Genomic DNA, 115,343 nt, shown 5'->3' with positions numbered 1-115,343 from the left:
CACCGCCGACATCGACCTTGCCTCACCGCAAGCGATTGTCGATCTCATCAACGCCGAAGACCGCACCGTGGCCGATGCGGTGGCCACGCAGCGTGAACCGCTGGCGGCTGCCGTGGCTGCCGCCGAGCAAACGCTGCGGAGCGGCGGTCGCCTCTTTTATGCGGGCGCCGGTACATCGGGACGACTCGGCGTACTCGACGCGAGCGAAATTCCGCCCACCTTCGGCGCGCCGCCGGAGCTGGTGCAGGGGATTATTGCTGGCGGCCCCGCCGCGCTCACCCGCTCGCAAGAAGGCGCGGAAGATCGCCCCGATGGCGCCCGCGCTGACCTCGACGCGGCGGGCGTGCGCGCCGGTGACTTTGTGATTGGCATCGCGGCCAGCGGCACCACGCCCTACGTGCGCGCCGCGTTGCAGCACGCCAAATCACTCGGCGCGCGCACGGCCGTTGTGGCCTGTTCGCCGCCGCCAGCCGAAACGCTCGCCGCGGCAGACATTGCGATTGTGGCTATCACCGGGCCGGAAGTGGTCACTGGTTCCACGCGCCTCAAGGCTGGCACCGCCACCAAACTGATTCTCAACACCATCACCACCGGCGCGATGATTCGCCTCGGCAAGACGTACGGCAACTTGATGGTGGACATGCAGGCCTCGAACGTGAAGCTCGTGGACCGCAGCGAGCGCATTGTGGCCGAAGTGTGCGGCATTGCGCGCGAGCAGGCACGCGAGGTGCTCACGCAGGCAGGCGGGAGCGTGAAGTACGCCATTGTGATGCAGCGGCTTGGCGTGTCGCGTGACGAAGCGGTGCGGCAGCTCGACGCCGCAGGTGGCGTGATTCGGCGCGTCCTGCCGGGCGAACCACCGCCGGTTACATGAGCGACATCGGCACCGCCGCGGCCGCGGCCAACGCGCTCGCGCGCGTTCCTGCGACCGTAATCGTTGGCCTCATGTCGGGCACTTCGCTCGACGGCATTTCTGCCGCGGCGGTGCGCTTCAGCGAACAGAATGGCGTGCTCCACCACGAGTTGCTCGCCTTTCGCAGTCTGCCGTACACCGACTCGCAACGTGCGCGACTCGCCGCCGCGCTCACCGGCGCCACGCCGCTTGAATACACGCGACTCGACTTTGAACTCGGCGCTTGGCTCGCCGACGCGGCCGTCGCGGTGATCGCCGAGTGCGGTGTGGCGCGTGCCGACATTGCGGCCATTGCGAGCCACGGGCACACCGTGTGGCACGATCCACCACACGCCACTTGGCAGTTTGGTCAGCCCGCCGTGATTGCTGAGCGCACCGGAATTCCGGTGATTGCCGATTTCCGCGTGCGCGACGTGGCGGCGGGCGGGCAGGGCGCGCCGCTCGTGCCAATGGCCGACGCACTCCTCTTTGCAGCACCGGAGCATTGGCGCGCGTTGCAAAACATTGGCGGCATTGGCAATGTGACCATCGTGCCGCCGGGCGGTGATACGCGCGCGGTGCGCGCGTTCGACACCGGCCCGGGCGTGGCGGTGATTGATGGCGTGGTGCGCGCGTTGCGTCCTGATCTCGCCTTTGACGTGGACGGCGCGCTCGCCGCAGCTGGTGCGCCTATTGAGGCGGTGGTCGCTGACGCCATGCGGCATCCGTACTTTGCCGCCGAGCCACCCAAGAGCACTGGGCGCGAGTTGTTTACGCCCCGTTTTATTGGCGATTTCATCACGGCGTGCCGCGCGGCCAAGCCCGCCGCGACGGACGCCGACATTGTGGCCACGGCCGTGTTGTTCACCGCGCGCAGCATTGCCGACGCCTTTGCGCGCTTTGTGCCGGAGCCGGTGGCGGAGCTGTTGCTCTCAGGGGGCGGCGCTCGGAATCCCGCGCTGGTGGCGGCCATTGAGCGCGAACTCGCGGCGGTGCCGGCAGCCGCAGGGTTTGGCGCGCGGCGCGTGGCGAGCTTTGACGATGTGTGCTACGACGGGGAAGCCAAAGAAGCGGTGGCTTTTGCCCTGCTCGGCTGGCTCCACTTGCAACACCGCCCCGGCAACGTTCCCTCCGCCACCGGCGCCCGCGCCCCGCGCATCCTCGGCGCCTACACACCGGCGTGAATACCGCCGCACTGCTGATTCCCGCGTTGCGGTACGATGCGGCGTTTGGCTTTCGTCACCTGCAGGATCATATCGACGACTGCCTCGAACTCGGCGTTGGTGGGTTTCTTATTTATGGCGGTTCGGCCGCGGAAGTCACTGCGCTCACGGAGGACCTGCGGCGGCGTTCGTCGCTGCCTCTACTCTTGGCGGCCGATGTTGAGCGCGGCGCGGGGCAGCAGTTTGCCGACACGCTCGCGTTGCCGCCCTTTGGTGCGCTTGGCTCCCTCGGTGATGTGGACATCATTCGCCGCGCCGCACGCATTACCGCGCGTGAACTGAAACGCGTGGGGCTCAACTGGGCCTTTGCGCCGGTGTGCGATTTAGATGTGGCGCCCTTCAGCCCCATTGTGAATACGCGCGCTGCCGGTGGCGATGCGGCCACGGTTGCGGCCGCGGTATCCGAATGGATTGATGCCTGTCAGGCCGAAGGGGTGCTCGCGTGCGCCAAGCATTTTCCGGGGCACGGGCGCGCGGACGGCGATTCGCATGTGATGCTCCCGAGTGTGCTGGCCGGCGCTGAGCAGTTGTGGCGCGACGACCTGCTTCCATTTCGCGCGGCCGTGGATGCCGGTGTTGCCTCGATGATGACGGCGCATGTCACGTATGCTTCACTCGACGCCACGGGAGAACCGGCAACGCTCTCCAAGCCGCTGCTCACCGAACTCTTGCGCGGCGTCATGGAGTTTGACGGTCTCCTAGTGAGCGACGCGTTAGAAATGGACGGCATTCTCGCGGTGGGGAATGAAGCCGACGTTGCCGTGCGCGCCATCAATGCTGGGTGCGACGTCTTGCTCTCGCCGCTCAACGTGGAACTCACGGCGCGCGCGTTGGACCGTGCGGTACAAGACGGCCACATCCACTCGGAACGGTTGCGCGAAGCACTTGAGCGCCGGCAGCGTTGGGCGCATTGGGCGCATCCGAGCGGCGGCCGCGAAGCGTCACTCGACGATGTGGCGTGGGCGCGGCAGGTGGCGGACCGCACGGTGCATGTGGCGCGTGGCGCTGCGCCGCGTGTAGGGGAGGCAGTGGAGATCGTGCTTGTTGACGACGACGCCGGCGGTCCCTGGCTGGTGCCAAACCGCACGCGGTTTGGCGCGATGTTCCACGCGTTTCATGTGAACGCCATGGTGGTGGCCGAGCCGTCGGCGGGAACGAAGGTGCCGGTGCTCGTGGCGCTCTTCGCCGACGTCGTGGCGTGGAAGGGCGCCGACGGTGTGAGTGAGGAGGGTGTGCAGCGGGCGCAGCGCGCCCTCGACGTGGCGGCGCATCAGGGACGCGAAGGGTGCGTCGTGTTGTTTTCGCATCCGCGCCACGCCGCGCTGTTTGATGCGTCAACCAACGTGGTGTGCGCCTGGGGCGGGGAAGCACCCATGCAAGAAGCCGCGGCGCGTGTGATCGCGTCGCGGTCGCTCGTGCGACGGTAGCCGAGGCTCGGGTGCTCGCGGCTCAGGACGCCGCGAGCACCTTGGGATAACGCACGGCGAAGCGCGTGCCGTCGCGCGAATTGGATACAAATGAGACGCGCCCGTGCAAATGCCGTTCGCTCAAGAGCTTGATGCTATACGTGCCGAGTCCGCGTCCGGAGCCTTTGGTCGAAAACGACCGCATAAAGACTTGGCTCTGCACCGCCTCCGGCATGACGGCGCTGTTGTGCACGGTAAAGCAGACCATGTCGCCTTCCGCTCGCGCGGCCAGCGTCACTTTGCCGCCTGAGTCGGTGGCCTCAACCGCGTTCTTGACGAGATTCGTGAGGACGCGACGGAGCAAGACCGGATCGCTCACCATGTCGCACCGCTCCGACGTGGCATCGACGCTTACAGAGATGCCGCGCTCGAGGCTTTGCGAATGAAACTGGTGAGCCGTATGCTCGAGCAATTCCTGCGACCGCACCGGCACCGCCGACACCTGAAGTTCCCCGTTCTCGGCAAGGGTGAGCAGGCGTTGTGCGGTAATCTCACTCATCAGCTGGTCGGTGGACTGCGAGAGCATGCCCGCCACTTTGCGGATGCCGTTCTCGCGCATCTCCGTCATCTGCATCAACTCGGCGAGGCCATGTACGCCGGCGGCGGTGTTGAGCACGTCGTGAAAAAAGATCTTCTCGAGCGCTTCCCGCCGTTTTTCGTTGCTGATGTCGACCATAGAGTAGACGAGGAACGTCTCGCCGTCGATGTGGATGGGATGCGACCAGACGCGCAGGTCGAGCGCGGTCTGCCACTCGTTTTCTGCACCGCACACGACGCGGCACTCTTGAATGTCGAGTTCCCCCGACTCCTGGCTTCGCTTGATGGCGAGTGCGCCACCGCACGACTGGCACTGCGCGGAGGTGCCGCAGCCCCCGGGCGTCCGGCGCGCGTTGGAGCAACCGAGCGCCTCGCCGGCGCGCAGGCCGAGTACCGCCGCGGCGTCGTGGGCGCCGGAGCTCCGGAAGGTGCCCGACAGCGCGTCGGCCTTGCCGGCCTCGAGAAACGCGAGGAACGATCGGTTGGCAAAGACGATCTGCCGTTCGTCGTTGAGCACCACCGCCATATTGGGTACGGTGTCGAGAAATTCCCGTGCGAGCGGATGCGAGGCAATCAAGTCGCATTGCCGGCGAACTTCTTCCGGCGTGGCACGTTCCGCCGGAAGGTGGTGTGTTGGTAGTGACATCTGCCCTCCCTGCGACGGTGATTTAGTGCTTGCGCATCTGGCCAAGGAACTCGTCGACGTCGCCCATGAGCGATTCGGCCACGCGTGACAAATCAGACGCGGAGGCCACCATCTGGTCTGCGGCGTCTTGTGTCTGCACGCTGCCTGCGGCGGCGGTCGCCACCGTTTCGCTCACTTGGCGTGTGCCCTCTACCGCTTGGTTGATGCTCTTGCCCATCAGACCGGTGGCGGTCCCTTGGCTCGCCACCGCCCGCCGCATCCCCGACAGGAGCTCATGCATCCCGGTTACGGTCTCCGTGATACCGGCCGTCGCTTTGACCGCGTCGGCGGTGGCTTCTTGAATCGTCTCCACCATGAGCTCGATGTCACCCGTTGCTTTTGCCGTTCGCGTTGAGAGGCTGTTCACTTCCGTCGCGACCACGGCAAAGCCAAGCCCCGCGTCGCCGGCATGCGCCGCTTCAATCATCGCATTCAGGGCCAGCATGCGTGTTTGCAGCGCCACCTCGTTGATGATGGCAACCACGCGGGTGATGTCGCGCGCGGCGCTCTCCAGCCCGGTGACCACAGCGTTCGCCCGCTGTGCTTCCGCGAGGGCCTGCTCCGCCATCACGCGCGAATGCTCCACCTGCGTCTCAATCTCAGTTGCCGCGTCCGCAATCCGGGTGCTCGCGCTGGCCACGGTCGCCATATGCTGCGAGGTCGTGACGGCCGCCGCTTCCGCTGTTTCAGCTTCCCGACTCGTGGTTTCGGCAGAGGCCATCAGCGATCGCGCCGTGGCTTCGGCTTCGGTGGCGGTCGCCGCCACGCCGTGCACGACCTCGTTAATCATGTCCTCGAACGCGGCGGAGAGGCGCACACGTTCCGCGCGCTGGGCGGCGCTCTTCGCCTGCTGTTCCGTTGCGGTGTTGATCAACGCCGCACCGTGGCGAAAACTCCCCAGCATGCCGCGGGTGAGGACGCGACGGTAGAAGCGCTCCTCGCTGGCGGCTAACAGCGACGCACTCGACTCGCGCACAAAGGCGTCGGTCATGTCGAGCAAATGGTTGATGTCGCGCTGCATCGCGCCCATGGGGCTCGCGTCATCAATGTACAGTATGCGCTGTTCAAGGTCGCCGCGCGCCGCGGCGGCACACACGCGGCTCACTTCGGCGATCGCGTCACGCGACAGATCAATCTCAGGACGGCGTGCGTCGCCGCGCCGAGCGGCGCGCGCGAATGAGGGCATGTGCATTAGAGGCTCCAGACCAGTTCGTCGTACGTTTGGCCCGCGTCGGCGAGCATGGCATTGAGCTTCCATTGTCCAGCGGCAATCCCTTCCTTTTTGTTTTCGTGCTTGCGTTCCTCGGCCAACAGCGCGGCGTAAATCGGTTTGATTTTCGCAACCGCACCGGGGTCCGGCGTGCGTCGGTTGGAGTGGTAGCCAATAAGCGCGCCGGCACCGTCATACGTGGGCGTCACGTGCGCATGCGCCCAATAGGCGTCCCCGTCGCGGGCGAGGTTCAGCACGTACGCAAAGATTTCGCGCCCCGCGCTGATGGTGTCCCACAGCAACTTGAACACGCACGCGGGCATGTCCGGGTGGCGGATGATGTTGTGTGGTTTACCAATGAGGTCCACTTCCGCGTAGGACGACATGCGGAGGAACACGTCATTGGCGTAGGTGATGCGCCCTTTGAGATCGGTTTTGCTCACGATGATCTCGTTGGCATCGAAGCCGCGCTCACGCCCAGTAGGTTTTATTGCTGGAACAGCCACGTCGCACTCCGCCAAAATAGTTGACGCTCCCGCCCAGAAGTGGAACGAGGTAGCGTCTAGATTTTCGGCGGATCGTCACGTAACTGTGCAGGGAAATCCCTGACGAGCGGCTGGTGAAATCCGGCGTCGCGGTTACTTCGGGCGATTGACGTCCGGCGGCATCTGCTGCACGACCCGCGCCGATGGCACAGCGTACACAATTCGGCCATTCGCCTCGCGCGGTCCACCGAACACCACACCCACCACCGCGCCCTTGGCGTTGAACACCGGGCTTCCGCTCGACCCTTCTGCGGCCCAGCCGTCGAGTTGAAGCGTGTCGGTCAACGCTTTCGACACAATCGCCACACCCAAGGACGTGCGCGGGTGCAGTCTGTTGATGTCGCCACCCATGCCAGCGGTCTCCGTGCCGAGTGGATACCCGAGGATCGTGAGTGCCGTGCCCACCGGTGGTGTTGGTGCTGTCGAAAGAGAGCCCACCACAGGGTAGCTGCCCCCTTCGTCAATCTGGAGCCAAGCGAGTTCGTCGGTCGCGCTCACCTTGAGCACGTGCGCACGTCGCCACTGCCCCACCGTGCCATTGAAGATCACCTGCACCTGCGGCGCGGTCACGCCTTGGTCATCCACCACCACGTGGCGATTGGTGACCACTAGTCCGTTTCGTGCGACATTGAACCCCGAGCCGCTGACCATGTCGCCGTTCGCAAACTTGACGGCCACGAACACCACCGCCGCCATGTTGCGACGCACCGTCGACGCCACGTCCGCGTCCGAGAGCGCCGCGACCGCGCGCTGCCGATCTTCGAGTGCGTGGAGACTCTCCGCTGCGGCACTTGTGCTGCCGCCACCACCTTGCGCCATCTGCGCCTTGAGCGCGGCCATCTGCACGGCGCTGAGGCTGTCGCTACTGCGCCGTGCGTCGGACATGTTCTTGAGCAACATGTCCACACGCAGAGTCGACAACCGGCGATCCTGATAACTCCGCCATCCCACCGTGCCGCCAATCACCACAACGAGCACACCGAGCGCCACCACCGCGTGACGCAGCGTTCGCGTTTGTAGATGCACCGCTTCGGCCACCAGCTCCATCGTGTTTCGGCGCGGCGGCGTTCCGCTGGACACGGTGCGAAACTCCACCGTGGGCCCCTGGGCGCCAAAGCCAATCACGTCGCCGTCGCGGAGCAGCTGCGGGGCACTGATGCGCGCACCGTTCACGAGCGTGCCGTTGGTGCTCGCCAGATCGTGTAGCGTCACGCCGCCGTCGGCGGTGCGCAATTCCGCGTGGCGCGCAGAGACGTCGGCATCGTGCTCCGCATGAAAGCGCACGTCGCATGACGGGTGGCGTCCAACAGTGACCACCGGTTGGTCGAGCGTGTCCCGCTGCCCAGCGCGCGAGCCGCTGGTGATGCGGAGTTCGATCGGCATTACCGGAGGTAGCGGTACAACTGCCAGGCAATAACGCCCAAGGCAATCAGGCCAAAGATGATGCGCCACGTTTCGCGCGAGACGCGAGCGTCGGGCGCGTCGGGCGCGTCGGGCGCGTCGGGCGCGTCGGGCGCGTCGGGCGTAGTTCGCCGGAAACAGCGCTGCCAGAGGCGTGCTCGTTGAGGTCGGCGTCATCGGCGAGCGCCGTAATGTCATCCGCGCTCACGCGCACCGTGGGGCGCATCTCCGATTCGCTGACATACGGGCGATAGCCAATCGTATCGCCAGCGGCCGGCGCGAGGAGCGTGGCGCCATCAGCGCGCGCGGCGATCACCGTGATATTGTCCGGGCCACCATTCTCGTTGGCCAAATCAATCAGGCGCTTGCACAGTTGCACGAGATCGGTGGAGTCCGTGGCAATCGTGGCGATGTCGGTGGCGTGCATCTGGCCGCTCAGTCCGTCACTGCACAACAGGAGCACGTCGCCGCGGCGCAGCTGCTGCTGCGTGAGATCCACCTTCACGGTGGGCTCCGGACCAATCGCCTGCAAAATGATATTGCGGCGTTCGCTCACTTCGGCCTCTTCTTCGGTCAGCTCACCGGCCTCGATGAGCTTTTGCATCAGCGACTGATCCTTGGTGATCTGCACCGCCACGCCGTCGCGCACGAGATACGCGCGGCTGTCGCCCACCTGCGCCAGATACAACTGATCACCGAGCAGACCGGCGATCGTGGCCGTGGTCCCCATGCCGCGATTTTCGGGATGCTCAATCGCAAATCGATGAATCCGCGCGTTGGCCGCCTCCGTGGCAGCCTTGAGTGCAATCACAAAGGTCTCGGCGCTGGTCCCCGCCGCACGGCGCCAGCGCGCGTCCAGTTCCGAGAGCACGACGTCCGTTGCCATGGCGCTGGCCAGTTCACCCGCCGCCGCACCACCCATGCCGTCTGCGACCATAAACAGCGTGCCGCGCGCGCCCTGAACGTGCGTCCGCACTTCGGGCTGCAGTGTGGCGTTCCCCGTTTCGAGGTCGCACACCACAAACGCGTCTTCGTTGTGCTCGCGCGTCCGCCCCACGTCGGTGCGGCCAAAGACGTGGACGGTAACTGCGCTGGAGAGCGGCGTGTGGTTTGAGGTCACGTAGAGGGGGGCGACGTGGCTAGTCAGTGATGGGACGGTGGAACGTTAGTGCGCAGCGCAAAGCAGCGGGAGTCGTGTCAGCGCGAGCGAACGCGCCCCCAGTCTGGAAGCGCGAACCGGCTACGGTTTGCAGAGATCACTCGCCACCACAGACTTCGCGGCGGGCAGGTCGTCGTTCGTGAGCCCGCTGGCGATGGCCTGTTGCGCCGAGCGACAGGTGCGTTTGTCCTCGAGGACCGCGTATGCCATTGACTGTACCCAATACGCGAGCCCCTTGGTTGAACCATTGGCGGCCGGCAACACACGCGAGACGTCGTCGAGGGCTTCACGGGCCTCAGCAGCACTTCCCCCTTCCGCGAATCTCTTGCTCCAACGAGCGAGCAGCTGTTGCGGTTCCGCCGCGGCCGACGCCCCACTATTCGTACGGGGCACAGTGGCGCCGGGATTCGTCGGCGCCGGGCTCGTGCCTGGGGCGCCGCCTGCCGCCGGTTTGGCGCCTGAGCCGGCTGGGGCGGGAGCCCCCTGTGACGGCACCGCCGCCTCCGAACTGACCGGTGCCGGGCTCGCCTTGGTTTCGGTCGCACCACTCGCCGCTGGCGACGCGGGCCCACGCATCATCACCACCGCCACGGCAATCGCCGCCACGAGCACGCCGCCACCAACGAGCAGCGGCAGTTGGCTCTTCGTGTTTGTTGCCGTCGGAGCGGGCGCCGCACTGGCCGCGTCACTGGCACCTCCGGCGGGCTGTTGCGCCACGCGCGTCTTGGGCACGGTGGCCGCCGCAACTGTTTTAGCCGCCCCCATCACTAGCGTGCTCTCACTCGCGGCGAGCGTACCCGGCATCTGCGATACCGCTTTGACAATGTCACGCCCAAACTCGGCGGCCTGCTGATACCGATCCACGGCGTCGCGCGCGAGCGCTTTGTCCATCACCGTCTGCAGTGCCGCGGGCCACGCCACACCGGGCTTCATGTCCGTGAGCGTCTTGGGTTCGTCGGTGAGGCGCATGATCATCGCCTCCTGCGCCGAGTTGCTTGGAAAAGGCAACGTCCCCGTCAAACAGTTGAACGCCACCAGCCCGAGCGAATAAATGTCGCTCCGCCCGTCGAGCGTGTCGCCGGCGAGCTGCTCCGGACTCATATACTCTGGCGTCCCCACTACGAGTCCGGTCCGCGTCACCTTCTGCGCATCGCTCGCGCTCGCCTTGGCAATGCCAAAGTCCACCACCTTCACCACGTCGGCGCCTTCGCGCCCCTTGGCGATCATGATGTTGTCGGGCTTCAGGTCGCGGTGCACAATGCCATGATCGTGCGCTGCCGCGAGCGCATCGGCGGCCTGATGAATGATGGCCGCCGCGCGCGGCGCGGGGAGTGATCCGGTTTTTGCGATGAGACTCGTGAGCGACTCGCCCTCAATGAACTCCATCGCCAGGTAAATCAGCCCGTCGGCTGTTTCGCCAAAGTCATAAATGCCGCAGACGTTGGGATGATTGAGCCGGCTCGCGTTGGCGGCCTCGCGATTGAAACGCGCAATTGCATCGGGATCCTGATTCATCCCGGGGTTCATCACCTTGAGCGCGGCCTTACGCCCCATCTTTACATGCTCGGCGAGATACACCGTGCCCATGCCACCTTCGCCCAGTTTGCGAAGGATGTGATACCGCTCAGCGACCACCGTCCCAAGGAGATCGCCGAGCGGATTGCTGGAGCGCAGCGCGGTGCCGTCGCGGGGACAGAACCGTTCGGAGAGTGGATACTCCGTGCTGCAGGTGGGGCAGATTTTCTGATCGCTCACCGGCCGGCCGTCCCGTTACGAAAGTTCACTCAGAGGCTCTCCACCCGGATCGTCTGGTCGCCAACCAAAAAGCGCTGTCCTACTTTCAGTGTTTTTTCGCCGCGCACCGCCACGGCAATGCCGTTGCGACTGCCGTCGTCGAGCACAATGAACTCGAGATCTTCACTGCGCACTTCGGCGTGCTGGCCGCTCATGGTCAGATCGTACGGAAAGACCCAATCGCCCGCGTCGCGGCCAATCTTCACGCTGCGGCCGGGGGAGAGATGGCAAATGTCGCGCGCACTGCCGTCGGCGCGCAGCTGTGCGAGCACCGCCACATCTGCACTCGGTGTGAGCGAACCGAGGCGCCGCGTACGGTCGGCTTCTGCCGGATGTGGGCCAGGGTAGCCGAGCCGACGAAAGCGCAGGAGTTGCGAGCCCACGAGAATCGTGTCGCCATCCTGCAGGCGATAGGGCCCGTCAATAAAGAGCCAGGTCCCGTTGCGTGAGCCGAGGTCGCGCAGAAAGAGCTGACCGGCACGGAGCGACAGTTGCGCGTGCACCGGGGAGAGAAACACATCGGAGGCAAAGCGCACGTCAGCCTCGGTGCGGCCCAAGGTGGCGTCGGCGGTGGCGAGGGTAATGGTTTGCGTCACCTCTCCGTTGTCGCCGAGCACGCTGAGTTTGGCGCCGCCCCCGGTGGCGGCGGCGCTGAACGCGGCGGTGCCGCTCGCACGAGCTGGCGCGGCCGCGCCGTCGAGGCGCGCACCGCAGCGTGGGCAGAACGGAAACTCGGGGTCCACCATGGCCGAGCAACTCGGACATTGCTTTTGCGCCACAGGCGGTTTGGGCGTGCCTGTGGCGCGCGGCATACGGGCCGTGGACTCCGGTTCGGCGAGCGGAGTCCGGCGGCTTTCCATAAGGCTGGCCACCGAAATCACGCGGGCGCCGCCCGTGACGATTGGCTTACCGCAGTCAATGCAAAACCGCGACGCCTCGTCGTTTTCTCGGCCACAAAACCCGCATGGAATCACGGTGCCTGCTCTCCCTAGGGGCGCCGGACTGGGCGGCGCAACGGCGCGGCGCATCGGCGCGGCGCAAAGACGGTCATTTCGCTCGCTATTGGCGAATATAGGCCGACGCTTGGGTGGTGGCTAGGCGAGTGCGCGCATTATGATTGTTGCCTATGCGCCGTGCTCTGTCACGCTTCTCATTGGCGATCGTGTTGGCGTCCGCGTGTACGCGCGCGCCGGCTCCGCTGACTACGCCTGTTCCGGCCTCGCCTCCGCAGGCCGCGGCGCCCGTCGCGAAAGCCGCGGCGAATCCGCCTGCCGCACCACCCGCCATTCCGCCCGTCCCTTTTGTGGATGGCCCGCTGGCCATTCATGTGGTGAGTCCGTCGCGCACGGAGCTTATGCCGCGCGTGGATTCCACTTTCATTTTTGGATCGGTCGGTTCGGGAGCTGCGCGCCTCACGATCAACGGTGTGCCGGTGACCGTGCACCCGAATGGCGCGTTCTTGGCGTACCTGCCGCTCCCCAAGGGCGACGCACCGGCCTACGACCTCAACGCTGTGCGCGGCACCGACAGCGTGGCGCAGCATCTCCCGATTCGCCTGCGCGCCGCGCCGATGCCGCTGCCTGATACCGGACGCCTCGTGGTGGACGCCGCGAGCGTTGCTCCTGCCGGCGTGCTCGCGCTTCGCGGCGACGAACTGGTGCGCGTGTCACTCCGTGCGCCAGCCAACGCCTCGGTAAACCTCCGCACGGCGGACGGGAACAGCGTCGTGATGCGCCACGGCACCGGCGTCACCTGGAGTGCCGACGTACCAGCGCTCGAATTCGCGCGCGCCGGCACCGTGGTCGTGCGCCGCGGGCGTGACTCTCTAACCGTGCGAACGGGAGCTGTGACGGTGAGCGATGCGCTACCGCGCCGGTGGGGTGAACTGGTTGCCGCGAGTGACGCCGCCGGCAGCGACACCGATCGCGTGGTGGTGCTCAAGCCAGTCGCCGGTGGTACCTACAAATGGTTTATCGTGCCCGGCACCGTGGTAGAAATCACCGGACAGCGCGGTGACCAACTCCGCGTGCGCCTCGACTCGCAGCTCGAAGCCTGGGTGGGCGACAAAGAAATCAAATCGCTCCCCGAGGGCACGCCGGTGCCGCGTCGCGTGGCCGGCAATGCGCGCGTGACCACCGGCGACGGCTGGAGCGACCTCCGCATTCCCATGGGCGAACGCCCCGCGCATCAGGTAACACCGCAGCGCGACGCGCTCGTGCTCACGCTCTACGGCACCGTTGCCAATACTGACATTGTCAATCTCGCCACCGCCGACCCCGCTATTCGCGACGTGACGTGGGAGCAAGTCGCCAGCGATCGTGCGCGCTTTACGGTGCATCTGCGCGGCGCGCCCTATGGCTACCTCGTGTTCTGGGATCGCAATGCGCTCGTCGTTCGCGTGCGCCACACGCCGCGCGTGAATGCCGCGCGCCCGCTACAGGGCCGCACCATTGCCGTGGACGCGGGCCATCCGCCAGCGGGCTCCACCGGTCCCACCGGCTTATACGAAGGTGACGCCACGCTCCGCGTAGCCGAGCAACTCAAGCCGATGCTCGAAGCCCTTGGCGCCACCGTGCTGATGACGCGCACCACGCGCGCACCCGTGGCACTCGCCGAACGCCCCGTGATGGCGCGCCGCGCCAACGCCGATGCCTTTGTGAGCATTCACCTGAATGCGTATGCCGAAGGGGCGAATCCATTTCGCACCACCGGCACCGGCACCTTCTTTTTTGTGGATCAGTCCGAGCCACTCGCGCGCGCCATTCAGCGCGGGCTCGTGCGTCACATGGGACTCCGCGACCTCGGCATCAACTACGACAACCTCGCCGTGGTACGCGGCACCTGGATGCCCTCGGTACTGTGCGAAGGATTGTTTGTGATCATTCCGGAACACGAGGCCGCGTTGCGCACCGTGGCATTTCAGCAACGCTACGCGCGCGGCATTGCCGACGGACTCCTCGAATACTTTGGCACGTTAGGAGTTGACCGATGAAGGTGCGCATCGCTCTCGCGGCGCTGCTCGGCACGCTGCTGTTGCCGCGCGCCGCTGCCGCGCAGCTCGACCCCAGTCAGCACTGGCGCACGATCACCACCACGCACTTCCGCGTGCACTTCACCAACGGGCTCGACTCCGTGGCGCACCGCGCCGCCGGCTCCGCCGAACGCGCCTACGCGCGCCTCGCCACCGAACTCGTGGAACCGCGCGGGCCCGTGGAGCTCGTGCTCGCCGACAACTACGACATCTCCAACGGCTCGGCCAATGTTTTTCCGAGCAATCGCATTATTGTGTATGCGCGTCCCACCATTGATGCGTCGTCGCTGCGCTTTCTCGACGACTGGATTGATCTCGCGGTGAGCCACGAGCTCACGCACATCTTTCATTTGGATCGCTCCGCCGGCTGGTGGCGGCTCGCGCAGCGGATTGTTGGACGCGCACCGACGGTCTTCCCAGGGCTCTACACCCCCAACTGGATTGATGAAGGGATTGCCGTCTACTACGAAACGCGCCTCACTGGCGCCGGCCGCATTGCGGGCACCGATCACGAAGCAATTGTGGAGGCGGCCGCACTCGACAACACGCTACCGCGCCTGCACGCCCTCAGCGCCGCCTCCGGCGCGTGGCCGCTTGGCAACAATGTGTACGTGTACGGCTCGCTCTTTCTCGATCAATTCGCCAAGTCCCACGGCGCCGCCAATATGCGCGCCTTTGTGGACGGCACCGCCGGCCGCACGCTCCCATTCTTGCTCAACACCAATGCGCGCGCCGCCTTTGGCGTGAGCTTTCACGACGCCTATCGCGCCTGGACCGACTCGCTACGCGCGGCCGCGTTGCGCGTCGGCGCGTCAGGTGGCGCATCGGGTGGCGCATCGGGTGGTGCGCCGGGTGGTGCGTCGGGCGGCACCTCGAACGCCAGCACCACCATCACCGACGTCAGCACCCGCGGCTGGACCAACCAGCATATCCGCTGGCTCGACGCCGACCACCTCGTATACGCCAGCGCCGACCCACGCGATGTAGGCGCCCTGCGCCAACTCAACGTAAAAACCGGCGCCACCACCTTCCTCGCGCGCCGCAACTCCCTCGATGTCACCACGCCACTCGCCGGCGGCGCTCGGCTCTTTACCCAACTCGATTTTGCCGACGCCTACTCACTGCGCAGCGATCTCTACCTCGAGCGCAACGGCGTCACCACGCAACTCACCAATGGCGCACGCCTCACACAGGTGGATGTGCGCGCCGCATCGGGCGGCGCCGCGTCGAAGGCCGCATCAGGCGGCACCGCGTCGAATGCCGCGGCTCGAGGCGACGCGCCGAACACCACCGCACCGCTCACCGCAGTAGCCGTCAAACTCGCACCAGGCGCCAGTCGCCTCGTGCGCTTCACCATCGTTGGCGACAGCATCGCAGAACTGGTGCCCCTCACCGGCGCGAGTCTCGACACTATTTGGAGTGAGCCGCGCTGGTCGCACGACGGCACCCGCATTGCCGCATCCCGCTGGCGCCGCGGCGGCTATGCCGACATCGTCGTGCTCGACGCCGCCACTGGCCGCCTGCTCCACACACTCGGCGGCACGCGCGCCGTGGTGGCCGCCCCCAGTTGGAGTGCGGGCGACAGTGCCATCTTTTTTACGAGCGATCGTACGGGGCGCAGTGCGCTGTACCGCGCCAACGTGGCCACCGGCGCACTCGTGCGCGTAGCCGAAGCGCGCACCGCGCTCGCCGAGAGCGAGTTGAGCCCCGACGGCACACGCCTCGCCACCACGCGGCTTCGCGGCGACGGCCTGCACATCGCGCTCACCAACGTAAGCAATGGCGTCCCCGCCGACTCCACGAGTGTACTCGCGCCATCGCGCGCCGACCCACTCGTGGTGGCCGGCGGAGCCGCGCAGGACTACAGTGCGTGGCGCACACTGCTTCCTACCTATTGGCTCCCCGCGCTGCAACAGACGGACGACGGAAAACTGCAGGCCGGGCTGATCACCGGCGGCAACGATGTTATCTCGCGGCACGCGTGGAACGTGCAAGCGCTCTACAGCACCGCGCACAAAGAGCCGAGCGGCGACGCTTCGTATAGTTATGCCGGACTCGGCAATCCGCTGCTGGGCCTGAGCACGTCGGAGTCATGGGATCACTTTGATTTGTTCAGCAAGAAAGTGCTCGTGGGGACGCTGGCGCGGCGGCGCGTCTTTGCCGATGCCGCCGTCACGTTTATTCGCCCCACGGTGCGCACCAATTCCAATCTCTCGGTTGGCGCCGAACTCGAGTGGCGCGATTACCGCACGGAGCCCGTCGCCCTGTATCAATCGCTCGCGCCAGGCTTTCGGCGCAGCTATACCTACCCCGCGTTCTTTGTGAGCGCCGGCTTTAGCAATGTGAAATTTCCCACGCTCGCCGTGAGCTACGAGGACGGCATTCAAATCGCCGCCTCCGTAAAAAATCGCTGGCGCTCCGACTCCGCGAGCGGCACGCGCAGCACCACGGTGGTTGGGGTGTTCAGCGGCTTCAAAGCATTTGATGTGGGCGCGTACGCGCATCACGTGCTCGCGGTGCGCGTGGCCGCTGCCACCGAGGACGCCACGGCGCCGAGTGAACTGAAGGCCGGCGGCACGAGCGGTGGCACGCTCTCGCTGATTCCTGGTGTCACGCTGGGTGACGGCCGCCGCACCTTTGCCGTGCGCGGTTTTCCGGACGGTGCGCAGCGCGGCAATCGCGCGGTGGCGGCGTCGGTCGAGTATCGCTTTCCGCTGGCGCTCCCCGGGAGCGGGGTAGGGAGCACGCCACTCTTTCTGCGCGGCCTGAGTGGGCTCTTCTATTATGATGCCGGCGCCGCCTGGTGCCCGGCGGGCACTCCAGTGAGTGCCGCCTGCTCGGTAGGCGCCACCGCGCAGCGCTGGATGACCAGTGTGGGCGGCGAGTTGGATCTCGACGCGGCCATTGAGTACGACGTGCCGTACCGTTTTCGGTTCGGGGTGGCGGTCCCTACCGCGCACCGTGAGTTTGCTCGCACGGTCAATGCGAGTCTGTTCTTTGCGCTCGGGCTATCGTTCTAGCGGTTGGCTACGCCGCGACGGCCTGTTCCTCTTTGCGAGTTCATTATATGAAGCCCACCGTTCCGCCCTCCGCCTTTATTCACGACACGGCGGTTGTTATTGGCCGCGTCACGCTCGGTGAGCGCGCGAGCGTGTGGCCCACGGCCGTGCTCCGCGGCGACATTGACGCCATTGTGATTGGCGACGACACCAACGTGCAGGACGGCGCCGTGCTGCACTGCGACGAAGGGCTCCCCTGCACGGTGGGCGCACGGGTCACGGTGGGGCACCGCGCGGTGGTCCATGGCTGCACCGTGGAGGACGACTGCCTCATTGGAATTGGGGCGATTGTGCTCAACCGGGCGGTGATCGGGCGAGGGAGCATGGTGGGGGCTGGGGCCGTGGTCGCGGAAGGAACGGTCGTGCCCCCCGGCAGTCTCGTCCTCGGTGTACCCGGCAAAATCCGGCCGCTGACCCCAGAGCAGGCCGCGCGCATCGGGCACGGATATGCTTCCTATGTATCAATGGCGCAACGACATAGGCTCGGAGAGTTCGAAAGGTAGTGTACAAAAACGCGACAGCGTACAGTAGTTGGTCGCGTTGGCCTGCCTTTTGCAAAGTATGTGGTCGGAAACGCCTGCAACCTCCGTCACCGAACGAGTGACGGCGGGAAGCGGCCAATCGGTCCGACCAGCCATGAAGAACGATTCAGCACTGTCGCCCACTGCCTCGACCTTTGCGCGCGTGCTCGGCGTGATGCTCGTCGTTGAGATTGGCATCATGCTGCTACTCGGCGCTTTGCCGCCGATGCCAGAGTACGTGCAGGCAATCGTCGATGCCGCGCTGCTGACGGTCATTGCGGGTCCGCTGGTCTGGCGCATCGTTGCCGGCCCGTTGCGTCAGGCGACGCGCGCCGAGCAGTATCGACTCGAGGCGCGCACGAGCGGCATTCTGATGGCGGCGGCCGACGGCCTCGTGGTAGCGGACGTGAGCGGACGCATCACCGTGTTCAATGCCGCGGCGGAGCAGCTCTTTGGCTTTACGGCGCGTGAAGTGATTGGCAAGAAGTTGAGCGTGCTGGTGCCCACGGAGCATGCGGCGGCGCTGGAAACGTTTGTGCGGCAGTTCACGCTGGCGCGCGACTCGGACGAGCGAAAGCTGTCGCAGCGCGACCGCGCGCCGGTGCGTCGCAAGGGCGGCGATCTGTTTGTGGCGGATATGTCGTTTGCGCGTTTCTCCGATGAAACTGGTACGCTGTTGGTGGTGACGGTGCGCGACGCGACGTCGCGTGTGCGTCTGGAGCATGAGTTGGTGGTGGCCAAGGAGCAGGCCGAAGCGGGCGTGCGGGCCAAGGACACCTTCCTCTCGCACGTGAGCAGCCAGATTCGGACGCCGGCGAACGCGATGATTGGCATGAGCGGCATGTTGCTCGATACCGCGCTCGACGCCGAACAGCACGACATCGCCGAGAATGTGCGCAATAACGGACAACAGCTGCTTGCGATTCTTAACGACATTTTGGATTTCGCCAAAATCGAAAACGGCCAGCTCGCGCTGGAGACGCAGGAGTTCCAGGTGCGCGAAGTGATTGCCTCGGCGATCGACTTTGTGAGCGACCGTGCCCTCGCCAAGGGGCTGCGCTTGACCTGCCGCGTGTCGGACGATGTGCCGGTGAGTGTGTTGGCCGACGCGTCGCGTGTGCGTCAGGTGGTGGCGAACCTCGTGGAGAACGCGGTGAAGTACACGCGCGATGGCGACGTGAGTGTGGTGGTGAGCGCGAGCCGCCCGTCCACGGGCCGCGCGTTGCTGCAGGTGAGCGTGACCGATTCGGGCGAGGGCGTAACGCGCGACAACATGGAAGCGCTCTTCCTGCCGTTTGGTGCGGCGCTGCGCGGTGGCGTGCGTCGTCGTGGCGGCACGGGGCTCGGGTTGGCCATCAGTAAGCGGTTGTCGGAGTTGATGGGTGGCGAGTTGTGGGTGGACAGCGCCGCGCGAAAAGGATCGACCTTCACCTTTACGCTCCCCGCCGAGATTGGCGCGATGTCGCAGCCGCGCGAGACGGTGTTGAGCGCGATCGACACGAAGATGGGGGCCAAGTATCCGTTGCACATTCTGATTGCCGACGACAACCCCGTGAACGCCAAGGTGGCGCAGCACATTCTTGAACGGATGGGCTACCGTCCCGACGTCGTGGCGGATGGTGTGGAAGCGTATGTGAATGCCGGCCGTCAGAAATACGATGTGATTTTGATGGACGTGCAGATGCCGACGATGGATGGGTTGGAAGCGACGCGTCGCATTCGGCAGTTGCCCAAGGGCGCGGGGCTCGACGTGCGCATTGTGGCCATGACCGGCGGCACGCTCGACGGCAACCGTACGGCGGCGCTGGATGCCGGGATGAATGATTTCTTGGCCAAGCCGCTGCGCGTGGAAGAGTTGCAGGAGACGTTGATTCGCGCGGCCGAGATGCGGATGTTTGCGGCGGCGTAAGGTGGGTCGGGCTCCTGCGGTGTGGCGTCGGGTATAAGTTGGAGTGATGCGCTCAGGAGCCCGTGTGCGGTTGGCAGCTGTTGTGATGGCAGGAGCGGTCGTGGCCGGTGCCGCGACCGCGTGTGGCAAGCGCGACGTCACGCCGCCCGGCGTGGTGTGCGCGCTGTATGCGGCCGCCGGTTTGAATGTGACGGTGACCGATTCGGTGAGTGGTGCGCCGGTGAGTGGCGCGACGGTGGTGGCCGTTGGGCGCAATGGCGCGCGCAACGATTCCACCATTACGGGGAGCGGCGGGACGGCCGCGCTCTTGTATGAGGCGCCTGGCTCATTTGATGTGACCGTGCGGTTGACCGGTTACACGACGTGGAGCCGCGCCGGCATTGCGATCGCCAAGGATGTGTGCCACGTGATCCCGGTGTCGCTCGGGGCGAGGCTGCAGCGTCCCTAGCCGGTCTATGGCTGGGCGCGCTGTGCACGGCGCCATGATTCCCGCCGGCGACTTCCCGATACGCCGTTGTTTCATTTGGTATCGTTACGCGACCAAATGCCGCGCGTCGTAATAGCAGACGTGCGAGCGAGCAAGGGACTAGCGTGGCGGTCCGGGAAAGTGTACCATACTCCCCCCGCAATAATGTGCTTTTTTCTGCTGGGTCTTCGGTATGGGGTGGTTAGCCGTAAGTGATTGAAATACGAACAGTTAGCTAAGGACTGTTCACCCGATCTTCGGGTGGCGTGCTACTGTGCTGATACTGTCTGGTATTGAGTCAGTGATCGGGGTGCTGGGTGGGATGTTTATCCACAGCTTTGTCACCGATTCGTGATGTTCATTTTTCAAGCTGTTGTTCTACATGGGGTTAGTTGCTTATGGCGTGGTTTCACGACCCGTCCTAGCTTCCTTCCCCTCGACGCCCTGAGTCGAAACTGGCTGGGTCTATCTAGTCAGGCTTCGATCGCCGCTCAGGTTCGCTCATAACTTTTGGGAGATGTTCGCAATGCCGCTGCCGGTTACCCCCCCGTCGACGCCCGCCACGCTGTCTCAGAACGCCCGCACGGTGCTCGAGAAGCGGTATCTCGTCAAGGACAAGACTGGCCGTTCGGTGGAGACACCGGAGGATATGTTCTGGCGTGTGGCGACTGTCGTGGCTGAGGCGGATCGTCGCTATGGGGCGAGCGACGAGGCGGTCAACAAGATTGCGAATCAATTCTATGAATTGATGACGCAGCGTCGCTTTGAGCCGAACTCGCCCACGCTGATGAACGCGGGGCGTCCGCTCGGCCAGCTGTCGGCCTGCTTTGTGTTGCCGGTGGGCGATGCGTTGAGCAATGGTCGCGACGGCATTTACGACACGCTGCGTTCGATGGCGCTCATTCACCAGAGCGGCGGCGGCACGGGGTTCAGCTTCTCGCGTCTGCGCGGCAAGGGCTCGATGGTGCGTTCCACCACCGGCGTGGCGAGCGGCCCGGTGAGCTTCATGAATCTGTATGACGCCAGCACCGACGCCGTAAAGCAGGGTGGCACGCGTCGTGGCGCGAACATGGGCATTCTCCGTGTCGATCACCCGGACGTGCTCGAGTTCATCGCGTGCAAAGAAGACCTCACCAAGGTCGTGAACTTTAATATCTCCGTTGGCATCACCGACGCCTTCATGCGCGCGCTCGAGGCCAACGCCGAGTATGACCTCATCGATCCGGGCACCAAGCAGGTGGTGGGGAGCCTCAAGGCGAACGATGTGTGGGACAAGATGATCCTGGGCGCTTGGCGGACGGGCGAGCCGGGGGTGTTCTTCATTGACGAAGCCAATCGCTACAACCCGGTGCCGCACCTCGGTGCCTACGAAGCCACCAACCCCTGCGGTGAGCAGCCGTTGCTCCCGTACGATGTGTGCAACCTTGGGTCGGTGAACATCGGCAACTACGTCGAGCATGGCGCGATGAACTGGAATGCCCTCGCGGCAGACATCCATCTCAGCTCGCACTTCCTCGACAACATCATTGATGTCAACAAGTATCCGCTTCCGGAAATCGACGCCCTCGCCAAGCGCATTCGTCGCATTGGCATTGGCGTGATGGGTTTTGCCGACGCGCTTATTCGCCTCGGCATTGCGTACGACACGCCGGAAGGGGTGGCGTTCGGTAAGCAGGTGATGGAGTTCTTGGATGTGGAAGGGAAGAAGGAGAGCGAGCGGTTGGCCAAGGAGCGCGGCGCCTTCCCAGAGTGGGCGCAGAGCATCTGGGGTCCCGACAACTCCTGCGCGCGTGATGAGTCGGGCGCCCGCATTCGCCCGATGCAGATGTTGCGTAACTGCAACGTCACGACCGTTGCTCCTACTGGAACGATCTCGATCATCGCGGGGTGCTCGTCGGGGCTCGAGCCGCTCTTCGCTGTGGCCTTTATGCGCAATCAGGCCGGCGTGATGATGCCGGATGTGAATGAAGATTTCGTGGCCATTGCCAAGAGCGAAGGCTGGTACAGCACGGACCTCATGGAGCGCATTGCCAAGACGGGCCACGTGAACCACGCCGAAGTGCCGGCCAAGTGGCAGCGCGTGTTCGTCACCGCCAATGCGATTGCTCCGGAATGGCATATCAAAATGCAGGCGGCGTTCCAGGAACACTGCGACAGCGCCATCAGCAAGACCACGAACTTTGCGCACACGGCCACGCAGGACGACGTGCGCGCGATCTATGAAATGGCCTGGAAGGCCAACTGTAAGGGTGTCACGGTGTACCGCGACGGTTCGCGTGACGGCCAGGTGCTCAGCACCGGCGCCACCGAGACGGCCAAGGCCGAGCGTGTGGGCGGCGCGGCTGGCGCGGAGAGCAAGCGTGAGATTGGCGAACTCGCCGGTCAGCTCGCAGAAGCGGCGGCGGAGAACGATCGTCTGAAGAAGCTGTTGTTCGACGCCGAGGCGGAGAACTTGCAGCGTCGTCAGAAGCGCTCGCGCCCCGACCTCCTGCGCGGCACCACCATTCGGAAGCAGACCCCGCTCGGCGTGATGTTTGTGAACATCACCGAAGACGAGAAGGGGCAGCCCTTTGAAGTGTTCATCTCGCTCGGCAAGGCCGGCGGCAGTGCCATGGCCGACGCGGAAGCACTCGGTCGCTTGCTCTCGCTCGGACTGCGCTCGGGGATTCCGATGTCGGAAATCCACCGTCAGCTGCGCGGCATTTCGTCGGATCGCGCGGTTGGGCTCGGACCGAACAAGATTCTCTCCATGCCGGACGCCGTTGGCTTGGCCATTGAAGAGTGGCAGCGCGCCAAGCAGGGTGTGCAGCAGGAGTTGCTCGCGGCGCCGTCTAACTCGCCGTCTGCTGATTCGTCGGTGTCACAGCCGGTGCTCTCGCGTCAGGTGACGGGCGCGTTGCAGCAGGAGGCGATGTTTGAGTCGGTGAACAGTGGCGATGCCTTTATTGGCACCTGCCCGGACTGCGGCTCGCAGTTGGAGTTTGCTGAAGGGTGCGTAAAGTGCCATGTGTGTGGCTTCAGCGAGTGCGGCTGAGTTCTCAATAGGTACGCTCCGATCTATCAGCACATCAGTCGGTTTGGCTTAGCGTAGTAGTGTCGGTGCTATATCGTACACGAGCAAGCGGACATCACCACTCTGTGATGTCCGCTTGTTTCGTTTTGCTTGATTGCCCCGTGGCAGCGGTGGCGCCATACTTCGTTGGTGCAGCACAACACTCGTGCGTCGTTGGTTCTCGCCGTTTCGGTCTCTCTCGCATTGTTGGCGTGCGCTGGCGCTCACACTCCGACGGAGGCTGTGTCCGGGAGCAGTAGCAGCCCCGACGCTGCCGCAGTCGCGCGGTCGCTTGGGCGCGGTGTGAACTTCGGCAATATTCTCGACGCGCCGAACGAAGGGGTGTGGGGGGTCTCCCTGACAGAGGATCTCTTTGATGCCGTTCGTACGGTGGGCGCTGCGACGATCCGGCTGCCTGTGCGTTGGAGCAACCACGCATTAGCGAGGAGCCCGTACACGATTGACGCGGCCTTTTTTGCCCGCGTGGACTATGCGGTGGCCGCGGCACGTGCGCGTGGGTTGCACATCGTCATCGACATGCACCACCACCACCAACTCGACGGCGACGCGCTGGATCCGGGAGAGTTCGCGGTTGACAGTGCGGTGCTGGAGGAGCGGTTCGTCGCGATGTGGCAGCAGATTGCGACGCGCTATCGCGACCAGCCCGCTGCCGTGCTCTTTGAGGTATACAACGAACCGCACGGGCTGCTGACCAACGATCGTTGGAACGTGCTCCTCGCCAAAACGTTGGCCGTCGTGCGAGCGATTGACCCGACGCGATACGTCGTGGTCGGCCCAGGTAAATGGAACCACGCCGGTTCGCTGGCGAGCCTCGTGCTCCCTGCCACGGACCAGCGACTCATCGTGACGATTCACAACTACGAGCCCTTTGCGTTTACGCATCAGGGCGCGGCGTGGGTCGGGCTGGCCGACAGTCCCGTGGTCACCTGCTGTACGGTGGCGCAACTCGCGCAGATGACGGCACCGCTCGACATCGCCGTGGCATGGCGGACCAGCTCGGGCCGACCACTCTGGGTTGGCGAGTTCGGCTCTTACGAGAAGGGCCCGTACGCGTCGCGGGTTACGTATTCGCGCGCCTCGCGGGATGCGATGGAAGCGCGCGGCATGACGTGGGCCTACTGGGAACTCGCCAGTGGATTTGGTATTTACAGCCACCCGACCGGTGCGTGGAAGACGGAGCTACGCGACGCACTCTTTCAGTAGACGCACGGCAGGGTACGAATCGCGACCGTCAGTGAGGCAGCGTTGTTGTCAGGCGCTACGCGCGATCCAGCAGCTTCCGCACTTTCGCTTCCAAGGCTCCGGGAGCGAACGGTTTTTCGATAAAGTCCACCTCGTCCATCTCTACGCCACGGCCGCCGAGCACGCCGGCCGCGAATCCGGACATCAAGATTACGGGGAGCGTGGGGTTCGTGGACCGAAGCGTGGTGGCGAGCACGCGGCCATTCATGCCGGGCATGACCACGTCCGTCAGGAGGAGGTCGATTTCACCGACGCGCTCCTCTGCCACGCGAATGGCTTCGGCACCGCTCTCCGCCGCGAGCACGCGGTATCCCTGCCGTTGGAGCGTCGCGACGACGATCCGTCGCACCGCGGCCTCGTTCTCCACCACCAGGATGGTTTCGGTGTTGTGCTGCACGGCGACCGAGCGTGCGTCTTGTAGCGTAGCGGCTGATCCGTCATGCCGTGGCAGGTAAATATCGAATGTGGTGCCGTGCCCTCTTTCACTGGCGACTGTAATGAAGCCGTGGTTCTGACGGACGGCGCCGTATACCGTTGCTAATCCTAGGCCGGTGCCTGTCCCCACATCTTTTGTCGAGAAGAAGGGTTCGAATATGTGGGCTAGGGTGGAGGCATCCATCCCGTGTCCTGTGTCACGCACGGAAAGCCGCACGTACTCACCCGGATCTGCGTCGGCGTGCGCGGCGCAGAAGTGCTCGTCGATGACCACGTTGGCGGTGGCGATCGTCACGGTGCCGACGTCGGCGATGGCGTGTCGTGCGTTGACGCACAGATTGGCTAATATCTGGTCCAGTTGGGAGGAATCCATCTTAATGATCCACAGTTCCTCTCCCAGCTCCCATCGGAGAAGGATGTCCTCGCCGATCAGCCGTTGGAGGATGCTGGTTGTCCGAGGCACGACCACGTTGAGGTCAAGGGCGGCGGGCGCGATGGTTTGTTTGCGCGCGTAGCTCAGGAGTTTTCGGGTGAGGTCGGCGGAGCGAGTGGCGGCGCTCTGAATATCGAGGAGATCGCTATGGAGCGGGTGCGCTGGATCGACACGGCTGCTGGCCAGTTCGACTGTTCCGAGGATGACGGCCAGCATGTTATTGAAATCGTGGGCAATGCCGCCGGCTAAGAGGCCAATGGACTCCAAACGTTGGGCCTGCTGCAGCTTGGCCTGGAGGAGCGCGGCGCCCGCCTCTGCCTGTTTTCGTTCGGTGATGTCGACGACGAACGCGTGGAGCACGGGGCGCTGGAGTGTTTTCACAAGGCTGCTGTAAACCCACACATCACGCACGGTGCCATTCGCGAGGCGGTGCTGCATTTCGAAATCGGACCCTCCAGACCGCGCGGCTGCATCGAGTCTCTCCTTCTGCTCGGCGGCGCCGCGCATGGTGAGGTCGGTGAGCGGAAGCCCGATCAGCGCGTGAAGCGGATACCCATAGAAATCCGCTGCCGCAGGATTGGCGGCGATGATGCGCCCCGTCGACTGATCGACGAGGAGTTGTACGGCGTGACTCGTCTCAAAAATACCAGCGTAGAACCCTGCGGATTCCTGCGCCTCGGCCTGGGCTTGTTTGCGCTTGCTGATGTCTTGTAGCAACGCGATCAAGTAGTCCACCGACCCGTCGGGGAGCCGCACGCAGCGGACGGAGAGATCCACTGGCAAGAGTATTCCGTCCTTACGGACAAAGCGTTTCTCAATCGAGTAGTCTTCGATTTCTCCACGCAACACTTGTTTAAAGTGTGTCTCATCGAGGGCCAGGTCTGGGGGATAGGTGAGATCCGCCCAGGTCAGACTCTCCAGCTCGGTGCGACTGCGGCCGAGCATGGTGCAGAGGTGGTCGTTGACTTCGAGCCACCCTTTGGTGGGCGAGGTGATGCAGATACCAACGAGTGGAAGCTGGAACCAATTGCGGAGCCTCGTTTCGCGCTCCAACAGCACGCGCTGCGCCTGTTTGCGTTCCGTGATGTCGTTGAAGACGATAGAGACACCGAACCCATCGACGGGAATTGGTATGGCGGAGGTGAGGATCCAGCGCACCTCACCGTCGGGACGGATGATTCCCATCTCGATGTCGTCGATCGGCTGTTGCTCGCGGAGCGCACGGACACTCGCGAATTCCGCTGAGAGCATGGGCGTTCCATCGGGGCGAATGATCATCCACTCAGGCGCGTCAAGCGATCGCGCGACGGTATCGGAATGACTCAAGCCTAGAATGTTCACGGCGGTGCGGTTCGCTTCTATGATCTGACCTGCGCTGTCGGTCAGCACCACGCCAGTGACCGGCAGATTTTCGATGACGGTGCGCAGTTTGAGTTCGCTGTAATGCAGCGCTTGCTCCGCCCGTTTGCGATCGCTGATGTCGCGCATGATCGCGGTGAAGCAAGGTCCGCTCGGTCCGTCCCACGTGGAGAGCGAGAGTTCGATGGGGATCTCGACGCCGTCGTGGCGTAGCGCGGCGAGTTCCACGACTCGCCCAACGACGTGGCGCGCGCCTCCAGCACGGACTCGGGCGAGGCCCGCACGGTGCTGCTTCCGGAACCGTTCAGGGATGAGGAACGAGAAGGGTTTTCCCAGCATCTCCGCTTCGGAGCGGCCGAAGGTGATTTCGGCGGCATTGTTCCAGCCAATGACATCGCCATCGAGGTCCATGGAGATGATGGCATCGGAGGCGGCCCTCGCAAAGCCACGGTCGTGCGCTTCGCGAATGTGCCGTTCCTCCTCCGCCAGCTTACGCTCGGTAATGTCGAGGCAGAGCCCGATCATGCGAAGGGGGGTACCGTCGTGGTCGTACACGCCCGATCCCACGACGTTGATCCACCGGTCGCTGCCGTCCGGCAGCACGACGCGATAGTCGCAGATGAGTGCGGTGTGGGTACTGAGGGCTATCGCTAAACTCCGCTCCGTCTGTTCCGCATCATCGGGATGGAGGATACTACGCCACGCTTTGAAAGAGGCGTCATCCCCATCGGGGAGGATGCCGAAAAGCTCGAAGAGCTCCGGCGACCAGGTGAGCGCACCGGTGGGGACATCCCAGCTCCAGCTGCCGGCCATGGCGTGTGGACGCGCGGGGGCCGGCCGCGGCGAGGTCATCGGGCGATGCTCGGCGGCGCCCGATGCGGGGCGATCAGCTTTTTTGATGCGGGGCGGCATCCGGACTCCCCCTCACTCGGAACGGGGATCTTCAGCGCATGCCCTCTCTCGGCATAGTGGCAAGGGCGATGCCTGCTGGGAATCCGGCGCGGCTCGTGACACGAGAAAGGGATAGTGTATAATATGCCCCTCACTTGCGCCATTAATCCAGTAATCAGAATAGAATGGACAGAATGTCCTGCTTGGTCACCCTCCGTTCGGCGTGGCGGTCAACAACCGCAGCAGGGGTTGTTATGCCGAAACGCCCCATCGGACGGCGTCCGCGACGAGCCATGCCCGTGGTCCGAGGACTCTTGACCGCTCGGCTCCCATTCCGTACTAATTGGTTGGACCATCCGTTCACTCGACCACCTGCCTCTCAGGATGCGACTGCTCTATGCGTGCCACCCCGCGTGCGTTGCGTCCCCTGACCAAGACCCGGCTCCATGAGGAAATCATGGAGCAGATCAAGGACCGCATTATCAGCGGTGACCTGCCACCCGGCGCGGCGCTGCCGCCGGAGCGGGTATTGGCCGAACAGCTGGGGGTGAATCGCACCACCGTGCGCGAGGCGTTGCATAAGCTCGAGAGTATGGGGCTGATTGAGATCAAACACGGCAGTGGTGTGTTTGTGCGCAACTACCTCGAGAGCGGCGGACTCGAACTGGCGCGGCACCTCCTGGTGCTCGATGGTCAGGCGAATATGCCGGTGTTCATGAATCTGCATCAGTTGCGCCGGCTCCTGCTGCCGGAGATGAGCGCTGATGCTGCCGCGCACCGGAGTGCGCGCGATCTCGATGAGCTGCAAGACACCGTCTTTGCGCACGACGACATGCCGCTCGCCGAGCGCGATTGGCGAGTGCACAACATTATTGCGCGGGCGAGTGGTAATGTGCTCGCCGTGCTGTTGATCAATGCCTTTACGCAGTTCACGCGCGATGCGATTGAGCCCTACTTCATCGATGAGGCCAATCGGCGTCGCTCGATGAAATTTCACCGCGATATTTGCGCGGCTATCGAAAAGCAGGATGGGTCTAAGGCGAGGCGCGTGATGGCGGAGGTGCTGGCGTTTGCTGAGGTCCAGTCGCTCAAGGCGATTGAGCCGCAGCCGAAGTCGAAGGCGAAGTTGACGCCGAAGCTGAAGGCGAAGGCGAAGTTGACGCCGAAGCCGAAGCTGCCGTCGAAGATGACGCCGAAGGCGAAGTCGACGCGGCGCGCGACATGACGGGCGTCGCGCGCGGGAGCATCGGCTAATCCATGGAGCGGTTCGTTGAGCGGGAAACAGTCGGGGCGTACGACCTCGTGATCGTCGGTGGTGGGATCACCGGCGCCGCGGTCGCGTACGATGCGGCGTTGCGGGGGCTCTCGGTGGCGCTGGTGGAACGTCAGGATTTTGGGGGCGCCACGTCGGCAGCCACGTCCAAACTCATTCATGGCGGCTCGCGCTACCTCGCCAACTATGAGTTTGGCTTAGTGCGCGAATCGCTCCGTGAGCGAAAGACGCTCTCGAACATCGCGCCGAACTTTGTGTATCCGCAGCCGGTACTGGTGCCGCTCTACGACGATCGGCCCGACTCCGAACGCTGGAAGATCAAAGTGGGGATGTTTCTGTACGATCTGTTGTCGTACGATAAGCGCTCCACGTGGGACCGCCGTAAGCGGTTACCCAACCACAAAATGCTCAGCGTGCCGGACGTGCAGCGGCTCGCGCCGGAGATCGACGGGCGCGGGCTACACGGGGGCACGGTCTTTTACGACTGTCAGAGTCTCTGCCCCGAGCGACTGACGCTGGCCTTTGTGCGGTCAGCGGTGCGCGCCGGGGCGCACGTGGCGAACTACACCCAGGTTGACGGCTTTCTGCGCGCTGAGGGGAATCGTGTGGAAGGGGTGCGGGTGCGCGATCTGATTTATGGTCGTGAGCTTGAGATTCGCGCGAAGCTCGTGGTGAACTGCACCGGCCCTTGGGCCGACATCCTGCTGAACACCGTCACCGATGGCAGTAGCGTCAGCACGAAGGTGCGCTGCTCCGAGGGGATTCACCTCATCACGCGCGCGCTGGTGGGTGAGCATATGGTGGCCTGTTCGTCGCGGCGGGGGAATCCGGTGTTCCTCATTCCGTGGCGCGGGCATACGCTCATCGGCCTCACGGACAGTGCGTACCACGGCAATCCGGACGACTACACGGTGACGCGAGCGGCGATCGACGAACTGCTCACCGACGTCAGCGACAGGCTGGCCACGCCACTCCGCTACGAAGATGTGGTGTACGCCTATGGTGGCCTCCGCCCACTGGTGGATGACTCGCAGCGCGGCACGCGGCAGTCGTCGCGCAAATATGAAATCTGCGACAACGCCGAGCAAGGGATTGAGGGGTTGATTACGGTGGTGGGTGGCAAGTACACCACCAGTCGCAATCTTGCGGAGCAGGTGCTCCAGACGGTTTCGAAAAAACTCGGCCGTTCGTTGGGCGAATGCAGAACTGCGCACCGATATCTGGATGGCTGCAAGATTGAGAACATGGACCGCTTTCTCGCCGACGTGGCTCGTACGCCAGGCGGTTTTGCGGCGAGCACGCTCGACTGGCTCGGACGGCACTACGGCAACGACGTTCAGCAGGTGCTCGATTTAGCGCGTCACGACGCGGCGCTGGCCGAACCGCTCAACGCCGATGGTGAGATTGCGGCGCAAGTTGTTTACGCGGTGCGCAAGGAGATGGCGCACACCCTGCTCGACGTGCTGCTCCGCCGCACGGGGCTCGGCACCCTCGGGTACCCGGGGGACGATGTGACGAGCCGAGTGGCGGCGCTGATGGCGCGCGAGCTTGGGTGGGATGACGCGCGCCGAGTGCAGGAGATGACGTTGGCAAAGGAAGCGCTGCGGGTGCCGCAATGACCGATCACCGGAGAGTGCCGTTGAAAGACAGCGGAGCGTTCCAGCCCGACTGGAGAGAGGATGTGCCCGCTGCGGGCTCCTACCGGTCGATCTTCAAGTACGATCCCAAGCAGTTCAAGCACCCCAACACGGCGTGGTTTGAACTGTTCAAGAGCGAATTCGGAATGACGGATGACGACTTCCGTGTGCGTCAGCCCGGCGGCGACGAGCCGGTGCGTGTTGAGCAGCCGATTACGTTGACGGCGGCGCAGATTGCCGACTTTCGCGCGATGGTCGGCGAGGAAAATGTTGCGATGGACGACTACAGCCGTGTGAAGTTCAGTCACGGCAAGTCGCTCGACGAAAACCTCAGCTTACGCCACAATATTGTGCGCAAGGTGCCCGATCTCGTGTTGCATCCGCGGAACAAAGCGGACGTGCAGCAAATTGTCGCGTACTGCCACACGCATCGCATTGCCATCATCACCTTTGGCGCGGGCTCCGGTGTGGTACTCGGCACACAGGCCGACCGAGGTGGTGTGGCGGTGGTGATGCGCACGCATATGAATAAGATCGTGGCGATTAACGAACTCAATAAGACGTGCGTGGTGCAGCCCGGAATGATGGGGCCCGACTACGAAGCCGCGCTCAATGCCGCACCTGAGCGGTTCGGTACGCGCGTGCCGTACACGGGTGGGCATTTTCCGCAGTCTTTTGAGCTCGCCTCGGTGGGCGGATGGGTGGCGGCGTTGGGATCGGGGCAGGCATCCACCTACTACGGCGATGCCTACGACATTGTGCACAGTCAGGAGTACGTGACCCCCGCTGGCACAATCAAGACGAGCGATATCCCTGGCACGGCGACTGGCCCCAAGGTGAACGACATTCTCAAGGGCAACGAAGGAGCGTTTGGGATTCTGGTGGAAGTCACGATGAAGATCTTTCATCATCGGCCGGAGAATCGGCAGCGCTTTGCATTTATGTTCCCCTCGTGGGAAAGCGCGGTCACTGCGACGCGGCAGATGGTGCAGGGAGAGTTCGGCATGCCGGCGGTGCTGCGGATTTCGGACCCTGAAGAAACCGAGAATGGGCTCAAACTCAAAGGGTTTAGTGGCGGGTGGCTCGACCGCTACCTTCGGTTTCGCGGCATGCAGCCGATGCAACGTTGTTTGTGTATTGGAACGGTCGAAGGGGAGCGCGGCTTCGCGGTGCATGTGCGACAGCAGGCGGCGCGCATTGCACGAGCCAACGGGGCAATCTCCCTCACGAGCTACGCCACCAAGCAGTGGGAGCATGGCCGCTATTCCGACGTGCATCTGCGCGACGATCTGCTCGACTACGGCATCATCATTGATACACTCGAGACCGGTGTGAGTTGGGACAACGTGCATCATCTGCACCGGAGCGTGCGTGAGTTTGTAAAGGCGCGGCCGGGCACCTGCTGCTTGACACACGCCTCGCACTTTTATCCTGAGGGGACGAACCTCTATTTCATCTTTATGATGAAGCCCAAGAATGAACAGGAGTTCTTTAAGTTCCGCTCCGGCGTGGTGAGCAAGATTGTGGAGCACGGGGGCTCGGTGAGTCATCACCACGGTGTGGGGCGGCTCTTTGCGCCCTGGATGGAGCAGCACCTTGGCAAGGCGCAGGTGGACGTGTTGCGGGCTCTAAAGCGGCACTTTGATCCGCACAACGTTATGAATCCTGGCGGCACGTTGAGCCTCGATTCGCTCGACCCCACGGTGTAGCCGCGTGATTGTCGACAGGTGCCATCGCAACGCGAGGGGCGAATGAAAGACGCCACGGGCAAGCTGATTCTCTCGATTGACGTGGGCACGCAGTCGGTGCGCGCGGCGCTGGTGGATTTGCAGGGCGGCGTGCATCGCTTGGTGAAGCAGGCGATTGAGCCCTACTTCTCCGCGAAGCCGGGGTGGGCGGAGCAGGATCCCGAACTGTATTGGAGCACGTTGTGTGCGGTGTGCCACGAGGTGTTGGCGGAGCAGAGCGTCCGTGAGCGGGTGGTGGCGGTGACGCTCACCACGCAACGCATGACGCTGATTAGTGTGGACCGCGAGGGAAAGCCGCTGCGACCAGCAATAGTCTGGCTCGATACGCGCAAGGCGGACGCGAGCAAGGTGATTCCGCCGGTGCTGGTGCCGCTGTTGAAGGCGGCGGGGCTGCATCGGTTTGTGGAGTTTGCGGCGCGCTATTCGCGGTCCAACTGGCTGCGGCAGAACGAGCCCGAGCTGTGGAAGCAGACACACAAGTTTCTCTTTCTTTCCGGCTATCTCACCCATCGGCTCACGGGGGAGTTTCGTGATTCGGTGGGGAGCGTCATTGGGGCCGTACCATTTGATGTGCGCCGCGGCGGTTGGGCGGGGCGGTGGGACCTCAAGTGGAAGCTCTTCCCTGTGGAAGTGGAGAAGCTGCCCGAGTTAGTGCAGCCCAGCGAGTCGCTGGGTGCAGTTCACGAGGCGGCGGCCGCGGCCAGTGGCATTCCGGTGGGGTTGCCCTTGATAGCCGCCTCCAATGACAAGGCGTGCGACATTCTTGGCGCGGGCTGTATGACGCCAGATCAAGGGTGCATCAGCTTTGGGACGACGGCCACGATCAATACGCAAAACGAGAAATACGTAGAGCTGCGCCCGCTACTGCCGCCATATCCATCGGCGATTCCCGGCCAGTTCTATTCCGAGGTTGGCGTGGTGCGTGGCCTGTGGATGGTGTCGTGGTTCAAGGAAGAGTTTGGGTTGCAGGAGCGGCTTCAGGCACGCGAGCAGGATGTGGCACCCGAAGAGCTGATGGAGAAACTGCTGCAAGCCGTACCGGCCGGTAGCATGGGGTTGATGTGTCAGCCGCACTGGACGCCAGGGCCGGAGCATAGCGCGAACGCCAAGGGTGCAGTGATAGGCTTTGGCGATGTGCACACGCGCGCGCATCTGTATCGCTCAATTATCGAAGGGCTCGCGTACGCGCTCAAGGAAGGCGCGGAGCTGACGCAGAAGAAGAACCGTGTGGCGATCACGGAGATTCGTGCCACCGGTGGCGGCTCCAAGAGCGACGCAATTATGCAAATCACGGCCGACGTCTTTGGGCTCCCCGTGCGGCGGCCGCACACAAGTGAGACCTCGGTGCTCGGCGCGGCCATTATTGCCGCGGTGGGGATGAAATTGTATCCCGACTTCAATACGGCGGTCGGCGCGATGACCCGTGTGCGCGAGCTCTTTATGCCGATTCCGAAAAACCAGGCGATTTACGAGCAGTTGTACCGCAAGGTGTATCTCACGATGTATAAGCAGTTACTCCCGATGTACCACGAGATTCAGGCGATTACGGGGTATCCCGAGTCGTAGACGTTTTGTGATGCTCGGTGGGCTTGGGGAATCTCAGCTTGTTGGATCTCACGTCGTACTGTGGCGGGCGGTTCCCCGCGGCTCCATACTTTATCACGTTGGATTGAACCTTTACCAATCAGTCATGTCCCCCATCTCTCGCAGAAACTTCCTTGGCGGCGTCGCGGTTGGCGGCGTAGGCCTCGCGGCAGGCAGCTGCTATTTCATGAAAGAGAAGCCGGTGCCCTTTCCGGCGAAGCGCGCGATTGGGGACATCGTCGGGCTCGACCCTGCCTTCACGGGGCGGCCGCCCAATGTGATTCTCGTCAACTGCGACGACCTCGGCTACGGCGATCTCGGCTGCTACGGCAGCGGGGCAGTGAAGACGCCAAACATCGATGCGATGGCGGCGCAGGGCGTGCGCTTCACCGACTTTCACGCCTGCGACTCGGTGTGCACACCGTCGCGCGCGGGACTGCTCACGGGACGTTACCCCAAGCGGATGCGGCTCGATTTTCCGCTGATGCCGAGTACGACGAGTCTCAAGATCAAGCTGCTGAATCAACTCGGCTTTGTGACCGGCGCCGTCGGTCTCATGGACATGGATTCAGAGGTCGGCGCTGAAGGGCTCGATGCCTTTGAGGTGACGATTGGCGAAGCGCTGCAGCGGCGTGGCTATCGCACGGCCATGATCGGCAAGTGGCACCTCGGCGATTTCAAAACGGCGCCGCGCTTTCATCCGCTGGAGCATGGCTTCCAGAGTTTCTATGGCGTGCCGCACAGCAATGACATGAGCCCGTTTCCGTTGTACCGAGACCGCGAGACGATTGAAGCCGATATCACCGACCGTACCAAGTTGACGCGCCTCTACACGGATGAGGCGGTGAAGATTGTGGAGAGCAGCAAGGACACGCCGTTCTTCTTGTATTTGGCGCACACGTATCCGCACCGTCCGCTTGCGGCGTCGGCGCAGTTCAAGGATACGTCAGACGGCGGACTCTATGGCGACTCTATTCAGGAGATTGACTGGAACTTTGGTCGCTTGATGGAGACGCTCAAGAAGAGTGGGCAGGACAAGAACACGATCATTCTTTTTACGAGCGACAACGGCCCGTGGTATGACGGGAGCCCCGCCGGATTCCGCGGACGGAAGGGACAGAGTTTTGAAGGTGGGCATCGTGTGCCGATGATCATGCGCTGGGACGGCGTAATTCCGCGTGGCCAGGTGTGCGACACGCTGGCGATGAATATTGATGTATTTCCGACGCTACTCTCGCTGGCGGGAATTCACACGCCGTCGGACCGCACGATTGACGGTGTGTCATTGGTGAATCAGATGAAGCATCCCGCCGAGCCTGCGGCGCCGCGCGAGTTGTATTTTTATCATCAGGGAACGCTCGAGGGCATGCGGGCGGGCGACTGGAAGTTCATTCGGAAAGTCAATCACTATGTGTGGCCGATGCCGGTGAACCAGAAGCTCGGATGGTTGGCGCGGCAGACCACCGGTCCACTTCCGCTCTTGTTTAATCTGAAGACCGACCCTGGCGAAGCCTACAATCTCGCGGGGCGGTATCCCGACAAGGTGCGCGATTACCATGCCACGATGGCGCGGTGGGAGGACAGTTTGAAGCGCAATCTGTTCGGGCTCGCCACGACTTCATGACAACGGGAGGCAACGGCGTGGAGCGTGATTCCACGCCGTTGTTTTTTAGACCATGACGAAGCCACTCACGAATGTGCTGATCAAGCCCGCGGGCCCCGATTGCAACATCGGGTGCCGGTACTGCTTTTATCTCGGCACGTCGCAGCTGTTTCCGGAGACGCCGGTGCACCGGATGTCGGACGCGGTGCTCGCGGCGACGGTGCGGCAGCTGCTCGCGCAGCCAGAGGAGTCGGTGTCGTTCAGCTGGCAGGGTGGGGAGCCCACGTTGATGGGGCTGCCGTTCTTTGAGCAGGCGGTGGCGTACGAGATGCAGTTTGGTCGCGGGCAGCGGGTGAGCAATGCGCTGCAGACCAATGGCATCAAGCTCGATCCGTCGTGGGCTACATTTTTGGCGAAGTACCACTTTTTGGTGGGGCTCTCACTCGACGGTCCCGAGCATGTGCACAACCGGTACCGGGTGAACCTCGGCGGGAAGGGCACTTGGCAGACGGTGAGTGACCGCGCGCAGCTGTTGCTCGACGCGGGGGTGTCGGTGAACTCGCTGTCGGTGGTCACCGATTATTCGGTGCAGCATCCTGAGGAGATCTACACTTACTTAAAGGATGCTGGCCTCGCGTACATGCAGTTCATACCCTGCTGCGACCGCGATGCGAACGCGCCCAATGGGATAGCGGCGCACTCGGTGCCGGCGGATGCGTACGGTGAGTTTCTCTGCGCGATCTTCGATTTATGGATAGCCGACTTTGTGGAGGGCAAGCCGACGACGTCGGTGCGCTTTTTTGAGTCGTTGCTGTACGCGTATGCGGGATTGGCGCCACGCGATTGCACGCTGCTCGAGGAGTGCGGCACCTATCTCGTGGTGGAGCACACGGGGGAGCTGTTCAGCTGTGACTTCTATGTGAATCCGGAGCATCGCTTGGGGAGTGTGCTCGACGGATCGCTGTCGGCGATGCTGAACAGCGAGGCGCAGCAGGCTTTTGGGCTCAAGAAGAAGCATCAGCCGGCGCCCTGCTTGAGTTGCCAGTGGCGGAGCTATTGTCAGGGCGGGTGCCCCAAGGACCGAGTGGGTGCGGGGGCTGGCGCGGGGGTCAGTTACTTTTGTGAGTCATTCAAGCGGTTCTTTACGCATGCTGATGGAACGTTCAGGCGGTTGGTGGCGGAGTGGAAGGCAACGCCAGACCCCGGAACGCAAGCGACTGGGGATGCCGCCAACGCCTAGCGAATAGTCCCCGCACAACTCCCCGCCGTGGTGAGCCCAACGGCCGCGCGCAGCGCAATCAACACATCCGCTGCTTCGAGTGTGTTATTGCAGTTGGTGTCGCCATGCGGCAGCGATGTGTATGGCGACGGGAGCGAAATCCCCAACACCGCCTGCTGAATCAGCAACGCATCAAACGCGTTCACCACACCATCGCGATTGACATCGCCGCGTAGCACGGCGGTGGCGGTAGCCAAATTGTAAGTGAAAAGGCCGCGACCAAAGGTGGCCACCACTATCCGACGCGTGGTGGGGTTGTATACAATATCGTTCACCTGCACGTTGGGGAGCCCCGAGGGCGTGTTGCTCCACGTCAGGCCGCCGTCGGTGGTTTCAAAGACGCCAACGTCGGCGCCAATAAAAAAGTGCAGCGGACCATCGTCGAGAATCACGCCGGCGTTCACCGGCATATCCACCAGATTCCCGCTGATGTTCGTCCAGGTCACGCCGCCGTCGACGGTGAGATACACGTGGGCCGCACCGCTACCGCTGAACGTCGCCAAAGCGCGCTGCGCGTTCGTGCGATCAATGGCCACCCGAGTGACCGCGCGGTTGGGTAGCCCCGTGGCCAACGCAAAGGTGCGGCCACCGTCGTGCGAGTACTGCACATTGCCGTCGCTCGTACCCACGTACAGCGTGAGCGTGTCAGAGGGCGCCACGGCGATCGTCTTGATGCTGCCGGTGCCCTTGCTGAGATCTGGGGTCAGCGCCGTCCACACCGTGCCGGCATTCACCGTCTGATACAGACGCATCGTGCCGAAGTACAACTTGGAGGGATTTACCGGATCCATGACCAGCGGCGGAATAAACTGCGCACGGTCGGACGTAGAAATTCCCGCCTCAACATTTGGATACAAATAGCCGGTGCCAGAGGGCACACGCTTCTGGATACATGGCCCGCTGCTCCACTGACACGTGGTCCAGAGCGTGGTCGGCGACGTGGGATGAATGGCCGCAAAGCCGCCATCGCCACCCATAATGGAGTTGAAGATCGTGGTGCCGTTGGCGAGCAGCGTGCCGTTGTCTTGCAGGCCGCCGAGCACCACGTAGGGGTCGGTGGGGTGCAGCGAGATGCCGGGGTAGTACATGGAGATGGCGAGCCCGGAGCTCCGGCTCGTCCAGCTGTCGCCGCCGTCGTTCGAGGTGTAGATGCCGCCATCGGTGCCGGCCCAGAGTTGCCGCGGGTTGCGCGGATCAATCACAATCGCGTGCCAGTCGCAGTGAATTTCCGTGGCCATCGGAGCAAAGGTCACGCCGCCGTCCGTGCTCCGGAACGCGCGCACGCCAGCGATATAGATTCGCTTGGCGTCGAGCGGATCCACCTTAATGTCGAGATCGTAGGTGCCCTGCGTTCCAAAGTGCGTTCGGCCGTTGGCGGAGAGATCGAGACCGCTGGCACTCACCGTGGCGAACGCTCCGCTGGCGTCGTCATACCGGCTGACCGACTGGAACGTAGAGCTCTTGCTCGCCGCAATCACAAACACCGCGTTGGGATCGGCCGCCGACACCGCCAGTTGAAAACGGCCGGTGGACGAAAAATCGATGGTGGTGGAAACCTGCGTCCACGTGAGTCCATTGTCCGCCGAGCGGTAGAGCCCGCTGCGCGTGGATGTAGTGGTCGCGCGGTCCGACACGCCAGCAAACACGACGCCGGGCTGCGCGGCGAGTCCGATAATCGATGTGACGTAGCCGAACGCGAGCGGATGAGACCACGTGCTGCCGCTGTTGGTGGACCGATAAATACCGCTTTGGCTAAATGAGAACATCATCGTCGTGGCATTGGTGGTGCCAGCCGAGCCCGCGTCCACATACAACGCGTTGATGAACCCACCGTTATACGCAGTGAAATTCAAGTTGCCGTTGTGGTTGCTCCACGTGCTGCCCCCGTCCACGGAACGCAGAATGGCGCAGCCCACCGCGCCGCTCGAGTACGCCGCGCCAGCATACACGAGATTCGGGTTCACCGGATCGTACGTGAGCGTGCTCATCTGAAGCGTGCACTGATTGTCGGTGCGCGCCGTCCAACTCATGCCATTCGATGTTGAACCCCAAATGCCGCCGGCGGGCGAGGCAATGAGCATCGTCCCCGCCACCGTGGGATGCAACGCCACCACATCCACTCGGCCGGCGTCGAGTTGCGGGCCCGAGTCCCAGTAGCCGACGCCGAAAAAGCCATTGGGGCCCAGTGGAACCCAGCTGCCGCTGAGCGCATTGGAGAGCGCGCTGAATCCGGTGGAGCGTGAGGTGACGCGGAGCTTGGCGGCGAGAATCGCCTCCCAGTTCACCTCCGCGGCTGGCCACGCACGCTGCGACTCGTACCACGCTTGGCGCTGCCGCTGAAAGTCGGAGCCCTCGTGTTCTGTTGCGCGCTGTGCGTGCAGCGTGGCGGCAGTCACGAGTACGAAGAGTGCGGTCGTCACTCGAACGCTCGCCTGCATGGCCGCGCTCAGCACTGGGCGCTCTGAAGAATGGCTCATGGATTCCTCGGGCCGGCAGCGATGGTCAGTATGAGGGTGTCGGAGATTCCAGCGGCCGTTGTGACGGTCACGGCGTAGCGTCCCGACATCCAGCGTACCGGCGGAGCTTCGCCACCGGTCGGTACCGTTTCCGGCAGGGTGACGCGAATCACGGTGCCGTTCGCGCTGCTCGGAACGGAGCGTAGTTCGAGAGCACCAATGCGCACGGTGTTGGCCGGTGCGTCGGTGCGCATGCTGAAGTTGCTCCCACGCAACTCGATTTCCGCATTCGAGGCAGCGGACAACTGCACCTCACTCGGCGCGAGCGCGGTGAGGCGCGGGCGCGCGGCCATGGACGAAACTGATGCGCGCGCCGAGGCGCAGGCTGGTACGACGAGCACCAGTGCGAACACGAGTGCGCGTCTCACTTGAACACCGTGGTGCCGTCACCGTGGCGCACGTACGTGGCAAGATTCGCGCGGCCAATATCGTGCACTTCGTCAAGCTCAAATCGAAGCTCGGCGAGTTTATTGGCGTTGAGCACAGTGAAGCGATACGAAGCCAGCTGCGCGATGTTGACGCCGGCGCGCGCCGCTCCTGCAAAACGGATGGAGCCGAGTGCAGGGTTGCTCGCGCGGAGCGTGCCGTCGCTGAGTGGCACTTCTTCTACAAAGGTGAGCACTGCGGGATCGTAGGTGAATCGCCCCGTGAAGCTGCCGAGGGTGCCCACGTCGCCACGCGCGTCGAGTGAGAGCGTGATGACGGCGGAGTTGCCCGTTTGCGCCACGAGCACGCGCGGCGTGAGCGCGCGTGGCGCGAGCGCGCTGGCGTGTGTGACGAGATCGGCCGAGCTGTGGCATGCGCTGAGCGTGGCGAGCGCGGCGACGAACAGGGGAGTGAGCCCCCGCCGGAGAGCGATCGAGAGGGTCATGGCACGAGCACCGGATACTGGGTGAGGGACGCCGTCGTGAGCAGATCGCTGAGATCGATGCCGAGCAGTTCCACGCCGTTAACGTAGAAGGTGTTCAGCCCGGATTTGATTATGCGAAAACGGATGGTCGCGAGTTCCACTACGCCCGTGGCGCCGGCAGTGGAGTTGGCATTGATGCGGATGACGTTGAGCGTGTTGTCCGTGCTGATCAGCGGGCTCATTGGACTCGCGCCGGCGACCGCGTCAATAAATACCAGCGATCCGAATGTTCCAGCGGAGCCGATGTACACTGGCCAGGTGAAGGTGACCGTGGCAGCGCCGAGTGTGGCACCGCGCGTGTCGGCAATCACTTTGACGGTGATGGTATCGCCTATTCTATAGTTGTACTTGGTCATGTCGGTGCGCAGTACGACGCCCGACGTACGCGGAACGATGACCAAAACGGAGTCGCTGTTGGACTGCGTGCTGGACGCCACAATCCACCCTTGGCCAGGTGCGACGGCGGTGATGCGCCCCGTGGAATTGACGGTGGCGATAGCGGTGCTGCGTGAGATGTAGGTAACGGTGGAATCGGGGGTAGAGACGGCGCCATTCAGCGTGGTTTGCAGTCCCGGCGATAACGTGGCACCGGGCGCGAGGATGCTGACGCGGTTCGCTGATGTTCCAAAGCTGTTCACCACGAGCGGCGTGACGGTGAGATTCACGGTCAGCGTTTTGGTGGCGGTGGCACCATCGCCCGCGAGCACGACGGCAGCGGAATAGCTGCCGATGGTGAGCGACGCGGCGGTGACGGTGAGGCGCAGCGAGGCCGGCGCGTCGGTGCCCGTGGCGAACGACGTCGCAAGCCAACCGGCGGGAGACGCGGGCGTATACGTGACGCTTTGCACCCGGAGGTTGGTAAGCGGAAAGACTCCCGTGTTGGTGACGCTCACCGTGGCGACGGCGGGATTGGAACCGAGTGATGCGGAGAGCGCCGAGATGTCGCTGGACAGTTTGATAATGGCGGGCGGTGCGACAGCGACGTTGAAGCTCACGCTGGTGACGGCGGGCAGCCCAGCGCTCGAGAAGGTGAGGGTGCGCGCGCCTGCGGTGCCGAGTACGGTGAGTGCGCTAAAGGTGGAAACGCCGCTCGCAGAGTTGACGCTCGCGCCGGAGAGTGTGCCGCCGCCGGAGGCGATGGTGGCGGTGACCGTGGCAGTTGAGGCAGTCAGATTTCCGGCGGCGTCTTGAATTTCCAGAACGGGCGGAGTGGGGAACACCGCGTAGGCCGTGCCGGCCACCGGTTGGGTGCGGATGCTGAGTTTGGATGCCGCGCCGGCGGTGAGCGTAAAGCTGTTCGACGTGGCGGTGCTCAGCCCTGCAGCACTGAACTGCAGGGTGCGTGCACCGACGAGTCCGGTGATGACGAGGTCGGTATAGCTCGCGACCCCTGCCACGGTGGTTGCCGTGACGGTTCCCGCGAGTGTACCGCCGCCGCTCGCGACTGCGACGGTCACAGCCGTGCTGGCGGTTGAAACGAGATTGCCCGCGGCGTCCCGCACTTCAATTACAGGCTGCACTGTGAGAGCGACGGCGGAGGCAGCACCACTGGGCTGCGTGCGCACCCCCAACTGCGCCGCCGCTCCCGGCGTCACGGTGACGGTGACGGCGGAGGACGACACGCTCCCGCTGGTGGCCGTGATGCTTGCCGTGCCGACGAGTTTTGCGGTGATCACGCCACCGTTGACGCTGGCGACGGCGTCATTGGACGAAACCCAGCTGAATGACGCGGAGCTGACCGAGCGACCGTCACGCGTAAACGCGGAGGCGCTGAGGGTGGCGGTGGCGCCGGATTGCAGTGTGATGGGAGCTGTTGGCGCAACGTCAACGCGGCCGACGGAGTTGTCCACGGGCGTGGTGACGCCGGTGGAGCCGCTACTATTGGAGCCGCCGCCTCCACCGCAGGCGACCACAACACAGCTGAATAGAGCCACATAGCAGGCGCGTGACAGGCGGGGAAAGGGCAGGGGGGCTCCTGTCTGTGTGGGTCGAGCGGGTGGTGATTGGAGCGCTGTCCGAACGCGCACGGCAGTTGGGGAACATGGGTGGCCGAGGGAGCGGCGTCAACTGCGCCTCTCAGAGGAACCCACCTTCTCAATGGCCAACGCCCGCCACGAAAATCGTCTAAGTTTCTTACGCCTCCGTCGTTCCAGTCACCGCCCCCAAACTCCCGGCCCCTGCCGGGCGTGGAGCCTTGATGCCCCGCTCAGTCGCGTTGCTCGCCTTTGCCCTGCTCTTTCCGCATCAGCCCCTCGCGCCTCGTGCGCCCGACGCCGTGCGCGTAGACGGCGGACAGATCGTGGGCACCAGCACAGACGGACTCCGCGTCTTCAAGGGCATTCCATACGCGGCTGCACCAGTTGGCGCATTACGATGGAAGCCGCCGCAACCCGTGACCACATGGAGTGGCGCGAAATCCGCTGATGCATTTTCGCCGGAATGTGTGCAGCCGCCGTACCCTGCGGGTTCGGCGTATTTCATGCCGCCCGAACCCATGAGCGAAGACTGCCTCTACCTCAATGTGTGGAGCGCGGCCGCGGCCGGAGCGAAGCGGCCGGTGATGGTGTGGATTCACGGCGGCGCCTGGACGCGCGGCGCTGGCTCCGTGGGCATTTACGACGGCGCGAACCTCGCCAAAAAAGGCGTGGTGGTTGTCTCGCTGAATTACCGCCTTGGGCCGCTCGGTTTTCTGGCGCATCCGGAGCTCACCGCCGAGTCGCCCGCGCATGCGTCGGGCAATTATGGAATGCTCGATCAAGTGGCCGCACTGCGCTGGGTGCAGCGCAATATCGCCGCGTTTGGTGGCGATGCCTCGCGCGTGACGATCTTTGGGGAATCCGCGGGCTCGTGGAGCGTGAACGTGCTGCAGGCGTCACCGCTCGCGACGGGGCTCTTTCACCGCGCCATTGGCGAGAGTGGCGGGCGCTTTGCGCATAATCCCACCTTGGCCGAAGCCGAGCAGGGTGGCGTCGCGCTTGCCTCCTCGCTGGGGGCCACATCACTAGCAGCAATGCGGGCGTTGCCGGCGGAGCAACTCGCGAATGCGCGGGCCTTCAACACCGATGTGACCGTCGATGGACTCCTGCTCACCGATCAAGTCGCACGCACCTTTGCCACCAAGCAACATCGCATAGTGCCGGTGCTCGTGGGATCAAACGCGGATGAGTTTACGACCCTCACGAGTCCCGCGCTCTTTCCCAAAACGATGGACGGCTATCGCAAGATGGCCGAGCTGCGTTTTCCGGGGATGTTAGCCGAGTTCGATGCGGTGTACCCAGTGAAGACCGATGCCGACATTGCCGGCGCCATACTCGGCGCTGGGCGCGATCAAAGCTTTACGCTCGAGATGCGCACCTGGGCGCGGTTCGGGATCGCCGCGGGCGCGCCCGCCTTTTTGTATCAGTGGACGCACGTCCCGCCCATTCCCAATCCCAAGTGGGGGGCGTATCACGCGTCGGAAATTATTTACGCGTTCAATAACGTGCGGCAGCGGTCGGACGCGCCGGCCCTCGATCTCCGTTTGTCCGACCAGCTCTCGAGCTATTGGGTGAACTTTGCGACGTCCGGCAATCCCAACGGCCCTGGGCTTCCGCACTGGCCGGCGTATGATCGGGAGAGCGAGCCCTACCTCGAACTCGGCGACAGCGTTCGCGTCGGGCAGCATCTCCTCAAGGCGCAGCTCGATTTTTTGGAGCGGGTGGCGGAGCGGCGGCGGGTGCCGTAGGGGGGCGCGCGGTGGTCTGATACGCCGCATCCACCGGCGCGTCGCCGTTGGGCCAGTCTTTTTCCTTTCCGGAAAAATCTGGCCGCGGCCGCGCCTCGAGATAGCCGGCAATATCAAACGCCGTTTGCGGGCTGATGGTCCCCGGTAAGTCAAAGGGCATGTTGCGCCGAACGAATGCGGCCGAGACCCGCACGCGCGCCATGCCAGAGCCGATGTTAAATGATGCGGGCCCCCAAAGCGGTGCGCCGCTCAGCGCGGGGGTCGCCCCCTTGAGCCCTTCGCCATTGGGGCCGTGGCAACGCGCGCACTGTTCCAGGTATGCGAGTTTGCCGTGCACGGTGTCCGGTGCCAGCGGCGCCAGCGAATCAATGCCGCTCCCTGGCAATCGACGGCCCGACAGCGTGCCGCGCGAGAGCCATGACATATAGGCCACGATGTCGCGCATGTCGTCGCCATCACTCGCGAGCGCGGTGCCATTGAGACTGCGTTGTATACAATCGTTGATGCGATCTTCAATCCGCGCCACGCGCCCCGCGCGCGAGCGATACTGCGGAAAGCGTCCGTACACGCCCACCCATGGCATGGCGTAGGCGCGGGTGCCGTCGTCGAGATGGCAGCTCACGCACCGCAGCGTACTGCCGACGTTGCGGGGGAGGGAGTCGCGCGTGTCGCGCACGAGGGCGCGGCCGCGGCGAATGGATTGGGAGAGCCGATCGTTGTGGAGTGTGGTTTCGGCGGGGGTGCTGAGCAGAACTGGGCGCGCTGCGGGCGCACCCGAGGCCGGCGCGGAACTGTTGCCGCCGCAGGCGCTGAGGAGCGCGAGTGCTAGTGCTAGTGACCAGCGCCGAGTACACCATGCAGAATAAATGCGAACGCTCCAGTGGCTCAGTGATTGCCATGTGGGCTTTCTGCCGCCCCGCCCATGGTGGATTCTGAGAGTGCAACCGCGATGGCACAAGGGCAGGTCGTCTGCGGCCGCCGACGGAGGAGTAACCCCCAGCCCGTGGCAGATGAGTGGCGCGCTAAGTCCCCACGGGTATCCTTCATAGGCAGGACTCACCGGAGTGGCGATGCGGCAGACGTAAGGGGTGGACAGAACCTCGATACCCGATCTGATCACCGTGCCATCCGTGCTCGCAGCGTTGGCGCTGGCCGTCGGTGCGGCTGCGATCGTCGCTGGCCGCCGGTCGATTCGGCCTCGCGTCATCCCCCTGCTCTTCATCGTCAGCGGGTGGCTGCTGTCTGGGGCGTTGTTCGTGATGGGAGTACGCGATCAACTGGATCGCGACCACGCCGATCTCAATCGGCTCACGGCCTATGCCCAAGCGTCGATTCAGCAGCGCATGACCACGTACGTGGATGCTCTGCGCAGTGGCGCAAGTTTCCTCGTTGCGTCGCGCGCGGTGACCCGTGAATCGTGGGCGGTCTTCGCTGCCACGCTCGACCTCTCCACGCGGTATCCGGGGGCGAACGGCATTGGTGTGATTTACCCGATGGCGGCCAAGGATTCCCTCACGTTTGTACGTCGCGCGCGAGAGGATGGCGTCCCTTCGTTCGCGATCCACAGCACAGTTCGCGGCATCCCATCGGCGGACGGCGTGCGGTACGTGGTTACGTTTGTCGCGCCAGAAGCCGGAAACGGGCCGGCGCTGGGGCTCGATCTTGCCAGTGAGCGTGCGAGGCGGTTGGCGGCGGACGAAGCGCGCGACTCAGGCATGGCGCACATGACGGACCGCATTGAGCTCGTGCAGGACCAGCGGCAACGGCCGGGCTTTCTGCTGTACGTGCCGGTCTACCGCACGGGAGCACCACGCGCGACCGTTGCCGAGCGCCGAGCGGCGTTGCAGGCGTGGGTATACGCGCCATTCGTGACGGAGGATTTTCTGCACGGCGTGCTCGCCGCGAATACGGAGCGACTCCACGTCCACCTGTTTGAGAAAGACTCGATCGCCACCCCGAATCTGTTGTTTGCGTCCGACTCGGCTACCGCAGCAGAAGCCGCGTACGCGCTCGTCACGACAATTGACCTGGCGGGACAGCGCTTCCATCTCGGATGGAATCGCGGGGATTCATACGTTCCGCCCCCGCCGTCACCCCTCATCTGGCTCGCCTTGCTCCTCGGCCTGACGGTGACCGGGCTGGTGGTCTGGATGACCCGAGAACAGCGGTTCGCGCAGCGCGCCCACGCACTTGTGCTGGAGCGCACGCGTGAGCTCAGCGAGAGTGAGTATCGGTGGAAGTTCGCCATTGAGGGGGCGGGCGATGGACTCTGGGACTGGGATATGGTCACCAATACCGTGTTTTTTTCGCCCCGCTGGAAGGCGATGCTCGGGTATGCGGAAGACGAAATTGGCAACAACGTGAGTGAGTGGGAATCGCGCCTTCACCCTGACGACAAGCCGCGTGCGATGTTGGCGGTACAGGCGCACGCGCAAGGGGCCACGCCGAGGTACGAGTGCGAACATCGCGTGCGCCGCAAAGATGGTAGCTGGCTGTGGATTCAAGACCAAGGGCTAGTGGTGAGCCGTGACTCGGCCAATGTGCCCCTGCGTATGATCGGCAAGCACCGAGACATTAGTGAGCGGAAAGATTCCGAAGCAAAGCTTCTGGTTAGCGAAGTTCGATACCGCAGGTTGATGTTCGCTTCGACGGACGGTTTTTGGTTGGCGGATTTGACGGGAAAGCTATTAGAGGTAAACGACGCGTACGTGCGCATGAGCGGCTACAGCGAGGCCGAACTCCTCACCATGCGCGTCTCACAGCTCGAGATCAACGAGACGCCTGAGCAGACCGCGGCGCATGTCCTCGCCGTGCAGCAGCACGGGCACGATCGGTTTGAGTCTCGGCACCGTACCAAGGACGGCCGCGAGATTGAAGTGGAGATCAGCCTTCAGTTTCACGACGTGGATGGAGGGCGTCTCGTTTGTTTTTGTCGTGACTTGACGGAACTCAACGCGGCGAAGGCGGCCACCGCCAGGTTGGCAGAGGAGTTGGATCAGGCTCTGCGACTGGAGTCGGTGGGGCGCCTCGCCGGCGGCGTCGCGCACGACTTCAACAACATGCTTGGCGTGATTCTCGGCAACACCGAACTGGCGCTCGATCAGCTCGATCCGTCAGATCCGGTGCACCAGGACCTCACGGAAATTCGAATCGCTGCCGAGCGTTCCGCTCAGCTCACGCGGCAACTGCTGACGTTCGCTCGCAAGCAGAGCATTGCGCCGACCGTGCTGCAGTTGAACGATGTGGTGCCCGGCACGCTGTCGACGCTCCGCCGAGTCATTCGTGAGGAGGTCTCGCTCGAGTGGCGGCCAGGAAAAGAGTTGTGGTTGATCGCGATGGATCCGTCGCAGGTTGAACAGATGGTGACCAATCTGTGCGTCAATGCGCGTGATGCCATTGCCAAGGTGGGTTCGGTGACGATCAGCACGGCGAATGTCGTGGTCGGCGAGGCATGGCGCACCGCGCACCCCGATGCCGTGCCTGGCGAATATGTGCAACTCACGGTCCGTGATACCGGAAGCGGGATGGACTCCGTGACGATGGCACAGATTTTTGAGCCCTTTTTTACCACCAAGGCGATCGGTGAAGGTACCGGGCTCGGCCTGGCCTCCGTGTACGGGGCGGTGCATCAGAACCGCGGCTTCATTACGGTCTCGAGTGTGGTTGGATATGGCACGACGTTCGCGATTTACATTCCGCGCATGCGCGATCCGCAAAGCAGCGCGGCTCGTACGCCACTGGCGGACCGTCAGGGCGCGACGGCACGGCAGAAACGCGAGACGGTGCTCATTGTGGAAGACGAACCCGCCTTACTGGGGCTCGTGACGAGAGCGCTCACGTCGCACGGCTACACCGTGCTCGGCGCTGGCACGCCCCACGAGGCGCTCCGATTGGCGCAGGCGCACCGCGCCGAGATTCGGCTCGTGCTCTGCGATGTGGTGATGCCGCTGATGAACGGGCGCGAGTTGTCGCAACTTATTCGGGCGATCTGCCCACAATCGGCGCTGCTGTTCATGTCGGGCTATCCCTCGGACGTCATTGCGCACCACGGGATGCTCGACGAGAACGTGCACCTCATTCAAAAACCATTTACGCTCACCGATCTCGCGGCGAGCGTGCGCGCCGCCATCGACGGTGCGCACGACGGCGCGCTCGAAAGCGCCGTCGTGGTGCCGCCAGCGGTGCCGCCAGCGGTGCCGCCAGCGGTGCCGCCAGCGGTGCCCTAGCGCCCCGTCTCCATCACGGCGGCCGCCGTGCGCAACCCAAGCGCGCCGAAGGTCAGGGTGCCATTGCAGCAACTCGCCGTGACGTTCGTTGGCGCGCCGGCCACAAATAAATTCTCGTGATCGTGCGTGCGCCCCCACTTGTCCACCACACTCGTGGCGGCGTCGCTCCCCATGCGGCAACCGCCGCCCGGATGCTCCTGCCCGATGTCGTTGGACGACGACGCCTGCGAAATAATCTCGCCGCCGCCGGCCTTGGCAAAGTCGGCAAAGCGCGAGCGAATGGTCGCTTCTTGCCACGAGCGCAGTGCGGCTGACTCGGGCGCGTCGCGAAAGGTGAGACGCGGCATCGGATCGCCCCACCGGTTTTGCTTGGAGCTGTCGAGCGTCAGTTCGCTTTCGCGCGCGGGGAGCACGTCGTAGTACGCGCGAATGCGCGCCACGCCACTCTTGGCGCGCGTGCGCCAATCGTTGAGCATCGCATCGCCAAACAAGAGCGTACCCGCGTCGTCACGCAACCGCGCATCGCGGCCAAAGCTCGACTCCCACACGCGCAAATCGTGACGCAAGTACTTGCCGTCGCCACCGCGCGGTACGCGCATGAACTGCTTGGTGACGAGTGAGTGTTGCGCATTCATGCCAGGATACAGCTCCAGCGGCAACTTGATCTGCGCGGCGACATTCCGGTGTCCACACAAATACTTGCCCACCAACCCGCTCGAGTTCGCGAGCCCATTGGGCCACTTGCCACCGGCGGAGAGGAGGAGCAGGTGCGGGCTCCAGGTAAAACCACCAGCCAGAATAAATGTTTTGGCGCGGAGTTCGATTTCTTCGTTGGTGCCGTCGGTAGTGTTGGCGCTCGCGCTGGTGATGCGCCCGGTCTTTTCATCAGCATGCAGCCGCCGCACCAGCGTATGCGTGAGCATCGTGATGCGTTTGGGGGCGGTCAATTTGTCGAATGTAAAATCCGGCGAGTACTTGGCGCCGGTGGGGCAGATGGGGTAACAGCTATCGCAACGCTGACAACCGCCGCGCCCGTCATACGGCACCGTGTTCTTGGCGCTCGGCTGGCTCCACATCGCAACGCCGGCCTTGTGCATCCACTCGCGGAGCAAGGCGAGATTATACGAGAGCGGAATGGCGGGCATTGGAAAAGGTCGGCCACGCGGATCGAGCGCCGCCGGCCCCTGCTCGCCGGAAATCCCCATGATTTCTTCGGCTTCCTGATAAAACGGATCCATCTCGTCGTACGTCACCGGCCAGTCGTCACCCACGCCGTAGAGCGAGCGCACGTGAAAATCTTCGGGGCTGTACCGCGGCGTCACTCCGCCCCAGTGCATGGCGAGTCCGCCCACCGTCATGCTCGGCGAAAACCCATACGCGGTGCCCGTGGCATTTTGATCGTTGATGTGATCGTCGGACCACGGTGTTTCGCCGTACGCCAGCCAACGCGCGCGTGTTTTGGCGCGCTGCGCAAAGGGCGTGGTGGGGCCGCCGGCTTCCACCACCGTGATATTGAGTTTCGTGGTCGAGAGTTTTTGCGCCATCAGCGCGGCGGTGATGCCGGAGCCAATGATGCAGATGTCGGTCTCGTGAACGCGCGGTGCCATTAGGCCCCCCGTTTGGTGGAGGGGGCAGCGCTCGGTGCGGCGGCGGGCGCCGCGGCCATCGGCAGCGGTTTGCGCGTCACGTCGTTGAGCGAGCGGCAGTTGCCAGCGCCAATGTGCGCGCCAAAGGCGAGGTCCTGCGCGTCGCTGCCAGAGGCCCAATGCGAGAGCAGGGCAATGGCGACGTGCGGCGCATCGAGCGGACTCGCGGGAATGTGCGCGCTACGCACGGCACGGAGCGGCACACTGAGTACCTCGCGGCGTTTATCAACCGAGAGCGCGGCAAAGCCTTTGCCAGTCGTTTGCGTGGCAAGGCGCTCGAGCCCCGCGAGCTGCGCTTGCCATCCTGGAGCGGGGTCGGACGGCGTGTACGTGATTTCGGCGTCGCCGTAGCCGTGCATCTGCTCGGCCACAGGGGTAAAGCCTGCGAGCCAATCGGCAAATGCGCGCACGGCGCGGGTGCGGCTTTCGGCGCCGAGTGATTCAGGGAGCACGGTCTCGCCAAGTGCGGCGAGGAGTGCGGCGTCGAGGGCGCCAGTGTGGGCGCGCGTGCTCCCATCTGGTGCGCAGGCGGCGGTGGCGACAACGGCGCCCGCGGCCGTGGTGGCCGCGAGCGTGGCGGCGGCCTGCTGGAAGAAATCGCGGCGGTTGATTGGCATGGGGGAATTGTACGGGTTCGCCCACGGCCGGAATAGAGGGCCGTTAGTACCAGTAGCCGAAGATGATGTCCATTTCGTCGTCGGAGGTCAGGCCAAATTTCACCACGCGATTGGCGTCGCCGTGGTAGGTGACTTCGGAGGTGAGGCCCTCGCCGGGGTTGAGCACGATCGGGGAGGCGAACGCGAGAATGGGCGGGTGCGCCCAGTCGCTGCTGGCGTACACTTCTTCGCCATTGCGCGGGCCGCCGGCAATGCGAATCACAAAGCGCGCCCCCCGCGCGTGCATGTGCGAGGTGAGCATCACAACACGTGTGGTGACACCAAACCGGAAGGTCTTGGTGATGGTGGTGTCGCGCCCTTTGGGGAGCGTGAGGTCGGTGTTGCTCAAGTTGAGCGCGCTCGCCACGGTGGTAACCTGCGAGGCTGGCACTGTATACAAATTGGCCTCAGCTTCGCCAACAATGTCCTGCGCCGAGCTATTCACGTAGTGCGAGTTGACGTCGAGCGCGGCGCCTGCGGCGAGTTTGAGCGCGACGCCTGGCGGAAAGGTGAAATCGCTCGACTGCGTTTGCGTGCCGGCAAAAAACACGTGGTACTCCATGGGCACCACGGTGTTGAAGTTGTACGTGCCGCTGGCGTCACGCAGGTCGCGCACCGCATCTCGTGCAGGAATCACGAATGATGGAGTGTTGGCCGCAAAGGAATACAGCACGAAGTGATGGCTGTGTACCCGCATGTTCGTTTGAATGCGGTTGACGTAGGTATCCTGCGTGTTGCCTACGCCACGGTACACAAATATCTCGCGTTCAAAAGCGCTCTTGACCGTGAAGGGCGTGAGCTTGAGTTGAAACCCCGCCCCTGGGGCTGGCGCGGCGAGCGGTACGTAGGGCACATCCTCTGGCCGCGTGGTGCCCGCGAGGAGTTGCGGGTTGATGTCGTCGGTGGTCGCGCTCGCGCCCGTTTCAATCCACTGGCGCACGAACTGGAGCTGCTCCACAGAAATAGACTGTCCCGCGGACGGCATAGGCGCGCCGTAGTCGCGCGTGTGATGGCCGGAAGTAAAGCCATTGAGTTTGTGCCAGAGCAGGCTCGTCTCCGGCTTGCCGGGATCGACGAGTCGGAGTCCGTCGGCGCGTGCGTTGGCGTTCGACGGGGTGGCGCCCACTAACTTGGCGTACGCGTCTGGTCCTGTGAGCACGAGGCCGGAGCCGCTCGAGTTATTGGCGGCGTGGCACGTCGCAAAGGCGCACGATTTTTCGAGGACCTGCGACTGCAGGCGCGCAAAGCTGGTGTTGATGACACCCGTGGGCGACTTGGCGTCGCTGCTCGCACCGCCACTGCCGCTGCCGCCTCCGCAGGCGCTGAGGAGCGCGAGCGCGGTGGAGCTGAGTAGCGCGAGGACGATTCGGAGGCGAGTCGCCGTCATCGAGTTCTCTGGGGCACGGGGGATAGTCACCGAATGAACAGTTACTATCCCGCGCCCCCGAAGGGAAGTGGCGCACCCCTCTCACCGAGGGTGCGCCACCGAGCGCCTAATAGCGCGGCCGCATCGCCCCAGCGCGTAGCGTCATCAACCGCTCCGGGCTCGCCACAAAGAGCGAATCCGGCCATTTGCCGCCGCTGAGGATGCCGGCGTAGATGCTCGCCTGCTCGTATTTGTTGACGCCGAGCCCCGCGAGATACTGCAGGCGCAAGTTGCGATCGCGGTTCACCTGCGCGTCGGCAAGCCAGGCGTCGAGCTGATGCCCCTGCGCGGCATACGTCTGGAGCAGTTCGGTGCCGGAGAAGTAGCCAATGTCGGCGAGCGACTGCCGCACCGGCGCAAACTCGGGACGCAACAGCTTGGCTTCGAGCGCGTCCACGTCAATGCGCAGCGGGTCCGGGCTGCCGAGCATCACAATGTCGTAGCCCTGTCCACCGTTAGTGTTGCCGAACACCACGGCATTCGGGAACGCCTCAAGGAAGGTCGAGACTTCGCTCTTCACCGCGGCGGTGCCGCTCTCATACAACTGAATGAACACCGTCACCACGCCACCCGGATTCAGATGGCGTTTGGCTTCGTCAAAAAATTCCTTGGTGTACAGCGTAGCCGCGCCCTTCACCCACGGATCAAAAGGATCGCTGGTGATGGCGTCGAACTTTTCTTTGGTGGTCAGCAGGTAGTGGCGCGCGTCGTCAATCTTCACCGTGACCTTGGGATTCTTGGCCACGTTGTAATTCTGCTCGCCGAAGTACGTGCTCACCGTGGACGGCACGAGCGGTTCGATCTCTACAATCGTCTCGTGCTCGACATCGGGATTGATGCTCACCGCACCGGCTGTGACGCCGGCGCCAAAGGCAATCACCATCACGTTCTTCGATTGCCGCGGCACGAGCGTGGTGAGATGGCCGAGCATGCGCTGTAGGCGCATGTCCTGCGGTTCGCTCGACGCCTGCACCTTGCCGGCGTTGTGATAGTTGAGGTAGCCGCTCTCAAGGCGCGAGACGGCCATCGAGGAGTTCATCCCCTCGCCCACAAAAATGAAATCGCCGTGGCTATTGAGCCACGTGGCGGAGTAGCGGCCGTAGCCCACGAGAATGGCGGGCACGGGAATGACCGTCGTCGCCATCGTGATCGTGAGCGCAATGGTCGCGGCGGCCCAGCCGAGTCCACGCATAGCGTCGCGCTTGGTGGTGGCCTCGTTGGACTCGTGGCCATCCGGTTCCTTGGCACGGGCAAAGACAAACACCAGCACCGCGCCAATAGCGGCGAGCGCCATCAGCACGCGCTGTGATTGTTGCGTGCCGATATGCGCAATCATCCACAAGCTGGCCACGAGTGCGCCGAGAATGGCACCAACCGTATTCGCGGCGTACACGGTGCCGACCAAACGACCGGAATCTTTTTCACCAGGCGCCACAGCGGCGAGTGCAAGCGGAAAGCTCGCGCCCCAGAGCACAGCGGCGGGGAGCACTGTCCAGAGGCAGCGCACAAAATCAATCTGGAACTGGAACCAGGGCGTCGGTGCGAGCGCGGGATTTACGGGCCAGTAGGGGAGCGTGCGCGTTTCGCAGTAGGCGGCCCAGCCAATGGCGGCCACCACCCCAAACTGGAGCACGCCAAGCACACGTTGCGGACTGCGCGCGTTGCGCGCGAGCGACGCACCGAGCGTGGAGCCAATGCCGAGCCCCACGAGCACCGCAGCAAGAATGAGCGAGAAGGTGTAGGTGGTGGCGCCGAGGAGTAACGCGAGCAGGCGCGTCCAGATGACTTCGGCGCCCAGCGCGGTGGCGCCGGAGAGCGCGATGGCCGCGTAGATGGGCCAGCTGCCGGGGGCCATGACAATCAACGGTTCGCGCGTCGCGGAGGCGCCGGTGGCGCCGGTGGCGCCGCCGGCGTTCTTGGCGTCGGCGTGCGTGGTTGCACTCGCGGCCGCGCTGTTGTTGGCGAGCACCAGCGCCAACAGCGCCACGCCGACATTCATCGCGAACGCGACCCACGTGGCAATCTCACTGTCGTGCACGCGCAGCAAATAGAACCCAGCGAGCAGGCAGCCAAACACGGCGCCGCCAATATTCCCCGCATAAAAGAATCCGAGCCAACTCACCCCACTCGGCGTCGCTTTCACCCAGCGCGCAACAGCCGGAAGCGTGGCGCCCATCGCAATGGTGGGGACCAAGAGAAAGAGCGCGCAAAAGAGTCCGCGGAGCAGCACGCCAGCAAAGCCGGGACCGCCAACGGACGTGTACAACCCGCCGGCATAGGGAAGCACGTACAGAATGAACACCGCGCTCGCGCCGATGATCGCTTCGAGTGCGGCATACACGCGCAGGGGATGCGCGGAGGCCGAGACGTAGCGCGGGAGCAGGAGACTGCCGATGCACATCCCGCCCATGAAGGTGCCGAGCACCACGCCCATGGAGACGGCGTTGGAGCCGACAATGAGCGAGAGGTTCTGGTACCAGAGCACTTCATAAATGAGCGCCGCACACCCACTGCCCACAAAGAGCAGGAGGAGGAGCGGGAGGAGGCGTTCGTGGGGGGCGTCGGCGGCCGAGGCGGGCGCGACGTGCTTGGCGCGTGCGTTAGACATAGGGGCGGGGCGGGTGATCGGCAGGGTGAGGTCGTGTACTTACGCTGCCGGAGCGCATGGCGTTGCCAGCGGCGGTGTCTCACTGCGGAAAAAGTACGGCGCGGACCGTGCGGTGGCGACCCGCCGGTTGCCCCACGCCGCGTGAATTGACAAGTTCTTCCGATGCCGACCTTCTTCACCACCCGACGCACCGCCTGGCTGCTCGCCGCGGTGTTCGTTGCGTGCGGCGCCGGCGGCGCCGCACTCTTTCCGCGCTCTTTCCCGATTCTCGCGCTCGATCAGCGCCTGACCGGCCCTCTCGCCGAACAGCGCGCCGATTCGTTTGCCGTAGCGCACGGGCTCCCGCGCACGGGTGAACGCGTAGCCACGCGATTCGGCGGCGACAACGCACTGCAGGTCTTTCTCGACTTCACCGGCGGCGCCGACACCGTGCGCGCCCTCTCGCGTGGCACCGATCACGCGCTCTACACCTGGACGGTGCGCCGCTTCACGGCTGGCGACGCGCACGAAACACGCATCACGATGGCGCCCGACGGACGCGTGATTGGCTTCTACCGCAAACTCGCCGACGCCGACACACTCCCCGCCCTCGAGCCAGACTCCGCGCAGCGCCTTGCCGAAACCGTGCGCGACCGCTGGCTCGGCGAACGCGCCGACCGCTGGCGATTGGCCTCCTCAAGCTACGAAGCCAAGCCCGTCAGCGGCCGTGTAGACCGCACCTTCACCTTTGAGCGCACGGACCGTCGCGTGCTCGGCGCGCCCCTGCGCCTGAAGATTGTGATTGGTGGCAACACGCCAGTGGTTGCCTCCCGCTTCGTCGAAATCCCTGAGAAGTTCGAGCGTCGCTATGCAGAAATGCGCGCATCGAATAATCTCTTTGCCACATACTCTAGTATTGGACAGCTACTCCTCGCACTCGCCGCCGTGTTTGCCTTGCGCCGTTTTGCGCGCGACGGCGGCGTGCGGTGGCGTCCCGCGTTGATGGTGGGCGCCGTCGTCGGCGTGTTGATGACGGGCGCGGCGCTCAACGAACTCCCGTCGAGTTGGTTCGACTACGACACCGCCACTTCGCCTATGACCTTTATGGCAATGGCGCTCGTCGGCGCCGTGGCGAGCGGCGTTTTTGTGACCCTGCTGATTGGACTCACCCTCGCCGCTGCCGAGGCCGCCACGCGGCGCGCCGACCCCGCACAACTCGACTGGTGGCGCTGGTGGCAGGCGCGCGGCACGCGGCAGGTGGCTGGGCGCGTGCTCGGCGGCTACGCCTTTGCCACCTTCGGCGTGCTGTACGTGTCGGTGTTCTACATTGTCACGCGCAAATATTTCGGCTGGTGGACGCCCACCGAGATGCTCGACGATCCCAATCAGATTGCCACGCAGTTGCCCTGGCTCGCTGGGCTCGCGAACTCGTTGCAGGCGGGCATCTGGGAAGAAGCGATGTTCCGCGTATTGCCGCTTTCGCTGCTCGCCATTTGGGCGCGCGACCGTGAGCACCGCATGCGGTGGATGGCAGCGGGCGTCGTCGGAACGGCGCTGGTCTTTGGCTTTGCGCACGCTACCTACACCTCGTGGCCTGCCTACTCGCGTGGCGTGGAGTTGCTGCTCGAGTCGTCGCTCTGGGCAGTGATCGTGATTGTGTTTGGTCCGCTCACCACAATGATTGGGCATTTTCTCTTTGACTTTTTGCTCTTCAGTTTGTTTGCCGCAGCGGGGTCGGCGCCGTCGTATCGCGTGACCGCGGCAGTTGCGGTGCTCGGCTTGCTCGCGCCAGCACTTGTTGTGGCGTGGAAAGTGTGGCAGCAGCGCGGCCTCACCGATGTAACAGAAGCGGACAGCTTTGGTGCGTGGCGCGCCGAACCCGAAGCCGAGATGGAACAGCCGACGTCCATTATCGCATTGCGCGCCATCACCCCGCGTGCGCGCACTTGGGCGCTCTCTCTGGGCGTGCTGGGGCTCGCATTGAGCGTGGCCGCGCCCAAGCGGCCAGTGCGCGGGCCCGCGCTCACCACCACGCGTGCCGTAGCAGAGCACGTCGCGGATTCCGCGCTCGCGCTGCGCGGCGTGCCCGTAGCAGGGTGGACGCATCTCTCACGCGTGGCCGAAGACACCATGGACACGTGGCCGCGTTTCTTAAAAGCACAACGCGCCGAGTCGCTCGCGACGCAACTCGCCATCACATACCATCCCGCCGCCTGGTGGGTGGTGCGCTACGTGCACATTCACGGCGAGAATGAGACGCGCGCCGAAGAGTGGCGCGTGCGCGTCTGGCCCGATGGGCGTGTGATGGACATTCGCCACATCCTGCCCGACGCCGCTTGGCGCGACTCGGTGACGGCCGACGAAGCACGACGACTCGCGCGCGTAGCGATGGCGGCCGCGCACTTCGACACCACGAAGTTTGCCGAAGCCAAGTTAGTGGCCGATCAAAGAGCCGCCGATTCCACCAAGGCGCAACGCAAGGATGTGACCATCACGTACACCGACACCACGCTGCATCTCCCCGGCGGCGCATTAGCGCGCGCGTGGGTGGCGGTGGCGGGGAACGAAGTGACGCTGGTGCGCCGCGGCATTGAACTGCCCGAGTCGTTTGTGCGCGCCGATCGCAAACGGCGCTCCACCATCATGGCCGTGGGCGCGGGCGTTGGCGTGCTAATGTTCGGTTTCATTGTTGGCGGTGCCGTGTATGTGCGCGGCCGTCGCAAAAATCTCATTGAAGACCGCCCCGCCACGCGGCCACGCATCTGGATCGCACTCAGCGTGCTCGCCGTGCTGCAGCTCGCAACGTCCATCAACGGCTTGCCTGCCACTCTCGCCGGCTACGACACCGCCGAGCGGTGGCGGAGCTTTGTGTCCACCACGGGGCTCAGCACGGTGATGTCGCTGGCGCTCGTCGCGTTCCTCGCCGGTGTGTGGACCGCCTTCGACGGGCTTCGCCGCCGCGTGGGCATTCCGTTCTTCGCCCGCGGTAGCAATGCGTGGTCCACCACGCTCATTGCGGGCCTCGGTCTCGCCGGCGCACGCGCGACGTTCGCTGGCGTCATGCCGTGGATTAGCACGGCGCGGATTCCGGATGCGCCGGTTGAAGGCGTGCTGCTCGGCAATGCCATCCCCGCCTTGGCGCTCCCGCTGAGTGTGCCGGCGACGATTCTGATGAGCGTGGCGGTTTCGGCCATCATAGCGTTTGTCTTTTTGCTGATCACACAGTCCAATGCCAAACGGGTGGGATTGCTGCTGGCCTTTGGCGCATTGGGTGGCGCTTTCTCGCTCACGACAGACGGCGGCGGCAATCTCACGCATCCCGCCTTAGCAGCGGGAGTGGCGGTGCTGGCCATCATTGGCTTCTTCATGGCGTTGCGTGCCTTTGCGCTCACCTCGGCAATGGCATGGATGGTGTCGGCTATTCTCGGCATTGCGTATGAGGGAACGCGGCAGGTGATGGCGCCGGGAGTTACAGAGCTGCGTCTGAGCGGCGCGCTCGGACTGGTGGTCAGCGCGCTCCTCCTGCTGGCGGCTCGGCGATTGGTGGAGCAGGAGAGTCAGGGCGGCGCGCCCTAGCCCGTCCGCAGAGAGTGTGGCGCGCCCAACTCGGACGGGCGCGCCGCACACCCTCTGGCCTCCCGGCCGCCTCGGTGCGACTTTCCTAGCGTCACCTCAATGCGCCGGGAGCCGAGCACTATGTCTGAGAACGACCAGTCGCAGAGTCGCCGTGAGTTTGTGGAGAACAGCGCCAAAGCCGCGCTCGCTGCCGCCTTTGTGGCACCCAAGTTTCCGATGATCGTGCCGCGTCACGTGCTCGGCGGGCCAGGGTACACGGCGCCGAGCGACATGATGAATTTTGCCGTGGCCGGTTTTGGTGGCATGGGTTCGGGCAACGCGGAAGTGCTCGTAAACTCTGGCGCCAACCTCGTGGCCGTGTGCGACGTGGATATGGTGTTCTCCAACTCCGAAGTCACGGGCAAAGAGAAAAACCGTGACGGCACGCCGCGCCCCGAGGGCGTAAAGCTCCGCGAGCAGTTTGACAAAGCAAAAAAATACGCCGACTTCCGCGAGATGCTCGAGAAGAGCCCCGACATTGACGGGGTCGTCGTCGCCACCCCCGATCACAATCACGCGATTATCACCAAAGCGGCAATGCAGCTCGGCAAGCACGTGTATGTGCAGAAGCCGCTCACGACCACGGTGTATGAAGCGCGCACGCTCGCGCGCCTCGCCGCGGAGAATCCCAAGCTCGTCACGCAGATGGGCAATCAAGGGCACTCCACCGAAGGCGCGCGCCTGATCAACGAGTGGATTCAGGCCGGCCTCATTGGCAAAGTGCGCTCCGTGGACATCTGGACCAATCGTCCCATCTGGCCGCAGGGCATTCCGCGTCCGCTCGTTCCGCAGCCGATGGTGGCCGGTGCGGTGCCGAGTTGGGGAATGGGGAACATCAACGCGGCCACGGCGGCGGCGATGGGGTCGCTGAGCTATCCGGTGCCCAAGCAGCTGAACTGGGAGCTCTACCTCGGCGGCACGCCGGAGAATTTGCCGTATCACCCTATCTATCATCCGTTCAACTGGCGCGGATGGGTGGAGTTTGGCGTGGGCGCGCTCGGCGACATGGGCGCGCATTTGGTGGATCATCCGTTCTGGGCGCTGAATCTTGGGCAGCCCACGAGCGTCGAGGCCACAAGTTCGCCGTGGGGCACCACGCCGATTGTGCCGCCGCCGCAAACGGGGCCGCGCTCACGCCAGGTGACCTACCCGCAAGCGATGGTGGTGCACTATGAGTTTGCCGCGCGCGGCAAACAGCCGCCCGTGAAGTTGAGCTGGTACGATGGCGGACTGCAGCCGCCGCGCCCCGATGCCTTGCCGGACGACGCGGTGATGCAGCGCGAAGGCGGCGTGATATTCCACGGCGAGAAGGGGATTTTGTTGCACGACACGTACGGCGCCAATCCCAAGTTGTATCCCGTGGGTCTTACGGAACGTGCGGCCAAGGTGCCCAAGACCATTGCGCGCATCCCAGAGCGGCACGAGGTGAACTGGACGAATGCGTGCAAGGGCATTGGTACGGCGAGCTCGCCCTTCTCGTATGCGGCGGCGCTCACTGAGACAATGTTGCTCGGCATTGTGGCCCTCCGTGCGGGGCAGGGAAAGAAGATTATTTACGATGCGGCGAACATGCGCATCACCAATGTGCCAGAGGCGAATGCCTACCTGACGCGCGAGTATCGGAAGGGGTGGGAGGTGTAACTCCGTATCCGGTTTTTATGTAACGCGCTCTGGATTTGTGCGTGCCGAGGCTCCAGCGTGAAGCAGTCACGCTGGAGCCTCTTCTTTTCTCGGCCGAGGAAATTCATGGATCGCTCACAGGAACGTGCGTTGCTCTGGACGCCGCGTGTGCTCGGAATTGTGTACGCCCTACTCGTCGCGTCGTTCGCGCTCGAAGTGTTCAACGAGCCAGGCGAGATGAGCGACAAGCTTGGGAGCTTTCTGATTCGCCTCTCACCGGCCGTGTTGCTCGGCGTCGCGGTGGCACTCGCGTGGACACTCGAGAATTGGGGCGGCTTGCTCTACCTGCTGGTGGCGCTCATCTACCCTGCGCTGCATTGGGGAAGTATGGAGTGGTCGCAGCTGGCGCTGCTCTCCGGCGTGCCCGTGGTGATTGCGCTGCTCTGTTTTGCACACCACTGGCTGGTGTCACACAACCCACCACGCGGCGGTCCGCTCACACCCGCCTGAGCACGGTCCTGGCGTACTCGCTCCACTCGTCTTTGGAAATCTGACGGGCGGGCACACCGCCCCATCGCTCCCCCGGCCCCACGCGGGTGCCGGGGAGGAGCACGGAGTGCGCGAGGATCACGGCGTCTTCACCCACGTGCACGTCGCCCATGATGGTGGCGCGGAGTCCGATCTGCGCGCGCGCGCCAATGATCACTGGCGCAATAATTAAATGGCCGCCCCCTGCCACGTGGCAGAAGATGGTGGCGCTGCCGCCAATGGCCACGTCGTCGCCGAGCGTGATGAGGTTGACGTCTGAGAAATACTCCGTGCCAATGCGCACGCGCTTGCCGATTTTCATTCCCATGGCCTGCAGAAAGAGCGGGCCCACTGGGGTGAGCGTCACGAACGGCAGAATGGTGTAGCGCACCAAGTAGAACAGGGAGTTGTGAATGAACCAGGGGAGGGAGGCGATGGTGAAGTAGCCGCCCTTGAAGGCGTGCAGGCGCGTGGGGAGCACCCAGTTGTAGATGGGGACCACGACGAGCAGCGTGAATCCCCACGCAAAGGCGCTAAGCACCACGACGCCGGCAAAGGCCGGCAGGCGCCACCATGCGGCCGCATGCCAGACCGGGAGCCCCCACCGCTCGAGGATCGCGAAGGCCGGCACCAGTGCCACCCCGTAGGCGCTCAGCCCCACGACGTACATCAGCGCCATTGCCGCGGTCCACGCCGGGGTGCCGAACCGCCGGATCAGGCGGTCAATAAGGCCCCGCTGGGCCGGGTTATTGGATTCTTGGAAGAATGCCATCGTTACACGGTGGCGAAGGAGGCCCTGATAATCAACGTCTACCGCGATGGGCGCGTTTTCTATATGGTAGTGTGGCGTCCGCCGGGGAGCTCTCCCCGCGGGCGTCAGTGTGCTGTCCCCGCGCCCCAGCGGCGCCCCACTTTTCGGGACTTTCTATGATTCGTGTTTCTGCAACTCGTTGGATTGCCGCTGTTGGTGCCGTGGTCGCGATTGCCGGTGCCACGCCGCAGCTCAGCGCCCAGACCGTCGACTCGACGGTGGTCGCCGGGCTCAAGTGGCGCAACGTCGGCCCCTCCAACTTTGGCGGTCGCCTCTCCGATGTGGTCGGTATTCCCGGCCCGTCCAAGACCATCTTTGTGGCTGCCGCCGCCGGTGGCATTTGGAAGAGCGGCAACAACGGCACCACCTGGCGCCCCGTGTTCGACGACAAGCGCATCATCTCGATGGGCGTGTTGGCGATTGCCCCGAGCGATACGCAGCAGGTGTGGGCCGGCACGGGCGAACCGAACTCGCGTAACACCATCGAGCCGGGCGCCGGTATCTACAAGAGCAATGACGGCGGCATCACCTGGACCCTGATGGGGCTCGAGAAGACGCAGCACATCGGCCGCATTGTGGTGCATCCCAAAGATCCGAACACCGTCTACGTGGCCGCCCTCGGCGCCGCGTGGAAGTCGAACCCGGAACGCGGCATCTACAAGACCACCGACGGCGGCAAGACGTGGAACCTCATCAAGTTCGTCAGCGATAAAGCAGGCTTTGTTGACATCGCGCTCGATCCGAGCAACCCCGATGTGCTCTGGGCCTCGAGTTATCAGCGTTTCCGTACGCCCTACTCGCTCCATTCGGGCGGCGCGGGCTCTGGCCTCTGGAAGAGCGCGGACGCTGGCAAGACGTGGACGGAAGTGAAGGGCGGTGGTTTCCCCGCTGGCCCCAAGGGACGCATTGGTCTCGCCATCGCGCTCTCGAACCCGAAGGTGATGTACGCGCTCACCGAAGCCGCCGATTCTTCCAACCCCAAGGACGGCAGCTACAAGAGCGACAACTCGCCCAAGGCGAGCGGCTTGTATCGCTCCACCGATGGCGGCGCGACCTGGGCGCAGATGAACAACTTCAACGTGCGCCCGTTCTACTACTCGCAGGTGCGCGTCGATCCCAAGAACGCCGATCGCGTGTACTTCTCAAGCACGCAGTTGCAGGTCTCGGATGACGGCGGCAAGACCATCCGTGGCGCCGCGATGAACGTGCACGTGGACGACCACGGCATCTGGATTGATCCCACCGATGGCGAGCGTTGGTTCCTCGCCAACGATGGCGGTCTCTCGGTGACCTTTGACCGTGGCGGTAACTTCACGCAGCTGATGAATCTGCCCATCGGGCAGTTCTACGAAGTGACCTACGACTACGCGACGCCCTACAACATCTGCGGCGGCGCGCAGGACAATGGCTCGTGGTGCGGCCCGAGCAAGCGGAAGAGCGCGATTAACAACTCCTACTGGTTCACCTTTGCCGGCGGCGACGGCTTCTACTCGGCGCAGGACCCGACCGATCCGTCGATCATCTACGGCGAAAGCCAGGGCGGCAACGCCTCGCGCGTGAACACCAAGACCGGCGAGCGGATGAGCTTCCGCAAGCCGAGCTGGCAGGAGCGCTACAAGCAGTGGGAAGATTCCATTGCCGTGGTGCGTGGCAATCCGCTGACGCCGGAGACCAAGGATCAGACCAAGGCCCTCGCCGCGCTCCGTGCGCAGCAGGCCAAGGACTCGGTGGATCTGAACCTCCGCTTCAACTGGAACTCGCCGCTCGTGCTGAGCTCGCACAATCCGAGCACCATCTACTTTGGCGGCAACCGTCTGCTCAAGAGCACCAAGAAAGGCGAGGAGCTGTTCCTGATTTCGCCTGACCTGAGCAAGAAGCTGCAGGCGAAGATTGACACGTCCATCATGTACACCGGCGGCATCACGCTCGACGCTACCGGCGCCGAGACGTACGGCACGATTGTGGCGTTCGCCGAGTCGTATGTGAAGCCCGGCGTGATCTTCGCTGGCACGGACGACGGCAATGTGTGGAAGTCCATGAACGACGGCGGCACGTGGGAGAATCTCTCGGGGCGGTTCCCGGGGCTGCCCAACGAATTGTTTGTGGCGCGCATTGAGCCATCGCACTTCGACACGCTGAGCTTCTGGGTGGCGTTCGACAACCACCGCAACAACGATTTCGCGCCGTATCTCTACGCGACGACTGACGGCGGCAAGACGTTCACGAGCGTGGTGAACAATCTGCCCAAGGATTCGCCGGCCGATTACCTGCATGTGATTCGTGAAGATCCTACCAACAAGGATCTGCTTTTTGTCGGCAGCTCCCTCTCGGTGTACGCCTCGCTCGACCGCGGCAAGACGTGGAGCAAGTTTGCGGCGAACCTGCCGTCGGTGCCGGTGTTTGACCTCAAGATTCATCCGCGCGATCACGAGCTCATTGCCGCGACGCACGGTCGTAGCTTCTGGATTACGGACATCGCGCCGCTCGAGCAGCTCACGGCCAAAGTTGTTGCGAACCCCGTGCATTTGTTTGAGCCGCGCACGTCGTATCAGTGGGGCGAGGGCCCGACGCTCGCCAGCGGTGGCAATGGCAATGCGCAGGGCTTTTTCACAATGGCGAGCCCCGCGTATGGCGCGCAAATCCAGTATCGTTTGGGCGCGGGCGCAGCGGCGGGTTCGGCGCGTGTCACGGTCAGCGATGCCTCGGGTGACGTGATTGCCACGCTCACCGGCCCCGGCGGACCGGGAATGCACACGCTGGTATGGAACTATCAGGGAACGCGTGCGGCCGCTCCGGCTGCGCCGCTCTCAGCGTCGGAACGTCGCGACAGCATTCTCAAGGCCGTGCGCGGCCCCAAGGTGCTCGACTCGCTCACTGCCGCCAAGTACGACTCGGCCGCGCTCGCGCGTGCCAAGCAGTTGATCCTTCCGGCGGCAGCAGGCGCGGCCGGCGGTCGCGGTGGCCGCGCGGGTGGCGGCGGCGGTGGTGGTCGCGGCGCCGGTGGCGCTCCGTGCTACCAGCCGCTTACGCAGTGGGAAACCTTCTGCGCGCGTCCGGGCGAAGAAGCGCCACGTGTGGCTGGTGCCCCCGCTGATGCCGGCGGTGGACGTGGTGGCCGCGGTGGCGCGGCCGAACCCGCCAACGTGAACAAGATCTTCCAGTTGATTGGGATCAAGCCGCCCGCTCCGGCCGGTGGACGCGGTGGTTTTGCTGGCTTTGGCGGCGGCGCTGGTGGCTTTACGGCCGGCACGGGCGATTACCTCGTGACGCTGACCGTTGGCACCACAACGCTCAAGCAGAAGCTCCATGTGGAGCGGGTGAGCGGCGGCGATGATGCCGCCAACCCGTTTGGCATGGATGACGCCGAGCACAAGGAGCCGCGTTCGAAGTAGTGTACGAACGTTCGGCACGATTATAGAACGCGACGGGGGCGGCCAGCGGGCCGCCCCCGTCGTGCGTTGGAGCTGCGTGTCTGCTGGACGGACGCCATGCGGCGAAGTAATCTGATGCCTTCACTCTTCCCCCGGAGAACGCATGGCCACGACCCGACGCGAATTCATTGAACAGATTGGAGGCGGCGCTGCATTCCTCGGGCTCCCCGCCGTCCTCGGCGCGATGCCTTCGGACGCGATCCGTGCGACGTCGGTCTCGGCCGATCCGGCCGGCGATGAACCGTGGGATCTGCGTTGGGCCGACACGATCAAGGCCAAGCACCGCGTGGTGGTGGACTGCGCCGAGATTGAGGAAGGATCTGGCGTGTTCCGCGCATCGATGTGGGCCAAACAGTACGCCGCCGTGATGGGCGCCAAGCCCGAGGAGATGCAAACGGTGTTGGTGCTCCGGCACAACGCGATTGCCCTCGCCATGCAGCAGGCGTATTGGGAGGCCTACGGCATTGGAAAGAAGAACAACGTAAAGCATCCGGTCACGGAGCAGCCGACGGACCGCAACCCCGCGCTGCTGAACTCCAAGCAGGATGGCACCCCCGCCGATTTTGATGCGATGGCGCTCGATCAGTTCATTGCGCGAGGTGGCATTGCGCTCGGGTGCGGATTGGCTTTTGGCGGCTGCGTGTCGATGATTGCAGAAAAAGATAAATTGAGCGCAGACGACGCCCGCAAAAAAGCGATGAGCTTACTCGTCCCTGGCGTGGTGTTGCAGCCGTCGGGAATCTTTGCCGTGATCCGTGCGCAACAGGCGGGTTGCCTGCAGGTGCGCGGCAGTTGAAACGACTCGGCGCGGGCGAAACGCTCCTCGGCACATTGGTGACCGACCCAACCCCCGAAGCGGGCGATGCGTATGCGCCGCTGCATTTTGATTGGCTCTTTGTGGACGGTGAGCATGGCGCGTTCACGCCAGAGAACGTGGGGGCGTACGTGCGGCGTGCGGCGCATCACACCATGTGCCTCGTGCGCATCGCGACGCTCACGGAGGCCTGGCTCGTCGCAGCGTTCGACGGTGGCGCGGTTGGCGTTATTGTACCGCTCGTGAGCGATGCGAAAATGGCGGCGAGCGCCGTGGCGGCGGTGGCGGGGCGCGGTGCCGTGGTGGTGCAGGCCGAGACGGCGGAGGCCGTGCGGAATATCGACGCCATTGCCGCAACGCCAGGCGTAGCGGCGGTGCTCGTGGGGCCGAATGATCTCTCGGCCAGTCTCGGAATGCCTGGAGAGTTCGCCCGCGACGAATTTCAGCGCGCTGTGCTGGACATTGCCGCTGGTTGCGATCGCGCGGGCGTGCCCAAAGGCATCTTTGGTGCGAGCGCTGATGCGGTGCGGCCGTGGCGCGAACGCGGGTTCACGTTGATTGTGGCGGGCGTGGACCGCGTGATTGGCGCCGGCGGGAGTGCCGGCGCCGCAGCTTTGCGACGCGCGCTCGACGTATAGACGCGTCCCGTTAGGTCGTTGTGCGCTTCTGTTCGTAGAGCGCCGCGTCGGCCCGCTCGAGCGCTTCGTTGAGTGTGAGCGTCGTATCGAGCGGACACATACCAACGCTCGCCCGCACGGTGAAGGCGAGCCCCGGCGGCCGGAGCGCCGCAATGGCACCAGCCAAACGTGCGGACAGTTGTTGCGCGGTGCGTTCCCCGCCTTCGCCAATAAGCGCCACAAACTCGTCGCCACCCCAGCGCGCCATCACATCCGACTCGCGGAGCACGCTGCGAAACGCAGCGGACACAATGCGAATGGCTTGATCGCCGGCCGCATGGCCGTGCGCGTCGTTGATCTGTTTGAGTAGGTCAATGTCAGCAAACACGACGACCGGCACACGGCGCTCCCGACGCGCGCGTGCGAGTTCCTGTTCCGCAAAGAGTGAAAAGCCGCGGCGATTCGCGATGCCCGTCAGTTCGTCAATCAGCGCGAGTCCCTGGAGATCGCGCTCGTAGCGAAGCTGCTGCGTGATGTCGCGCGCGAGCACCACCACGGCCGCGCGGTCGAGATAGACACACGGTGCGGCCGTCGCCTCAACATCCACGAGACGTCCGGTGTGACTGCGGAGCTGACCGCGATGCCGCAACGCGAGGTGTCCCGGCTCTGGGAGCGAGGGGGATTCGATGGGCGCACGAAACTCCGAGGGCACAAAATCTGAGAGCGTCCGCCCACTGAGTTCCGCTTCACTGTCGAGCCCGAGCAGTTTGGCAGCGGCCGCATTGGCAAAGCGCACCACGCCATCCGCGTGCACGAGCACGGCGTCTGGCGAAAGGGCGAGCAACTGACGGTAGCGCGTCTCGGTTTCGCGCAGGGAGCGGAACTGACGGCTCGCCGACCAGCGGCCGGCAAACAGCGCGAGCGCGAGCAGCACCGCCACGGCGAGTGCCGCGCCGTTGACCCATCCGGGCACTTCTTTGACCGGCGCGGGGACAATCACGTCATCGTTGGTGCGCGGAATCACCTGCCACACGATGGGGTCGCTGGGGTTGTCTTGATAGCGCGACATAATGCCGGTGACAGTAACGCTGTCTTCAAAACGCGCCCGCGCGAGATCGATTGGCGCGCCGTGATTGCTGGGAACCCAAATGGTGAGCGTCCCCTTGGCGTCGGGGCGCATGTCGCGCATCGTGAGAAACTGGCCCCCCTCACTGGTGCCAAATCGAGCGACCCGTCCTCGGGCGCGCACGACCATCCCGTCGTATTTCGGGAGCATCGACTGGTCGATCGGCACATCAGCCGAGAGCACGTGGCGCGCCTCGGCGGGGACGACTGTCAACCGAGAGGCAACAAGTTCAAGGGCGCCGCGTAGGTCTGCACGACGCCGGTGGCGACCACGCTGTCTCCCTCATGCACCTCCACAGCGAACTTCTTGGAAAAGACGCGGATGCCGGCGGTGGCGTCTTGCATGGAAATGTCGAACGCCGAGGACTGGAGCTGGCCGGTGCCGGAGGTGGCGCGGCCAGCGAGGGTCACGGAATCGCCCTTGGCCCGGCGGGCAATAGCGGAGGCGATGGGGGTCACAGCGCTCGAGGGAGCGCGGGCCGCGGGCGCGGCCACTTGGGCGACCTGCGGGGCAGTGCCAAACACGGCTCCAATGGCGGTACCAACGGCAGAGCCGAAGGCGGCCAGCTGCAGCCACACGGCAAGCAACAAACGCGTCATGGCAATCGGGGGGCTACGGGGGGAGACGGTGTGCTTTGAACCGGAAAAAACTTACAGCAGCGTCAGGCCGCCGTCGATATGTCACCTTTATTTCGGTCGCCACGGGGGGGGGGGCGTACCACCTCCGATACGCCGCCGCCATTTCGCCAGCATATAATTAGGAAAACCCCGGTCGATGACGCCGGCGGCTCACCCTCCTCTGCCTCTGCCAGGACCCGCGCCGTGACCGAGTTTCTGCTGAATCCCCGCGATGTGACGTTCCAGTTGTACGAAGTGCTCGACACGGCGTCGCTCGCGAAGCGGCCGCGCTTTGCCGAGCACAGTCGGGAGATTTTCGACGCCGTCCTCGACACGGCGCACGGCATTGCCGTGGAGCATCTCGCCAACCATCGCAAAAAGAACGACACAGACGAACCGCGCGTGGTGGACGGCCGCGTGGTGATCATTCCCGAAGTGCAGGCCGCGGTGCGCGCGATTGCCGAAGCCGGATTCATTGCCGGCACGCACGACGCGAAGTTCGGTGGCATGCAACTGCCGCACGTGATCTCGGCGGCCTCGCTGGCGTGGTTCGACGCCGCCAATGTGGCAACCACATCGTATGCAATGCTCACGGCCGGTGCCGCCGATCTCATTGCGAAGTTCGGCAACCCCGAACTGCAGTCGCTCTATCTGCCCCCAATGTTCGAGGGGCGCTTTACCGGCACGATGGCGCTCACCGAGCCCGATGCCGGCTCGTCGCTCGCCGACGTGCGCACGCGCGCCGAACCGCTGGGCGACGGCACGTATAACATCACCGGCACCAAAATCTGGATCTCTGGCGGCGATCATGAACTGAGCGAGAACATTGTCCACTTGCTGCTCGCCCGCATCGCAGGCGCGCCGGAAGGCGTGAAGGGGATTTCGCTGTTCGTGGTGCCAAAGAAAATGGTGAACGCCGACGGCTCCGTGGGCGCATCTAACAACGTGGCGCTCGGCGGTATCATTCACAAAATGGGATGGCGCGGTACTACCTCCGCGTTGCTCAACTTTGGCGAGCAGGGGACGTGCGTTGGTTATTTAGTGGGTGAGCCACACCGTGGCTTGCCCTACATGTTCCATATGATGAATGCGGCGCGCATCTCCGTGGGGCGTTCCGGCACGGCGATGGCGTATTCCGCGTATTTGTATTCGCTCGATTATGCGCGCGCGCGCCATCAGGGGCGCCTCCCCGGCGAGAAGGACCCCAACAAGCCGCCGGTGGCGATCATCGAGCACGCCGACATTCGCCGCATGCTGCTCTCGCAGAAGGCGACTGTTGAGGGCTCGTTGGCGCTGATCTTTGAGTGCGCGACGCTGATGGACGAGCAGGAAACCGCGGCAGAGGAAGCGGCGCGCAAGGAAGCTGGGCTCCTGCTCGAAGCGCTCACGCCGATTGCAAAATCGTGGCCCTCGTATGCCGGTCAGGACGGCATCAGTAACGCCATGCAAATTCTCGGCGGCTACGGCTATGCCCGTGAATACGCCGTGGAGCAACTCTATCGCGACAACCGGCTTAATCAAATCCACGAAGGGACCAACGGCATTCAGGCCGTTGACCTGCTGGGCCGCAAAGTGATGATGGAAAATGGTGCGGCGTTCCGTGCGCTCACCGCGCGCATTGGCGCAGGAATCGCCGACGCCGCATCGCTACTCCCCGCGCAGGCCGACGCCCTCAAGGCCGCGCTCGTCGAGCTCGGCATTACCACCGTCACGCTTGGAAAGGCGATGGCCAAAGATCCGGCGCGCGCACTCGCGAACGCCAACGTGTATCTCGATTGCGCGAGCCGCGTGGTGATCAGCTGGCTGTGGTTGCGGCAGGCGGTGGTGGCCACGCGCGCGCTGGCGGCCGGTGCCTCCGAAGCGGATCAAGCGTTCTACAACGGAAAGCTGCAGGCCATGCGCTATTTCTTCGCTTGGGAGCTTCCGCAGACGACGGCGCAGCACACGCTGCTCCGCTCGCTCGAGTCCACGCCGTTGGAGATGCCGCTCGATCAGTTCTAATAAACGAAACCGTCACCCAACTGCGGTGACGGTGTAGACGATGCGGCCGTTCCCTGAAATCGTTCAGGGAACGGCCGCACTGCTATTAAAGGATCAAGGAGCGGCCGCGATTTTGTTGGTGGCGCCAAACTGATGGCTCCATCCGAACGACACGCCAAACCATACCTTGGTGCCTACTTCTCTCACCGGCGACACCGCCCGCGTCTTCGGGTCGGCCGCGATGATCAAGTGCACCGATGGCGTGGCGGTGACTGGTCCCATGGGGAACGTCGAGGCGGCGCCGATGTCGGTGTGTGTAAAGCCGCCGCGCGCAAAGTAGCCTTGGGCTTCGGCGGCACTGTAGGTCTGGCTCACGCTGTATCCCTGAAGGGCAGAGAAGTGGATGGGGAGCGCAAGGAGATGAACATCCTGCGCGATGGAGAGTTCGGCGTAGGTGCCGTTGACGCGCCAGGTGTCGAGCCAGACCTGTAGCGTCGGTGCGAGGGGCGCATCGAAGGCGGCGCGCGCGTACCACTCGAACGTGTTCTGCGCGCTGGTCATTCCGGCGGGCCCCGGAAAGGTGTACGAGAGTGCGCCGAGTGTGAGCAGGGCAGGCCCGAGCGCGTGCGTGGCCTCGGCCCACACGTCCACTTCTGCAACTCCCGCGGCGGTGCCGCCCCGCTCGCTGATGTCGAGCGCATTGCCGTAGCGCGCGGGTTCAATGTTCGCGTTGGCCGCGGCCAGAAAGATCCAGCCATGGGTACCGAATGTGGCGATGACGTCCGGCTGTAGCACAAACCGGTTTGTCATTGTCGTTCCGCGCCACATGTAGGCGGAGTTCGACGCCAAGTCAGCGGTGACGGTGATCTGTGCCGGCAACTCGGCGGCACCAAACACGACGAGTGCGGCGAGGCAGCGGGCGGCGTAACGAGCGGTGTGTGGAGGGCGCATGGAACGCGGGATATAAGGATGAGCGAACGAACATCCGGATACAGGCGGTATCGTCCCCCCTGCGCTCACCGCAGCGAATCCACGGAAAGTGTCCGATTATCGGACAGTTCTTGAGTCATGCCCCCAATCGGGACTGTGGGGCCGATACCTCTCGAATACCCCCCGAACTGCGAGCGGATGGGACTCGCAGGACCTCACCGTGAAGTCACGCAGGAGTGCGCCGTGCTAAATAACGTGAAAGTGGGAACAAAGCTGATTGGCGGCTTCGTTGCAGTCGCCGCCATCGCCGCCGTGATTGGCATCGTCGGCGTCACCCAGCTGAACAACCTCAATGGCATGCTGTCTGAGGTGTCCAAGAATCGGCTGCCGAGTGTTGAGGCGTTGCTCAACTTGAGCGAGGCGCAGTCGGCAATCGACGGCTCGGAGAATGCGCTGCTCTCCACCACTGCCAACGACGCCGAACGGCAGAGTGCCTATCAGCGTTTTGACGCCAAGAAGAAGGCGATTGACGCGAACTGGAAACTCTACGAGCCGCTCCCGCAGACGAAGGAAGAAGAAGTGCTGTGGAAGCAGTTCGTGCCCAAATGGAACACGTGGCTGAAGGACCACGACGAATACGTGGCGCTGGTGCGCACCTGGGAAAAGAACCGGTCGCCCGCCAACTACAACGCGATGAGTAAATACGCGTTGGTGACGATGGGCGTCTCGTTCTCAGAATCCGAAGCGCTGCTCACGAAAATCTCCGATCTCAATGTGAAACTGGGGAACGAGGCGCAGGTGGCTGGCGAGCAAGCGGCGTCGAGCGCCCGCCTCACGCTCTTTGCGGCGATGTTCATTGGAATCGTGCTGGCGCTCGGGCTTGGCCTGTCATTGTCCAGAAGCATCGTGGTGCCGTTGTTGGCCGGTGTCGACGCGCTCAAGGAGTTAGGGAAAGGGCACTTGGGCACGCGGCTACGTTTGCAGCGTTCAGACGAGATCGGCGTGATGGCGCAAACGCTCGACGCGTTCGCCGACGATTTGCAGCACACCGTTGTCGGCACGATGCAGCAGATCGCGGCTGGCGACCTGAGCGCGAATGTCACGCCAAAGGACAGCCAAGACGAAATCTCGCCGGCGCTCGCGAAGACCATTCACGCGGTGCGCGGCCTCGTTGAAGAAGCGAAGATGCTCTCGACGGCCGCCGTGGAAGGCCGCCTGAACACGCGTGGGAACGCCGAGCAGTTCCAGGGCGGCTATCGGGAGATTGTGAAGGGGGTCAACGAGCTTCTCGACGCCGTGATTATGCCCATCAACGAAGCGGCCGACGTGCTCGAACTGGTGGCGCAGCGCGACCTGACGGCCCGTGTGAAGGGAGACTACGCGGGCGATCACGCCAAGATTAAGGACTCGATCAATACCGCCGTGGCCAATCTCGAAGATGCGCTCTCAGGCATTTCGGCTTCCACCGACCAAGTGGCCGGTGCGGCAAGTGCCATTGCCGATGGCAGTCAGTCGCTCGCACAGGGCACGAGTGAGCAGGCCGCGAGTATCGAAGAGATCTCGAGCTCGCTGCAAGAAATCGAAGCCATGGTGCTGCAGTCCACGCAATCGGCGGTGAGCGCCAAGGCGCTCTCGGAAGGCGCACAGGAAGCCGTCGAGACGGGCGACGCCGGCGTGCGCGAGCTGTCGGATGCGATGGGACGTATCAAACAGTCGTCGGACGCGACCACCAAGATCGTGAAGACCATCGACGAAATCGCGTTCCAAACAAACTTGCTGGCGCTCAATGCGGCGGTGGAAGCCGCGCGGGCGGGCGACGCAGGGCGTGGCTTTGCCGTCGTGGCAGAAGAAGTGCGGTCGCTGGCGTTGCGCGCGGCAGAAGCGGCAAAGTCGACTGCCACGCTGATTGAGGAGGGTGCGTCGAACGCCGTGGCTGGCGTCGGGGCGTCCAACCGCGTGTCCGCTGCGCTGGCCGACATTTCGGCACGCACCAGTAAGGTCACCACGGTCATGAATGAGATCGTGGCGGCAAGCGATCAGCAGAAGGCCGGGATCGCGCAGGTGAACGTGGCGGTGTCGCAGATGAGCGCCGGCACGCAGGGCGCTGCGGCCAACGCGGAAGAATCGGCCGCCGCCGCTGAGGAGCTGTCGGGACAGGCGCAGATGATGCAGGGGGTGACGGCGCAGTTTATTGTGTCGGGCTCCTCCAAGAGCAGCGCGTCGTCGGCGCGGCCGAGCGCGGCACGTGCGCAGCCGTCGGCGGCACGGAGCGCTGTGCCCAATCGGGTGAAGGGACTCAGCAAGAGCAATGGCCACAATCGTGTGTCCACGGCGCTCGCGAGCCAGGCGTCCGCAGATCCGCACGCCGCGATCCCGTTTGAGGAGTTCTAGCCCCGCAGGGCTGACGGGCGGCGTGCACCCCGCCGACCGCCAGACGAACGCCGGCGCTCACGCGTCGGCGTTCGTGCGTTTTGGGGGCATTCCACGCGGTTTCCAATGATTCTGCCTCGAGACACTCGACGTAGGGCGTCCCCGAGCAGATAATTCGCTTATGACTCTCGTGGCGAGTAGGGCCGGAAGGATCCTGTGGGGTGCGCTGGTGGCCGTCGCGCTGACGAGCACCCCCGCGCGTGCCTCGGCCCAGGGAACGGGCGCGATCACTGGTGTGGTGTTCGATAGCTTGCGTGGCGTCGGCATGGCGGGCGCGACGGTGCAGGTGGTGGGCACCCAACATCGCGCACGAACGGACGAGCGCGGGATGTATACAATTGAGGGACTGCCGGCCGGCGAGATGTCCCTCGATGTGCAACATCCTCTTCTCGACACGCTCGGCATCTCGCTGGCGTCGCACCCCTTTCAGTTGGTGATCGGTCAGCACGCGGTCATGAGCGTGCGAACGATGTCGCTCGACGAGTTTCGGCTGCAACAGTGCCCGCGTGGCGGCGCGTCGCGAGGCCCTGGTGTGTTGCTTGGCATCCTGCGCGACGCCGACGCCGACAGCGCGCTCACCGGTGGTACCGCGTCGCTCGTGTATAAGGATCCGGACGCCATTGAGAACGTGGAACGCGTCCGCACGGCGCGCGTCGGGCCAGATGGACGGTTCATCATTTGCGGGTTGCCCATGGCGTACAAGGGCACGGTGCAGATCGGGCGGAGCGGATTTACCACCGCAGAAGTGCGTGTGGACTCCAAGAGTTTTCCATTTACGACCGTGGGTGTGACGATCGGCACGGTGGCCGCACACACGGCCGTGTTGATGGGCCGCGTCGTCCAGCGAAGCGGTGCGGGAGTGGCGGGCGTGCAGGTGGTGGTCGCGGGCACGCCGGTCATGGCGTTGACCGACAGCGCGGGGCGCTATCGGTTAGAGTCTCTCCCGTCGGGCACGCTCGAAGTCGTGGCGCGACGCATTGGCTACGCCGCCACGACCGAGACCGCGATGCTCACGGTGCGCGAGCCGCGGCGCCTCGATATTGTGGTGAGCGAAGCGCAGACGTTGTTGGCGGTGAAAGTCACGGGCAAACTCGACGACGGTTTGGGGCGCGTGGGATTTACCAATCGGCAGACGCATAGCGCCGGCCGGTTCGTGACGCCGGAAGAAATCGACCGGCGCAAGCCGCAACTGTTTACTGACCTCCTGCGGCAGATGCCGGGAATTCACATCTCCAATCAGGGGCCGGGGCGGACGATCGAATCCACGCGGGCCGGCGGTTGCGTGAACTTTATTGTCGACAATGCCCGGTTCGACGCCTACCAACCGGGCGACATTGACGCGGCCTTCTCGTCCGCGACGGTCGGCGCCGTCGAGAGCTACGGCTCGGCCGCTGAAACGCCCGGTGAGTTTCTGATTCCAGGCAAGAATTGCGCGACGATCGTGATGTGGACCCGGCAGCGGCTCTCGCGGCCGTAGCTGACACAGATCTCCCGCGTTGCGGCCGTAGCGGAAACATCTCCCACCTCGCGGCCGTTCATCCGGTAACCGCCCGCTCATCCGTGCGTGACACCGACTCCCTCCGATGACCAAGATCAAGCCCGAAAACCCCGACCTGCAAAAAGCGCTCTCGCCGATCGAATATCAGGTGACGCAATGCAGCGCCACCGAGCCGCCGTTTCGCAACGCGTTCTGGGATCACCACGAAGCGGGTATTTACGTCGACATTGTGAGCGGCGAAGCCCTCTTCTCCAGCAGCGACAAGTTCGACTCCGGCACCGGTTGGCCGAGCTTTGTGCGTCCGCTTGAGCCGGCGCACGTGGTGGAAGTGGAAGACCACGCCTATGGTATGCGCCGCGTAGAAGTGCGCTCCGCGAACGCCGACTCGCACCTCGGGCATGTCTTTCCAGATGGCCCTGGGCCGGATGGGCTCCGCTACTGCATCAACTCGGCGTCGCTGCGCTTCATTCCGCTTAATCGCATGGACGGCGAAGGGTATGCGCGGTACATCGCGCAGGTGAGGCGCGACAATGCGCCCGATGGTTCGGCGTCGTGACGGACGGAAAAGCCCCATCCATCGGTGAGCAGGGGGCGTCTGCCGCTGATGCGCCTCAGGGCACGCCTCAGGGCGCGCGGACCGAGTTGGCGACCCTCGCTGGCGGCTGTTTCTGGTGCCTTGAGGCTGTCTACCTGCAACTCCGTGGTGTGCAGCACGCGAAGAGTGGCTATGCCGGTGGCCGACGGCCGAACCCGACGTACGAGCAGGTGTGCGCTGGGGTGACGGGTCACGCAGAAGTGGTGCAGCTCACGTTCGATCCCGCTGTCATCAGCTACGGCGAGCTCCTCGACGTGTTCTTCACCATCCACGACCCGACCACGCTCAATCGCCAAGGGAACGACGTCGGCACGCAGTATCGCTCGGCGATCTATTTTCACTCCGCGGAGCAAGCACGCGCCGCGCGCGAAACCATCGCGCGTCTCTCTAACGAAGCGCTCTGGGCGGACGCGATTGTCACCGAGGTGGTGCCGCTCGAGCAGTTCTGGCCCGCTGAGGCGTACCACGACAATTATTTTGAGCGGAATCCTGGCAACGGTTATTGCGCGGTCGTGGTAGCGCCGAAAGTCGCAAAGGCGCGCAAGAAGTTTTTCGACAAACTCTCGCGCTGATTTGTAGCGCCGGCGCCTAGGGCACGCTGCAGTGAGGCTGCTGCGTTTTGGTTGCTCGCGCTATCGTCTGTTTGCCGCCGCGTGCCACGCCGCGAGCAATGCCGTCAGGACGAGCACCGCGCCTGCTTGATGCGCGACGCCGAGCCACACAGGCACCGAGAGCAGCACGGTGGATATGCCGAGCGCCGCCTGCACAGACACGGCAACGGCGACCCACATCAGCCGTCTCGCCGTAAGCGTACCGGCCGCGGCGCGCGCACCAACCCACCACGTCGCGAGTCCCGCCACGAGAAGCGTGATGGCGAGCAGTCGGTGATCGAACTGCACCGCCGACGGATTCTCAAACACATTGAGCCACGCGGGCGAGAGCTGCCCGTACTCGGCAGGAATCCAGCGGTCGCCCATCATCGGAAAGGTGTTGTAGATGCGCCCTGCGCGCAGGCCCGCCACAAAGGCGCCGCTCACCACTACGCCAAAGGCGAAGGTGGTCAGCGCTCCAAGCGTGTTGCGGAGTCGAGCGGTGATCTGGCGCGTATCGGCGCCGCGGTCATTCGATGGCGACAGTAAGTCGAGCGCGGTCCACCAGGTGAGCAAGTAGATCACCAGTGCGAGCGAGAGATGCGCCGCCAGCCGATACTGACTCACATTGACGCGTGCGGTGAGTCCGCTCTTCACCATGTACCAGCCCATCGCGCCCTGGAGCCCCATCAGCACGAGCAGGGTGAGCAAGCGCGTGCGCACCTGCGCGGGCACGGCGCCACGCATCCAGAACCAGAGGAGCGGGAGCGCAAAGATCACGCCCACAAACCGCGCCCAGAAGCGGTGCATGAACTCCCAGAGGAAAATTCCTTTGAACTGCGAGAGCGTCATTCCCGCGTTCATCTGCGTGTACTGCGGAATCTGTTGGTATTTGACGAACGCGTCGTTCCAGTCGGCCGCCGTGAGCGGCGGGAGGACACCGGTCACCGGCTTCCACTCGGTAATGGAAAGGCCGCTCTCGGTGAGTCGCGTTCCGCCACCGATGAGCACGAGCAGGAAGAGCGAGGCGGCCCAGAGGAGGAGCCACCGGCCGATGCGTTGCGCGTTGTGCCGGGCGTGGGCCGGCGTCGTCACCGTCTGCATGGGTGAAATATGCAGACGCGCTCGGCTATCGTGTAGCGCCGTGTCGGCGTATTTTCCGACGTAAGACACCGAACATTCCTCTGGTATTGAACGCGGGGCCCGGGACTGGGCAGAAGCCCGCACTGGGAGACGTGGCTCAATGAAGACCATTCGTGCCGCCGTGATGCCGGCGCCCAATTTGCCGATTGAGCTACGAGACGTGCCGTGGCCCGTCCTCGCGCCGGGCGCGGCGATGTTGCGCACGCTCTACTCCGAAGTGTGCGGCACCGACGTGCACCTCCACCACGGCAAACTCTCGGGCGTGCCGTATCCGATCATCCCAGGGCATGTGAGCATCGGGCACCTCGCCGAGATTCGCGGCACGGTTCGCGACATTGACGGCGTACCATTTCGCGAAGGCGATCTCGTCACCTTTCTCGATGTGCACGAAACTTGTGGCGCCTGTCGTGAGTGCTTGGTCACCAAGCAGAGCACGCGCTGCCCGCATCGCAAAGTGTACGGCATCACCTACGGCCTCAACGACGGGCCACTCGGCGGATGGGCGGATCACATTTGGATGAAGCCGGGGGTGAAGTTGCTCCGGATTCCTGAGGGTGTCGATCCGCTGAGTTTCATTGCCGGCGGTTGTGGACTCGTGACCTCCGTGCACGCGGCCGAACGCGCCGAGTTACGGCTTGGCATGTCGGTGGCGGTCCTCGGCGCAGGTCCGGTGGGGCAGGCCGCTGCCGCGCTCGCGGCGCTCAGTGGTGCCCATCCCGTGGTCATGATTGGCGCACCGGCCGCGCGGCTCGACTTTGCGCTGACGATGGGCGCCACGCACGTGCTACCCCTCGACATGCCGCACGCCGAGCGTGTGGAGCAGGTGCGCGCGCTCACGGCTGGGCGTGGCGTGGACGTGGTGATTGAGGCTGCGGGCGATCCCCGCGCGGTGGGCGAAGCGCTCGACCTCGTGCGCGACGGCGGTCGCGTGGTGGTGGCGGGTCAGTACACCGACGGTGGCGACACCACCTACAACCCGCACCGGCAGATCAATCGCAAGCATGTGGAGATTCGCGGCTGCTGGGGCTGCGACTATTCACACGTGCATCGTGCACTGCAGGTGCTCGCGCATCAGGGTGCCAAGCTGCCGTGGGCGAATGCGGTGACGGCGACCTACTCGCTGGAGCGCGCGGCGGAGGGGTTGGCGGCGGTGGAGAGTCGGGCAGTGGTGAAGGCAGTCGTAGAACCAAACGGAAAACAGACAACGGTTATGCGTTAACCGTTGTCTGTTTTCCGTTGCCGGTCTTCAGTAGAGGCGACTACCGCTTCGGTAGCGCCTCGTCAATAAACTTCCGCAAATCTTCCCTGAGCTTCTTCATCGACACCGCGTCGATGTACATCATGTGCCCCGCCGTAAAGTGATCGGTGTGAATGCGTGACGCCCGCACCTTCGGCTCCACGGTCATATGGTCGAGGGTGTACTGCACCGCCCAGTACGGCGTGGCCATGTCGTAGTAGCCCATCGCCACGAACAGGTGCATGTCCGGGTTCTTGGCAAAGGCGCGCTCGAGACTCGGCACCACATTGGGGAATGTGGCTTCCTCGTAGCGCCAGCGGCCAATGCCGCCGCCGAGGATGTAGTAGAGGTTGTCGTTCTTGTAGCCCAACTCGCGGCGCACGTAGTCGTTGAGCACCGGGGTGAACGAGTTGCGGATGCTCGCATCGCTTGGGTCAAAGCTGGTGCGGCCCGCGAGCGGATCCTGCATATACGACGTGAGTCGGCTGTCGAGGCGGCCGCTCTGCAGGCGTTTGTCGCGCAGCAGTTCAGTGGAAAAGCGGCCGAGGTCAATGCGGAGGTCGGAGTCGGTCACGAACTGTTCGCCCACGCCAATGAACCGCGCAATCTTCGCGACAATGGTTTTGCGTTCGGCAGCGGACATCGCGTCGCCTTTCATAAGCGCGGCCGCATATTCGCCTGACGCGAACTGTTCCACACTCTTCGCAAAATCTTCAACCGAGAGTTTCTGTAAATCAGCGGCGAGCCGCTTGTGGTAGTACGCCGTCATCGCGAAGCTCGGGAAGAATCCCACGTACGCGATGTCGTTGCCGCGGCTCGGGCGCGAGTTCTCAAAATTGAGCACCGCGCTGAGGAGCACTACGCCATTGAGGGCAATGCCGTTGTCGGTGAGGTACCCCGAGAGGTGCGCGGCGCGTGTGGTGCCATAGCTCTCGCCCGCAATGAACTTCGGGCTCGGCCACCGTTCATTGCGCGTGAGGTACAGGCGAATGAACTCGGCAACAGAGCGCATGTCTTCTTCGAGTCCCCAGAACTTGGGGCCGTTGGCCGGTGTGGAAGCGCGGCTATAGCCGGTGCCAACCGGATCAAGAAAGACGAGATCGGCTTGGTCGAGGAGCGTGTTGGGGTTGTCGCCATACGCGTACGGCGGCGGCGGATTGGTGCCGTCGGCATTGAGCTTCACAATCTTGGGCCCAAAGGCGCCCATGTGCAGCCACACCGTCGCAGAGCCAGGGCCGCCATTAAAGATGAAGGCAATCGGCCGCGTGGCAGGGTCAGCGCCGTCCTTCGTATACGCCACGTAGAAGATGCTCCCTTCCAGCTCGCCGCTCTGCTCGTTGCGCATCGGCATCATCGCGGTGGTCGCGGTGTAACGGAAATCGGTGTTGCCGCGGAGCGTGTGGTGCGTGATGGAGGGCGCGTCCTCTTCCGTTCGACGCGCGGGCGCTGCGGTGGGCGCAGCCGAGCGCACGGTTGAGTCGGGGCGGGGAGTGGCGGCAGCGGCCGCTCCGGCACCGCGTCCGGCACCGCGTCCGCCCTGCGCAAGCGCGGAAGTCGCGGCCAACAATAAGAGTGCAAAGGCACGCATAGCTTGTAATCCTCGTAGGTGAGTGCGGCCGCGCCGGCCCTTCGCCGGATTCCTGCGGCACACGTATTGTATACTAAGTGGCATCACTGGCGCGAACGCGCCGAGGAGGGGTGCGATGCGCGTGGTGGTCACTGTCGGATTGCTCCTCTCGTGTGCCACGCATGGGGCGTTGGCGCAACGCGTGCGTGGCACAGTGACGCTCCCCGACAGCTCGACCCCAGCCACCGGCATTATCGTGGTGGCCACCGACTCGCTTCAGCGCGTGGCGGGGCGTACGCTTTCGGGCGAACGTGGCGACTACACGCTCGCGCTGCCCGCGGGGGGCGTGTTCGTGTTGCGGGCTCTACGTGTGGGGTACCGCCCCACCGTGCTCCCTCCAATAACGGTTGCGGCCGGCGAGCTGGTGGAGCAGCGCATTGTGCTCGGCGCCGAGGCAGTGAACCTCGCCACGGTGACGGTGCAGAGTAAAAGCGTCTGCCGCATTCGCGACGATTCGGGACAGATGGTGGCGCAGCTTTGGGAGGAAGCTCGGAAGGCACTCACGGCATCGCAACTCGCGGTCAACGAGCACCGGCTCACCACGCGTTGGCTCACGTATGTGCGCACGCTCGACAGTGCGGGGCGGGTGGTGCGCAAACAGACGGTTGGGGTGCGAAGCGGCAACACCTCGCGGCCGTTCGTCAGCGATTCTCCGGAATCGCTCGATCAACTGGGTTACGTGATCAATGTGGGGAGCGATATGGTGTTCCGTGCGCCCGATGAACGGGCGCTGCTGTCCGATCAGTTCGCAAGCTCGCACTGTTTCTCGATTGTACTTCCTACGAGTGGGTCGCTTGACCGCATTGGCGTTGGGTTTAGCCCATCGGCGGCGCGCAATAATGTGAAAGACATTGAGGGGACATTCTGGCTCGACCGCGCCACCGCCGAACTGAGGTCGCTCGAGTTTTCCTATACGGGGCTGGCGCCCGAGTACGCTGACGCGGGGACGGGCGGACGCGTGGAGTTCCGGCGCATCTCTACTGGGCATTGGTTCGTGAATCGGTGGTCCATTCGGATGCCGCACATGACCGTGCGATCGTCCGTCACCGTGCGCGGACTTCGCGCCGCGTCGTTCCTGGTTCCCGTGGCCATGCAACTCTCTGGCGGCGAAGTCTCCGAGGTGGCCTTCGGGGGCACGGTGCTGTACGCCGGCGGTGGCGCGTCGTATGAGCTGAGGCTTGTGCAACGGGACTCGTTGCTGGCCGTCGCGGGGACGAATATCGCATTAGAAGGCAGCGACTACACGCTCACGGCAGACAGCGCCGCTCGGGTGCGACTCACGCACGTGCTTGCTGGGCGCTATAAGCTGCAGTGGTCAACAGCCGTGATGCGTGAAGCGGACATTCCTCCCTTCGAACGGCTCGTGGAGATTCGCGACGGCATGCCGGTGGACACGGTGAGTTTGCCGACGGGGGAGGAACTGCTCGCGCGCGCCTGCGGTGCGCCAAAGGGCCGCGGCGCCTCGCGAACGGGGTTGCTGTATGGCACGGTCACGGACGAGACCGGTGCCCCAATACGCGGCGCGGTCGTGACCCTGTCTTGGTTGGCGAGTATCGACGCGCGCGCGGACGGAAAAGTGGCCGTCAAATCGCTCGGGGCCGAAGTGACCGCCGACGCCGCAGGCCGCTGGCGCGTGTGTGGTGTGCCGCGAGAGAGGGTGGTGCAACTGTATGCTGCGCCGGCCGCCGGCGGCACGCACTCGCCGAACGCGCGCGCACAACTGTTGCCGCCTCAGCTTCTCGTCCGCGTGCCGCTCACCGTGCATCGCGCGCCGTAGCGAGAGTCCACGCTGAGGCGCTATGTTCGCAGCGACTCTTTCACGGGGTACCTATGTCCGGGGTGTCGAGTATTGGTCAGATTGCCGTGGTGTGCCACGATGTGCCGCGCGCCACGGCGTTTTATCGCGACGCCGTCGGGCTGCCTTTCTTGTTCGAGACCACCGGCCTCGCCTTTTTCCGCTGCGGCGAGACCCGCCTCATGCTCTCAACCACCGAGCAGGCGGAGCTCGCGCCGCCCGGTTCTGTACTGTACTTCAAGACATCCGATCTCGACGCCTCCACCTCGGCGCTCGTCGCACAGGGAGCGACGGTGGAACGCGAGCCGCATCTCGTGGCGCGGATGCCCGACCACGAGCTCTGGATGAGTTTCTGGCGCGATACCGAAGGCAACCTGATGGCGTTTATGCAGGAAAAGCCGTTGGGGTAGCGTGGCGCGGATCAGCGTGAACCGACAACGAACAACCGCAGACGAACAACCGTTTACCGTAGGCCGTTTACCGTTTTCAGTTTCAGTATTCCATTGATCGTCCTCCTGAATTTACCGAGCCCATGCGCCCACTCTGCACTCTCCTCGCGATTGTCGCTCTCTCCGCGACTCCGGCACTCCACGCCCAAGCCCCCACAGCGCCGCCCAACTTCGACGCGTACGTCGCCTCCGTCCTCAAGGCATTCCGCGTGCCTGGGGTTGCTGTTGCCATTGTGAAGGACGGCAAGGTCATTGTCGCGCAGGGCTTTGGCGTCCGTAAACTCGGTGAGCCAGCCAAGGTCAACGCTGAAACGCGATTTGGCATCGCATCCAACACCAAGGCCTTCACCGCCACGGCGCTCGCTATTCTCGTGGAACGCGGCAAAGTGGAATGGGATGCGCCCGTCACGCGCTATCTCCCCGACTTCGCGATGTACGATCCCTTTGTCACCCGCGAAATCACCGTGCGCGATCTGCTCGTGCATCGCAGCGGCCTCGGCCTCGGCGCTGGCGATCTGCTCTGGTGGCCCGCATCAACGTACTCGCGCAAGGAAATCTCGCAGCGCCTGCGCTACATCAAACCCGCCACCTCATTCCGCAGTGCGTATGCGTACGACAATGTGCTCTATCTCGTGGCGGGTGAACTTATCGAGAAGGTGAGCGGCATGACGTGGGAAGCGTTTGTGGCCAAGGAACTCCTCACGCCGCTCGGCATGACGCACAGCACCGTGCGCCACGCCGATGCCGCCGCTGGTGGTAATGTCGCCACGACGCACGCCGATGTGAACGGCAAAGTGGTCGCCGTACCGCCCATGGTGAGCGACAACACAAACCCCGCCGGCGGCATCAACAGCGGCGCCACCGACATCGCCCGCTGGATGATCACGCAGCTCGACTCCGGCCGCACGCCCGATGGCAAACGACTCTGGTCACCGGCTTCCGCGCGCGAACTCTGGACCGGCGTGACCCCCACGCCCATCGGCAGCGCACCGCCGGGCATGGAGCCGCTCCGCGCCAACTTCGGCCTCTACGCGCTTGGCTTTGGCACGCGCGATTACCGCGGCTACAAAATGCTCAGTCACACCGGAGGACTGCCGGGGTACGTCAGTCAAATCTTGATGATCCCCGACAAACGCCTCGGGGTGGCGGTATTCACCAATCAGGAATCGAGCGCTGCGTTCCAGTCGATTACACACCGCGTACTCGATTACTACCTTGGTGCGCCGACCGTGGATTGGTTGGGCGGTTACAAAAAGCTGGAAGCGAGCGAGATGGCCGAGCTCGCAAAAGCCACCACAACGCAGACCACGCGCGACACGACCGTGCGCCCAACGCTTCCGCTCGCGCGCTACGCCACCACCTACACCGACGTCTGGTACGGCGACGTGTCGGTCACGCAGGAAGGCGCGCGCCTTGCCATCCGCTTCAGCCATTCCCCTGAGTTGTCCGGCACGCTGGAGCACCAAAAGGGCGACGCCTTTATTGCACGCTGGAACGATCGTTCGCTTCGCGCCGATGCCTTTGTGCAGTTTGTGGTGCAGGATGGCAAAGTCACGGAAATGAAAATGACCCCCACGCCAGGGGTCGACTTCAGCTTTGACTTTCAAGATCTGGTGCTGCGCCCCGCCGCCAAGCCGTAACTCAGGCGGCGCACCTCAGAAGGGACGCACGATCACCATGGCGACGATCACGAGCAGCAATGTCGTTGGCACGGAATGCAGCCAGCGACATTGCGGCGCCGTGAGCACGTAGTCGCCACGCGCGAAGCGCGTAGCCACCCAATGCGCGTAACCGTCGTACAACAGCATCACCGCCACGGAACCGAGCTTGAGCTGCATCCAACGCTCGTGCATCAGCTCGGGATGCACCGTCAGCATCGTGAGCCCAAGCCCTACTGTGGCGAGCGCGCCGGGCAGCATCACAATCCGCAGCAACCGGCGCTCCATCACCACGAGCAGCGCCGACGCATCGGCGGAGGCACGTCGCTCCACGTGAAAGCCGAAGAGCCGGAAGATGTACGAGCTCCCCGACATCCAGGTGATGACGGCGAGCAGGTGCGCGGCTTTGAACCAGAGATACGACATCCGTCAAACGAAACACACGCCCACCTCGGCGACAAGCCTTGTGCCGCTGGCCGCACCTTCGCATTGTCCTTGCACCCACATCTGGAGTCACGGTGTCTGTTTTTTTAGGCAAAATTGTGTGCATCACCGGCGCCGCTTCTGGCATCGGACGCGGCATCGCCGAATCGGTGGCAAAGCAGGGCGCCACCGTCATCGCCACGGACCGTGACGGTGCAGGCGCCGAGCTGGTTGCCGCAGCAATTCGTGAACGGGGCGGCAAGGCCTCGGCGTCGGCTCTCGATGTGACGGATGCCGCCGCCATGCAGGCCATGGTGGATGGCGTGATCGCCGAGCACGGACGCATTGACTACTTCTTCAACAATGCCGGCATTGGTTTTCGCGGCGAAGTGCGCGACGCCACGCTCGCGCAGTGGAAGCAGGTGCTCGACGTCAACCTGATGGGCGTCATCTACGGCATTCATGCCGTGTATCCATATATGGTGCAGCAGCGGAGCGGGCATATCGTGAATACGGCCTCGCTCTCGGGGCTTATCGTGTCGCCAGCACTCGCACCCTATTCGGCGAGTAAGCACGCCGTGGTGGGGCTCTCGCGCGCGCTGCGAGTGGAGGGCGCCGAGTTGGGGGTCAAGGTGACGGCGCTCTGCCCAGGCTTTCTCGACACCAATATCTATGCGTCCGCCATCCGGGCTGGCCAGACGACCGATACCGTGCGGAACCCCGTGCCGATGGCCATTCATCCCCTCGACGCTGGGGTGGCCGAAATGCTCCTCGGCGTGGAACGGAACGAGGAGCTGGTGGTGCTCCCGCGTGCCGGGCGCATTGCGTACTTCTTGAGCCGCTTCGCGCCGGGTCGCCTCGCGAAAATCGGCCTCAAGCAGATGCGCCGGTTCCGACGCTATCGGGTGGAGCCAAAGGCATAACCGTCGGCGCAATTGCGCATCCTGCCGCCGTGTCGCAACGTAAAAGGATGACAACCCGCCGCCGTTTTCTCGAATCGGTGTCCGCCGCCGCGGCTCTGGCCGCGCTCCCTCGCGCCCTGCACGCCCTGCCGGGTGCACCGCTCATACGCGAACGCCTCGACCGTTTTGGCGTGCAGCTTTATACGGTGCGCACCGAGATGCAGAAGAGTGTCGAAAATACCCTCGCGGCGGTGGCCGAGGCGGGGTACCGCGAAGTGGAGTTCGCGGGCTATTTCTCCCGAGAACCGGCCGCATTGCGCGCCCAGCTCGACGCCCTCAAACTCACGGCGCCGAGCGCCCACGTGAGCCTCGATGCCCTCGAGCGCGACTGGCCAGGGCAGGCCGCCGCGGCCAAGGCGCTGGGGCACCGCTGGCTGATTGTGGCCTCGGTCGATACCAGCAAACTTCCCTCAACCGCCGAGTGGAAAGCGCTCGCTGGCCGTTTTGCGGCCGTAGGGAAGCGCGCCGTGGGCGACGGGCTCCGGTTTGGCTACCACAATCACAATGTGGAGCTCAAGCCCCTCGCTGATGGCGCCCGCCCGCTCGACATCCTCCTAGGCGAAACCGACCCGTCATTGGTCGATTTTGAGATGGATCTGTACTGGGCCATCTCGGCGGGGGTGGAGCCGCTCGACTACTTCGCCAAGTACCCCGGGCGCTTCCGCTGCGTGCACGTAAAGGACGGCAGCCCACGTCCTGAGTTTGCTATGCGCGACGTCGGGTCGGGCATTATCGACTGGCCCCGGATCCTTGCCAAACACAAACAGGCCGGCATCGAGCACTACTTTGTGGAGCACGATCAGCCCAAGGACGCGCTGGCCAGCATTCAGGCGAGCGCGAAGTATCTCAAACAGCTGTCTTTCTAGCCGCCCCGCGCCCAATTTCTTGGCCATGCAAACTGCCCCTAAACGCCTCATGTATGATGTGGCCATCATCGGCTCGGGAGCCGGTGGCGGCATGGCCGCGCACGTCCTCACCAAAGCCGGCGCCAATGTGGTGCTCCTCGAAGCCGGCGGACCGTGGGACAACACCAAAGATTCCAAAATGCTCACCTGGCCCTGGCAAACGCCGCGGCGTGGCGGCTCCACCAAGGAGCGCCCCTTCGGTGAGTTCGACGCCTGCATTGGCGGCTGGGAACTCGACGGAGAACCGTACACCAAAGCTGAGGGCACCAAGTTCGATTGGTGGCGCGCGCGAATGGTGGGTGGCCGCACCAATCACTGGGGGCGTATTTCGCTCCGCTTTGGCCCCGACGACTTCCGCCACAAGAGCGTGGATGGATTAGGCGACGACTGGCCCATCTCGTACGACGAGATTGCGCCCTGGTACGACAAAGTCGACAAGTACGTTGGCGTGTTCGGTTCCAACGAAGGGCTGCGCAATCATCCCGACGGACATTTTCTGCCGGCGCCCAAGGCGCGGTGTCGCGAACTGCTGGTAAAGAAGGCGTCGGATAAACTCAACGTCACCTGCATTCCCTCGCGCCTGTCCATTCTCACCAAGCCAGTGAATGGACGCATGGCCTGCCACTACTGCGGCCAGTGCAATCGTGGCTGCGCGGTGAATGCGAACTTCACGTCGACCAACGTGTTGATTGCGCCTGCGCTCAAAACGGGGCGCCTGACGTTGCTCACCAACGCGATGGCGCGCGAAATCACGACGGATGACCAAGGGCAGGCCACCGGTGTCAGCTACGTCGACAAGCACACAGGTGAAGACCGGCACGTCAACGCCAAAATCGTGGTGCTCGCAGCAAGTGCCTGCGAGTCGGCGCGGTTGTTGCTCAACTCCAAGTCGGCCAAGCATCCCAACGGACTCGCCAATAGCAGCGGTGTGGTGGGCAAATACATCACCGACACCGTGGGCGCTGGCGTGGGAGGCTTCATTCCGAAGATGATGGATTCCCCCTCGCACAACTGCGACGGCGTGGGCGGTATGCACGTGTATATGCCTTGGTGGCTCGACAATAAAAAACTCGACTTCCCACGCGGCTATCACATTGAAGTGTGGGGCGGGCGCAGCGTGCCGGGCGCTGGGTTCATGGGTGGCATTCATCGTTATCCCAACGGCGGTGGCTACGGCGCCGACCTCAAGGCCGACTATCGCCACTACTATGGTGCGACCGTCGGCTTTGATGGCCGTGGCGAGATGATCCCCAACGAGAAATCGTTCTGCGAAATCGATCCGAGCAAAAAGGATCGCTATGGCATTCCGGTGCTCAAATTCCACTGGGAGTGGACGGATTACGAGCTGAACCAAGCCAAGCACATGCAGGAAACTTTCCGTGCGCTCATTGCCGAAATGGGCGGCGAAGTGTTTTCGCCGATGCCTGGCAAGGATCGCGGCTACGGCATTGGCAATGGCGGCTCGATCATTCACGAGGTGGGTGGTGTGCGCATGGGCAACGATCCCAAAACGTCGGCGCTCAATGCGAATTGTCAGGCGTGGGAATGCAAGAATTTGTTTGTGACGGACGGCGCGCCCTTTGTTACGCAGGCTGATAAGAACCCCACGTGGACCATTCTTGCGCTGTCCTGGAAAACGTCGGACTTCATTGCCAAAGCGGTGAAGGAGCGTAGCCTGTGACCACGCGCCGCGATCTCCTCAAGGCGGCCGCAGTCGCGCCGCTGGTGTTCACTCCCATTGCGCCCGCCGACGCCATGCGCGCCGCCGAACACGCCATGCGCGCGCTCGACGACCAAGCCGCCGGTTCCGCGTACACGCCGCAATGGTTCCACGCCGACGAATGGAAGCAAGTGCGCGTGCTCGTCGACTTGATCATCCCCAAGGACGCCCGCTCGGGGAGCGCCACCGATGCCGGCGTCCCAGAGTTCATGGACTTCATCTGCAAGGACTACGCGCCGTCGTACAACTGGATGCGCGAAGGACTGCGGTGGATCGACGGCTTTGCCTTCAACACGTATCACAAGAACTTTGTTAAATGCACGCCAGCTGAACGGCGCGCTCTTCTCGATCAGATTGCATGGCCGCGCAAGGCCACCAAGGAACTCGCCGAAGGGGTGGCGCACTTCAATCGCCTGCGCGACTTCACGGCGAGTGGATTCTACTCCAGTAAAATGGGTGTGGACGATTTGCAGTACATCGGTAATCAGGCGATTCCCGAATGGCCGGGGTGTCCCAAGCCAGCGCTCGACAAACTGGGTGTCACCTACGATGTGATGAAGTCGCGCGTGCCCGTGCAGGGCGAGTAGCTACCGCGGGCGGCACACGCCGTCTGCTTTACGGAGAATGCGATGATCTGGAACATCCGTGCGTCGGTGCAACGCGTGCTGTTGTCCGCGCTCTTGGCCCCGCTCGCGCTCGGCGCACAGCAGCCTGCCGCAAAAGCACCTTCCGCTGCCGCACCTGTCTTCGCCAAGGACCGACTCGCACGCATCGACGCCGTGCTCGACAACTATGTCACCGAGCGCCGCGTCGGCGGTGTGGTGGCCCTCGTGCTTCACGACGGCAAGGTGGAATACGAGCACGCGGTGGGGTGGAGCGATCGTGAAGCCACTCGCAAAATGACGGCCGACGGCATCTTCCGCATCGCGTCGCAAACCAAAGCCATTACAAGTGTCGCCGCACTCATCTTGATGGAAGAAGGGAAGCTCACGCTCGAAGACCCGGTGAGCAACTGGATTCCAACCTTCGCGAAAACCACGGTCGCCGTGCGCACCGACACCGGCCGCGCGATTGTGCCGGCCAAGCGGGCCATCACCATCAAGGATCTGCTCACGCACACATCGGGCGTGTCGTATGGTACGGACGCTCTCGTCGCGCCGCTCTACGAAGCCAAAGGCCTCGGCCCCGCCGCAGGCTTTGGTTGGTACACAGCCGACAAAAACGAGCCGATCTGCGAATCGATGGAGCGGCTCGGCACCTTGCCCTTCGTGTCGCAGCCTGGCGCCGCGTGGGTCTATGGCTACAACACCGACATCCTCGGCTGCGTGGTAGAGCGTGCGAGTGGCAAGCCGCTCGACGAATTCATTCGCGAGCGCATCACAGGGCCGCTCGGCATGACCGACACGCATTTCTATTTGCCGCCGGCCAAGCGTGACCGACTCGCCGTGGTGTACGGCAGCGACAATACGGGGCATGCCGTGCGTGCGCCCGAAGGGCCGCGTGGGCAGGGCGACTACGTGGACGGCCCGCGCCGGAGCTTTGCCGGTGGTGCCGGACTCCTTTCAACTGCGCACGACTACGCGCGCTTCTTAGAAATGATCCGCCGTCGCGGCACGCTCGACGGTAAACGCATTCTCGCGCCGCACACCGTGGGGCTGATGACCACCAATCAGGTGGGCACCCTCGCCGGCGACGGCATGGGGTGGGGGCTCGGTTTTCAGATCACAGAGCGCTACGGCGCCTCGGGCTCCGCGTCGGTCGGCACCTTTGGCTGGGGCGGCGCCTACGGCTCCAACTACAAGGTGGACCCCGCTGAGGGGCTGGTGATCGTGCTGATGGTGAACCAGCTGCCGAACACTTCGGGAATCGCCACCAAGTTCTCGAATCTGGTCTATCAAGCACTCGTCGGAGGGGCGCGCTGAGCGAATCATCGTTCGGCGGGCACTGCGCGTACATCTATAGAGTGCTCCGTTGTCGAAGCGCGCCCACCCCCTTGGCGCGTTCACCACACTCCAAAGAGCAAATGAACCTCTCGACGCGATTCTTGCTGGCCGTGGCGCTGCTCCCCGCCGTCAGCGTGGCGCAGGCGCCACCGCGAGCCGTACGCCGCGATGTGCCGATCACCAACACCATTCGCCGCGCCTTGGCGGCTGGTACGCGCGATTCCACCGGACGCCCGGGGCGCAACTACTGGCAGCTCCGCACCGACTACACCATCCGCGCGCGTCTCGACCCCGCCACGTCACGCATCAGCGGCCGCGAGTCCATCACGCTGCAGAACAACAGCCCGGACTCGCTGCGTAGCATTGTCCTCCGGCTCGACATGAACATGTTCTTGTTCAACGTGCCGCGCGCCGCACCCTGGGTGCCAGCGGAACTCACCGACGGTTTCGCGATTTCGCGCATGAGCGTGGATGGCGAACCGGTGAACCTCAACGCACCGGCAGGCCGCGGTGGACGTGGGGCCGCAGCGCCTGCAGCCACGCAGAACAGCGCGAGCGGACTCAACAGCACGCGCGCCACGATCAATCTGCTCAAGGCGATTCCCGCCCACGGCAAAGCGACGCTCGATATTGAGTGGAGTCACAAAGTGCCGGGCGGTCCGGGACAGTCGCACCGCATGACGCAGCGCTGGGCCGACACGCTCTATCAGCCCACGCAATGGTATCCGCGTGTTGCTGTGTACGACGATCTCCGTGGTTGGGACCCAGAGCTTTATCTCGGGCCGTCGGAGTTCTACAACAACTTCGGCCGCTTCGACGTGTCGATTGACGTCCCCGCCGGTTGGATTGTGAGCGGCACCGGCATTTTGCAAAATCCCAACGAAGTGCTCACCGCCACCGCGCGCGAGCGGCTCTCACACGTGCTCGAGTCCGACGACGTGCGCACGATTGTCGGCCCTGACGAAATAGGCCCGGGTAAAGCCACCGCCGCCGGCGATCGACTCACCTGGCACTTCGTGGCCGACACGGTCAACGACTTTGCGTGGGCCACCGCCAAAAAGTTTGTCTGGAAAGCCACGCGCGCCACCATTCCTACCAAGCGCGCGGTGCCCGTGCATCTGCTCTTCCTGCCCGGTGACTCCGCGCTCTACACCAACGCGGGCCCCATTGCGCGTCACGCGCTGGAGTTCTACTCCAAGCAGTGGTTCCCGTACCAGTTCCCGCAGCTCACGCTGCAGGATGGGCCGAGCTCTGGCATGGAGTACCCGATGGTGATCAACTCCAATCAGGGCGCTGCCGATCACGAAACGGGCCACGAGTGGTGGCCAATGACGGTGAGCAACAACGAAACGTGGTACGGTTGGATGGACGAAGGATTCAATCAGTACATGAACATCCTCTCCAACGCCGACCGCGCCGCGCGTCCCGCCAATCTGGATGGCGTGGGGCAGGGCTATGGCCGGACGAGCGGTGACGAAGCCGAGTCGCCGATGATGTGGAACGCCAACTACGGTGGCCAGCAGTACTACAGCTTCACCACGTATAGCAAAACGCCGATGATGCTCTCGATGCTCGGTGGCGTTGTCGGCGACAGCGCCGTACAGCGTGCGCACGCCGAGTGGGGCAAGGCGTGGATGTTCAAACATCCGTCGCCGTGGGACTACGTGTTCTTTATGAGCAACGCGCTCAAGAACCACGCGGCGGAACTCGGCTGGTTCTGGAACAGCTGGTTGTTTACCACGGACGCGGTGGAAGGGAGCATTGAGACGGTGAAGACGAGCGGCGCGACCACCACGGTCACCGTTCGTCACGCTGGGCAGATGCCCGCGCCGGTGGTGCTCAAGGTGCAGTTCGCTCCGACGGGCGCTGCCATCAAGCCCATGAAGAACGCCACGATGCTCGACGATCACACGGCGCTGGTGACCTGGCCGGTGGATGTGTGGTTCGGTGGCAACCGCAGTTACAACGCGGTGCTCGACTTTGGCGGCCGCGCCATTGAAAAGATTACGCTCGACCCCTTCTGCCGTTTTCCCGACAAGGACGCGTCGGACAACGTCTGGCCTCGCGCCCAAGGCGCGGCGCCGGAAGCCGCAGCAGGTGGTCGCGGCGGCCGCGGCAGTGCGGTGTGCGGTGTATAAGCGCGTGAAGAACTCTCGTAGCGGCGGCTCATTCGGCGCCGAAGCGTGGTCGCGCACGACGGCCGCCGCGCTCCTGCTCGCGGTGAGCGTGACATCGGCGTCGTGGCAGGTTGCTGCGGCGCAGACGCCAACGGTGCATCAGCTTCCCGCCACGCCCACGACGGTCGCGTACGGCTACTACTGGGCTGAGGCCAAACCTGCCATTCGCGTGAAGTCGGGCGACATTGTTGAAGTTGAGACGATGCTCACCAACTCGCCCGTGGGGTTGGAGCGGATGGGGGTGAAGCCAGAAGATGTGTCGCAACACCTCCGCGATATTGTGGCGCAGGACACCGGATCGCTCAAAGGCCCTGGTGGGCACATTCTCACCGGCCCCATCTATGTAGAGGGTGCGGACTCCGGCGACGTGCTGGAAGTGCGCATGCTCTCGATTGGGTTGCCGGTGGCATACGGCTACAACGGCTGCAGCGGCTTTCTAAAAGAACTGTGTGAGCCGCGCGCCACGCGGCTCATCATGATGGACCGTCAGAAGATGACCGCTGAGATCGCGCCAGGGATTGTGGTTCCGCTGCGACCGTTCTTTGGATCGATTGGTGTGGCGCCGGCGGCCGCGCTCGGGCGCGTGAGCAGCAATCCGCCCGGGCCGCACGCAGGCAACATGGACAACAAGGAACTCGTCGCCGGCACCACGCTGTACGTGCCGGTATTTGTGAAGGGCGCACTGCTTGAGCTCGGCGACGGCCACGCCGCGCAGGGTGATGGCGAGGTAGACCAAACCGCCATCGAAACAAATCTCACCGGCCGCATTCAGGTGACGGTGCGCAAAGACCTCAAGCTCGACTGGCCGCGCATTGAGACCACCACGCATTGGATTGTGATGGGCACGGATAAAGATCTCACTGTGGCCACGCAAGTTGCCGTGAAGCAGATGGTGAAGTTTCTGATGGAAGCGAAAGGCATTACGCAGACGCAGGCCTATCAGGCGGCGTCGATGGCGGCGGATCTGCACATCACGCAGCTCGTGGACGGAAACGTGGGTGTGCACATGATGATTGCCAAGTCGGTACTCGGCAGCACCAAGTAGTTCCGCGTGCGAAGTGGGCGCGCTCGCGCCCGAACCCTCGATGCACAATCCGGAGTGGTGATGGCGAACAGCCGTAGAGAGTTCATGGTGCAGGCCCCGCTCGGGCTGCTAGGCGCGCTCGTGGCGTGCGGCGATCGCACGAGCGGTGTGGCCGCGAGTTCCGTGGCGGGTGAGGCGAGTGCTGGCGCGACTGTCGCCAGTGCGACGGTAGCGGGCGCTCCTACGCCACTCCCCGGCGCGACCGCCAACGGCCCCGTGCTCAACTGGATTCCCAAGCACGAGGAGCTCGTCTACACCTTTGGCGGCGCCGCGCCACGTCAGCGCATTGTGCCTGGCACGCGCATCATCACCTGGACCGAAGACTGCTTTGACGGGGCCGTGAAGACCGCCGCCGATTTGCCGTCGAAGGTTATGCCGCCGGGGCACGACAATCCGCAGACGGGACCTTTCTTTGTGGAAGGCGCCGAGCCAGGCGACACACTCGCCATTCATATTGTGAAGCTCGAACCAGCGCGTCCGTACGCCGTGTCGAGCTTCAGCCCGGGATTCGGTGCTATCGTGGGCACCGATCGCACCGCGATGCTCGGCGCTGACCTGCCAGAAATGACGTGGCGCTATGAGGTGGATGCCAAGAAGAATGTGGCGCGCTCGCAGTCGCGCGACGGCAAGTTCACGTGGGAGGTGCCGCTCGCGCCATTCCTTGGCTGCCTCGGACTCGCACCGTCGATGCAGGAGGCACGTTCGACGATTGTGCCTGGCGTGTTCGGTGGAAACATGGATTGCCCCGAAGTACGCGCAGGGAACACGGTGTTCCTCGGTGTGAATGTGACCGGCGCGCTCGTCTCCTTCGGTGACGGCCACTACGCCATGGGCGACGGCGAGATCATGGGCGCCGCTATTGAGGGCGCGATGAATGTGGAAGTCATTATTGACCTCATCAAGAAGAAGGCGACGCCGGTGCCGCGCATCGAAAACGCGAATGAGGTGATGTTCGTGGGAAGCGGGCGACCACTGGAGGATGCAGCGCGCCAGGCTTTCAAGGCGATGGTGGGCTGGGTGCGCGAAACGTCTGGCATGACGGAAATGGACGCCTATCAGTTTGTATCGCAGTCGGCAAAGGCGCCGATCGTGCAGCTCGTAGATCCCGAATACACAGTCATGGTGAAGATCGACAAAGCGCGCGTTCCCAAGCGCGGCGCCTGACGCCCCGCGGTATTCTCGCCAGATAAAATTCGAGCACTGACTCATATGCAGACCGCTCTCACCCCGCTGGAGTTTGCACGGCGCGCCCGCTCGCTCTACGGCGACCGCGAGGCCGTGGTCGATGGCGATCAGCGTTGGACCTACGCCCAGTTCTTTGACCGGTGCGACCGATGGTCGAGCGCGCTGCAGCGCTTGGATGTTGCTCCCGGAGACCGAGTCGCGTACATCGCCCCCAACACGCACGCGCAGCTCGAAGGGTTTTACGGCGTGCCGCAGGTAGGGGCGGTCGTGGTGCCACTCAATTTCCGCCTGTTACCGGCCGACTGGGTGTACATGGTCAATCACTCGGGAAGCCGCGTGCTCTGTGTGCATGCGGAGTTTCTCGACCTCGTGAACGCCGTGCGGCACGAGATGCCAGCGGTCGAACATTTTGTGGCACTCGAGGGCAACGCCCCCGGTTGGCTCCAGTACGAGCAGCTGCTGGCCGAGGCGACTGTTGAGTACGCACGGCACGACGTCTCCGAGCATGAGTTGCTCACGATCAACTACACCAGCGGTACGACCTCCAAGCCCAAGGGCGTGATGATCACGCATCGCAATGCGTGGATGAACGCGGTGGGGACGCTGGTGCACCACTCGATGACTTGCGACGACCGCTATTTGTGGACGTTGCCGATGTTTCACGCCAATGGGTGGACGTTCGTGTGGATTGCGACGGCGGCGGGTGCCGCGCACGTTTGCGTGCGCAAAGTGGACGCGCCCACCGTGTACCGTCTCATGCAGGCGGAGCGCACGACGATGCTCTGCGCGGCGCCCACGGTACTGATCATGATTGCGAGCGCTCCCGATGCGTTGCGCGCGAGCGCGCCGCGAGGGATTCGCGTCCTGACGGCCGGCGCTCCCCCTGCGGCGCACACCATTGAGCGCATTGAAGAAGAGCTGGGATGGACCATTACGCACGTGTATGGCCTCACCGAAACCGCGCCGCTCATCAGCGTGTGCGAGCCGCGAGCCGCGCATGCCGGGCTCCCCGTGGCGGAGCGCGCCAAGATCAAAGCGAGGCAGGGGGTGGAGTTGATTACCTCCGGGGAGCTACGCGTGGTGGACGAAGCGGGGCGCGATGTGCCCCGCGACGGCGTCACCGTCGGCGAAATCGTCGTGCGTGGGAATGTCGTGATGGAGGGTTACTACCGCGATCCCGACGCGACGGCGCGGGCGTTCGAGGGTGGCTTCTTCCACTCCGGGGACGCCGCCGTGGTACACCCAGACGGCTATATGGACATCCGCGACCGGCTCAAGGACGTCATTATCAGCGGTGGCGAGAATATTTCGTCGGTGGAAGTCGAAGGCGTTCTCCTGCGGCATAGCGCCATTCAGGAAGTGGCCGTGGTCGGGCTCCCGCACGACAAATGGGGGGAGGCGCCGCACGCCTTTGTGGTGCTCAAACCTGATGCCACGCTCACCGAGGAGGAGCTGCGCACCTTCGCGCGCGAGCGCCTTGCGGGCTTCAAGGTGCCAAAAGGGATGACAGTCGTGGCGGAGTTGCCCAAAACGGCGACGGGAAAAATTCAGAAGTACGTGTTGCGCGGCGGTCGAGCGAGCATCACCGCGCAGTGAAGCGGTGTTTATGCAAAAAGGTCCTCCGTCTCGTCCATTGAGTTAAGTTTGAGGTGAGACTGCTCGCCTGTTGGGCGAACCGTTCCATTCGCAAAACAGTCGTTCGACCGTGGTGAACAACTCAATCCTTTTCCTCAACACCTTCACCGTATGGCCTCCCCGCGACTCGGCGTTGGATTCATTGGTTCCGGTTTCAATGCGCGCTTCCATATGCAGGGATGGCGCGGCGTGCGCGACGCCGACATCCTCGGCGTCTGGAGCCCGAATGCCAAGAACGCGGCCTCGGCCGCGGCGCTCAGCCGCTCGCTCGGTGTTGGCGAAGCCAAAGCCTACAAGTCCATCACGGCGATGGTCGCGGACCCGACCATCGACGCGCTCTGGCTCACGGGGCCCAATCAGGCGCGGGTCGAGAATGTCGAAGAGATTGTGCATGCCGTAAAGTCGGGGAAGGGCACGCTGCGCGGCATCGCCTGCGAAAAACCACTCGCGCGCAATGTCGCCGAGGCCCAATACATCCGTAAACTCGTGAAGGGCGTCGGGCTCGCCACCGGGTATCTCGAAAACCAGCTGTTCGCGCCGCACATCGAAACGGGTCGCGCATTGCTCTGGGCGCGTGGCGCCGCCACCACCGGCCGTCCGTATCTTGCACGCGCGGCCGAAGAACACAGCGGGCCGCACATGCCCTGGTTCTGGAATGGCGCGTTGCAGGGCGGCGGCGTGCTCAACGACATGATGTGCCACTCCGCGCTTGTGGTGCGACACCTGCTCACCAAGCCGGGTGATGCGCTCTCCACGGTCAAGCCAGTGCGCGTCACGGGGCACATCGCCTCGCTCAAGTGGTCACAACCCAAGTACGCCAAGCGTCTCAAGCAGACGATGCAGGCGGATTACACCAAACGGCCCTCTGAAGATTTTGCCAGCGTCACCATCGAGTTCGAAACGCCCAGCGGCATTGCCATCGGCGAGGCGAGCACGAGTTGGAGCTTTGTGGGCGCGGGGCTCCGCCTCTCCGCCGAGCTCCTCGGCCCCGAGTATTCCATGAAGTGGAACTCGCTCGACAGTGGGTTGCAACTCTTTTTCAGTCGAGAAGTCACGGGGCGCGCTGGCGAGGATCTCGTGGAGAAGCAGAACGCCGAGCAGGGCGTGATGCCGGTGGTGCCGGAGGAGTATGCGGCGTACGGCTACACCAACGAAGACCGCCACTTTGTGAACGTGTTCCTTGGCCGCGAAAAGCCGCTGCTCACGTGGGATGACGGTGTTGAAGTGGTCAAGGTATTGATGGCGGCGTATCAGAGCGCCGAACAAGGCAAAACTCTCAACTTCCCACCGCGCGGCAACGACACGTTCGTGCCGCAGGTGGCCAAGGGAACCTGGAAACCGTAACATGGGCATCGCCAGAAATCTCCTCCTCCGCGCGTCCAAGAGCCCGTTCCTGAATCATCAGGCGTCGCATCGTGCGTTTGTGAAGCGTGCGGTCAAGCGCTTCATGCCAGGTGAGTCGCCGGACGAAGCGCTCGACGCCGCCCTGCGTCTCGCCGCCGAAGGACGCGGCACTGTTTTCACCAAGCTCGGCGAGAACCTCACGTCACTCGCTGATGCCGACGCGGTGCGCGAGCATTACCTCTGGTTCTTCGATCAACTCGCGGCGCGTCGCGTTCCGGCGCATGTCTCGGTCAAACCCACGCAGCTTGGGCTCGATCTTTCCGAGTCGGCGTGCGCGGCCGCACTGGATGTGCTTGCGGCCAAGGCGGACTCCATAGGCACCACGTTCTGGCTCGACATGGAAGATTCCACCTACGTCGACCGCACCTTGGCGCTCTATCGCGGCCTGCGTGCCAAGCACGAGAAAGTGGGCATCTGCTTACAGGCCTATCTGCGTCGCACGCCAGCGGATCTCGAAGCACTGATTCCTATTTCGCCCACGATCCGTCTCGTGAAGGGCGCGTACGCCGAGCCGGCTGCAATTGCGTTTCCGGCCAAGGCCGATACCGATCAAGCATTTTTCGATTTGTCGGTGCGCATGCTCGAGGCCGCGGGACGCGATCAGTGCCGCCCGATCCTCGGCACGCACGACATCCCGTTGCTCAACCGCATTGTCGAACGTGCGCGCGATATGTCGGTGAGCGATGGCGCCTATGAGATTCACATGCTCTACGGCATTCGCGACGCCGATCAGCAGCGGCTGCGCAAAGATGGTCGCACGGTGCGCACGCTCATCAGTTACGGCGCGAGCTGGTTTCCGTGGTACATGCGCCGATTGGCAGAGCGTCCGGCCAACGTCTGGTTCGTGATGAAGTCGATGGTGGGCTAGGGCGCCACAGTCCGTGCGGTCGCGCTGAACACGCTCGTTCCAGACGGAGCGGACGGCGATCGCACGGACGACACATCTTGGTCAATCGTCGCGGTGTATCCCCCGTACGATTCCGTTCGCTCGAAGTTGGGGTTCTGCCAGACGTTCGCGAAGGTGAACCCCGATGCCGTCGGGCTTTTGGTGAGCGCAAAGCCCGTGCCCGAGCCGACGAGCCAGAAGCGCGGCGTGTCCGTTCTCCCCAGCGCGGTGTACGACGCCTGCACTACACTCTGAATGGCTGCGGCGTTCGCCGTGTGGCAGTAGATGCCCGGTCGGTACTGTGTCGGCGCGCGCAACACCCGCTCCACCCACGCCTTGTAATAATCCTGCATGATGGCGGGGATGGTCGTCATGTGTTCGAGGTCAAGGAATATCGTGGACCCCGCGGGGAATCCTTCCTGCTGCGTGCTGGCAATCGCCTCATCGGCGTCCAGCGCGCCCTGTGCGGCGCTCAACAATCCGTTGGTGCAGCTCGTGGTGGAAACGATGGACGCGCTCCGCTTGAGCAAGGCGGATCCGCGCACATCGGCGCTCGTCCAGTACTGTTGTCCGACGTAGATCACGGCGAGCCCCCAGCCCATCCCCTCGAGCGTGGCGCGTTTGCCGAGCCACGAGGTCTGCGGCTTGTGGCACGGCGCGGAGAGGTAGTACGACGACCAATAGTACGGTGACGCGGGCTGCTTCCACGCGTTCATCAGCGCGTCGCCCGGATACACAGAGATGTCAAAGCCCGGATACACCGACGGCGTAGTGGGGGGCGTCGTGCTCTTTGTTGCGGTCGGTGCGCTGCTGTGACAGGCCAGCACGAGCACCAGCGCGGACAGCGCGAACGTCGGATGACGTTGGCCGAGTCGCAGCAGTGCGTGGCGAATCATCGGTGAGCCCGGGCGTGAGAGAGTGACTACGCGTTACCCAGCGACTGCGGGAGTCCGCGAAACGTCCGCCCGTGCACAATCTTTACGCCGGTCTCCTTCACCAGAGCCGGTGCATTGGCCGGTGTGATGGAACCGCCCGCCATCACACAGATGCGGTCTCCAGCGCGCTCCACGAGCGACTTGAGGCGCGCTGCGCCCTCAGCCGCTGTCGCGCCCTTGCCACTCGTCAGAATGTGGTCCACCTGTAGCGCGACGAGCAGTTCGAGCGCTTCGTCCTGATCGCGCACCTGGTCGAACGCGCGGTGAAAACCCACGCGCATCGGGCTGGCCACGGCTATCAGCTCCGCGAGCCGCTCGGAGTCCACGTCACCTTCGGGCGTCAGCGCACCGATCACGACGCCGTCGACGCCGAATTCTTTCGCGACCACGATGTCGCGTGCCATCACCGCGATTTCGTCGTCGGTATACACAAAATTCCCAGTGCGCGGCCGCACCAGCACATGCACACTCACCAGCAAGCGGTCTGAGCACCGCGCAATCAACCCAGCGCTCGGCGTCGTGCCCCCGTCATGGAGTGGTCCGCACAGTTCGATGCGGTGGCACCCCTCGCCCTGCGCCGCGAGCGCATCGGCAAAGGTGTCAACGGCGGCTTCGACGAGAATCGCCATCAGCTGCTCGCCGGTGCGGTAGCCTTGGGACGGAACAGCACGAGGAAGATCAGACAGACCACCAACGCCATATACGCCGGCACCGGCCAGATCTTGGTCCAGTCGTGGACGGTCATCGTGCCATTGTTTGTGGCGTAGGCATTCACGACGCGCCCGCTAATTGCAGCGCCTACGAAATAGCCGAGACCATTGGTGACAAGGTTAATGAAACCTTGTGCCGCACCGCGCACTTTGGCGCCCGCCGTTTCGTCGGTGTAGATCTGCCCGGCCACAAAGAAGAAGTCGTAGCACACGCCGTGCAGCAGAATGCCGGCATAGATGAGCCACATCCCCGTGGTGGCATTCCCGTTGCCAAAGGCGAAGTATCGCGCGCCCCACGCCGCCATTCCCACGAGCATGATGGTCTTGATGCCAAACCGCCGCAGGAAGAACGGCAGCAGCAACATGAAGCCAATCTCCGACATCTGCCCAAACGTCTGAATGAACGCCGGCTCCGGCGCCTTGATTTCATTCAGGAAGGGATTGGCAAACGTGTAATAGAACTGGAGTGGCACGCAGAGCAGAAACGAGCCGAGCACAAAGATCAGAAAGTCGCGGCTCTTGAGCAGCTGGAGCGCGTCGAGCCCGAGGGCGTCACGCACACTGAACGGAGCACCCGCCGCCTTGGGGGGCGTGTTGGGGAGTGTCAGCGAAAACAACCCAAGCACCACGGAAGCGCCCGCCGCGAGTTGCATCGGCAACGCGAGGGCGTCGGCGTGCAGCACTTTGCCCACAGTGATGCCGGCAACAATCCATCCGATGGTGCCCAGTACGCGAATGAGCGGAAAGTCTTTCGCCGGATCTTTGATCTGGTGAAACGAGATCGAGTTAGTGAGCGAGAGCGTCGGCATGTAGCAGAGCGCGTACATGATGAGCAGGGGATAGAAATTCGCCCACTGCGTCTGCCGACTCACGAACCACATGATCAGCCCACCCACCACGTGCAAAAAGGCCAGCAACTTCTCGCTCGCAAAGAACCGGTCGGCGATGATCCCCATGAAGAACGGTGACACAATGGCGGCGATCGCCATCGCGCCGTAGGCGTCGCCAATCTGCGTGTCGGCAAAATGACGCGTCTGCCCGAGGTACGTTCCCATCGTGACGAACCAACTCCCCCACACGAAATACTGGAGGAACATCATCACCGAGAGCTTCGCCTTGACCGTGTTCATTTGGGCTCCTTCAGTGTGAGTTCACGAATGCGAATGTTGCGTAGCGCGAGCACGCCGGTGTGATCGCCCTGAAACGCGACGTGGCCCTTGGTGGCTTTGCCATAGATCGGGTGCTCGTTGAACTTGCTCGCCTTCACCTTGGCGGTCCAATCGGGGCTCCCGTAGTCGTATTCAACCACCTTCTGCCCATTGAGCCAGTGTTCGGCGTGCGTGCCGCGCACCACGATGCGCGTGCTGTTCCATTCGTCCGCGGCTTTCACCACGCCGCGCGGCGGTGCATACAGCCCGTAGTTCGACGCTGCCGACGTCAGGGCGTTCTTGCCGTCTGGATGTCCGGCGTCATCGAGCAGCTGGTACTCGGTGGCGCTCCAATACACCTTGGTTTCTTCTTCGGTGGCTCGGTAGAAGGCGCCGCTGTTGCCACCCTTGCCAAGCTTCCATTCGAACTCGAGTTCGAAGTTGCCGAACTCCTCTTTGCTGATGATGTCTTCCACGGGTTTGCTCTTGGTGAGCGTGCCGTCGGCAATGCTCCACCCTTCAGGAAGCTTGTCCATCTTGAAGCCGCGCCAGGCGTCGGTGCTGGTCCCGTTAAACAGCGACTTCCATTCACTTTGGGCCGCCGCCTTGGCTCCTGGCGCACGCTGGCCAGCGGGCTTGCCAGCGGGCTTGCCGGCGGGCTTGGCGGCGGGCTTGGCGGCGGCTTGCGCGCCCGCAGCGGACAGGGCCAAGGACATCAGCAGGGCGAGGGGCGTGAGGCGGTAGCGGCTCGAAAACATCGATGCTCCGTAGAGGTCGGGGGTTGGATCCCTAAGAAATTGCCGCTTGCCACGGCGGAGCGAAAGGCGAACTTTGTAGATATGTCACCCAGCCAGCCACAGGAGCCCACCCTCTCGGTAGAGCCATCGGCCTCCGCAGCGGATATTCAGGCGGTTTTCACCGGACTAAGAGCCTACAATGTCTCTCAAGTTGGGGAGCCGGACGAGCAGCCGGTGCACGTCTTTCTTCGAGACGGCTCGGGGGCCGTCGTGGCTGGGCTGTCGGGGCATGTAAAGTGGAAATGGCTGTACGTGGCCAAGTTGTGGGTGAGCGAGCCGCTCCGGGGGAGCGGGGCAGGACGCTGCCTCATGGCCGCCGCCGAGGCCTTTGCCATCGAGCACGGCGCCACCGACGCCTCCCTCGACACCTTCGGGGATCAGGCGCGCCCCTTCTACGAGAAGCTCGGGTACCGCGTCTTTGGCACCCTCGAGGGCTTCCCGCCGGGGTCCCGACAGTACTTTCTTACCAAGTCACTCCGCGCATCCCGCTAATCGGTCCCGCTATGTCCGTTGCCTCCTACTTCGCCCGCGGTATCCCGATGCTTCCCGTCGCCAACGTGCGGGCCGCCATCGATTTCTACGTGGATACGCTGGACTTCAAGTTCGGTTTCAACGCGGGCTCCTACGGCGGGGTGCGCCGGGATGCGATCGAAGTGCATTTCTTTACCCCCGAGTCGCCCGACGCGCTCATCCCAGCGATTTGCCGCATCGAAGTCACGGAAATTCGGAATCTCTACAGCGCCTACCGCGAACGGTCGCTCATCACACCAGATCACGATGTGACCGCGAAGCCGTGGGGCACTACCGAGTTTTCTGTGATGGACCCCGACGGAAACGAAATCACCTTCGTCGAAGTCTTCGGACTCGGCTCCTAACGGCGGCGCGGCTCAGGCCGTCAGCGCGCGCCGGATCGTTCGCCACACCGATCGCACCGCGAACAGAAGCGCGACCATCAGCGCGACGGCCACCGCGAAGGTGAGAAACGGATGCGTCCAGAGAAAAAGCACAATCCCCGCCACCATCCCGAGTTCGGCGACCGACGCACCAAAATTCGTGACCGGCTCGGGTGATGTATCGATCGCCACGCGCACGCCAAGCTTGGTGGCGTGCGTTGCCAGACCAACGGCACCGCCAAGCAACCCTGCGGTGAGCACGAGCGTGGCGTCCCCGTGCCAGGCGAGCAACACCGCGAGTGCCGCAGCGGCGGGCGGACGAATGAGACTGTGCACCGCCTCCCACGCCGACGCGATCCCAGGGACCAACGTCGCCCCGAACTCCACCACGGTAAGCGTGAACGCCACGCCAATCACCCACGGCGACCGTGCCGCCGCCAGAGGGCCATCCACTGCGGCAATCCACCCCCAGCGCTCAAAGATGCCGAGCAGCGCGATCGTCGCGTACAGACTGATGCCGCCCGCATAGGCGAGACCGAGTGACTGCGCGAGTGCAATGAGCGACGCCATACCGCGAACCTACGCTACCACGGGCCGCTCCACAACAGCGCGTCCTATGCCTGTCCACTAACGGTCCACCCGGTGAAGCCGCGCGCCTTGGCCGCTCTAGGCGCGTTCACCCCCCTTGCTCCAGCAACGTCCGCTCGCGATGCTATGTCTGCGCTTCCCCTACACTCGAAAACAGGCGGACACGATGCTCAAGGAATTCACGAGTTTTCTCAAGCACTACGGCGTGGTCGGTCTCGCGATTGCCGTGATCATCGGTGGAAAACTCAACGATCTCGTCACCGCCGTGGTGAGCGGCGTGCTGATGCCAATCGTCGGGCGCGCGAGCTCAGCGGCCGGCGGTGACTGGCGCGAGTGGAAGCCAGAGCTGGTTGGCATCAAGTTCGAAATGGGCAAAGTGCTCGGCGCGACCGTGGACTTTCTGATCGTCGCCTTCCTCGTGTGGGCGATCGCCAAGTTCCTGCTGCGCGAAGAGCAGGTCGCCAAGAAGTAGCGGACGTCGAGGCGCCCGCTACTTCCAGCGGAACTCGCGGAACAGATCAAAGCCCACCTGATACGTTCGCGAGAAGCGCCCGACGCCGCTGCACGGGCTCGAGCCGGGCTCCATGCTGGCGGCCGCGCCGAGTCCGAGGCGCGGCCGATATTCGGCGGCCACGCCAAACCACCCCGACGGGCTCTGCGTAGACGCGAGCCGACTCCCGCGGCAGACGCCGCCTGAAAGATTCAGGAATGCGTCGGTCCCAATCTGCCGGCCGCCGGTGATCGCGAAACTATTGAGCAAGCCATCGAGCGGGCTCGTGACAATGTTTTGCGGTCCACTGCCGGCTACCGTTGTCACTTGCAGGCTGCTGAAGAACGGGAAGACCGTGCCGAGTACGCCCTCGAGCAGACCGCCGAGCGAGGGAACGAGTGCCGCCGTTGCCGTCTTAACCGCGTTGCTCTGCTGACCGTCGAGCGCGAAGCTCGGACTGCCGAACACCAGATAGCTGATGATCTCGCTCTGCGCCACGGCGTTGCCGAGGTCGCTCGAGAGGTCGAGTCGCGGCGCCGACGAGAGACCCGAGAGATGCGCGGTGATATGCACATCGCGCGCGTCGTTTTCGTCGTTGGAGCGCACGAGGTACGACGTCCAAATATTGAGCGCGGCCGGCTGGTCCTTGGTGCCGGCAATGCGCACGAGTCCGCTGTCCACGCGGAAGGTACGCTTGAGGATCGAGAGGTCGAGTCGGTAGGTGCCGCGGCTCGCGTCAATCTCACCGAGGATGTACGGATTGTTGGCCTGCCCAGCCAACTCAACCGTGCCGCTCAGTTGCACGTTCGCCTCGCGCGACTTGAGCCGCACGTCATTGCCGAGTTGCACGCGCAACCCTGACATGATCGGCATGCCGACGGCGAGCTCGGCGTCTTCGCTGGCGGCAGTGTTCACCACGCGGGCGCGCCGCTGATTGTCTATAAAAAACAACGCGTGGGGGAGTGAGACGTTGCCGCCGAGCGTCGGTTCGCGCACCGGTCCACTGAGTGAGAGCGTCCAGTTGGCGACCGCAGTGGCAAGGCGCGGATCGTCCACGACGGTGAAGTTGCTCGCGGTACTCGTGGCGCGCACCATCCACCGGTCATTGCGGCGCACGAGCGTCCCTTCGGCGGTGATGGTGTTGCGGCCATCATCGTCGTCGGCAAACTGCAGGCGGCGGAGGGTGATGCTGTCCGGCTGTAACTCTGCGTCGAGCGAGAGGCGGCGCGCAACAAACCCCACACGGGGGAGGTCGAAGGCTCCGTTCTCAATGCGGAGCGGCCCGACGGCGTTGAGTTGCTTCCAGGTGCCGCGCAGTTCGACGTTGGTTCGCAGCACACCGCCCAATCCACTCGCGCGCGGCACCAGCCCTTCAAAGTCGGCGAGGGCCAGTGAATCGGCACGCACGCGTAGCGAAAATGGGTCGTTGGGGCGCCGGTCGTCCACGGCGCGCAGGGAGAGATTGACGGGCACGGTGCCGTCAATCGTGAGCGCATTGTGTGCGGCGGTGCTCGCGTTGACGGACACGCGCGCCATCCGATCGGCGTACCGCACGGTCGCGCGAATAGACGGCGCGGTGTGCTCGTTCACGGAGATCGAATCGAGTGACGCCACCAACTCCATTTTTGGCGCATCGCGCGTGCCACTGAGTTGGAGCGATCCGCGCACGCTGCCTGCTAAGTCGGGCACAATCAAACCCGTGAAGGCGAGTTCCGAGAGCCCCACTCCCGCGAGTTGCAGCGATCCTGCCACCTCGCCGGCGTCAGGAAGGCGCAACGTGCCGCGCACATGAGCCCCCGCAGTGCTCGCAAGCGCTACGGAGTCCAAGGCAAAGAGCGATGGCGTCACCGTGCCGTGCACCGCGCGCTCGAGCGCCCAGCGGCCGTCACCGAGCCCCAGCGTGAGCGAGTCGAGCGTGAAACGGGTGTCGTCGCCGTCGCGGACGCCGGTGCCGCGCACGGCCAGGGAGAGGGTGTCGCCGGAGCGTGCATGTGCCGCAAACGCCGCGGTGCGACCGTCGTCAATGGTCGCGGTAAGTCCGACGTCGTTTGTCGCAAAGTTGCCAACGGTGACAACATCAGCGAGAAGAGAGATACCGCCCGTGGCATTCGATGGGAGTCGGTCGAGCGATACGCGCCCAATGACGTTGCGCACACCCATCTCTCCGCGCCGCGCGTCACGCACGCCAATCGTCCCGCGCACGCGAAAGCGCTCCATCGAACCCACAAGCGCTCCCTCCGCCGTGAGCGCGCCGTGCAGCGAGTCCATAACCGCGTGGCCAAGGCTGTCGAGCAAGAGGGAGCGCAGGGAATCGGCGGCGGCAAACTCGAGGCGCAGCGTCATGCTGTCCGCGCTCTCCCCGCGTCTCGCGAGGTGGCCGCGTGCACTCACTCGCCAATCGGCAGCGTGCAGCTCGGCGGTGTCCACGTGAAAACCGGTGGAATCGAACCCAGCGCGCACGGTACCCATGCGGACGCGAGAGGCGCCAATGATGCTCGTGGTGTCGAGGTGGAGCAGGATGTGGGCATCGGGCATCGTCGCAGGCCCGTCCACATTCACAGCGGCGGAGCCGTCGAGGCGAAGCGCGGGGATGTCGCGCCGAGCGAACAATACGCGCGGATCTACGTTCGAGAGCTGCACGCTGCCGGTAAGGATCAACTGCGTGCTGTCGAGTACGGTGCGCCCGGTGAATCGTGCGCGCCCCTGGCCGGCGCGCAACGCACTCTCTAACTGCACCGTGTCGCCCGTGGCGCGTACGTCGAGCGTACCCATGAGCACGCCACGGAGCGGAACCTCGGTGCGTCCGCGGAGAAGCGTTGCCGGCGCAATCGTGTCGAGGCTCAGCGTGGCTTCGAGCCACTGGGTCGTGACGTCCGAGGCAATACGTCCCGCACCACGCACGCGCGAGGGTTGCAGCAGGCCATCGGTGTGCCACGCCACGAGATCATGAAAACGCAGATTGTTCGTCGGTCCCTCGAGCACCAACGAGCCGCGTAACGTCCCGTGTAGCGAGTCCGCCGCGGGCGTCACCCCACCGGCGACGCGCGTGTCCATGTCAGCAAAGCGCACCGTAAAATCGTGGAGCACCGTCTGTGGCCCCGATGCATCCACCACGCCGCCGATGGTCATGCGCGCCATCGCGCCCTTGGCGTGCCGATCATGCCAGGTGAGGGCGATCGTGTCGAACACCATCGCGCTCAGCGGCCCGCCGCGCGCACGCACGGTCCCTTCCATAAAGCCGTCCCACGGCTTCTTGGGCATCGACTCGCCAAACAACTCATGCAACAGCGCCACGTCAATCGGCTGCGCGGTGAGCGCGAGATCGCGAATGCTCACGGTGCGTCCCACCACGGCGGTGAGCGCGCCGGTGAGGCGCGACTGCGACGCGCGAAGGTCGAGCTTCGTGAGTTCGTAGGAAAGCGCGCCTCGTTCCGCAGCATTCCGCACGCGTAGCTCCGTGCTCCCGGTACCGGATTTTGGGAGCAACGCAGAAATCCACGCGAGTTCCTTCACGGCGACCGTGTCGAGCGTGGCCTGCAGGTCAATGCGGGCGTCCCCTTTGCCCGCCCACGACACCCGGCCGGTCATTCGGCCGTGCGTAACACCAAGGCGTAACTCAGGGAGGTCGAGCGCAAGGGAGTCCTTCCACCAGCGCACGCGCCCAGCGACGCGTGGGAGCGTCACGGGCGGGGCGTCAATAACCACGGCCAGTCGTTTGAGGAGCGCATCCCCTCCCGCGACGGCAGGATCCATGATGCGCGTGCTCCCAAGCGCTACCGAGAGCCCGCTAAACACACGGTGCGTGTCACGCGTCGTGCTGCTGTCGGGCTGCACCAGTTCCACTCGACCGTCGCGCACTTCGGCGCTGTCGAGCGTCACGCGCATCGCAGACGGACTCGTGCTTGCCGGGCGCCCCGATGCGAAAATGCGGTCAATATTCCAGCGCCCTTCACGATCCTGTACCAGCCGCGCTTCGGGATGATCAATCAACAGCCAGCGAATGCGCGCATCTCCGAGGTTAGCGCGCCACAGATCCACGTCCACCGTAATGCGCGCCGCCTTCATCACCAGCGCGCCCTTCGCATCGAGCAGTGTCAGCGAGTCGGCCACCACCGGACTGCCGAACCCACCGTCGAGATGGGCCAGTCGCAGGGTGCCACGCCCCTGAAGCGATGCATTGACCTGCGCGACCAACGTGCGACGCAGCCAATCACGCCCGGTCGTGGTGCGTACCACGAACAGTGGAATCGCAACAGCCAACGCGACCACGCATGCCGCCGTAGCGAACCCAATCTTCAGGAATCGCGCGCGGCGCGTCAAAACGCATTCCCAATGCTGAAGTGGAACGCGAGGCGCGGGAGCAGTCCGCCGCGCTTGAGCGGCGTAAATGTCACGGGGCAGCTCAGCGCGGCCGCATGCGTGCTCCCGGGGAGCGGATCAGTGGTGCCGGGGCTCACGCAGGTGACCGTGCCGAGTACTCCTTTCGCGAGATCACCACCCACCACGTAAAACGCGGGACCTGAGGCCAGCGGATACGGATTGTATCCCACGTCCACACGGAATGGCCCGATGGGCGTCACGAGTCGCACGCCGAGTCCTGGTGTGACGCGCGGCTTCGCATTGAGCACGCTAAACACATCGTTGGAATTCCATACTTGCCCAGCATCGACGAACGCGGCCCAGTGCAACAAGTCGGCGGGCCAGCCGCGCCGTGCGCGCAGTTCAATATTCGCCACCCACATGGCGTTGCCGCCGCTGGGGGCAATGCGCAACACCGAACTTGCTGCACCAGCCTCACCCACGACCGTGCCATCGGCGAGCGTGCGCGTCACATACGAATCAACGATGTATGAACCGGGGCCAAGTTGATTCTGCCCGAAGCCGCGCACCGTGTTCTGCCCGCCGGCATAAAACCGCTCCTGTGGCGGCAACAATACCGAACGATCACTCGGCGCAAAGACAAACCCAGCCTGTACGCGAGTGGCCAGCACGAGATTGTCGCCGAGGGCTCGGTATGACGCGGCCTCGCCCTGAATGTGCGCAAAGTCGAGGGGAAGGATGCGCGAAATCTGCGTGTGCCCGTAGCGCAGCTCCACTTGCCAGCGATACCCGTGGTCGGGGTCGCTCGTGGGCAACAACGGATTTCGCGCGAGTGAGCCGCCAATCGTATGCACGGGACTCGGGAGCACAAAGCTCGTGAGATCTTCGAGACGGCAGAACCCGAAGGTCGTGCAGCTCACCGACCGGTCCGCCACCGTTTTGCCGTCCACGTATTGGTACTGCGCTGTGCCAACGAGCCGCGTGCCGAGTTCGCGCGTCACGGCAGCAATCACACCGACGTCTGTCTGCTGCTGATACGCAAAGGGTTCGGAGCGCCGTTCCGTGAACAGCGTGAGGCTCGGGCGCAACTGTGCGCCCAGCACGCCGCGCAGATTCAGCGTCGCACCCGCGTAGTAGTTCAGGTTGCGGCTGAACGGGTCGTCGCGCGTTTCCGACGCGCACAATCCGGAGAATCCGCCGAACGGATGCGCCATACCGATCTTCGACAGCTTCGCCGTGACTTCAAGACGGTTGCCCGTGTTGGCGAGATTCTGTTCCACCAGTCGTGCTGAGGCGCGAAAACAATCGAGGGTGGCCCATCCCACCGTGGTGCGCAGGCGACGTCGGTCTCCTTCAGCCAGTTGCACCACCAGCGAATCGTGCGTGCTGTCCACAGGCACGTTGTCAATACGCACCGTGCGGTACAGCTCCGTGGCGTAGAGGTCGCGCTGACTCGTGGCGACTTCACGCGAGTCGAGGCGATCACCACTATGCACCCGCAGCAACGCGCGCACAGCGTCTGCCGAGAGCGCAGGGGCACGCGTGGAATCGGAGAAGCGAATGGCAATCGTTCCAATGCGCGTCACCGGTCCTGGGCGGAACACGAAGTGCACGGTGCCGCGGTGCGCCGTCGTGTCGCGCCGGCTTGAGTCGAGCGGCTCTCGCGCATGCGCGAAGCCCGCCTCCTTCACCAACTGCTGCACCGAGTCGCGCACAAACTTCAATACCGAATCGTCGTACACCGTCCGTAGCAAGCGTTGCTGAATCGCGCGGGCATCGGCCGCCTCAACCGGCAATCCTGCCACGACGACAGAGTCAATACGAACCGCATTCCCCTCGCGCACCACAAACGTCACCTGCGCGCGTTTGTCGCCGCGTCGGGTGACGGCGCTCTGGACCCGAGTGCCGGCGTAGCCGCGCGAATCATAGAACGCGGCGATATTCGCCGCATCGGAGCGCAACTCAATAGTGTCGAGGCAGGTGAGGGTGCCCGTGTTCCATCCAAACCAGCGCCGCCAAAGCCCCGTACGCTCGGTGCGGATGACCGGCTCAAGGTCGCTCGTCGAAATGCGCGCATTGCCGGTGATGGCCACCGCGTCCACCATCGGATGGCGCGCGGTGCACGCAATCCGCTGCGCGCGCACCGTCTGCGGCCATGCGCTGGCGAGCAGCATCGCTGCCAATACGAGGCGGAGCCGGGGGCGCGCGAATACCATAGAGTAAAAATACCCCACCACGCGCCCTGCCGACACGGCTCCAACACGGCTCCCGCACCCCTGCGGCACCGATCTAGCACGGTGCCGCTCGGGCGCCGGTTTGGCGGCGCGCCAACGAGCGAAACGGCGGCCGTTACCGCGGCTTGGCGCGCTTCGTCGGCTCGGCCTGCAGCGGGTCGTCGGGCCAATAGTGCCGCGGGTACCGCCCCCGCATATCCTTCCGCACGTCGAAATACGAACTGCGCCAAAACCCAGCGAGATCCCGTGTCACCTGCACCGGCCGATGGGCAGGGGAAAGCAGATGGAGTGTGACGGCCACTCGCTCGCCCCCGACACGCGGCGTGTCCGACGCCCCAAACATTTCCTGCAATCGCACAGACAGGGCAGGGCTCTCCGGATCGGCGTAATCCACCGGAATCCGCGACCCGCTCGGCACCGTGAGATGCGTGGGCGCCAGCGAATCGAGCGCGGCCCGTTGCTTCCAGTCGAGGAGGTCGAGCAGAAAGGTACCGAGGTCGAGCTTGGCGAGGTCGGCGCGCTTGCGCACGCCGTTGAGGTGCGTGCCGAGCCACTGGTCGAGGTCGGCGAGCAGCGAGTCGTCGGAGACGTCTGGCCAATCCGCATGGATCGTACGCACGAAGGCCATGCGCTCGCGCGTACGTTGCGCACCGTCGCTCCACGGCAACGCGGCCACGCCAGCGCGGCGCACCGCGTCCAGCATCGCGCGGCGCATCGCATCGGCATTCGGTTCGCGCTGCGGGCGTTCGCGCAGCACGAGGGCGCCAAGACGCTCGCGCGTGATGGCCCGCACGGCACCCGTGGCGTCGTCAATCTCCACCACATCTTCGCGCTCAATGTCTGAGGCAAACAGCGTCTCGAGTTGCTCGCGCGTCAACGGCACCGCGCGGTACACCTTGGCTTCACCTCCGTCGCCGTCGGTATCGCCAATAGCGAGGCAAGGCGCGCCCGCGAGCGGTGAGGCGTCGTCCACCTTGGCGCCGCGGCCATTGCGCATCACAAACCGCGTGCGCCCGCCGCGCGAGAGCGCCACGCGGTCCGGGTACGCCAGCGCCACGAGGTCACCGCACCGCGCGTCGCGATCGACATCCTCTGCGTCGCCGCGCACGCCGAGTTCGCCGCGCAGTCGCCGCGCTTCGTCACGAATCTGAAAGAGTCGGCCACGGTCCACGCGCGCGTCGTGCTCCGCGCCGGGCGCGCGGAGCAGTTCCACTCGCGTGCGTAAGTCCGGATCACCGCGCGCCGCGTCGCCGCGCAACAGATCGCGTTCGGCGAGGAGTGCCGCCACATCGCACGCGAGGGCACCGCACTGCATCTCCATGCCGCGAATCACGAGATGCGCCAGCCGCGGATGAATCCCCACACCCGCCATGCGCCGCCCGTGCGGCGTGATCCGCAACCCGGCATCGAGCGCACCGAGCGACGCGAGAAGCGCGCGGGCCTGTGCATACGTTCCCGCCGGCGGCGCGTCTATCCAGGCGAGTGTCGCGGGGTCGTCGATTCCTGCCGCAGCAAGCTCCAGCGCGAGCGGCGCGAGGTCCGCTTCGAGAATTTCAGGCGGTCGCCGCTCGGGCAACGAGGCATGTTCCCCTTCGCTCCACAGACGATAGCAGTAGCCTGCAGCCAGGCGTCCGGCTCGGCCGCGTCGCTGTTCCGCCGAGTCCTGCGAGACGCGCACCGTCTCGAGTCGTTGCATGCCCGACCGCGCCGAAAAACGTGGCACTCGCGCGAGCCCGCTATCCACCACCACGCGGACTCCCTCGATGGTCAAACTCGTTTCCGCTACCGACGTTGCGAGCACAACTTTGCGGCAGCCGGGCGGGCTCGGCGCAATCGCGCGGTCTTGTTCCTCGAGCGGCAGGGTGCCGTGGAGCGTGTAGATGCTCGTGCGCGGCGGGAGTAAGCGCCCCGCGAGTGCCGAGGCGGTACGACGTATTTCTGCCGCACCCGGAAGAAATACCAGCACATCTCCCTCGTGAGCTGCAAGCGCGCGTTCCACCACCGTCGCAATTGCTGGCTCAATCCACACATCCGCGCGACGCGGCACATACACCGTTTCCACGGGGTACGCACGCCCCTGACTCGTAATCACCGGCGCACCGCCGAGAAGTCGCGCCACCGCTTCTCCGTCGAGCGTGGCCGACATGGCGAGCAACCGCAGGTCGGGGCGTAGCAACTCTGCGGATTGCAACGCAAGCGCCAACCCAAGATCCGCCACGAGATTCCGCTCGTGAAACTCATCGAACACCACGAGCCCAATCCCCTCGAGCGACGGGTCGTCCTGAATCAGCCGCGTGAGCACCCCCTCCGTCACCACCTCAATGCGCGTGCGACGGCTCACGCGGCTGTCCCCGCGCACGCGGTAGCCAACAGTGCCCCCCACCTCCTCGCCGAGCGAGGCTGCCATAAAGCGCGCGGCGGCACGGGCTGCCAGCCGCCGGGGCTCAAGCATGACAATCTTTTGCGCCCCCAGCCACGGCGACTTGAGCAGAGCGAGCGGCACCCGAGTAGTTTTCCCAGCACCCGGAGGCGCCTGGAGTACGGCACGGGTGCCGGCCACCAGCGTCTCGCTGAGGGCGGCAAGCACCGCGTCGATGGGCAATGGCGTCGGGAACACGATCGAAACTTAACGTCGGCGCTACGGCGTACGGCCAACTCCTTCCATGACTGGCTCCAGCTACTCTCCCCGCTTTCCCATCCGAGTGCGCACCTTCTGGCCGTTGTTTGTCAGTTGGGTGGCGGCCGATTTCGTGACCAAGCGCATCGCCGAGGACTCCTTGGCGCTGCACGTGCCACGTTCCGTGCTGGGCGAGTTTTTCCGCTTTACCCTCACGTATAACACCGGCGCGGCGATGAATTTCTCGCTGGGCCAGTCGTCGCGGGTCGCCTTTACGGTGATCGCCGCGGTCATGCTGTTCGTGATTTTCCGCATGTACCGCGAAACCGATGATCGTGACGGCTGGCAGGCCGCGGCGCTGGCGCTGATCGCCGCCGGCGCGCTTGGCAATCTGCTCGACCGTCTGCGCTCGGCCCGCGGCGTCGTGGACTTTATTGATGTGGGAACGTCCGGCTGGCGTTTTTGGACGTTCAACGTGGCGGACATGGGTGTCACCGTGGGCGCCGCGCTGCTCGCGCTCCTCATGTGGCGCCAGCCTCGGCCGCCAGAATAAGTAAGCCGTACCACTCGTCCAGCAATCCAGCCGTTCGTTTCGTAGAGAGAGCGGTCCCGCTGCGCCCCACCACCCAGAGGTCGTCGTGTCGAACGCCGATTCCCCCACCAATCGTCGCGGCTTCATTGCCACGGTCGCCGGCGGTACTGCGGCGCTGGCCGCCACACTCACGGCCGGCGAACTCTTTGCGCAGGCGCGCTCGTTTCCCGACTACCCGGCCCCGCAGGGTGGATGGGACTTGGCGTGGGTCGATCGCGTGGAAAAAGCCAAGCACAAAATGGTGTTCGACCAACCCGAGGTGACGGACGGCCTCGCCGAGAACAACGCGCTCACGTATCTGCGCGGTTATGCGGACGTCTACAAGACCACCGACGCCGACATGGCTGTGGTGATTGTCGTGCGACACGGCGCCATGAGCGTCGTGCTCAACGACAACATGTGGGACAAAATGAAGCTCGGCGAAAAGGGCAAAATGAAGGACCCCACCACGGGGGAGACCTCCTCGCGGAACCCGTTCATCAACATCAAGGCCGACGACAAGCACGCGAGCGTCCTCCGCGAAGGTGCGCTGGATGCGCTGATGGCGCGCGGCGTGATTGTGCTCGCCTGCAACCTCGCCTTGATGCGCAACGCCGGCATTCTCGCCAAAGAAGCGAATATGCCAGTGGAAGAAGCGCGCACGCTCATTGCTGCCTCGCTCGTGCCAGGCGTCATTCGCCAGCCCTCGGGGATCTTTGCCGTGGCGCGCGCGCAGGAAGCCGGCTGCCACTTCATTCGCGCCACGTGAGTCGGTGGGCCTCGTGCGGCACGCAGACACGGGAGTGCGTGTCGCATGAGCGGTAAAGCCGGTAAAGCCGGTAAAGCCGGTAAAGCCGGTAAAGCCGGTAAAGCCGGTAAAGCCTACGACCAAGCGTACTTCGATCGCTGGTACCGCGACCCTAAAGCGCGCGTGGCCACGCGCGCAGCGGTCAAGCGGAAGGCGGCCATGGTCGTCGGAATCGCCGAAGCGCTCCTCCAGCGGCCCGTGAAGACCGTTCTCGATGTAGGCTGCGGCGAAGGCACCTGGCGCGCGCCGCTGCTCGCGGGTCACCGAGGGCTTCAGTACACCGGCGTTGACTCGAGCGAGTATGTGCGTCAGCGCTTCGGCCGCACGCGCAACATCCGCGCAGGTACCTTCGGCACGCTCGATGAACTCGGACTCGAGGGCCCGTTCGATCTTATCGTGTGTTGCGACGTGCTACAGTACGTGCCGCCCCGCGAGCTTACCCGCGGACTGCGCGCCATCGCCGAGCTCCTCGGAGGCGTGACATATCTAGAGGCGTACACCACGGCTGACGAGATCGAGGGTGATCGCAAGGCGTGGCACCATCGGTCGCCGGCCGAGTATCGCAGCGCGTTCCGCCGCGCGGGGCTCACCAGCGTCGGCATGCACTGCTACGTGGGCAGCGAACTGCGGCCGATGACCGCGGCGCTGGAGCGCGCGACAGGGTGATCCGCCGCACCGTGCTGTGCACCGCATTCCTCGGCGCGGCCGCCTGCAGCGACACCACCGCGCCCGCCGACCCGGTCGGTAGCTGGGGCGGCCAGCACATCGCGCTCACGGTCACGGCGCAGGGCGGTACCGCCGAGTTCGACTGTGCACACGGCGCGTTCACGGGCGCGCTCACCCCGTCGTCCGACGGCCTCTTCAGCGCGTCGGGCGTATGGGTGCGTGAACACGGCGGCCCCGTGCGCGATGGCGAGGTGCTCCCGTCGTTCCCCGCGCTCTACGACGGCCGCATTACCGGCACGAGCATGTCGCTGACCGTCACCCGGACCGATTCGGCGATCACGATCGGCACGTATTCGCTCACCAAAGGGAGCGCCGCCAGCGTGTTCAAATGCCTGTGATGAAAGTGTGCTGCATCGCGTCGCTCGACGAAGCTGAACTCGCGTCGTCTCTCGGCGCCTATGCTATCGGGCTGGTGTCGGCGATGCCGAGCGGGCCCGGGCCGATCCCCGATGAGCTGATTGCCGAGATCGCCGCGGCTGCGCCGACGCATCTGCAGAAGTTTCTGCTCACCTCACGGCTCGACGCCGACGACATCGCGCAACAGGTGATGCGCGCCGGCACCAACACGGTGCAGATCGTTGACGCGCTCGTGCCGGGTTCGCACGCGCGGCTCCGCGATCTGATTCCGCACGTACAACTCGTGCAGGTGATCCACGTGACGGGGGAGGGAAGCATTCGCGAGGCGGAATCCATCGCCGCCGAGGTGGACGCCATTCTCCTCGACTCCGGCAATCCCGCGGCGAAAATCAAAGAGCTCGGCGGCACCGGCCGCACGCACGATTGGGCGGTGAGCCGCGCCATCGTGCAGGCCGTCGGCATCCCCGTGTACCTCGCCGGCGGCCTGCGGGCGGAGAACGTGGCCGAGGCGGTGGACGTGGTGCGGCCGTTCGGCGTGGATGTGTGCAGCGGCGTGCGGACCAATGGC

The 115,343-nt window shown here is 64.1% G+C and carries 84 protein-coding genes (1 of these 84 running past the window's edge); 52 read left to right on the top strand and 32 right to left on the bottom strand.

Annotated features, from left to right (window positions below):
- The 3 genes in view from murQ to NTZ43_01490 are tightly spaced (each overlapping or abutting the next) and all read left to right on the top strand, a layout consistent with a single transcriptional unit that may run on beyond the window.
- A protein-coding gene (gene murQ, locus NTZ43_01500; GenBank protein ID MCX5765887.1) for an N-acetylmuramic acid 6-phosphate etherase crosses the window boundary here: on the top strand, nucleotides 1-874 show its 3' portion. It extends 41 nt beyond the left edge of the window; only the last 874 of its 915 coding nucleotides appear in the window; its start codon lies beyond the left edge, outside the window; the stop codon is at nucleotides 872-874.
- Nucleotides 871-2,076 (top strand): anhydro-N-acetylmuramic acid kinase, encoded by a 1,206-nt coding sequence (locus NTZ43_01495; GenBank protein ID MCX5765886.1) that lies wholly within the window; start codon nucleotides 871-873, stop codon nucleotides 2,074-2,076. The genes murQ and NTZ43_01495 overlap by 4 nt, the downstream gene beginning before the upstream one ends.
- Nucleotides 2,073-3,542 carry a hypothetical protein gene (locus NTZ43_01490; GenBank protein MCX5765885.1) on the top strand — a complete coding sequence of 490 codons (1,470 nt, stop codon included), beginning with the start codon at nucleotides 2,073-2,075 and terminating at the stop codon, nucleotides 3,540-3,542. Before NTZ43_01495 ends, NTZ43_01490 begins: the two co-directional genes overlap by 4 nt.
- 22 nt (nucleotides 3,543-3,564) lie before the next feature.
- Here NTZ43_01490 and NTZ43_01485 read toward each other — a convergent pair whose 3' ends face one another.
- The 7 genes from NTZ43_01485 to NTZ43_01455 form a co-directional block, all read right to left on the bottom strand.
- Nucleotides 3,565-4,764 (bottom strand): sensor histidine kinase, encoded by a 1,200-nt coding sequence (locus tag NTZ43_01485; GenBank protein ID MCX5765884.1) that lies wholly within the window; start codon nucleotides 4,762-4,764, stop codon nucleotides 3,565-3,567.
- A 22-nt stretch (nucleotides 4,765-4,786) separates the two neighbouring features.
- Nucleotides 4,787-5,995, bottom strand: a complete 1,209-nt coding sequence (locus tag NTZ43_01480; protein ID MCX5765883.1) for a methyl-accepting chemotaxis protein — start codon at nucleotides 5,993-5,995, stop codon at nucleotides 4,787-4,789.
- Nucleotides 5,995-6,519, bottom strand: a complete 525-nt coding sequence (locus tag NTZ43_01475; GenBank protein MCX5765882.1) for a PAS domain-containing protein — start codon at nucleotides 6,517-6,519, stop codon at nucleotides 5,995-5,997. Before NTZ43_01475 ends, NTZ43_01480 begins: the two co-directional genes overlap by 1 nt.
- Nucleotides 6,520-6,651: 132 nt before the next feature.
- Nucleotides 6,652-7,941 (bottom strand): trypsin-like peptidase domain-containing protein, encoded by a 1,290-nt coding sequence (locus NTZ43_01470; protein ID MCX5765881.1) that lies wholly within the window; start codon nucleotides 7,939-7,941, stop codon nucleotides 6,652-6,654.
- A gap of 46 nt (nucleotides 7,942-7,987) precedes the next feature.
- On the bottom strand, nucleotides 7,988-9,079 hold the full coding sequence (locus NTZ43_01465) for a Stp1/IreP family PP2C-type Ser/Thr phosphatase (GenBank protein ID MCX5765880.1): 1,092 nt from the start codon (nucleotides 9,077-9,079) through the stop codon (nucleotides 7,988-7,990).
- 120 nt (nucleotides 9,080-9,199) lie between these two features.
- Entirely contained in the window at nucleotides 9,200-10,873 is a 1,674-nt protein-coding gene (locus NTZ43_01460) for a protein kinase (GenBank protein MCX5765879.1), read from the bottom strand.
- A 29-nt stretch (nucleotides 10,874-10,902) separates the two neighbouring features.
- Nucleotides 10,903-11,886, bottom strand: a complete 984-nt coding sequence (locus NTZ43_01455) for an FHA domain-containing protein (GenBank protein ID MCX5765878.1) — start codon at nucleotides 11,884-11,886, stop codon at nucleotides 10,903-10,905.
- 152 nt (nucleotides 11,887-12,038) lie between these two features.
- On the opposite strand from NTZ43_01455, the gene NTZ43_01450 reads away from it, so the two are divergent.
- The 7 genes from NTZ43_01450 (at nucleotide 12,039) to NTZ43_01420 (ending at nucleotide 24,174) form a co-directional block, all read left to right on the top strand.
- On the top strand, nucleotides 12,039-13,904 hold the full coding sequence (locus tag NTZ43_01450) for an N-acetylmuramoyl-L-alanine amidase (GenBank protein ID MCX5765877.1): 1,866 nt from the start codon (nucleotides 12,039-12,041) through the stop codon (nucleotides 13,902-13,904).
- Complete coding sequence (locus NTZ43_01445; protein MCX5765876.1) at nucleotides 13,901-16,963, top strand: hypothetical protein; 3,063 nt, start codon at nucleotides 13,901-13,903, stop codon at nucleotides 16,961-16,963. Before NTZ43_01450 ends, NTZ43_01445 begins: the two co-directional genes overlap by 4 nt.
- A gap of 47 nt (nucleotides 16,964-17,010) precedes the next feature.
- Nucleotides 17,011-17,505: a gamma carbonic anhydrase family protein gene (locus tag NTZ43_01440; GenBank protein ID MCX5765875.1), complete on the top strand. Its 495-nt coding sequence runs from the start codon at nucleotides 17,011-17,013 to the stop codon at nucleotides 17,503-17,505.
- 133 nt (nucleotides 17,506-17,638) lie between these two features.
- Complete coding sequence (locus tag NTZ43_01435) at nucleotides 17,639-19,432, top strand: ATP-binding protein (GenBank protein MCX5765874.1); 1,794 nt, start codon at nucleotides 17,639-17,641, stop codon at nucleotides 19,430-19,432.
- 46 nt (nucleotides 19,433-19,478) lie between these two features.
- A complete protein-coding gene (locus NTZ43_01430) occupies nucleotides 19,479-19,880 on the top strand; it encodes a carboxypeptidase-like regulatory domain-containing protein (protein ID MCX5765873.1) in 402 nt (133 codons plus the stop codon).
- A 544-nt stretch (nucleotides 19,881-20,424) separates the two neighbouring features.
- On the top strand, nucleotides 20,425-22,932 hold the full coding sequence (locus tag NTZ43_01425; protein MCX5765872.1) for a vitamin B12-dependent ribonucleotide reductase: 2,508 nt from the start codon (nucleotides 20,425-20,427) through the stop codon (nucleotides 22,930-22,932).
- Between the two features lie 261 nt (nucleotides 22,933-23,193).
- On the top strand, nucleotides 23,194-24,174 hold the full coding sequence (locus tag NTZ43_01420) for a glycoside hydrolase family 5 protein (protein MCX5765871.1): 981 nt from the start codon (nucleotides 23,194-23,196) through the stop codon (nucleotides 24,172-24,174).
- Between the two features lie 55 nt (nucleotides 24,175-24,229).
- Here NTZ43_01420 and NTZ43_01415 read toward each other — a convergent pair whose 3' ends face one another.
- On the bottom strand, nucleotides 24,230-27,352 hold the full coding sequence (locus tag NTZ43_01415) for a PAS domain S-box protein (protein ID MCX5765870.1): 3,123 nt from the start codon (nucleotides 27,350-27,352) through the stop codon (nucleotides 24,230-24,232).
- Nucleotides 27,353-27,728: 376 nt separating this feature from the next.
- On the opposite strand from NTZ43_01415, the gene NTZ43_01410 reads away from it, so the two are divergent.
- The 6 genes from NTZ43_01410 (at nucleotide 27,729) to NTZ43_01385 (ending at nucleotide 36,416) form a co-directional block, all read left to right on the top strand.
- Nucleotides 27,729-28,556, top strand: coding sequence for a FadR/GntR family transcriptional regulator (locus tag NTZ43_01410; protein ID MCX5765869.1), 828 nt, complete (start codon nucleotides 27,729-27,731; stop codon nucleotides 28,554-28,556).
- Between the two features lie 32 nt (nucleotides 28,557-28,588).
- Nucleotides 28,589-30,223, top strand: a complete 1,635-nt coding sequence (locus NTZ43_01405) for a glycerol-3-phosphate dehydrogenase/oxidase (GenBank protein MCX5765868.1) — start codon at nucleotides 28,589-28,591, stop codon at nucleotides 30,221-30,223.
- Nucleotides 30,224-30,243: 20 nt separating this feature from the next.
- Entirely contained in the window at nucleotides 30,244-31,950 is a 1,707-nt protein-coding gene (locus NTZ43_01400; GenBank protein ID MCX5765867.1) for an FAD-binding oxidoreductase, read from the top strand.
- Nucleotides 31,951-31,992: 42 nt separating this feature from the next.
- Nucleotides 31,993-33,555 (top strand): FGGY-family carbohydrate kinase, encoded by a 1,563-nt coding sequence (locus tag NTZ43_01395; protein MCX5765866.1) that lies wholly within the window; start codon nucleotides 31,993-31,995, stop codon nucleotides 33,553-33,555.
- 124 nt (nucleotides 33,556-33,679) lie between these two features.
- A complete protein-coding gene (locus tag NTZ43_01390; GenBank protein MCX5765865.1) occupies nucleotides 33,680-35,197 on the top strand; it encodes a sulfatase in 1,518 nt (505 codons plus the stop codon).
- Nucleotides 35,198-35,249: 52 nt separating this feature from the next.
- Nucleotides 35,250-36,416, top strand: a complete 1,167-nt coding sequence (locus tag NTZ43_01385) for an anaerobic sulfatase maturase (GenBank protein ID MCX5765864.1) — start codon at nucleotides 35,250-35,252, stop codon at nucleotides 36,414-36,416.
- On the opposite strand, the gene NTZ43_01380 is transcribed toward NTZ43_01385, so the two are convergent.
- Genes NTZ43_01380 through NTZ43_01365 form a run of 4 tightly spaced genes read right to left on the bottom strand, consistent with a single transcriptional unit; the run spans nucleotide 36,413 to nucleotide 41,815 of the window.
- Nucleotides 36,413-38,932, bottom strand: a complete 2,520-nt coding sequence (locus NTZ43_01380) for a dockerin type I domain-containing protein (GenBank protein ID MCX5765863.1) — start codon at nucleotides 38,930-38,932, stop codon at nucleotides 36,413-36,415. The two genes, NTZ43_01385 and NTZ43_01380, sit on opposite strands and share 4 nt — an antisense overlap.
- A complete protein-coding gene (locus NTZ43_01375; GenBank protein MCX5765862.1) occupies nucleotides 38,929-39,339 on the bottom strand; it encodes a hypothetical protein in 411 nt (136 codons plus the stop codon). Before NTZ43_01375 ends, NTZ43_01380 begins: the two co-directional genes overlap by 4 nt.
- A complete protein-coding gene (locus tag NTZ43_01370) occupies nucleotides 39,336-39,842 on the bottom strand; it encodes a hypothetical protein (protein ID MCX5765861.1) in 507 nt (168 codons plus the stop codon). Before NTZ43_01370 ends, NTZ43_01375 begins: the two co-directional genes overlap by 4 nt.
- Entirely contained in the window at nucleotides 39,839-41,815 is a 1,977-nt protein-coding gene (locus NTZ43_01365; protein MCX5765860.1) for an Ig-like domain-containing protein, read from the bottom strand. The genes NTZ43_01370 and NTZ43_01365 overlap by 4 nt, the downstream gene beginning before the upstream one ends.
- A 263-nt stretch (nucleotides 41,816-42,078) precedes the next feature.
- On the opposite strand from NTZ43_01365, the gene NTZ43_01360 reads away from it, so the two are divergent.
- Nucleotides 42,079-43,605 (top strand): carboxylesterase family protein, encoded by a 1,527-nt coding sequence (locus NTZ43_01360; GenBank protein MCX5765859.1) that lies wholly within the window; start codon nucleotides 42,079-42,081, stop codon nucleotides 43,603-43,605.
- Here the strand turns inward: NTZ43_01360 and NTZ43_01355 are convergent.
- Nucleotides 43,550-44,281 carry a c-type cytochrome gene (locus NTZ43_01355; protein MCX5765858.1) on the bottom strand — a complete coding sequence of 244 codons (732 nt, stop codon included), beginning with the start codon at nucleotides 44,279-44,281 and terminating at the stop codon, nucleotides 43,550-43,552. The genes NTZ43_01360 and NTZ43_01355 overlap by 56 nt on opposite strands.
- Nucleotides 44,282-44,726: 445 nt before the next feature.
- Here NTZ43_01355 and NTZ43_01350 point away from each other — a divergent pair, with 445 nt between their 5' ends.
- Nucleotides 44,727-47,831, top strand: coding sequence for a CHASE domain-containing protein (locus tag NTZ43_01350; GenBank protein ID MCX5765857.1), 3,105 nt, complete (start codon nucleotides 44,727-44,729; stop codon nucleotides 47,829-47,831).
- Here the strand turns inward: NTZ43_01350 and NTZ43_01345 are convergent.
- The 4 genes from NTZ43_01345 to NTZ43_01330 form a co-directional block, all read right to left on the bottom strand.
- Nucleotides 47,828-49,438 carry a GMC family oxidoreductase gene (locus tag NTZ43_01345; GenBank protein MCX5765856.1) on the bottom strand — a complete coding sequence of 537 codons (1,611 nt, stop codon included), beginning with the start codon at nucleotides 49,436-49,438 and terminating at the stop codon, nucleotides 47,828-47,830. The genes NTZ43_01350 and NTZ43_01345 overlap by 4 nt on opposite strands.
- The gene (locus NTZ43_01340) at nucleotides 49,438-50,094 is read right to left on the bottom strand and encodes a hypothetical protein (GenBank protein ID MCX5765855.1); all 657 of its coding nucleotides are present in this window, start codon (nucleotides 50,092-50,094) and stop codon (nucleotides 49,438-49,440) included. The genes NTZ43_01345 and NTZ43_01340 overlap by 1 nt, the downstream gene beginning before the upstream one ends.
- Nucleotides 50,095-50,137: 43 nt before the next feature.
- Entirely contained in the window at nucleotides 50,138-51,520 is a 1,383-nt protein-coding gene (locus tag NTZ43_01335; GenBank protein ID MCX5765854.1) for a hypothetical protein, read from the bottom strand.
- A gap of 106 nt (nucleotides 51,521-51,626) precedes the next feature.
- The gene (locus NTZ43_01330; protein ID MCX5765853.1) at nucleotides 51,627-54,167 is read right to left on the bottom strand and encodes a fused MFS/spermidine synthase; all 2,541 of its coding nucleotides are present in this window, start codon (nucleotides 54,165-54,167) and stop codon (nucleotides 51,627-51,629) included.
- 162 nt (nucleotides 54,168-54,329) lie between these two features.
- Here NTZ43_01330 and NTZ43_01325 point away from each other — a divergent pair, with 162 nt between their 5' ends.
- The 3 genes from NTZ43_01325 (at nucleotide 54,330) to NTZ43_01315 (ending at nucleotide 59,891) form a co-directional block, all read left to right on the top strand.
- Nucleotides 54,330-57,722, top strand: a complete 3,393-nt coding sequence (locus NTZ43_01325; protein MCX5765852.1) for a CPBP family intramembrane metalloprotease — start codon at nucleotides 54,330-54,332, stop codon at nucleotides 57,720-57,722.
- A gap of 120 nt (nucleotides 57,723-57,842) precedes the next feature.
- Entirely contained in the window at nucleotides 57,843-59,402 is a 1,560-nt protein-coding gene (locus NTZ43_01320) for a Gfo/Idh/MocA family oxidoreductase (GenBank protein MCX5765851.1), read from the top strand.
- A gap of 105 nt (nucleotides 59,403-59,507) precedes the next feature.
- On the top strand, nucleotides 59,508-59,891 hold the full coding sequence (locus NTZ43_01315; GenBank protein ID MCX5765850.1) for a hypothetical protein: 384 nt from the start codon (nucleotides 59,508-59,510) through the stop codon (nucleotides 59,889-59,891).
- Here NTZ43_01315 and NTZ43_01310 read toward each other — a convergent pair.
- Nucleotides 59,878-60,681 (bottom strand): DapH/DapD/GlmU-related protein, encoded by an 804-nt coding sequence (locus NTZ43_01310; GenBank protein ID MCX5765849.1) that lies wholly within the window; start codon nucleotides 60,679-60,681, stop codon nucleotides 59,878-59,880. The genes NTZ43_01315 and NTZ43_01310 overlap by 14 nt on opposite strands.
- A gap of 155 nt (nucleotides 60,682-60,836) precedes the next feature.
- Between NTZ43_01310 and NTZ43_01305 the strand changes: the two genes are divergently transcribed.
- From NTZ43_01305 to NTZ43_01295, 3 genes are all read left to right on the top strand, one after another.
- A complete protein-coding gene (locus NTZ43_01305; GenBank protein ID MCX5765848.1) occupies nucleotides 60,837-64,112 on the top strand; it encodes a hypothetical protein in 3,276 nt (1,091 codons plus the stop codon).
- Nucleotides 64,113-64,254: 142 nt separating this feature from the next.
- The gene (locus NTZ43_01300; protein MCX5765847.1) at nucleotides 64,255-64,947 is read left to right on the top strand and encodes a hypothetical protein; all 693 of its coding nucleotides are present in this window, start codon (nucleotides 64,255-64,257) and stop codon (nucleotides 64,945-64,947) included.
- Nucleotides 64,944-65,603, top strand: coding sequence for an aldolase/citrate lyase family protein (locus NTZ43_01295; GenBank protein MCX5765846.1), 660 nt, complete (start codon nucleotides 64,944-64,946; stop codon nucleotides 65,601-65,603). Before NTZ43_01300 ends, NTZ43_01295 begins: the two co-directional genes overlap by 4 nt.
- Before the next feature lie 10 nt (nucleotides 65,604-65,613).
- Here NTZ43_01295 and NTZ43_01290 read toward each other — a convergent pair whose 3' ends face one another.
- Together NTZ43_01290 and NTZ43_01285 are read right to left on the bottom strand one after the other, a co-directional pair.
- On the bottom strand, nucleotides 65,614-66,921 hold the full coding sequence (locus NTZ43_01290) for a diguanylate cyclase (protein ID MCX5765845.1): 1,308 nt from the start codon (nucleotides 66,919-66,921) through the stop codon (nucleotides 65,614-65,616).
- Entirely contained in the window at nucleotides 66,918-67,307 is a 390-nt protein-coding gene (locus NTZ43_01285) for a hypothetical protein (GenBank protein MCX5765844.1), read from the bottom strand. The genes NTZ43_01290 and NTZ43_01285 overlap by 4 nt, the downstream gene beginning before the upstream one ends.
- A gap of 222 nt (nucleotides 67,308-67,529) precedes the next feature.
- On the opposite strand from NTZ43_01285, the gene NTZ43_01280 reads away from it, so the two are divergent.
- Nucleotides 67,530-69,326, top strand: a complete 1,797-nt coding sequence (locus NTZ43_01280) for an acyl-CoA dehydrogenase (protein ID MCX5765843.1) — start codon at nucleotides 67,530-67,532, stop codon at nucleotides 69,324-69,326.
- Nucleotides 69,327-69,419: 93 nt separating this feature from the next.
- Here the strand turns inward: NTZ43_01280 and NTZ43_01275 are convergent, their stop codons facing one another.
- Complete coding sequence (locus NTZ43_01275) at nucleotides 69,420-70,256, bottom strand: hypothetical protein (GenBank protein ID MCX5765842.1); 837 nt, start codon at nucleotides 70,254-70,256, stop codon at nucleotides 69,420-69,422.
- Between the two features lie 222 nt (nucleotides 70,257-70,478).
- Here NTZ43_01275 and NTZ43_01270 point away from each other — a divergent pair, with 222 nt between their 5' ends.
- The 4 genes from NTZ43_01270 to msrA all read left to right on the top strand — a co-directional run bounded on the left by NTZ43_01270 (nucleotide 70,479) and on the right by msrA (nucleotide 75,330).
- Nucleotides 70,479-72,626, top strand: a complete 2,148-nt coding sequence (locus NTZ43_01270) for a methyl-accepting chemotaxis protein (protein ID MCX5765841.1) — start codon at nucleotides 70,479-70,481, stop codon at nucleotides 72,624-72,626.
- A gap of 208 nt (nucleotides 72,627-72,834) precedes the next feature.
- A complete protein-coding gene (locus NTZ43_01265) occupies nucleotides 72,835-74,142 on the top strand; it encodes a carboxypeptidase regulatory-like domain-containing protein (GenBank protein ID MCX5765840.1) in 1,308 nt (435 codons plus the stop codon).
- A 106-nt stretch (nucleotides 74,143-74,248) separates the two neighbouring features.
- On the top strand, nucleotides 74,249-74,719 hold the full coding sequence (gene msrB / locus NTZ43_01260; GenBank protein ID MCX5765839.1) for a peptide-methionine (R)-S-oxide reductase MsrB: 471 nt from the start codon (nucleotides 74,249-74,251) through the stop codon (nucleotides 74,717-74,719).
- An 86-nt stretch (nucleotides 74,720-74,805) separates the two neighbouring features.
- Nucleotides 74,806-75,330, top strand: coding sequence for a peptide-methionine (S)-S-oxide reductase MsrA (msrA, locus tag NTZ43_01255; protein ID MCX5765838.1), 525 nt, complete (start codon nucleotides 74,806-74,808; stop codon nucleotides 75,328-75,330).
- Between the two features lie 60 nt (nucleotides 75,331-75,390).
- Here msrA and NTZ43_01250 read toward each other — a convergent pair whose 3' ends face one another.
- Complete coding sequence (locus tag NTZ43_01250; GenBank protein ID MCX5765837.1) at nucleotides 75,391-76,521, bottom strand: COX15/CtaA family protein; 1,131 nt, start codon at nucleotides 76,519-76,521, stop codon at nucleotides 75,391-75,393.
- A 70-nt stretch (nucleotides 76,522-76,591) separates the two neighbouring features.
- Here NTZ43_01250 and NTZ43_01245 point away from each other — a divergent pair, with 70 nt between their 5' ends.
- Nucleotides 76,592-77,710: a zinc-binding dehydrogenase gene (locus NTZ43_01245; protein ID MCX5765836.1), complete on the top strand. Its 1,119-nt coding sequence runs from the start codon at nucleotides 76,592-76,594 to the stop codon at nucleotides 77,708-77,710.
- A 40-nt stretch (nucleotides 77,711-77,750) separates the two neighbouring features.
- Here the strand turns inward: NTZ43_01245 and NTZ43_01240 are convergent, their stop codons facing one another.
- Nucleotides 77,751-79,316, bottom strand: coding sequence for a peptidase S10 (locus tag NTZ43_01240; GenBank protein ID MCX5765835.1), 1,566 nt, complete (start codon nucleotides 79,314-79,316; stop codon nucleotides 77,751-77,753).
- A 115-nt stretch (nucleotides 79,317-79,431) separates the two neighbouring features.
- On the opposite strand from NTZ43_01240, the gene NTZ43_01235 reads away from it, so the two are divergent.
- From NTZ43_01235 to NTZ43_01225, 3 genes are all read left to right on the top strand, one after another.
- A complete protein-coding gene (locus NTZ43_01235) occupies nucleotides 79,432-81,132 on the top strand; it encodes a carboxypeptidase-like regulatory domain-containing protein (GenBank protein MCX5765834.1) in 1,701 nt (566 codons plus the stop codon).
- Between the two features lie 53 nt (nucleotides 81,133-81,185).
- The gene (locus NTZ43_01230; protein MCX5765833.1) at nucleotides 81,186-81,560 is read left to right on the top strand and encodes a VOC family protein; all 375 of its coding nucleotides are present in this window, start codon (nucleotides 81,186-81,188) and stop codon (nucleotides 81,558-81,560) included.
- 122 nt (nucleotides 81,561-81,682) lie between these two features.
- Nucleotides 81,683-83,239, top strand: a complete 1,557-nt coding sequence (locus NTZ43_01225) for a serine hydrolase (GenBank protein MCX5765832.1) — start codon at nucleotides 81,683-81,685, stop codon at nucleotides 83,237-83,239.
- 15 nt (nucleotides 83,240-83,254) lie between these two features.
- On the opposite strand, the gene NTZ43_01220 is transcribed toward NTZ43_01225, so the two are convergent.
- On the bottom strand, nucleotides 83,255-83,683 hold the full coding sequence (locus NTZ43_01220) for a CopD family protein (protein ID MCX5765831.1): 429 nt from the start codon (nucleotides 83,681-83,683) through the stop codon (nucleotides 83,255-83,257).
- A gap of 92 nt (nucleotides 83,684-83,775) precedes the next feature.
- On the opposite strand from NTZ43_01220, the gene NTZ43_01215 reads away from it, so the two are divergent.
- From NTZ43_01215 to NTZ43_01165, 11 genes are all read left to right on the top strand, one after another.
- Nucleotides 83,776-84,603 carry an SDR family oxidoreductase gene (locus tag NTZ43_01215; GenBank protein MCX5765830.1) on the top strand — a complete coding sequence of 276 codons (828 nt, stop codon included), beginning with the start codon at nucleotides 83,776-83,778 and terminating at the stop codon, nucleotides 84,601-84,603.
- Nucleotides 84,604-84,650: 47 nt separating this feature from the next.
- Entirely contained in the window at nucleotides 84,651-85,508 is an 858-nt protein-coding gene (locus NTZ43_01210; GenBank protein ID MCX5765829.1) for a sugar phosphate isomerase/epimerase, read from the top strand.
- 25 nt (nucleotides 85,509-85,533) lie between these two features.
- Nucleotides 85,534-87,228, top strand: a complete 1,695-nt coding sequence (locus tag NTZ43_01205) for a GMC family oxidoreductase (protein ID MCX5765828.1) — start codon at nucleotides 85,534-85,536, stop codon at nucleotides 87,226-87,228.
- Nucleotides 87,225-87,854 (top strand): gluconate 2-dehydrogenase subunit 3 family protein, encoded by a 630-nt coding sequence (locus NTZ43_01200; GenBank protein ID MCX5765827.1) that lies wholly within the window; start codon nucleotides 87,225-87,227, stop codon nucleotides 87,852-87,854. Before NTZ43_01205 ends, NTZ43_01200 begins: the two co-directional genes overlap by 4 nt.
- Nucleotides 87,855-87,896: 42 nt before the next feature.
- On the top strand, nucleotides 87,897-89,189 hold the full coding sequence (locus NTZ43_01195) for a serine hydrolase (GenBank protein ID MCX5765826.1): 1,293 nt from the start codon (nucleotides 87,897-87,899) through the stop codon (nucleotides 89,187-89,189).
- Between the two features lie 101 nt (nucleotides 89,190-89,290).
- Nucleotides 89,291-91,348 (top strand): M1 family metallopeptidase, encoded by a 2,058-nt coding sequence (locus tag NTZ43_01190; GenBank protein ID MCX5765825.1) that lies wholly within the window; start codon nucleotides 89,291-89,293, stop codon nucleotides 91,346-91,348.
- A gap of 4 nt (nucleotides 91,349-91,352) precedes the next feature.
- Nucleotides 91,353-92,432 (top strand): acetamidase/formamidase family protein, encoded by a 1,080-nt coding sequence (locus tag NTZ43_01185; protein ID MCX5765824.1) that lies wholly within the window; start codon nucleotides 91,353-91,355, stop codon nucleotides 92,430-92,432.
- Nucleotides 92,433-92,492: 60 nt separating this feature from the next.
- Nucleotides 92,493-93,635, top strand: coding sequence for an acetamidase/formamidase family protein (locus NTZ43_01180; GenBank protein ID MCX5765823.1), 1,143 nt, complete (start codon nucleotides 92,493-92,495; stop codon nucleotides 93,633-93,635).
- Nucleotides 93,636-93,680: 45 nt separating this feature from the next.
- Entirely contained in the window at nucleotides 93,681-95,252 is a 1,572-nt protein-coding gene (locus tag NTZ43_01175) for a long-chain-fatty-acid--CoA ligase (GenBank protein MCX5765822.1), read from the top strand.
- 150 nt (nucleotides 95,253-95,402) lie between these two features.
- The gene (locus NTZ43_01170; GenBank protein MCX5765821.1) at nucleotides 95,403-96,635 is read left to right on the top strand and encodes a Gfo/Idh/MocA family oxidoreductase; all 1,233 of its coding nucleotides are present in this window, start codon (nucleotides 95,403-95,405) and stop codon (nucleotides 96,633-96,635) included.
- A 1-nt stretch (nucleotide 96,636) separates the two neighbouring features.
- Nucleotides 96,637-97,563, top strand: a complete 927-nt coding sequence (locus NTZ43_01165; protein MCX5765820.1) for a proline dehydrogenase family protein — start codon at nucleotides 96,637-96,639, stop codon at nucleotides 97,561-97,563.
- Here the strand turns inward: NTZ43_01165 and NTZ43_01160 are convergent.
- The 4 genes from NTZ43_01160 to NTZ43_01145 are packed head-to-tail and all read right to left on the bottom strand — an operon-like array spanning nucleotide 97,560 to nucleotide 101,132.
- Entirely contained in the window at nucleotides 97,560-98,477 is a 918-nt protein-coding gene (locus tag NTZ43_01160; protein MCX5765819.1) for a DUF1906 domain-containing protein, read from the bottom strand. The genes NTZ43_01165 and NTZ43_01160 overlap by 4 nt on opposite strands.
- A 26-nt stretch (nucleotides 98,478-98,503) precedes the next feature.
- The gene (locus tag NTZ43_01155) at nucleotides 98,504-99,145 is read right to left on the bottom strand and encodes a copper homeostasis protein CutC (protein ID MCX5765818.1); all 642 of its coding nucleotides are present in this window, start codon (nucleotides 99,143-99,145) and stop codon (nucleotides 98,504-98,506) included.
- Nucleotides 99,145-100,356, bottom strand: a complete 1,212-nt coding sequence (locus NTZ43_01150) for a nucleoside permease (GenBank protein MCX5765817.1) — start codon at nucleotides 100,354-100,356, stop codon at nucleotides 99,145-99,147. Before NTZ43_01150 ends, NTZ43_01155 begins: the two co-directional genes overlap by 1 nt.
- Nucleotides 100,353-101,132: a DUF1080 domain-containing protein gene (locus NTZ43_01145; protein ID MCX5765816.1), complete on the bottom strand. Its 780-nt coding sequence runs from the start codon at nucleotides 101,130-101,132 to the stop codon at nucleotides 100,353-100,355. The genes NTZ43_01150 and NTZ43_01145 overlap by 4 nt, the downstream gene beginning before the upstream one ends.
- Before the next feature lie 213 nt (nucleotides 101,133-101,345).
- Here NTZ43_01145 and NTZ43_01140 point away from each other — a divergent pair, with 213 nt between their 5' ends.
- Together NTZ43_01140 and NTZ43_01135 are read left to right on the top strand one after the other, a co-directional pair.
- Nucleotides 101,346-101,663 (top strand): GNAT family N-acetyltransferase, encoded by a 318-nt coding sequence (locus NTZ43_01140; GenBank protein MCX5765815.1) that lies wholly within the window; start codon nucleotides 101,346-101,348, stop codon nucleotides 101,661-101,663.
- A gap of 11 nt (nucleotides 101,664-101,674) precedes the next feature.
- Nucleotides 101,675-102,046, top strand: coding sequence for a VOC family protein (locus NTZ43_01135; GenBank protein MCX5765814.1), 372 nt, complete (start codon nucleotides 101,675-101,677; stop codon nucleotides 102,044-102,046).
- A 12-nt stretch (nucleotides 102,047-102,058) separates the two neighbouring features.
- Here NTZ43_01135 and NTZ43_01130 read toward each other — a convergent pair whose 3' ends face one another.
- Entirely contained in the window at nucleotides 102,059-102,634 is a 576-nt protein-coding gene (locus NTZ43_01130; GenBank protein MCX5765813.1) for a DUF4126 domain-containing protein, read from the bottom strand.
- 184 nt (nucleotides 102,635-102,818) lie between these two features.
- Between NTZ43_01130 and NTZ43_01125 the strand changes: the two genes are divergently transcribed.
- Entirely contained in the window at nucleotides 102,819-103,124 is a 306-nt protein-coding gene (locus tag NTZ43_01125; GenBank protein ID MCX5765812.1) for an MscL family protein, read from the top strand.
- A gap of 18 nt (nucleotides 103,125-103,142) precedes the next feature.
- Here the strand turns inward: NTZ43_01125 and NTZ43_01120 are convergent, their stop codons facing one another.
- From NTZ43_01120 to hrpB, 3 genes are all read right to left on the bottom strand, one after another.
- Complete coding sequence (locus NTZ43_01120; protein ID MCX5765811.1) at nucleotides 103,143-107,462, bottom strand: translocation/assembly module TamB domain-containing protein; 4,320 nt, start codon at nucleotides 107,460-107,462, stop codon at nucleotides 103,143-103,145.
- Nucleotides 107,459-109,678, bottom strand: coding sequence for a BamA/TamA family outer membrane protein (locus NTZ43_01115; protein MCX5765810.1), 2,220 nt, complete (start codon nucleotides 109,676-109,678; stop codon nucleotides 107,459-107,461). Before NTZ43_01115 ends, NTZ43_01120 begins: the two co-directional genes overlap by 4 nt.
- 133 nt (nucleotides 109,679-109,811) lie before the next feature.
- Nucleotides 109,812-112,313 carry an ATP-dependent helicase HrpB gene (gene hrpB, locus NTZ43_01110; protein MCX5765809.1) on the bottom strand — a complete coding sequence of 834 codons (2,502 nt, stop codon included), beginning with the start codon at nucleotides 112,311-112,313 and terminating at the stop codon, nucleotides 109,812-109,814.
- A gap of 46 nt (nucleotides 112,314-112,359) precedes the next feature.
- On the opposite strand from hrpB, the gene lspA reads away from it, so the two are divergent.
- From lspA to NTZ43_01085, 5 genes are all read left to right on the top strand, one after another.
- Nucleotides 112,360-112,866 carry a signal peptidase II gene (gene lspA, locus NTZ43_01105; protein MCX5765808.1) on the top strand — a complete coding sequence of 169 codons (507 nt, stop codon included), beginning with the start codon at nucleotides 112,360-112,362 and terminating at the stop codon, nucleotides 112,864-112,866.
- An 85-nt stretch (nucleotides 112,867-112,951) separates the two neighbouring features.
- A complete protein-coding gene (locus NTZ43_01100) occupies nucleotides 112,952-113,653 on the top strand; it encodes a hypothetical protein (GenBank protein ID MCX5765807.1) in 702 nt (233 codons plus the stop codon).
- A gap of 45 nt (nucleotides 113,654-113,698) precedes the next feature.
- Nucleotides 113,699-114,358, top strand: coding sequence for a class I SAM-dependent methyltransferase (locus NTZ43_01095; GenBank protein MCX5765806.1), 660 nt, complete (start codon nucleotides 113,699-113,701; stop codon nucleotides 114,356-114,358).
- Nucleotides 114,355-114,756, top strand: a complete 402-nt coding sequence (locus tag NTZ43_01090) for a hypothetical protein (GenBank protein MCX5765805.1) — start codon at nucleotides 114,355-114,357, stop codon at nucleotides 114,754-114,756. The genes NTZ43_01095 and NTZ43_01090 overlap by 4 nt, the downstream gene beginning before the upstream one ends.
- Nucleotides 114,747-115,343 (top strand): phosphoribosylanthranilate isomerase (locus tag NTZ43_01085; protein ID MCX5765804.1); only part of this gene is annotated, 597 nt, incomplete at its 3' end. The genes NTZ43_01090 and NTZ43_01085, both read left to right, overlap by 10 nt.

This window comes from Gemmatimonadota bacterium, from assembly GCA_026387915.1.
In the GTDB taxonomy this organism is placed as follows: Bacteria; Gemmatimonadota; Gemmatimonadetes; order Gemmatimonadales; family Gemmatimonadaceae; genus Fen-1231.
Note: the sequence above shows the minus strand (reverse complement) of the source record. Positions and strands in the feature narration are given on the sequence as shown.

Bases quoted from the DNA above. Each gene is read 5' to 3' on its own strand.
- NTZ43_01345 (MCX5765856.1), bottom strand. From the start codon at position 49,438: ATGGCACCGCGCGTTCACGAGACCGACATCTGCATCATTGGCTCCGGC.
- NTZ43_01170 (MCX5765821.1), top strand. From the start codon at position 95,403: ATGGCCTCCCCGCGACTCGGCGTTGGATTCATTGGTTCCGGTTTCAAT.
- NTZ43_01405 (MCX5765868.1), top strand. From the start codon at position 28,589: ATGGAGCGGTTCGTTGAGCGGGAAACAGTCGGGGCGTACGACCTCGTG.
- NTZ43_01275 (MCX5765842.1), bottom strand. From the start codon at position 70,256: ATGCGCCCTCCACACACCGCTCGTTACGCCGCCCGCTGCCTCGCCGCA.
- NTZ43_01205 (MCX5765828.1), top strand. From the start codon at position 85,534: ATGCAAACTGCCCCTAAACGCCTCATGTATGATGTGGCCATCATCGGC.
- NTZ43_01415 (MCX5765870.1), bottom strand. From the start codon at position 27,352: ATGCCGCCCCGCATCAAAAAAGCTGATCGCCCCGCATCGGGCGCCGCC.
- msrB (MCX5765839.1), top strand. From the start codon at position 74,249: ATGACCAAGATCAAGCCCGAAAACCCCGACCTGCAAAAAGCGCTCTCG.
- NTZ43_01360 (MCX5765859.1), top strand. From the start codon at position 42,079: ATGCCCCGCTCAGTCGCGTTGCTCGCCTTTGCCCTGCTCTTTCCGCAT.
- NTZ43_01450 (MCX5765877.1), top strand. From the start codon at position 12,039: ATGCGCCGTGCTCTGTCACGCTTCTCATTGGCGATCGTGTTGGCGTCC.
- NTZ43_01310 (MCX5765849.1), bottom strand. From the start codon at position 60,681: ATGGCATTCTTCCAAGAATCCAATAACCCGGCCCAGCGGGGCCTTATT.
- NTZ43_01330 (MCX5765853.1), bottom strand. From the start codon at position 54,167: ATGTCTAACGCACGCGCCAAGCACGTCGCGCCCGCCTCGGCCGCCGAC.
- NTZ43_01440 (MCX5765875.1), top strand. From the start codon at position 17,011: ATGAAGCCCACCGTTCCGCCCTCCGCCTTTATTCACGACACGGCGGTT.
- NTZ43_01220 (MCX5765831.1), bottom strand. From the start codon at position 83,683: ATGTCGTATCTCTGGTTCAAAGCCGCGCACCTGCTCGCCGTCATCACC.
- NTZ43_01245 (MCX5765836.1), top strand. From the start codon at position 76,592: ATGAAGACCATTCGTGCCGCCGTGATGCCGGCGCCCAATTTGCCGATT.
- NTZ43_01425 (MCX5765872.1), top strand. From the start codon at position 20,425: ATGCCGCTGCCGGTTACCCCCCCGTCGACGCCCGCCACGCTGTCTCAG.
- NTZ43_01300 (MCX5765847.1), top strand. From the start codon at position 64,255: ATGGCCACGACCCGACGCGAATTCATTGAACAGATTGGAGGCGGCGCT.
- NTZ43_01335 (MCX5765854.1), bottom strand. From the start codon at position 51,520: ATGACGGCGACTCGCCTCCGAATCGTCCTCGCGCTACTCAGCTCCACC.
- NTZ43_01195 (MCX5765826.1), top strand. From the start codon at position 87,897: ATGATCTGGAACATCCGTGCGTCGGTGCAACGCGTGCTGTTGTCCGCG.
- NTZ43_01160 (MCX5765819.1), bottom strand. From the start codon at position 98,477: ATGATTCGCCACGCACTGCTGCGACTCGGCCAACGTCATCCGACGTTC.
- NTZ43_01240 (MCX5765835.1), bottom strand. From the start codon at position 79,316: ATGCGTGCCTTTGCACTCTTATTGTTGGCCGCGACTTCCGCGCTTGCG.
- NTZ43_01155 (MCX5765818.1), bottom strand. From the start codon at position 99,145: ATGGCGATTCTCGTCGAAGCCGCCGTTGACACCTTTGCCGATGCGCTC.
- NTZ43_01150 (MCX5765817.1), bottom strand. From the start codon at position 100,356: ATGAACACGGTCAAGGCGAAGCTCTCGGTGATGATGTTCCTCCAGTAT.
- NTZ43_01285 (MCX5765844.1), bottom strand. From the start codon at position 67,307: ATGACGCGTTTGTTGCTTGCCGTGTGGCTGCAGCTGGCCGCCTTCGGC.
- NTZ43_01320 (MCX5765851.1), top strand. From the start codon at position 57,843: ATGTCTGAGAACGACCAGTCGCAGAGTCGCCGTGAGTTTGTGGAGAAC.
- NTZ43_01145 (MCX5765816.1), bottom strand. From the start codon at position 101,132: ATGTTTTCGAGCCGCTACCGCCTCACGCCCCTCGCCCTGCTGATGTCC.
- NTZ43_01210 (MCX5765829.1), top strand. From the start codon at position 84,651: ATGACAACCCGCCGCCGTTTTCTCGAATCGGTGTCCGCCGCCGCGGCT.
- NTZ43_01175 (MCX5765822.1), top strand. From the start codon at position 93,681: ATGCAGACCGCTCTCACCCCGCTGGAGTTTGCACGGCGCGCCCGCTCG.
- NTZ43_01445 (MCX5765876.1), top strand. From the start codon at position 13,901: ATGAAGGTGCGCATCGCTCTCGCGGCGCTGCTCGGCACGCTGCTGTTG.
- NTZ43_01305 (MCX5765848.1), top strand. From the start codon at position 60,837: ATGATTCGTGTTTCTGCAACTCGTTGGATTGCCGCTGTTGGTGCCGTG.
- NTZ43_01385 (MCX5765864.1), top strand. From the start codon at position 35,250: ATGACGAAGCCACTCACGAATGTGCTGATCAAGCCCGCGGGCCCCGAT.
- NTZ43_01390 (MCX5765865.1), top strand. From the start codon at position 33,680: ATGTCCCCCATCTCTCGCAGAAACTTCCTTGGCGGCGTCGCGGTTGGC.
- NTZ43_01230 (MCX5765833.1), top strand. From the start codon at position 81,186: ATGTCCGGGGTGTCGAGTATTGGTCAGATTGCCGTGGTGTGCCACGAT.
- NTZ43_01370 (MCX5765861.1), bottom strand. From the start codon at position 39,842: ATGACCCTCTCGATCGCTCTCCGGCGGGGGCTCACTCCCCTGTTCGTC.
- NTZ43_01325 (MCX5765852.1), top strand. From the start codon at position 54,330: ATGCCGACCTTCTTCACCACCCGACGCACCGCCTGGCTGCTCGCCGCG.
- NTZ43_01340 (MCX5765855.1), bottom strand. From the start codon at position 50,094: ATGCCAATCAACCGCCGCGATTTCTTCCAGCAGGCCGCCGCCACGCTC.
- NTZ43_01235 (MCX5765834.1), top strand. From the start codon at position 79,432: ATGCGCGTGGTGGTCACTGTCGGATTGCTCCTCTCGTGTGCCACGCAT.
- lspA (MCX5765808.1), top strand. From the start codon at position 112,360: ATGACTGGCTCCAGCTACTCTCCCCGCTTTCCCATCCGAGTGCGCACC.
- NTZ43_01190 (MCX5765825.1), top strand. From the start codon at position 89,291: ATGAACCTCTCGACGCGATTCTTGCTGGCCGTGGCGCTGCTCCCCGCC.
- NTZ43_01315 (MCX5765850.1), top strand. From the start codon at position 59,508: ATGGATCGCTCACAGGAACGTGCGTTGCTCTGGACGCCGCGTGTGCTC.
- NTZ43_01095 (MCX5765806.1), top strand. From the start codon at position 113,699: ATGAGCGGTAAAGCCGGTAAAGCCGGTAAAGCCGGTAAAGCCGGTAAA.
- NTZ43_01135 (MCX5765814.1), top strand. From the start codon at position 101,675: ATGTCCGTTGCCTCCTACTTCGCCCGCGGTATCCCGATGCTTCCCGTC.
- NTZ43_01125 (MCX5765812.1), top strand. From the start codon at position 102,819: ATGCTCAAGGAATTCACGAGTTTTCTCAAGCACTACGGCGTGGTCGGT.
- NTZ43_01395 (MCX5765866.1), top strand. From the start codon at position 31,993: ATGAAAGACGCCACGGGCAAGCTGATTCTCTCGATTGACGTGGGCACG.
- NTZ43_01115 (MCX5765810.1), bottom strand. From the start codon at position 109,678: ATGGTATTCGCGCGCCCCCGGCTCCGCCTCGTATTGGCAGCGATGCTG.
- NTZ43_01165 (MCX5765820.1), top strand. From the start codon at position 96,637: ATGGGCATCGCCAGAAATCTCCTCCTCCGCGCGTCCAAGAGCCCGTTC.
- NTZ43_01180 (MCX5765823.1), top strand. From the start codon at position 92,493: ATGGCGAACAGCCGTAGAGAGTTCATGGTGCAGGCCCCGCTCGGGCTG.
- NTZ43_01495 (MCX5765886.1), top strand. From the start codon at position 871: ATGAGCGACATCGGCACCGCCGCGGCCGCGGCCAACGCGCTCGCGCGC.
- NTZ43_01410 (MCX5765869.1), top strand. From the start codon at position 27,729: ATGCGTGCCACCCCGCGTGCGTTGCGTCCCCTGACCAAGACCCGGCTC.
- NTZ43_01480 (MCX5765883.1), bottom strand. From the start codon at position 5,995: ATGCACATGCCCTCATTCGCGCGCGCCGCTCGGCGCGGCGACGCACGC.
- NTZ43_01430 (MCX5765873.1), top strand. From the start codon at position 19,479: ATGCGCTCAGGAGCCCGTGTGCGGTTGGCAGCTGTTGTGATGGCAGGA.
- NTZ43_01130 (MCX5765813.1), bottom strand. From the start codon at position 102,634: ATGGCGTCGCTCATTGCACTCGCGCAGTCACTCGGTCTCGCCTATGCG.
- NTZ43_01380 (MCX5765863.1), bottom strand. From the start codon at position 38,932: ATGAGCCATTCTTCAGAGCGCCCAGTGCTGAGCGCGGCCATGCAGGCG.
- NTZ43_01435 (MCX5765874.1), top strand. From the start codon at position 17,639: ATGAAGAACGATTCAGCACTGTCGCCCACTGCCTCGACCTTTGCGCGC.
- NTZ43_01470 (MCX5765881.1), bottom strand. From the start codon at position 7,941: ATGCCGATCGAACTCCGCATCACCAGCGGCTCGCGCGCTGGGCAGCGG.
- NTZ43_01485 (MCX5765884.1), bottom strand. From the start codon at position 4,764: ATGTCACTACCAACACACCACCTTCCGGCGGAACGTGCCACGCCGGAA.
- NTZ43_01225 (MCX5765832.1), top strand. From the start codon at position 81,683: ATGCGCCCACTCTGCACTCTCCTCGCGATTGTCGCTCTCTCCGCGACT.